Consider the following 88,691-nt stretch of genomic DNA (forward strand, 5'->3'; position numbering starts at 1 on the left):
GCCGGTGCCGCCGGGTACGTGTACAAGGATGTCGATCCGCCCGCGCTGGTGGCGGCGATCCGCGCCGTCCACGCGGGCCACGTGCTGCTGCATCCGGAGGTCGCCCGGCTGCTCGCGACCGGGCGAGAGCACTCGGGCGACCGGCGGCTGACCGCCCGGGAACGGGACGTGCTCGCCGAGATCGCCCGTGGTCGATCAAACCGGGAGATCGCCCGCGGGCTGGGCCTGTCCGAGAAGACGGTGAAGACGCATGTCAGCTCGGTGCTCGCCAAGCTCGGCGTGCAGGACCGCACCCAGGCCGCGCTGTACGCGGTGCGCACCGGGCTGGTGAACGCCGACTGACCCGGCGCCGGGCCGGGTCAGTCGATTCGATCGGGTGGTCGGGTCAGCTCGTGGCGGCCGGGGCCGAGGCGGCCGGCTTGGCGCTCGACTCGCTCTTCGTCTCCGACTTGGTCTCGCTCTTCGACTCGGACTTCGCCGGGCTGTCCTTGCTCGCGCCGTTCTTCGCGGCGGTCGAGCCGGACGAGCTGTCCCGGGAGTCCGTGCGGTAGAAGCCGGGGCCCTTGAACACGACGCCGACCGACGAGAACACCTTGCGCAGCCGACCCTCGCATACCGGGCACTCGGTCAGGGGCTCGTCGCTGAACGACTGCACCGCTTCGAGCTGGTGCCCGCACGCGGTACATGCGTACTGGTAAGTCGGCACGTCATCCTCCTGGCACTCACATACTTCGAGTGCCAATGGTGCGTCATCGGACGCCGTTCGTCCAGTCGGGCGAGCGTCACGTCACAGCCGGATAACTCCTTCGGGTGTCACTACCGCGCCGACCCGCCGATCATGCTGCTCGAACGGTAGCGAATCGACGAATTCGTCCGAGTACACCGGGGCGACGCTCAGCGCGCCGGGCGCGATCCGGGCCAGCGCCCGGTCGTACGAGCCCCCGCCGCGCCCGAGCCGCATGCCGCCACGGTCCACCGCGAGCGCCGGCACGATCACCACATCGGCCTCGCCGAGCGCGCGTACGCCCAGCGGTGCCCCGTCGCCGTCGTAGACCTCCCAATCCAGGTCGAGGTCCGGCCGGACCAGCGGGACCAGCAGCCGGTCGCACACCGCCGCCAGGGCGTCGGGCAGCGCCGCGCCGCCGGGCTCCGTGGAGAACGGCACGTAACCGGCCACCGTGCGCCGGCCGCCGGCCAGCGCGACCAGCTTTTCGACGATCGCCGCGTCACAGGCGGGACGGTCGGTGCGGGCCCGCCGGGCGGCCAGCAGCTGGGTGCGCAACCGCGCCTTCGGTTGCTGCGAAAAATCGGACACGACACATCCTTCGCCCAGACCAGTCTATTGCAGCTGACTATGGCAGCATCAGAACCGGAGGGGGGACACGGGCCGCTAGCAGCCGCTTCGGGTCACGGCGCGGTGGTCAGGCGGCCCAGGAACTTCGTTGGCATTCACGCTGCGCGCCCGGCTGACCGCGGCATTCCTCGCCGTGGTCTTCGGCCCCGTGCTGCTCGGCGCGGTCCTCGTGGCCCTCACCGTGCAGCGGGTCGACTCTGCCCGGGCGGCCGACCGGCTGAACCTGGCCAGCGACGCGGTGCGCGGCTCGGTGAACGCACTGTGCCAGCAGCTGCACGCGGTCGCCAGCACCGCCGCGCTGCTGCCCGACTCGGCCCGCGAGCCGGACGGCGTCGCGCTGGTCGCGGGCGGCGCGGCCGGCGCGGTACGGGTGGAGGACCGCTCCGGCCGGGTGCTGTTCAGCACCGGTGCCGCCCCGCCTCGACCGTGGGCCGAGTGCGCCGGCCCTCCCGGGGACGCGCCCCGACCCGGCGCCGGGCATGGGTACACGGCCATTGCCGCCCGGGTGCCCCTGCGCGACCAGCGCGGGGTGTCGGCCGGGTACGCGTTCGCCGTCCGCGCGCTGGACGCTGCCCTGCTCGCCCGGCTCACCCCGAACGCCTCGGTGACCCTGATCGGCGGCGGGCCCGAGGCGCTGTCCACCGAGCCGCTGTCGACCGAGCCGGCGAACCGGGCCGAGCGGGTGGCGGACGTCGCCGCCGGACTGCCCGACGGGGAGACCGGGCGCACCGCCGGACGGTACGTGCGGCGCCTGACCCCGGCGGCCGACGAGCCGCTGCCGCTGGCCATCTCCACGCCCGGCCCTGGCGTCGGCGGCCTGGGCCCGATCCTGGCGGGCGCGGTCGCGCTGGCCGCCACGATCGCTCTCGGGGTCGCGTGGTGGCTCGCCCGGGGTACCACCAGGCCGCTGGCCGAGCTGGCCGGCGCGGTCGACCGGGCCGCCGGCGGGGACCTGTCCGCCCGGGCGCCGGTGCGCGGCCTCGACGAGATCGGCCGGCTGGCCGCCACGTTCAACCGGATGACCCGGGAGATGCAGGCGTACGTCGGCGCGCTGACCGCGAGCCGGGACCAACTCCGCGGGCACCTCGACATGCTCGGGCGCACCCTGTCCAGCACGCACGACCTGCACCGGATTCTCGGCGTGATCCTGCAGACCGCCCGGGCGGTGACCGGCGCGCGCTCCGGCGCGGTACTGCTGGTCGAGCAGGACGCGCTGGTCGGCATCAGCGACGACCTGCCGCTGCGGGTACCGCTGGGCACCGGGCTGCTCGGCTCGGTCGCGGCCACCGGGACGCCGCTGCGTGGCAGGGTCGGCCGGGACGGCCCGGCGCTGGTGCCGGAGGAGCCGACCTGCCTGACCTATGTGGCGGTGCCGCTGCGCGGGCCGGACTCGGTACGCGGGGTGCTGGCCCTCTACGACCGGCTCGGCGCGGACGAGTTCGACGACGCCGACGTGGCCACCCTGCGCACCTTCGCCGGCCAGGCGGCGATCGCGGTAGAGAACGTCCGCATGCACGAGGAGGCCCAGCGGCTGTCCCACACCGACCCGCTGACCGGCCTGTACAACTACCGGACGCTGAACGAGGCGCTGCGCCGCGAGGTGGAGCGGGCCGGCCGGTTCGGCCACCAGCTGTGCGTGCTGGTGCTGGATCTCGACCGGTTCAAGGAGGTCAACGACTCCTTCGGGCACGCCGCGGGGGACGCGGTGCTGGTCGAGTTCGCCCGCCGGGTACGCGCCGAGATCCGCGAGGTCGACCTCGCCTTCCGGCACGGCGGCGAGGAGTTCGTGCTGCTGCTGCCGGAGACCGACGCGCCGGGCGGGATAACGGTGGCCGAGCGGCTGTGCGCCGCGATCGGGGGAACCCCGATGGTGGTACCTCCCCGCCTGCCCGATTCCCGCGTGCACAAGCCGGCCGGCCGGGTTCCGGTGACCGTCTCCGTTGGCGTGGCGGTGTTCCCGGACGACGGGACCAGCGGCCCGGCCGTGATGGAGGCGGCCGACGACGCGCTGTACGCGGCGAAGGCGGCCGGTCGGAACACCTGCCGGGCGGCCGGCGGGGACGCGGACCTCATCGCCAGCCCGGCACCCGGCCTGAGCACCGGGGGAGCACCCGAACTGGTGGCCGGTGGGGGTGGAAGCGGCGCGTCGACCGGCCCACACGCTCCGCGACAGTCGCGCGGCCGATAGCCTGGCCACATGCCGGAGTTTTCGACTGACCAACAGCCCGCACCGGATAGCAACGGTCGCTCGCGGCGTGCCGTCAAGGCGGTCATCCCCGCCGCGGGGCTCGCCACCCGATTCTTGCCAGCCACCAAGGCAGTGCCCAAGGAACTCCTGCCGGTCGTCGACCGGCCCGTCCTGCAGTACATCGTGGAGGAGGCGGCGGCGGCCGGGATCAACGACATTCTGTTGGTCACCGGGCGCGGCAAGACCTCGATGGTGGATCATTTCGACCGCCGACCCGACCTCGAACAGCACCTGACCGCGAAGGGTGATCTCAAGCGCCTGGCCGAGGTCAAGCGCCCGGCCGAGCTGGCCGAGATCTACACCTGCCGGCAGGCCGAGCCGCTGGGGCTGGGCCACGCCGTCTCGTTCGCCGAGTCGCACGTCGGCGGGGAGGCCTTCGCGGTCCTGCTCGGCGACGAGTTCGTCGACGACAAGGACCCGCTGCTGCCCAGCATGCTCGACCTGCAGGCGCAGACCGGTGGCATCGTCCTCTCGTTGATCGAGGTTCCCTGGGACGAGGTCACCCGGTACGGCATCGCCTCGGTCAAGCCGCAGTCCACCTCGGACGGCGGCGAGATCGTCGAGGTGACCGCGCTGGTGGAGAAGCCGAAGAAGGACGTCGCGCCCAGCAATCTCGCGGTGGTGGGCCGCTACGTGCTGCCCAACTCCATCTTCGATGCGATTCGCCGCACCGCGCCCGGTTCCGGAGGCGAGATCCAGCTGACCGACTCGATGGCGATGCTGCTGGAGCAGGGCGTGCCGGTGCACGGCATCGTGTACCGCGGGACCCGGTACGACACCGGTGCCCCGATCGGGTACCTGCAGGCCGTCGTCCAGCTCGCCTGCCAGCGCCCGGACCTCGGTCCGAAGTTCAAGGAATGGCTCGGCGGCTTCGTCAACGGCAACATGGAACGCACCGGATGACGGCCGCGGGCCACCCTGCGACGGCGCCGACATGACCGGTGGCACGTGCCTCCACGCCCGGATTTCCGACCTGACCGGCGGCACGTGCCTGGCGAAAGAGGCGGCGGCGTGACGGCCGACGCACACTTATCCGCAGGGGCGCCGGCATGACGGCCGACGCCCACCTACTCGCGGAGGCGCAGGCATGACGGCGACGGCCGAGCGGCCATCGGCTCCGGGACCCCCGGCTTGGGGGCCCGGAGCCGGGCTGACCCCGCTCGCCGAGTACATCGCCACGGTGCTGCGCGGGCTGCGCCCGCTGCCGGCCCTCGACCTCGACCTGACCCAGGCGTACGGCAACGTGCTCGCCCAGGACGTGATCACGCCCGGTCCGCTGCCGGCCTTCGACCACGCCGACGTGGACGGGTACGCGGCCCGCTTCGAGGACGTGAGCCACGCCGAGCCGGGGCGCCCGATCCGGCTCAACGTGATCGGCGACCTGGGCGCGTCCAGCTGGCGGCCGGTGCGGCTCACCCCGGGCACCTGTTTCTCCATCGCCGCCGGGGCGCCGCTGCCGGCGACCGCCGACGTGATCGTGCCGACCGCGGAGACCGACCAGGGCATCGCCTCGGTCGAGATCTTCACCGCGCCTAAGCGAGGGTCCGGCATCCGCCGCACCGGCGATGAGGTCCCCGCCGGTACGGTGCTGGCCGAGTCCGGCGCGTTCGTCACGCCGGCACTGGTCGCCGTGCTGGCCGCCACCGGGATCGGGCACATCGTCGTGCGACCCAGCCCCCGGGTGGTGGTCGTGGCCACCGGCGACGAACTGGTGGACGCGGGCCGTACGAGCCAGCCGGGCCAGCTGGTCGACGTCAACTCGCACGCGCTCACCGCAGCGGCCGCCGAGGCCGGCGCCCACGCGTACCGGGTGGGGATCTGCGACGACGATCCCGAGGGGCTGCGCGGGTTGCTGGAGGACCAGGCCCTGCGGTCCGATCTGATCATCACCACCGGAGGTACGGGCACCGGCCCGGGGGACATGGTGCGCCGGATCCTGTCCAAGGGCTCGGTTACCTTCACCGCCGTGTCCGTCTATCCAGGATCGTCATTAGGCTTCGGTACCGTGGGGAACGAGGAAGTACCGATCATCTGTCTACCCGGCGATCCGGGCTCCGCCCTGGTCGGTTTCGAGGTGCTGGCCAGGCCGGTCATCCAGGTGCTGGCCGGTGCGGAGCCGGTGTTCCGGCCCAGCGTCCGGGCGCACCTGCTGGAGACCGTGCACTCTCCGCTGGGGCTGCGCGAATTCCGCCCGGCGCAGGTCGCCGAGCGCCGTGGCGGCGGATACACGGTCCAGCCGCTGGCCGGCGGACCGTACACGCTCTCCGGAATGGTCGAGGCCAACGGAATGATGGTGCTCGGCGAGCGGGTGACCAACGCCCCGGCCGGGTCCACCGTCGACGTGCTCCTGCTGGACCGGCGGCGATGATGGTGCTGCCTCCCGGCTGGCCGGTGACCCTGACCGACGGGCCCGTCGTCCTGCGCCCGTACCATCGCCGCGACGCCAAGGCCTGGTCCGAGGTGCGCCGGGCCAACGAGCAGTGGCTGGCCAAGTGGGAGCCCACGCCGCCCGGCCCGTGGTACGAGCTGAACTCGACGTCCTCGTTCCGCTATGTGCTGCGCGAGCTGCGCCGCTCGGCCCGGGTGGGCGAGGCCATGCCGTTCGCGGTCTGCTACGACGGGCAGCTGGTCGGCCAGCTGTCGATCGGGAACATCGTGCGCCGCGCCTTCTGCTCCGGCTTCGCCGGCTACTGGGTCGACTCACGGATGGCCGGGCGGGGGATCATTCCGACCGCGCTGGCGCTCGCCGTGGATCACGCCTTCTCGGCCGGCGGTCTACACCGCATCGAGGTCAATATCCGGCCCGAGAACGGGCCGTCCCGCCGGGTGGTGGAGAAGCTGGCCTTCCGCGAAGAGGCGTACCACGCCCGGTACCTGCACATCGATGGCGCCTGGCGCGACCACGTCGGGTACGCGGTGACGTCCGAGGACGTCGCCCTGGAGGGCGGGCTGCTGGCTCGCTGGCACCGGCTGTCGCGTCCCATGGTCTGACCCGTTCGGCGACGGGCCCGACCCGCATCGGCGGTGTGGCGTGCTTGTCTGCTGGCCAGCGGGCCGTAACCTCGAATCACAACGATGTGATTTGTGACGGGAGGGGTGAGGGTGCCGACCTCGGTGCTCCTCGCCGTCCTCGCCGCCGCCGGACTGCTCGCACTCGCGCCGGCACTGGTTCGCCGGTACGACGCGACCGAGCGACTGGTGGCGGAGCGGGCGATGAGCACGGCGCGGGTGATCGAACGCCAGCGTCGTCGGCGCACCGTGCCCGGGCGGCGCCCGGTGAACCCGCCCCGATCCGTCTCCCGGGTCGCCTCGGCGGCCTCGCCGGCTCCCTCGTCGCCCATCGCGACCTCCGGGGCGTCGCCAGCGGCGTCGGCGAGCCCGCCGGCCGGAGCCGCGGGTCCGGCCGCACCGGTCTCGGGCGTGCCGGTGTCCGGAGTCCCGGTGTCGGGCGCTCCGGTGTCCGGCGTGCCGGTCCCGGGCGGCGCGCCGTCGCGGCGCGCGGGCCGGTCGGCGGCCCGCCGGCGGCGCCCGCTGCCGGCCCACGCACCGGCCGTCTACCGGCGCCGGCGCGTGCTCGCGGCACTGGTGCTGCTCAACGTCATCGAGCTGTGCGGCGTCGGGCTGGTCGGCCCCGGCTTCTGGATCGGCTCGGCACCCAGCATGATCCTGCTCGCCGCCTACGTGGTGCACCTGCGCAAGCGCGCGGTGGTGGAGCGCGAGCGGCGGCGGCAGGCCGCCCGCAGGGCGGCCTGGATCGCGGCCCGGCAGGCGGAGCTTCGCCGGGAGCAGGCACGCCGGGCGGCGGCCCGGAGGGAGGCGCTACGCCGGGCGGCGGCCGCCCGGGCCGCGGCGCAGCGGGAGTCGCTGCGGCTGTCCCAGCGCTGGGTGGACGGCTCGGCACGCGGGCCGCTGCGGGGGCGGGCGTACGAGGCACGGGCGTCCGGGTACTGATGGACCGGCCCCCGCCCATACTGATTCGCGGGGTCGGCACGGTACCTGTTAATCTAGGCGCCGGTCGCCCGCTTCACGGCGGAGACCGGTAAGGGGCTGTGGCGCAGACCGGTAGCGCACCTCGTTCGCATCGAGGGGGTCAGGGGTTCAAATCCCCTCAGCTCCACCAGTAAGTACGTTGAGCAGCAAGAATGCAGAGCCAAGGTCGCTAGGGCCCAATGTGGGCCCGATCTCAGTTTTGATCTTGGCCTGCTGGCCGGTGTCGAGAGGCCGCATCGAGCGCTGAGCCGATTACGTTGCGGCGTCTCTGCTTCGGAGGAAGGCCGAGATCTCTTCGATGGTCCGGGGCTGGTCGGTGTTCGTCGCGGTCGAGAGGTGCGGCGGGCGGTTCGGGTCCGGCAGGTGCTGTCGGGGTTGCGGATGGCCCGGACTTGGAGGACGGGGCCGTGGCGGGGTAGAACCCGCCGTACACCGGCCTTAGGCCAGCGCGGCGACGACGACCAGGGCTGGTAGGCGCATCGTGCTTACCAGGGGTTGCCGGCGTCGGGGTCGTTCGCGAAGACCTGCTTCTGCAACACGGACGTGGTCTGGGACGTGCCGCAGACGGCGGCGGGCAGCTTGCCGCTGGTCGCGGTCTCCTGGACCCAATCCACGATCTCCTTGCCCGCGATCGTGACGTCCACGACGCCGGCGTACCAATTGTTGAACGTGATCATGTTCGCTGACGTGATGGTCAGCTTCGTGCCCTCCACCCAAGGTGTTTGGCCCGGCGGGGTGGCCAGCCCGGTGGGCGGTTCCATCAGGCCGTTGGTCAGCGCGCACTGGATGATGAGCGCGCTCCCGTCGACCAGTCGCTCGTCAGCATTGGCGGACCCGGTCGGGGACGGGGCCGGGTGCGAGGACGACGAACAGCCCGCGATCAGGCCTGCGATGAGAGCAGCTACGGCAAGCGCGGCCCAAGATCGCGAATTCATGTGGCTCACCCTAGTTCTCGGGACAGCAGTTCGGTAGGTCAGGTCAGCAGCCCGAAGTCGGTGAGGAAACAGGCCACCTCGCCCTCGGCGGTGTAGCCGACCCAGGTGGCGTAGCGGCCGTCACCGTTGCCGGAGCGGAACAGCACCAGGTTGTTGCCGGTCGCCTCGTCCGTGTACGTCACGTACGGCTCGTCGCTGCCGAACGAGGCATCGACGAGAAGATCCTCGCGTGCCTCCTCGTTGCGACCGAGCACGTCGAACACTTCCGGGGAGCCGAACGCGCCGATGCCGCCGTCGACCGGGTACGCGTAGATGTGGCCCTCGGCCAGGTCCGCCTCGTCCTGGCCGTCGCACAGCGCGAGGCGCCAGGCGTTGACCGGCTCGGCTCGCACGACCACCCGGGCGGCGGCCACCGCGTCGTAGGCGGTGTTGCCCTGCGGGTTGCCGGGGTCGGTGTAGTCGGCCATCACCAGCTCGACCGGGTAGTCGCCGGGCGGCACCGCGTGCGTGAAAGCGCAGCGCTGCGCCCCGTCGGGGAAGTTACCCGGCGGCTCGGCGGCCACCAGCCGGCCGGTCGGTAGCCGCAGCCGGTCGCCTCGCAGGATGCGTACGGTCGCCACGCAGCCGGACCGGAAGCCGCTGGCGTCGTGCTCGCGGCCATCGGCGAGAAGTCGGTTGAAGTCGGGCGGCTGCGGGCTCATGCGGTCTCCTGACGAAGCGGGGTGCGCGGCGGCACCCGACCTCCGGTCACGGTACCGCCGGACGTGAAACGCCCGCGCCGACCGCCGGACATGCGCCGGGCCCGGGGTGGGATCCCCGGGCCCGGCCCGTGTGGTGGTTCAGTTCACCATCGGCGGGTCAGCTGACGGTCAGCGCCGTGTCGTCGAGGAGGAACGACGTCTGCAACGAGATGTCCTCGGAGCCGCTGAACGTGAGGGTGACCGTCTGGCCGGCGAAGCTGGACACGTTGAATGACCGCTGGGTGTACCCGCTCGCCGCGTTCAGGTTCGAGTAGGTCGCCAGCGTGGTCGAGCCGAGCCGCACGCTCAGCGTGTCGAACGCCGTCGTCCTGGTCGTCTCGGAGGTGTCGATGTGCAGGTAAAAGCTGAGCGTGTAGCCGTTGCAGCCGGCCGGGATGCTGACCGACTGGCTCACCGTGTCGGTGTGCGTGGTGCCGTAGCCGTCCATCCACGCCTTCCAGGAGCCGGAGTGCGCCGGCTCGGGGGACGAGTTGTCGATCACGCCGGCCGACGCCGACCACGGCGACGCGCTACCGGTCTCGAAGCCGGGGTTGCCGAGCTTCTGGCCGGCGCCGGTGCAGCCACCGCCACCACCGGTCGGGTTGATGGTCCAGGTGAACGAGGCGCTGCCGCTCTGGCCGCCGCTGGTCGCGGTCACCGTCACCGAGTAGGTCCCCGCCGCCGTGGGGGTGCCGCTGATGACGCCGGTGCCGGAGTTCAGCGACAGCCCGGACGGCAGGCCGGACGCGGACCAGGTGTACGAGCCGGTGCCGCCGGACGCGGACAGGGTCAGGCTGGTGGAGGTGCCGACCGTACCGGTGCGGCTACCCGGGTTGGTGACGGTGACGCCACCCGTACCGCCGCCGCCACCGGCGGTGAAGGCCGCCGTGCCGTTGGGGGTACCGAGGCCGGTCGGGCCATCCCAGCCGGTGCCCGCGGTGCACATCGGCGAGCCGCAGGAGCCGTTGCTGCCGCTGGTCACGTCGAACAGGTTGCCGGGGTGCGCGTACGGGTAGGAGGCCGGGGTGTCCGAGGCACCCGGGGTGCCGGCCAGCGCGTACACGGCCGCGATCTGCGGGGCGGACGCGCTGGTGCCGCCGTAGACCTCCCAGCCGCTGCCGCCGTAGGTCTGGTACACCGCGAGGCCGGTGTTCGGGTCGGCTACGGCGGACACGTCCGCCTCGGCGCGCCGCGAGCAGCCGGTGGTGACGGTCTGGAAGGTGGGCTTGGTCTCGAGGGCGGAGCAGCCGGAGCCCGCGCCGTTCCACGCCGTCTCGGTCCAGCCGCGGGAGTTCGACGCGGTACGCAGCGAGGTGCCGCCGACCGCCACGACGTAGCGCGAGGTGGCCGGGTATTCGGCGCCGTTGCCGTCGTCACCGGAGCTCACCGTGATGGCCACGCCGGGGTGGTTGAAGTGCGCGTCGTCAGAGGTCTCGCCGGAGTACTCGTCGCCACCCCAACTGTTGGACACGTACTTGGCGTGCCCCGCCGCGTAGTCCTCGGCCGCGTACAGGTTGGCGTCGGAGGGTGAGTTGGCCTCGACCAGCAGGATGTGGCAGGTCGGGCAGATAGCCGACACCATGTCCAGGTCCAGCGAGATCTCGCCCGCCCAGTCGGTGTTCCCGGCCGGCAGCGGGGAGGTCGCGCCGTTCTGATTCACCTTGGTGAAGCACCCGCTGCCACAGGCCGGCAGGCCGAACTGCGAGCGGTACGCGGCCAGGTCGGACGCGGCGTTCGGGTCGTCGTAGGCGTCGACGATGGCGACCGTGGCGGTGGTCGTGCCGGCGGGCAGCGCGTAGGCGCTCTTCAGCTGGGACGGCCCGTAACCGGCGGGCGTCGCGTTCGGCGCGAGGCTCTGGGCGCTGTGGATGTCGGTACGCCGCAGGGCGAAACAGGACATCTCACCGCGCTTGGCGGTGGCGCAGCTGTGCGTGTAGTTGGTCGCGGTGGTCGCGGCCGACGCGGGCGCCGCGGCCAGCATGCCGGCGGTGAGCACCACCGCCGCGCCGATCGCGACGAGCACCGGGGGTCTTACCCGCATGTTCTCCTCCAAAGCAGGGGGTTACCTGGGTGGCGTGAAGTCCGGACCGGCGTCTGGCCGGACTCCACACTCCATTGATGGGCTTGACTTCGGGAAAGCCACGCACAACCCACACAGCCGGCTCAAATGTTTGCGAACAGGAGCTGATGTCACGTGTGACAAATTGATGCGAATATGTCAAACTGCTGCCACAACGCGGCAGCTGAGAGCCACGTGCTGCCTGCGGAGAGTGGGCGTGAACTCGCCGGCTGGAGCCGCTCGTGGCGCTGAATGCGACGCCGGAAACACCCGCCCGCGGGTCACTGTCGACCGTGGGAGGCGCAATGCCGGGGCAGGAGTGGCAGGATTCCTTCGGCACTCTCCTCGCCCGGCTGCGCAAAGCCGCCCGGCTGACCCAGGAGCAGCTTGCCGACCGGGCGGAGCTGTCGGTGCGGGCGATCAGCAGCCTGGAGTGCGGCAGCCGCCACCCCCGGCGGCTCACCCTCGACCGGCTCGCCGAGGCGCTGGGGCTGACCGGCGCGCAACGTGCCCTCCTGGAGGACGCCGCCAGGTACGGGCGTCGGCGCGCGGTGCCGGTCGGCACCCTGCTGCCGATCGCCGGTCCGGCCGGCCCGCTGATCGGCCGGCGCGCGGAACTGGCCGAGTTGCACGCGCACCTGACCGGCGACGGTCCCGCCGCGCTCGGGTACGACGGCGAGGCTGGCATCGGCAAGTCACGGCTGCTGGCAGAGGCGGTGGCGATCGGTACCCGGGTCGGCATGCCGGTACTGGTCGGGGTCACCCGGCGGGACAGCGGCAGGTACTCGCCACTCGCCGACGCGCTGGCCGACCACGTCCGGCGTACCCCGCCCAGCGTGCTCGCGGCGCAGTTGCGCGGCTGCGCCGGCCTGGAGTTGCTGCTGCCGGAGCTGGCGGACCGGATCCGCCAGGGTGGCGGCGCGGGTCCGGACGCGCGGTCGGGTTCGGGGGCCCGGTCGGGTTCGGGCACGTGGTCGAGTTCGGGCACGCGGTCGGGTTCGGGCCGTGAGCCGGGCCAGCAGGCGCGGCGGCTCATGTTCGAGGCCGTCGGCCGGTTCCTGGACAACATCGCCGGTAGCGGACGCCTGCTGCTCGTACTCGACGACCTGCACTGGGCGGGCCGCGACACCGCCGAGCTGCTCGCCTTCCTGGTGCGCCGGTCGTGGACGTACCTGCGTCTGGTCGCCGCGTGCCGAGCCGGCGACGTGGCGCCGAACGCGCCGCTCGGGCTGCACGCCGCCGATCTGGCCCGGCTGCACCTGGTACGTGGGCGCCGGCTGGCCCCGCTGGCCACGCCGGAGGCCGACGCGCTGATCACCGCCACGGCCGGCGAGGTCGCGCTGCCCGAGGCCACCCGCTCCCGGATCGTGCGGCTGTCCGGCGGGCTGCCGCTGTTCCTGGTCGAGCTGACCCGGGCGGCCCGGGACGCATCGGCGGCGGGGCCCGACGCCGACGGTCGGTCCCCCACCGGCAGGGTCGCTGCCGGCAGGGTCGGCGGCGGTAGGGTCGGCGGCGCGATCGTTCCGTGGCATCTGCGCCTGGCCGTGGTGCACCAGCTGACCGCGCTGCCCGAGCCAGTGGTCCTGCTGCTGCGCCGGATGGCGGTGGCCGGTCCGACGGTGACGGTCGCGCAGCTGGTGGCCGACGAGCGCGAAGCGGAGTCGGTGCTCGACTGGCTGGAAATGGCGCGGCGCTACCGGATCCTCGACGAAAGCCGGTGCGGGTTCAGGTTCCGGTACCCGCTGGTGCGCGAGGTGCTGGCCACCGGGGCCGGGCCCAACCGGCGCCGGCTGTGGCGCTCCGGTGGCGCCGGCGCCCACGCCCCGGCCCCACCGGCCGACGCGCGGCACGCGCCGGTCTATCTTTGAGGCACATGGCTTCGCGCATCGATTTCTTCGACGATCCGGCCGCGCCCACCGCGAACAGCGTGGTCCCCTCGGTCAACGTCGTCGTGGCGAACGGGTCCGGTGAGATTCTGCTGATCCGCCGCACGGACAACGACAATTGGGCGTTGCCCGGCGGCGCGATGGATCTGGGGGAGTCGCTTCCGGCGGCGGCCGTGCGGGAGACCCTGGAGGAGACCGGCATCGACGTCGAGGTGACCGGGCTGGTCGGCATCTACACCGATCCCCGGCACGTCATCCTCTATACCAGCGACGGCGAGGCCCGGCAGGAGTTCTCGGTGGTCTTCACGGCCCGACCGCTGGGCGGGGTCCCGACGCCGAGCGCGGAGTCGCGCGAGGTGCACTGGGTGTCGCCGGAGCGCATCGGCGAGCTTGCCATGCACCGGTCGATGCGGATGCGGATCAACCACTACCTGACCGGCGGCGGAACGCCCCACCTCGGGTAGGGCGGCCGGCATGATCGGCGGCCACGTGGGTAAGCCGGCGCGGTGGCGATAGTGGTGGTGGCGCTGGGCGCGCTGGTGCGATGGGTGTGGCAGCGGCTGGCACAGCACCGTGGGCAAGGCTCGCGACGCTCGATGACGGATTGACGGTGAAGCCGGCGTCCGCCGACGAAGCGCTGCCGGCGCCCCGCTGCCGACCGGCGACGGCGGCCGACCCTCAAAATCTCTGACCGATCGGCCGATCCGGGGGTCTTGTCCCGCGGGTGCCCGGCCATGCAAGATCCTCCCTACCGTTCCGGTGTCAGCATTGATTCACACACCCCGCGCGTCGGCCCGAGTCGTACCTGGCTCGGGCCGACGTGCGTCTGGCGCCCGGGAGGGGTGTGGTCGGCCCGAGTCGTACCTGGCTCGGGCCGACGTGCGTCTGGCGCCCGGGAGGGGTGTGGTCGGCCCGAGCCGCACCTGGCTCGGGCCGAGGCGCGTCCGGGCGTACGGCAGGTCCGGCGCGCGGAGGTTCACGCCTCATGAACACCTACCCGATCGGCCGATGTCCGGGTCTTGTCCACTGATCATCGGGCCATGGAAGATTCTCGAGACCATTCCGGTCGGCAGCTTTCATGGGGGTGAAGATGCGACGGACAGGCACGGTCTCGTTGGCCGTGTTGATGGTGGCCGCGGCGTACGGGCTGGCGGTGCCGGGAGCGGCGTCGGCGGCCGACGCGCCGGCGAACCTGTACGTGGACAACCGGCTCGAATCGAACTGCTCGAACGACGGCACGGGCACCCCGGACCGGCCGTACTGCACGCTGGCCGAGGCCGCCGCCGCGGTACAGCCGGGGCAGACCGTGCTCATCGCCGGCTCGGCGTACTTCGAGCCGCTGGACATCACGAAGTCGGGTACTCCCGGCAACCCGATCACCTTCGCGGCGAACCCGGCCGTGACTGGATCGGACGTCATGCTGATGGGTGACGGCGCCGGGATCACGGTGACCGGTCAGCACGACGTGACGCTCTCGTCGATCGGCGTGTACGGCGACGGGACCACCGGCATCGCCATCTCGAACTCGTCGCACATCACGCTGAAGTCGGTCATTCAGGAGACCGACAACGTCGACGCGGCCGGGGTCCGGCTCGCCGGCGTATCGGACTCGACCCTGACCGGCGTGCGGGTCCAGGACAACGAGAACGGCGGCATCTCACTCGACCACGCCACGACCGGGGTGACCATCTCGTCGAGCCAGATCCTGGGCAACGGTCGCCGGGGCGCCCAGCCCGCCCCCGGGGTGGAGATCTCCGGCACCGGCGACCAACTGCTCGACAGCAGCGTCGAGACCAACGGCCTCGGCGTGCTCATCGACGGCGGCGCCAGCGGCACGGTGGTCGCGAACAACGTCGTGTACGAGAGCATCGCCGCCGGCATCGACAACGTGGACACCGGCGGCACGGCCATCACCAGCAACACCGTCGAGGAGAACTGCACCGGCATCCTGGTGCGCGGCACCTCGGCGGGCGTGTCGGTCGAGAACAACATCTCCACGGAGAACGTGACCTCACCCATCAAATGCACGACGGCCCCCGCCGACGAGGTCGGCATCGGGGTCTACGACGACGCCGAATCCTCGACGACGGTCGACTACAACGTCAGCTTCGGCTTCGGTCCGGGCGCGGGCGCGTACGCCTGGGGGGTGCCGGTCGCCTCCCTGGCCGCATTCCAGGCCGCGTCGGGCCAGGGCGCGCACGACATCAACCGCAATCCGCAGCTGGTCGGGACCACGTTCGTGCCCCTGAACGACAGCACGCCCGAGGTTGACTCGGCGGACGCCAGCGCACCGGGAGAACAGGACGCCGACTGGCACGGGTTCCCGGCGGAGGACGACCCGCGGGTCTCGAACACCGGCCACGGCACGGTGACCTACCGGGACCGGGGCGCGGTGGAGTTGACGGATGGGCCGTCCGCCCTGCTGCGGCTGACGCCGACGGTGCCCACGGCGACGAGCGGCTGGAAGTTCACCGCCGACGCATCGTCCTCTACGCTCTGGGCGCCGGCCTCGACGTACACGTTCGACTTCGGCGACGGCACGGTGGTCACCCAGACGACGCCGGTGGCCACGCACACGTACACGGAGTTGGGTTCGCGCAACGTCACGGTGACGGTCAAGGACGTCACGGGATTGACGTCCACTGCCACCCAGGTGGCCAAGGTGGGTAATACCTTCACCCCGCTCAATCCGGTACGGGTGTTGGACACTCGCGGCAGGATCGGGGTGTCCACGACCACGCCGGTCGCGCCGTTCTCGACGGTGAGCCTTCAGGTCGCCGGCGTGGCCGGGGTACCGGCGTCCGGGGTCTCGGCCGTGGTGCTCAACGTGACGGCGACCCAGCCGACCAAGTCCGGCTTCCTGACCGTGTACCCGGACGGGCAGCCCCGGCCGGGAACGTCCAGTGTGGACTGGGTGCCGGGTGTGTCGGTGCCGAACCTGGTGACCGTGCCGGTGCTCAACGGCAAGGTGGACTTCTACAACGGCAGCGCCGGTACGGTCCACGTGCTGGCCGACCTCGCCGGCTACTTCGGTACCGATGCCATCGGCGGCAGATACTTCCAGGACGGCCCGACCCGGGTGCTGGACACCCGCGCGGCGGTCGGGGTGCCGTCGACCGTCGCGGTCGCGCCGGGCGCCACGGTGAGCCTGAAGCTCGCCGGCACGGCCGGGGTACCCGGGGCGATAGGGGCGGTCACCGACGCGGTGATGAACGTGACGGTGACTTCGACGACGAAGACCGGTTTCCTGACCGTGTACCCGGACGGGCAGGCCCGACCCGGCACCTCGAACCTGGACTGGCAGCCGGGGCAGACGATCGCCAACCTCGTGACGGTGCGGATGCCGACCAGCGGCAGGGTGGACCTCTACAACGGCAGCGGCGGTACCGTCCAGATCCTGGCCGACCTGGCCGGTTACTACCAGCTCGACCTGGGCGGCGACTCCAGTACCGGCGGCCTGTACGAGCCGGCCAAGCAGGTACGGGTGCTGGACACCCGGCTCGCGGGCGGTTCACCGATTCCGCCCGGCGGCTCGCTGGTGCTGTCGCTGGCCGGCTACCCGGTGAACCGCACGGGTACCAACAACGGGGTGCTGCTCAACGTGACGGTCACCAACCCGACGGCGGCCGGTTTCCTGACGGTGTACCCGAGCGGGCAGTCACGGCCGACCACGTCGAGCCTGGACTGGGCCCCCAACCAGACGATCGCCAACCTGGTCAGCGTGCCCATACCGGCCAGCGGCGACCTCGTGCTCTACAACGGCGGCGGGGCAGGCACCGTCGATGTCATCGCCGACCTGGTCGGCAGCTACCAGCACTGATTCACACACCCCGCACGTCGGCCCGAGCCGCACCTGGCTCGGGCCGACGTGCGTCTGGCGCCCGGGAGTGGTCTGGTCGGCCCGAGCCCTATCCGGCTCGGGCCGACGCCTTTTTGTGCCGGGAAATTGCACGATTCGTCTCGGCGGTGCATGCGCAGGCCGGCGGAATTCGCCCTCGCCCGCAGCGGGGAACCAGCGTCAATGCCGATAAGTCCACAGAAGTCACTTACGAAAGTTGCGCTTGAATTTCTACTTATCACTGCAATAACATGACGACATTCTGAACGTTTCCACGCCCGTTATCGAAGGGTGATGCCATGCATCTCGTCAGGAGGGCCGTCGCGCTCGCGATGGTCCTCGCCTCGGGCACCGTGGCCGCCGCCGCGATGTCCGCCCCGGCCTCGGCATCGAGGCCCGGGCCGGCCGTTCCGGCGCCGAGCGCGAGCGGGGCGGCCGTCGCGTTCACGGAGTACAGCGCCGCCAGCGCGCGAACCAACGGCACCCGCATCGGCCCGAGCACCAACTTCGGTCAGCTGCCCGCGGAGGCGGTGGGCCGCAAGGCGGTGACGCTGTCCGGCACTGGCGGGTACGTCGAGTTCACGCTCACCAAGCCCGCCAACGCCCTCGACCTGCACTACTCCATCCCGGACACCGCCGACGGGAAGGGGCGGACGTCCCCGCTCTCGGTCTACGTCGACGGGTTCAAGGCACAGACGTTGACGCTCACCTCGCAATACAGCTGGTTGTACGGCTTCTACCCGTTCACCAACAACCCCGCCGACGGTCAGCAGCAGCACTTCTACGACGACGTGCGCACCAACTTCCCGATCCCGCTGCTGCCCGGCACCCGGGTGCGGCTGCAACTTCCGGCCGGGGCCGCCGCGACCACCATCGACGTCGCCGACTTCTCCCTGGTGGGTCTGCCGACCCTGCTGCCCCCGGCCGGCTCGGTCAACGCGCTCGCCTACGGCGCAGACCCGACCGGCCGGAAGGACTCCACGGCCGCGCTGCAGAACGCCATCAACGCCGGCGAGGCCAAGCACCGGACGGTCTTCATCCCGCTCGGCACCTTCCAGGTCAACGGGCACCTGATCGTCGACAACGTGACGGTCAAGGGTGCGGGGCAGTGGTACACGACGCTGACCGGCGCGGGCGTCGGCGTGTACGGCAGGTCCAACCCGACGCCGAGCGGCAACGTGCACGTGTCGGACCTCGCCGTCATCGGTCGGGTCGCCAACCGCGACGACTCCGCCGACCTCAACGGCTTCGGCGGCGCGCTCGCCAACTCGACCATCAGCCACGTCTTCGTCCAGCACACCAAGGTCGGCATGTGGTTCGACGGCCCGTTCGACGGACTGAGGATCAGCGATGCGACCGTCGAGGACACCATGGCCGACGGCATCACGCTGCACGACGGCATCACCGGTTCGAGCATCACGAACTCCTACGTCCGCGACACCGGTGACGACGGGATAGCGCTGAACTCCAGCGGTGGCGCCGATGCCAACGACACCATCGACCACGACACGGTCGTGCTGCCGATCCTGGCCAACAACATCGCGGTGTACGGCGGTCACGACAACGCCATCACCAACAACCACGTCACGGACACCCTCACCCAGGGCGGCGGCATCCAGGTCGGCAACCGGTTCGGCGCGGTTGCCTTGTCCGGCACCACGACCATCGCCGGCAACCTGCTCGAACGCGCGGGCGTGCTCGACCCGAACTGGCAGTTCGGCGTCGGCGCGATGTGGTTCTACGCGCTCGACGAACCGATGTCCGGCAGCATCGACGTCACGAACAACACGATCCTCGACAGCCCGTACGAGGCCGTTCAGTTCGTCGGCTCCACGAACACGAATATCGACATCGATCACCTGACGGTGAAGAACGTCGGCACGTTCGTGGTGCAGATCCAGTCCGGTGGCTCGGTCACCATGTCGAACGTCAAGGCCAGCGGGGCGCAGGGCATCGCCGGCGTGTACGACTGCGGGTACGGCCTGGTCATCGACAAGGGCACGGGCAACAGCGGTTGGGACAGCACCTGGTGCGACGACATGCCGCCGAGCGGCATCCTGCAGCACAGCCCGGGCAGCGCGTACTTCGGCGTGGTGGACCCGGGCGTGACCAGCGCGCCGCAGACGTTCACCATCAGCAACCCGGGGCCGGACGCGGCCTCGCTCGGTTCGGTACGGGTGAGCGACGACTTCGCGCAGACGAACGACTGTGGGGCGTCGCTCGCGGTCGGGGCCTCGTGCCACGTGACCGTCACGTTCACGCCGTCGTCGCCGGGTAACCACACGGGTACCCTGCTGGTGGGCACGGACGCGCCGTTCCCGCCGGCCATCGCGCTGACCGGGGTCGGGTTCGATCCGAACGGGAACCTGACGTTGGGTGCCACGATGACGGCCAGCACCATCACCGACGGGTTCCCGGCGGCCAACACGAACGACGCGAACCAGTCGTCGTACTGGGAGAGCCAGGACGGCACGGGCGGGGTCTTCCCCGGTACCCAGACCCTGACGGTGAACCTCGGCGCGGCCAAGAGCGTGGGCCGCCTCGTGCTCAAGCTGCCGCCCGGCTGGGGTACCCGTACCGAGACGATCGCGGTGGCGACGAGCACCGACGGTACGGACTTCACGACGGTCGCCCCGGCGACCGGGGTGGTGTTCGACCCCGGCGTGGACAACAACGCCGCCACCATCCCGATCCCGTCCTCGTCGGCGCAGTACGTCCGGCTGTCGTTCACCAGCAACGATCAGTGGCCGGCCGCGCAGCTCGCGGAGTTCGAGGCCTACGCCAACTGAGGCACGTGCGACCGGCGCCGGCGGGACTGACTCCCGCCGGCTCCGGTCGCCGGCTCCGGTCGCCGGTGGGCCGTTCGGGCTCTTGCCTATCGGGTGGCGCCTATCGGGTGGCGCCTATCGGGTGGCGCCTATCGGGTCGCGCCTATCGGGTCGCGCGGTGCCGGGCCCGGAGGTGCTGGCCCTTCAGGTGGCGGCTCAGCTCGCGGGTGATCTCCCGGTTCGCGTCCCGCTCGGCGATGGCCTGCCGCTTGTCGTAGGACCGCCGCCCACGCGCCAGGGCGATCTCGACCTTCGCCCAGCCGTTCTCGAAGTAGAGCGACAGCGGCACGAGCGCGATGCCGGCCTCCCGCAGCCGGTCGAGGATCCGGTCGATCTCGACCCGGTGCAGGAGCAGCTTGCGGGTGCGCCGCGGCTGGTGGACGGTGCGTTGGTCGGCCCGGGAGCCGGGGGAGTATTCCGGGATGTGCAGCCCGTGCAGCATCAGCTCGCCGTCGTGCTCATGCGCGAACGCGTCGACGAGCGAGGCGTGGCCGGCCCGCAGCGACTTGACCTCGGTACCAAGCAGGGCGATGCCCGCCTCGTACGACTTCAGGATCGTGTAGTCGTGCCGGGCCTTCCGGTTCGACGCGACGAGCTGGCGGGGTGTGCGCCTGGTCGTGACCGCACCGCCCCGGCCGGACGCCGCACCGCCCCGGCTCGCCGCCGTTCCGCCCCGGTTCATGGCCGCACCCCCCGGCTCATGGCCGCACCGACTCTCGCCTGATGCCGCCCTCCGTGCTCATGCTCTCCAGCATGCCGCACCGCTCGGCGACGGGGGCGGCGGCCGATGCCCCGGCGACGCCGGCTGAGCTCTCCCCGTGCCCGCCACGCTCCCGCTCCTCCGGCTCGCCGGTCGGGTAGGCCGTATTCTCCAAGTCTCATCCCCGTCAGGCCATTCGCGGTGCTTTTGCCGGGCTTGATTGAGTGAGGGCCGCTGCCGAGAAAGAGTTAACTGCGCGGGGGACGGGAAATAATCTGGTCGGCGCCGGAAAACAACCGGCTTCCGCCAGAATTCGCCGTATAGCGGGTTGCGCAAGGGATCGCACATCGTCCGTTTGGCCAGGCAGTGCCCCAGCCCTGGCAAAGTTCACATTCCGTTAACCAATTCTCGGCGGACCGCTCCTATGGTTGAGGATCGTGGTATTTGCTGGGCAAGTGGCGCCCGATCGGCCAGACGGCGGCGTGCCCGGGACTGATCCCGCCGCCGAACGCATCCGAGTTCGCTACGAGGGAAGCGACTATTCGGCCGAACCCGTCGCCAAGGGCGCCGCGTTCGAAATCTTCTCGGTAACGCCCGTGGACGGCTTTCTGCCCAATCCGCGACCCGGTGCCCGCAAGCTGTACCGCCGCTTCGTCCCGGCCGCCGAGATCTACGTGATCGAGGGCCGGCCGCCGGTACCCCAGGAGCAGCCGCTGTCGGCGCCGGTGTCCCGCGGCCTGTCCTGGTCATCCGTGCACCAGCTCAGCCAGTCGAGCCACGCCGACGACGGCGGCCTCCTGGTGGCCCGGATCCGGCTCAGCGCGAAGGTGTCCCGGGGCACCCGGATGGTCAAGGTGCTGTCCGGCCGCCAGCTGGCCGGGCAGCTGCACGGCTGGCTCCCGCAGGGCTTCTGCTACCGGGAGTACGACACCGCCCACCTGCGGACGCCGGCCGAGCTGTCGGTGCTGCGCAGCGACGGCGACGACGGCCGTGCGGACCCGGCCGTCTTCGCCCTGCGCTGGCGGGCCGTCGACTCCCTCGACTACCAGGTCCCGTTCGCCGGCGACTACGCCGGGCTGACCAGGATGCCGCCCGCCGACCGGCTCGGCTCGCCGGTGCTCGGCACCGGTTTCACGCCGTCCGGTCAGCACGTCATCCCGGAGTTCGTCACCGCCAACCTGGCCGACCTGCCGCTGACCGCGTTCGCCGAGCTGGTCGCGTACACCGAGGACGGCACCGAGGTGGTGCTCTACCGGTACCTGCCGGAGCAGCGGGCCTGGGGCCGGATGTTCGGTCCACAGTGGAGGTGGCTGTTCGCTGCGGTCCCTGGGATCGCGCCGGAGCAGGAGTATTTCATGATCCCGCCGGCGCCGACCAAGCTGATGGGGCGCCACCGCGGGCAGGATTACGAGGCGATCGCGGATCCGCCCGGCGAGTTCCGGGTGCTGGCCAAGACGAGGGCCGCGCGCTACGCGGTCGAGACGCTCTACCGGCGCACGCCGTACGTGACCTGGCGCAGGGTGCCGTGCACCGTCGTGCGCGACGAGGGCGAATGGCTGCGGGTGCGGTTGATCCGGCCGGATGCCGAATCGGTCACCCAGCTCGGCGCGAGCTGCATCGAGCGCGGGATCTACGAGACCTGGGCGCCCCGGGCGGAGACGGCGGGGTACCGTGACGTCGACACCGAGTACGACCTCGGTCCGGCCGTCGCCCCGGTTTCCTGAGCCCGACCGCTGTTGCGTGATGGCCGTCCGGCCGGCCGGGTGGCGGCCGGCCGGCTCGGGTGGGTCGGGTCAGCCGCCGAGGCGGGCCAGCTCCTCGTCCACAATGGACTTGTCCAGCTTCTTGAACACCGGCTTCGGGGCGGCCACCTTCCGGCCCGGCTCGATCGGCACCGACATCCAGCGCGCGCCCTTGGTGTAGTCGCCGGTCAGCACCGGGTACGCCGGCCCACCGTCTAGGTCCTCAACCTCCACAATGGACGGCAGCGGTGCGTGCACCCCCGACCCGCCCAGCAGCTCGTGGATCGTCTGTGCGGCGTGCGGCAGGAACGGGGTCAGCAGGATGTTGCAGTCGCTGACCGCCTGCAGCGCCACGTGCAGGATGGTGCCGAGCCGCTCCGGGTCATCCTTGATCTTCCACGGCGCCTGGTCCGACAGGTACTTGTTGGCCTCGCCCACGACCCGCATGGCCTCGTTGATGGCCTGCTTCTGGCGGTGCCTGGCGATCAGGTCGCCCACCGTGTCGAACGCGGTGCGGACCGAAGCCAGCAGTGCCTCGTCGGCCTCGGTCAGCGGCCCGGCCGGCGGGATGGCGCCGAAGTTCTTCGCGGCCATCGACACCGACCGGTTGACCAGGTTGCCCCAGCCGGCCACCAACTCGTCGTTGTTGCGCCGCAGGAACTCCGACCAGGTGAAGTCGGTATCCGTCGTCTCCGGCCCGGCCACCGCGATGAAATACCGCAGCGCGTCCGCGTCGTATCGGGACAGGAAGTCGCGCACGTAGATGACGACGGAACGGGACGAGGAGAACTTGCGGCCCTCCATCGTCAGGTACTCGCTGGATACGATCTCGGTGGGCAGCGCCAACTTGCCGTACCCGCCCGGCTCACCGCCCCGGGAGCCCTCGCCGTTGTACCCGAGCAGCTCGGCCGGCCAGATCTGGGCATGGAAGGTGATGTTGTCCTTGCCCATGAAGTACGCCGACCGGGCGTCCTCGGCGTCGGCCGACCACCACTTCTTCCAGGCATCCGGATCGCCCGAACGGCGGGCCCACTCGATCGCCGCCGACAGGTACCCGACGACCGCGTCGAACCAGACGTACAGCCGCTTGTTCGGGTTGTCCTCCCAGCCGGGCAGCGGAACCGGGATGCCCCAGTCGATGTCCCGGGTCATCGCCCTGGGCCGGACGTCGTCCAGCAGGTTGAGCGCGAACTTGAGCACGTTGGGGCGCCAGTCGGTGCGGGCCTTGAGCCACTCCGACAGCGCGTCGGCCAGGGCCGGCAGGTCCAGCAGGTAGTGCTCGGTCTCGACGAACTCCGGCGCCTCCCCGTTGATCCGGGAGCGCGGGTTGATCAGATCGACCGGGTCGAGCTGGTTGCCGCAGTTGTCACACTGGTCGCCGCGGGCCTCCGGGTACCCGCAGATCGGACAGGTGCCCTCGATGTAGCGGTCGGGCAGGGTCCGGCCGGTGGAGGGCGAGATGGCGCCCTGGGTGACTTCCTTGATCATGTACCCGTTGCGGTGCACCCCGCGGAACAGCTCCTGCGCCACCGCGTAGTGGTTGCGCGTGGTGGTCCGGGTGAACAGGTCGTAGGACAGGCCCAGCGCGTGCAGGTCCTCGACGATCAGCCGGTTGTACCGGTCGGCCAGTTCGCGGGGGGTGACGCCCTCGCGCTCCGCCTGGACCAGGATCGGCGTGCCGTGTTCGTCCGTGCCGGAGATCATGAGCACGTCGTGGCCGGCCATCCGCATGTACCGGCTGTAAACGTCGGAGGGAACCCCGAAGCCGGACACATGACCGATGTGGCGCGGGCCGTTGGCATACGGCCAGGCGACCGCGGCGAGAACGTGGCTCATGGTGTACCAGCGTAGTGGCTGGGTGCGGCACGCCCGAAATCGATTAGCCGGCCACCACGAGGTTGTAGACCTCCCGCCTGGGCAGACCGTACGACCGGGCAATTTCGGCGATGGCGTCCCTGCGCGGCGTACCGGCGGCCTCCAGGTCGGCCACCTCGGCCAGCAGCGCCGCGTCGCTCGGCCGCACCGCGGCGGCGACCGGCGCCCCGCCCACCACGAGGGTGATCTCCCCTCGCGGCGGGTTGGCCCCGGCCCACTCGACCAGCTCGCCGAGCGGCAGCCGGACGACCTCCTCGTAGGTCTTGGTCAGCTCCCGGCACAGCGCGGCCGGTCGCCCGTCGCCGAAGGCGGCCGCGAGGTCGGCCAGCGTGGCGGCGATGCGGTGCGGAGCCTCGAAGAAGACCAGGGTCCGCTCCTCGGCGCCGAGCGCGGCCAGCCGGGACCGCCGCTCGCCCGGCTTGCGGGGCAGGAATCCCTCGAAGCAGAACCGGTCGCTGGGCAGCCCGGACAGGGCCAACGCGGTGGTCACCGCGCTCGGCCCGGGTGCTGAGGTGACCGGTATGCCCGCCTCGATGGCCGCCCGGACCAGCCGGTATCCCGGATCGGAGACGCTCGGCATGCCGCCGTCGGTGATCACCGCTACCACCGCTCCCGAAAGCATCGCCTCGACCAGGTCGGGAGTGCGCCGCTCCTCGTTGCCCTCGAAGTACGAGACGATCCGGCCGGGCAGCACGATGTCCAGTTCGCGGGCCAACCGGATCAGCCGGCGGGTGTCCTCGGCCGCCACCAGGTCGGCCTCGACCAGGGCGGTGCGCAGCCGGGCCGAGGCGTCCGCGACGTTGCCGAGCGGCGCGCCGACCAGGAGCAGTCGTCCCTGAGTGTCCACCGCGCCCCCTTCGTTGCCTGACTGCCTATCTTCCCCGGCCGCGCCGGGCGCCCTGCCGGGCGGTCCCATCTCCCCGAGCGATCCCTCCGTTCCAGCCGGTCCCCCCCCGTCCCGGCCGGTCCGGCCGTCCCCGTCGGTCTCGTCGTCTCAGCTGGTACGGCCGTCCCCGCCCACGGGGAGTCGCCGATCCGGTGCCTGCCGGGCCTCGCCGACTTTCCCGAGCCGTCTCCGAGGGTCTTGTTGGGCTTTCCTGAGCCATTTCCGAGGATCTTGTCGAACTCTCGTGGGCCATCTCGGGGTCGTGCCAGGCTCCGCACCGCCTCCCGGACCCTTGCCGGATCGGCTGGCGCCCTGCCCGGCGCGGTCGCGGGTCGAGCCGATTCCGGCCGCTGAGCAGGGCGGACGGGGCCGAGTGGCCCACTGCGGACCCGGTTGTCGGGGCGGCCCGGCCGGCCGCGGTTCAGATCCGATGCGCGACGGGTGTGCCCAGCAGCCGAGCGCAGCCTACGATCGCAGGCGTGACTTCGGCGGTGATGACCGAGCCCGGGCCCGAGGCGGCCGACCAGGCGCCAGCGGTGCCAGAGATCACCCGTCGGCGGCTCGCACCGCCGATGCCGTCCGATGGGTGGAGATCCTGGGTCGCCACGGCGGTGATCGTGGCGATCGCCGCGATAATCCGGCTGGTCAACCTCAGTCATCCCAAGGGGAAGATCTTCGACGAGGTCTACTACGCGGTCGACGCCCACCACCTGCTCCTGCACGGCGTGGAATGGGACGACAAGACGAATACTGGTTCCTTCGTCGTGCACCCGCCGCTGGGCAAGTGGCTGATCGGCGCCGGCGAGGCCGTCTTCGGGTACAACGACTTCGGCTGGCGGATCTCGGCGGCGATCGCCGGCACCATCGCCGTGCTGATCGTGATCCGGCTGGCCCGGCGGTTGTTCCGCTCCACCGTGCTGGGGTGCGCGGCCGGGCTGCTGATGGCGCTCGACGGGCTGGAGTTCGTGCTGTCCCGGGTGGCGCTGCTGGACATCTTCCTGCTGATGTTCGTGCTGGCCGCGTTCGCCTGTCTGGTGATGGACCGGGAGCATCATCGTCGCCGGTGGCTACGGGCGCTGGAGCGGGGGATGGACCCCACCTCCCCCAATCGCGATGGGCGCCCGCCGTTCGCGATGCCATGGTGGCGGCTGGCCGCCGGGGTGATGACCGGCTGCGCGATGGCGGTCAAGTGGAGCGCCCTCTGGTACATCATCGTGTTCGTGGTGCTGATCTATCTCTGGGAGGTCGGCACCCGCAAGAGCGCCGGTGTCCGGCGCCCCTGGCGGGACGCGTTCCTGGACGAGATCGGCTGGGTGGCCGTATTCGGGCTGGTGATCATCGGCGTCTACCTGGCCAGCTGGACCGGATGGTTCGCCAGCAGCCAGGGCTGGGATCGGCACTGGCTCGCCTCGCAGGGGCACCGGGAGCTGCCGATCATCGGCTCGCTGGTCAACCTGTGGCACTACCACCGAGAGGCACTGCACTTCCACGACACGCTGACCACCCCACACCCGTACCAGTCCTGGCCCTGGCAGTGGCTGCTGCTGGGCAGGCCGGTCGCGTTCTCCTACAACAGCAGCGGAACGTGCGGCGCGGCGACGTGCTCGTCGGAGGTACTGCTGCTGGGCACTCCGGTGCTGTGGTGGTCGTTCATCCCGGCGCTGTTCGGGCTGGCCTGGTTCGGGATCAGCCGCCGGGACTGGCGCGCGCTGGCCATCGGCCTCGGCGTGATGGCGAGCATCCTGCCGTGGTTCCCCTACGAGGCCGACGACCGGACGATGTTCTACTTCTACGTCGCGCCGGCCGAACCGTTCCTCATCCTGGCCGTTGTCTATGTACTTGGCGCGCTGATCCGCAGCCCGGCCCGCAACGTCGCGACCACCCATTCGCCCGGGGGCATCGAGCTGCTTGAACCAGCCGACCGAAGACTCATGGGCACGGTATTCGCGGGCGCCTATATGGTGGCGGTGGCGGTGATCTTCGCGTACTTCTACCCGATCTACGTCGGGAAGGTCATCACCTACGCCCAGTGGCTGGCTCGAATGTGGTTGGGTAACCGCTGGATCTAGCGAGGCCCCGTCCCGTAGCGGGCCCGTCCCGCCCGCTGCGCGCCGCAGCCGGTGGGCGGGCCCATTAGCCCAGTCGCTCCCTGGTCCGGTCGTGGCCCGGCCGGGGCTCAGACCTGGTCGAACAGGACGCTGACGGACTCACCGTTGTGGATGCGGCGCATCGCCTCGGCGAGCGCCGGCGCGATCGACAGCACCCGGAGCTTCGGCATTTGCTTGTCCGGCGGGATCGGCACCGTGTTGGTGCAGACCACCTCCAGCACGTCCTCCGCCGCGCTGATCCGGTCCAGGGCCCCATCCGCGAACAGCCCGTGTGTGCAGGCCACCCGGATCGAGTTGACCTTCAGCTCGCGCAGCCGGTCGAGTAGCTCCAGCACGGTGCTGCCCCGGGCGATCTCGTCATCGAGAACGATGACGTCCTTGCCCATCACCTCGCCGATGACCGCGCTGATGCTCACCCGGTCGTCCTCGTACCGCTGCTTCGCGCCGGCGGCGACCGGTACCCCGAGGAGCCGGGCGAAGTCGGCGGCCGGCTTGGCGTTGCCCAGGTCGGGCGAGACGACCACCGCATTGTCCAGGTCGTACTGGCGGAAGTGCGCGGCCAGCTCACGCAGGGCGTGCAGATGATCAACGGGCACGCTGAAGAACCCGTGTACCTGCGGGGAGTGCAGGGTCATCGCGAGCACCCGGTCGGCGCCGGCGGCGACCATCAAGTCGGCCACCAACCGGCCGCCGATCGAGATGCGCGGGGCGTCCTTCTTGTCGGACCGGGCGTACGCGTAGTGGGGGAGCACCACGGTGGTGCGTGCGGCGGACGCGCCCTTGGCGGCGTCCAGCATCAGCAGCAGCTCGACCAGGTTCTCCTGAACCGGGGGGACCAGCGGCTGGATCAGGAAGACGTCCCGCTCGCGGCAGTTGGCCTGGAGCTGAACCTCCAGGCAGTCGTTGGCGAACCGGCTGACCCGCACCGGGCGCAACGGAGTGCCCAGGTGAGCGCAGATCTCGGCGGCCAGTTCGGGGTGGGCGTTGCCGCTGAACACCGCGATGTCCTCGTGCACGCCGCAACCATAGCCGGCACCCGGGCGACACGATCGGCTCCCGGAGCGGAGTGTGACCGAGTACCGTTTCGGGCCGTTCGGCACCGCCCCGCGAACCGGACGGCCAGGTCGGAAACCGGCACCCGCCACGCCTCCCCGGCGGGTCACTTCTCCGGCCCCGGGTCACGTCTCCGCCCCGGGCCACGCCTCCCCGGCGGGTACCGTGCCCGGCCGGGCGGAGGTCCGTGTGCCGGCCGGGCACGGGGTCATCGGCGTCGGTGGGTCGAGTACTGCTCGGCCTGCCAGCGCCTGAGTCCGAGCTTGATCCGCTCGTTCTCCGAGCGGAGGTGGAGGATCTCCTGTCGCAGCGCGCGCTCCATCTGATCGCGGGCTGCCAGCACATCGGCGATCCGGCCGAGGAATGCCCGCACCTCGGCGGCGTCCAGGCCGAACCAGAACCAGCGGCGCCGGAACTTCGCGCCGGTCACCTCCTGGGGGTGCATCAGTCGCATCATCGGCCGGCGTCCCATCGCGTGAAGCACCGTGATCCGGTGTGCCCGGCGCGGCCGGGGAGTCCGATCGAGTTCACTCCCGTTCACCGTCCTCGGTGGACAGTCGTCGCCCGCTGGTGCTGTAGAGCAGGTGTCCGTGGAGCACGAGCGAGGGGTCGCCGAGCAGGACGTGTACCCGGTCGAGCTCTTCGTCGGTCAGGCCGGCGGCGAGTAGCTCTTCCTCCAACTGACCGGCCCCGGCGTCGAGCAGCCGGCATCCGGGGCCGCCGCCGCTCCAGGTGGCGCCGTACGTGACGGCCTGTACCTCGGTGAACCCCTCCTCCATGAAGGCGAGCAGGGCCCGCCGGGACCAGCTGCGGTCGTTGCCGTGCTCGGCGAGGATCCGCAGGTGCGTGAGGTGGAACCGGCGCAGCAGCGCCGCGTCCTCCTCGGTCTGGGCGTGCGCCACGATCTCGTGCGGCGGCGTGGGCCAGAAGTCCTCGGTCAGCAGCACCCCGCCGAGTGCGACCGCCTCGGCGAGCCGCTGGAGCACCCGGCGCCGCTGCGGCAGCTGGTTCAGCAGCAACCGGGCGTGCACCAGGTCGTACGTCTCGCCGGGCGGTAGCGAGGCCACGAGGTCGGGCCGCGGCGGGTACGGCCGGGGGTGGTCCGGAATCAGCCGGGGGCCGGTGTCCATCGTCCTGACCGATCCGTCCGGGCCCACCCGGTCCGCCAGCCAGGCGGCCACGCTTCCCGCACCCGCGCCGATCACCAGGCATCGGGCACCGGTCAGATCGAGCAGGCCGGTGATCCGCCACCTGCTGAGCGGGTCGAGCAGCGAGGTCAGGGCCTCGTGCGGCGCGACGGACCCGCCGTTGTCATGGTCGTTGTCGTGCGCGTACGCCTCGGTTGCCGGGCCGGTCACGCCGGGCCTCCTTCCGGGCGAGGGAGGAGGGTGAGCTTGCCTGTCGCCCTCGGGGCGGCGGGTCTCGCCGTGCCGCCGCAGGCCACCGGGGCTGGGGCGGCGACCGCCGGGCCGACCGGTGCGGTTCGCGTGGCGGCGGTGGTGACGGTCGCGGTGGCGGTGGCGGTGGCGGTGGCGAGCAGCTGACGCCGTGAAGCCATGGGCTGTCCTTTCTGCTGGTTGCATGGCCGTGTCAGTTGGGTCCGCTGTGCGTGGTCCTGTGCCTCGGGCACGACGTTCTTGAGCACGACGTCCTCCAGCACGACGTTCTTGAACACGACGTTTCGGGCACGACGGGGTCGCCCGTTGTCACGGCTGGCCGAGATGCTCGGTCGCTGTGAACGGGCTATTTGTGGACCGGATCGCGAGGCCGAATCGCCTGCTCAGATCCCGCGGTGCGACCACCTTCTGGGCCGGAGCGCGGTGGGCGAGGCGGGATCGAGTGGGCGGCGCACGCAGGCGGTCAGCATGCCGCGTGCGGCCAGGCCGGCCCGGGAACAGGGGAACATCTCGCCGCAGGTGCAGCGGCTGTCCTGTTCGGGCTGGTGTTCCAGGTGCAGTGCGTGCGCCACGCGCCAGAGCAGCGGGTCGGCGCACCCCTCCGGAGGCTGCTCGGGCGGATTCTCCGGGTCGTACTGAACGCGCGACATGGTGATCCTCCCCAGGAAACCGGCGGCCCGCTTCAGTCGGGCGTGCCGGCGCTATGCCGAAACACGGGCGGTAGGGGGCGTGGTGATCCCCGGCGAGCTGCCACTGGCGGCCTCACCCTCGACACCGGTTCCCTTGCCCGAAAGAGAAATACCATACCTACGTAGGTACGTAAAGGCGCCTTCTTGACTGTACGTGACGACGTAGCGTCGGCATCATGATCGATCCCACCGCAGACCGAGCTCAGTACCGGCAGATCGCCGACACGCTGCGCGACGCGATTCTGAGGGGCGAACTGCAGGACGGCGCTCGAGTGCCCAGCGAGGAGCGGCTCCGGCAGGAGCACGGGGTCAGTCGGACGACCGTGCGCAAGGCGATCGAGGTACTCAAGGGCGAGGGGCTGGTGGACGTGCGGGCCCCGCGGGGCACCTTCGTGCGCAGTCAGCGGCCGGTCGACACCGTGCAGCTGCGCCGGGGCGACCGCGTGTGGACCCGGATGCCGTCGCCGGACGAGCGGCGCGAGCACGACGTCCGCGAAGGCGTGCCATTTTTGATCATCTCGCGTTCGGACGGCTCCCAGGAGCTGTATCCGGGCGACCGGACCCAGGCCCAGCAGAGCCCGCGCTGACCTGGCAGAGTGCCGATCGTGAGGCAGTCTGAATCGAAGCGCGCCGAGACACCGCCGCCACCGCCCGAGCCGCTGGCCGTGCCGGTGCCCGACAGCCACACCCACCTCGACATCGTGGGCGGTGAGCCGGCGGCCGGGATCGAGGCGGCGCGGGCCGTGGGCATCGACCGGCTGGTGCAGGTCGGGGTCGATCTCGAGTCCTCGCGCTGGGCGGCTGACCTCGCGGACGCCGAGCCGGCCGTGCTCGCCGCGGTCGCCCTGCACCCCAACGAGGCCCCGCGCCTGGCCGACCTGGACTCGGCGCTGCGCGCGGTCGAGGAGCTGGCCGGGCGGCCGAGAGTGCGCGGAGTCGGCGAGACCGGCCTGGACTTCTTCCGGACCGGCGAGGACGGGCGGGCCGCGCAGGAGCGGAGCTTCCGGGCGCACATCGCGATCGCGAAGCGGTTCGGCAAGGCCCTGGTGATCCACGACCGTGACGCGCACGCCGACGTGCTGCGGGTCCTCGACGAGGAGGGTGCGCCGGACACGGTGGTGCTGCACTGCTTCTCCGGCGACCGCGAGTTCGCGGCCGAGTGCGTCCGTCGGGGCTACGTGCTCTCCTTCGCCGGCACGGTCACCTTCAAGAACGCGGCGAACCTCCGCGAGGCGGCGATGATCACCCCTCCCGACCAGATGATGGTGGAGACCGACGCCCCCTACCTGACGCCAACCCCCTACCGGGGCCGGCCGAACGCGTCCTACCTGATCCCGCTGACGGTGCGGTCGCTGGCCGCGACGACCGGGCGCGACCTCGATGAGCTGTGCGCGTCGATCTCCGCGACCACCGAACGGGTCTTCGGAGGGTGGTCCGCAGCCTCCTGATGCACTCATCGGCATCACTTGACTGCATCACAATTCTGCGGCACTGTAAAGGCCATGCGACGGACGACGATCACTCTGACCGATGGCCAGGAGCGTGCGCTGACTGACTTCGCGCAGCCCGGGCCCTATCAGGAGGAGCTGCGGGGCTGGGCGCGGGCCCGTGGCATCGAGTTGAATGACTCTCCCGCCGAGGCAGCCCTCGTCCGGGTGCTGATCGATGCCGGCATCGAGCACGTCCGCGCCCACTCGGCCGACGTGGCGTTTCGGGAGTTGGCCGAGGTCTACGTCGACGAGGGCGTCAGCGGCGAGGTCACGGCGCTGAGTGGGGACGCGTCCGGCGGCGAGCCCTCGGCCGGCGCGGCTCCGGCCCTCAAGACCCCGGCCGGCGCGGCTCCGGCCCTCAAGACCCCGGCCGGCGCGGCTCCGGCCCTCGAGACCTCGGCCGGCGGAATCCCGGCCGGCGAGATCTTGGCCGGCCATGGCGCGGCCAGCAAGGGGGCCGCGGGCACGGGCGTTGCGGCGGTCGGCCGGCGTGGGGCGCGATGAGCGCCTCGCGGGCCGCGACGATGGACGTGCGGGGGGCCCATCCCCGTCGGGGTGAGGTGTATTGGCTGGACGTTCCCGGTGTCGGTCGGAGGCCGTGGCTGGTCGTCTCCGCCGATGAGATCAACCGGACCGGGGCGCTGGAGCACCTGGTCGCCGTCCGGGTGTCGACCGCCGATCGCCGGCGGCACCTGCCGACCGTCGTGGCGCTCGGCTCCGGGGAGCCGCTGACCGGGAGCGTGCTCGCGGGCACGGTGACGCAGATCAGGCGGGACCGGTTCGTGGACCTGGCCGGCACGCTCTCCCCGGCCGTGATGCGCAGCGTCGACCTCGCGCTTCGTGAGGCGCTCGGGCTCGACCGTTGATCTCCGTGTGCCCAAGCGCGGGCCGCGTAGCGGCACCGTACGCTGGGTCACCGTGACCGGTCTGCTCGGCCCGGCGGAGATCCGGGAATTGTCGGGGCGCCTCGGCGTCGTGCCGACCAAGACCCTCGGGCAGAACTTCGTCCATGACCCCAACACCGTGCGGCGGATCGTGCGCGCCGCCAATCTCGACCCGGCCGACGTGGTGATCGAGGTGGGACCGGGGCTCGGTTCGCTGACCCTCGGGTTGCTGCCGGCGACCTCCCACGTCTACGCGATCGAGATCGACCCCGTGCTCGCCGGGAACCTCGCCGACACCGTCGCGCAGCGGGATCCCGGTCACGCCGACCGGCTCACGATCATCAACAGGGACGCCCTCAAGCTGAGCGCGAACGACCTGCGGGCCGATCAGCAGCGGGCGGCCGACGCGCGGCCGGCTGACCCGAGGGTCGGTGACGTGGGTGCCGGTGACGTGGGTGCCGGTGACGTGGGTGCTGGTGACCCGGGTGCCGGTGATGTGGGGGCGGGGGAACCCGGGCAACTCGCGGCCGGGGCCGTCGGAGGGCCCACCGCCCTGGTCGCGAACCTGCCGTACAACGTCGCGGTGCCCGTCGTGCTGCACCTGCTGGCGGTCCTGCCCTCGCTGCGGCACGGGCTTGTCATGGTCCAGAAAGAGGTGGCCGATCGGCTGACCGCCGGCCCGGGCTCCCGGGTCTACGGTGTGCCGAGCGTCAAGCTGGCCTGGTATGCGACCGCCAGGCCGGCCGGGCGGGTGCCACCCAGCGTCTTCTGGCCGGTACCCAATGTCGACTCCGGGTTGGTCGCCTTCGCGGGCCACCGCCCGCCGGCGGGCGCCGACCGGCGCGAGACCTTCGCGGTGATCGACCACGCGTTCGCCCAACGGCGCAAGACCCTCCGGGCGGCCCTGGCCCAGTGGGCCGGGGGAGCCGACGCGGCCGCCGAAATTCTGGTTCGGGCGGGGGTGGATCCACGGGCTCGCGGTGAATCGCTCACCATAGAGCAGTTCGCCGCGATCGCCGCGGCGCGGGCAGGGGAGGCAGCGTGAACAGGTCGGGCGCCGGGAGTGCCGGCCGGTTCCGCGGCACCAGAGGGTGGCTCCGGGTGAGGGTCGACGCATGACTGAGGCGCTGTTTGACGAGGACGGCCGGCAAAGAACCGGCGCCCCCGGGCCGGTGCGGGTGCGGGTGCCGGCGAAGATCAATCTGCATCTCGGAGTCGGGCCGCTGCGGCGCGACGGGTACCACGAGCTGACCACCATCTACCAGGCCGTCTCGCTGTACGACGAGGTGACCGCCCGGCGTGGTGATCAGTTGACCCTCACGATGGAGGGGGAGGGTGCCGGCTCGCTGCCGCTGGACGCGTCCAACCTCGTGCTGCGCGCGGCCCGGGCGCTCGCCGAGCGCGCCGGCGTGCCCGCGCACGCCCGGCTGCACCTGCGCAAGCAGATCCCGATCGCGGCCGGCCTCGCCGGCGGAAGCGCCGACGCGGCGGCCGCGCTGGTGGCCTGTGACGCGCTGTGGGGCACCGGCCGCACCCGCGACGAGCTGGCCGAGATCGCCGCCACCGTGGGTTCGGACGTTCCCTTCCTGGTCCTGGGCGGCACCGCCCTCGGCACCGGTCGAGGTGAGGTGATCAGCCCGGTGCTCGTCCGGCCGTCCTCGTGGCACTGGGTGATCGCGGCGGCCGAGGGCGGCCTGTCCACCCCTGCGGTCTACGGAGAACTGGACCGCCTGCGGGCGGCCGACGCCGCGCCGACGCCGCTGGGCGACGCGGATCTGCTGCTGGCCGCGCTCCGTCAGCGTGACCCGGCGGTCCTCGCCGAGGCGCTGGGCAATGACATGCAGGTCGCGGCGCTGTCGCTGCGGCCGGATCTGGCCACCACCCTCGCCCGGGGGCGCAAGGCCGGCGCGCTGGCCGGGATGATCTGCGGATCCGGGCCGAGCTGCGTGTTCCTGGCGCGTAACGCCGCTTCGGCGGAGGAGATCGCCGCCGACCTGAACGCGTCCGGCTCGTGCCGGGTGGCGGTGCCGGTCTTCGGGCCGGTGGCCGGCGCGCGAGCGGTCTGAGACCAGGGCGTAGCGGCACCGCCGCACAGGGCCCCATTCGAGGGAGAACATGCCGAATATCGTCAATCTTGACCGGGTCAGCAAGGGCTACGGCGCGGCCGGTCAGCTGCTGCGCGACGTGTCCCTGGGGCTGGACGACTCCGACCGGATAGGCGTGGTCGGCCTCAACGGGGCCGGCAAGTCCACCCTGCTGCGGCTGCTGACCAAGGTCGAGGAGCCGGATCAGGGCCGGGTCACGCACCGGCGGGACCTGCGGGTGCTGGCGCTGCCGCAGACCCTCGTGCTGCCGCCCGGCGCCACCGTCCGGGACGTCGTCATCGGCGACGTGTGGTTGCCCTCCGGTTTCGGTGCCGAGCACGAGTGGGCCGGGGACTCCGGCGTGCGTGCGGTGCTGACCGGGCTCGGCATGCCCGGGCTCGGCCTGGATGCTCCCGTCGGCTCGATGTCGGGTGGGGAGCGCCGCCGGGTGGCCCTGGCCGCGCTGCTGATCCGGGAGTCGGACCTGCTGGTACTCGACGAGCCGACCAACCACCTCGACCTCGCGGGCGTCTCCTGGCTGGCCGCGTACCTGCGGACCAGGCGTGGGGCGATGGTGGTGGTCACCCACGACCGCTGGTTCCTGGACGAGGTGACCAACCGGACCTGGGAGGTCGCCGACCTGACCGTGCGGGCGTACGACGGCGGGTACGCGGCGTGGACCCTGGCACGGGCCGAGCGCGTGCGGGTCGCCGCCGAGACGGAGGCGCGCCGCCAGAACCTGCTGCGCAAGGAGATCGCCTGGCTGCGCCGAGGGCCACCGGCTCGTACCAGCAAGCCGAAGTTCCGGATCGACGCGGCCAACGCGCTGATCGCGGACGTACCGCCGGCCCGCGACGCCGTCTCGCTGCGGCGGCTGGCCACCACCCGGTTGGGCAAGCAGGTCTACGAGCTGGACTCGGTGACGCTGACGGCCGGTGAGAAGCCGATCCTCACGGGGGTCGACTGGCAGGTGGGGCCGGGGGACCGGGTGGCGCTGCTGGGCGCCAACGGCGCCGGCAAGACCACCCTGCTGCGGCTGCTGGTCGGTCAGCTCGCGCCGTCGGCCGGCCGGCTGGTGACCGGCTCCACGGTCCGGCCCGCGTTCCTGTCCCAGGAACTGGTCGAGCTGCCGGGGCATCTGCGGCTGCTGGAGGCGGTCGAGGAGGTGGCCCGGCGGGTGATGCTGGGCGATCGCGAGCTGTCCGCCGCCCAGCTGGCCGAGGTGTTCGGGTTCACCGACCGGCGGATCTGGACCCCGGTGGCGGACCTGTCCGGTGGCGAGCGGCGCCGGCTGCAGATGCTGCGGCTGCTGGCCACCGAGCCGAATGTGCTGCTGTTCGACGAGCCCACCAACGACCTGGACACCGACACCCTCGCCTCGCTGGAGGACCTGCTCGACTCGTGGCCCGGCACGCTGATCGTGGCCAGCCACGACCGGTACCTGGTCGAGCGGGTGACCGACACGGTGTACGCCCTGTTCGGCGACGGGCGGCTGACGCACCTGCCGGGGGGTGTGGACGAGTACCTGGCGCGCATCGAGGGCGAGCCGGCCCGGCCGGGCGCCGCAGCACCCACCAGTACGACCAGGAACGGTGCGACCAGGGGCGGGGCGTCAGGGGCGGGGGCCTCCGGAGCCGGGGCGTCCGGCCAGGGCGCGGCCACCGCCCCCGCGGTCACGCCGGGCGCCGACGCGCCGGGGCTGTCCGCGGCGGAGCTGCGCTCCGGTCGCAAGGAGCTGGCCAGGCTGGAGCGGCTCGTCGGCCGGCTGGAGGAGCGGGAGGCGGCGCTGCACGAGCGGCTCGCCGAGCACGCGACGGATTACGAGAAGGTGACCGAACTCGACGCCCAGCTGCGCGAGGTGCGGGCCGAGCGCGCGCAGACCGAGGAGGAGTGGCTGGCCCTGGCTGAGCGGATGGGTGACGGGTGAAGCCCGGTCGCGACTAGGCCGGGGGCGTGCGCGAGAATTCGAGTGAGTACCGGCGATCATGCGAACACCGACGATCAGGCGAAGAAGGAACTCCATGGCTCACATCCCCATCAACCACCCGCTGCGTCCGCTGTACCGGGTGCTGACGGCGTTAGCCGGGCTGTACGTCCTGATTTTCGGGATCATCGGCGCCACCAAGTCCAGCGGCGCGTCCCTGTTCGACCAGGACCACCTGCACTGGGTCCTCGGGTTGCGCACCAACCTGGCGTTCGCCATCCTGTCCATCATCGCCGGGATTGTGATCTTGGTGGCCGTCTTCATCGGTCGCAACATCGACCACTACCTCGACATCGGCGCCGGCCTGGCGTTCATGGTGGTCGGCATGCTCATGCTCGGCCTGCTGCGCACCGACGCCAACTTCCTGGGCTTCTCGGTGGTCAACTGCGTGGTGTCGTTCATCATCGGCGTAGTGGTCTTCGCCGCCGGGCTGTACGGGAAGACGGGCTCCGACCAGGACGTCGCGTCCGAGGAGTCGTTCCGGCACCACCACCACTGAGCGAGGCGGCCTCCGGCTAGGCCGGAGCAGCGCCAGTCGAAGGCATCGCCGTTGCCGTCGTGACCACCGAGGTCGCGGCGGCAACGCCGTTTATGGGGTCGGCCGCCGGATCCGAGAGTGGACGCGCTGCCGTTCGGGCAACGCAGGCAGCGGTACGCCGGTGAGCCGTACGCGGGTCAGCGGGGGTGCAGGCCAGCGGGGGCGCAGGTCAGCGGTTGCGGCGCTCGGGCCGGGTCGACAGGGTGGGCTGGGGTTCCAGGTGCGACAGGCCGTTCCAGGCGATGTTGACCAGGTGCGCGGCCACCGTCTCCTTGCGCGGCTTGCGCACCTCCAGCCACCACCGGCCGACCAGCGCCACCATGCCCACCAGCGCCTGGGAGTACAGCTCGGCCAGGTGCGGGTCGTAGTCGCGGCGCTTGAACTCCGCGCCCAGGATGTGCTCCGCCTGGTGGGCCACGTCATTGAGGACGCTGGAGAAGTTGCCCGTGGCCGACATGACCGGGGACTCCCGTACCAGTACCCGGAATCCGTCGGTATCGGTCTCGATGTAGTCCAGCAGCGCGAGGGCGGCCTGCTCCAGCAGTTCGCGCGGGTGGCCAGCGGTCAGCGCGTTGGTGATCCGGGCGAGCAGCGCCCGCACCTCCCGGTCGACCACTACCGCGTACAGGCCCTCCTTGCCGCCGAAGTGCTCGTAGACCACCGGCTTGGACACCTTGGCCCGGGCGGCGACCTCCTCGATCGAGGCCGCGTCGAAACCGCGCTCCGCGAACAGCTGCCGTCCGATGGTGATGAGCTGCTCGCGGCGCTGAGCAGCCGACATCCGGACTCGGCCGGTATTGCGGGGGCTTTCGGTCACCGGCTCATCGCGCCAGCTTGGCGGCGATCCGCTCGGGCTTGGGCCAGCGCACGTCGGACACCCATCCGCACTTCTCGAAGATCCAGATCATGCGGGCGGTCGAGTCCAGCTGGCCGCGCAGCACCCCGTGCCGCGCGCAGGTCGGGTCGGCGTGGTGCAGGTTGTGCCAGCTCTCGCCGAAGGACAGGATCGCCAGCGGCCAGAAGTTGGCGGCCCGGTCCCCGTTGCGGGTCTCGAACGGGTGATCGCCGAACACGTGGCAGATCGAGTTGATCGACCAGGTGACGTGGTGCAGCAGCGACACCCGCACCAGGCCGGCCCAGAAGAACGCGGTGAGCGCGCCCTGCCACGACCAGGTGACCAGCCCGCCGACCGCAGCCGGGGTGAGCAGCGAGAGCGCCACGATGAGCGGGAAGAGCTTGTCGACCCTGCGCAGGTCCTTGTCGGCCATCAGGTCGGGGGCGAACCGGGCCCGGTTGGACAGCTCGCGGTGGAACAGCCAGCCCATGTGGGCGTGGCAGAGTCCCTTGGTCAGGCCCCAGAACCCGCTGCCGTAGGCCCACGGGGAGTGCGGGTCGCCCTCCTGGTCGGAGTACGCGTGGTGGCGGCGGTGGTCGGCGACCCACTGGGTGGGGTTGCCCTGCACAGCCATCCCGCCGGCGATCGCGAGCGTGACGCGCAGCCACCGCTTGGCCTTGAACGACCCGTGAGTCAGGTACCGGTGGAACCCGATGGTGACCCCGAAACCGGCGGCGAAGTAGAAGACGATCCCGATGATGACGTCGGTCCAGTGCAGCCAGCCACCCCACGCGATGGGTATGGCGACGATCAGCGCGACGAACGGCGCCACCACGAAGGCCCACAGGCCGATCAGGATGCCGACCGGCTGCTTGCCCTCGGTCAGCGGCTTCGGTCCGGAGGCGGCCGAGGACGGCGGGTCGAGCAGGGCGGATGTTGACATCTGGCACCTCGTGGCTGATCGCTGGCTACGCCTACGTCACCGTAACTTACGACCCCCAAATCGCGACAGGGGAGCCGCCGCATGTTGCCGAAGTTCTCTCGCGTTGTACCGCGCCCGCGGCCTCGTCGGGGCTGGTCAGGAGGCGAGTAACCCGGTCGGCGTAAGGCCCGCCGGGCCGACCGGCCCGCCACCGCGTGCGCCGGCGGTTGCCCGATCGGGGCGGGGAAACGGTAGGCTTAGCCAGCCATCGGTCGGCCGTGGTGTAATTGGCAACACCCCGCCCTTTGGAGGCGGTTTTCTAGGTTCGAGTCCTAGCGGCCGAGCTTCTCCCCGGACTCCCTTTTAGCGAGTCCGGATCGGTGCCCCGAACGCCGGGAAATCCTTATCGTGCTGCTTACGGCAAGTGTGCGATGCCCGGCCCGTCGCCCCATCTCCCATGGCTAACATGACCTGCGGCGCTATTTCCGACGCCTAGGAGCATGCGTGAGCGAGCAACGCACCGTCATCGTCCTCGCCGCCGGCGAGGGCAAGCGGATGAAGTCGGCCCTGCCCAAGGTCCTGCACACCCTGCTCGGCCGGAGCCTCGTCGGTCACGTGCTGGCCGCGGCGGCCCCGCTGGAGGCGCAGGCGACGCTGGTCGTCGTGGGTCACGGCGCCGAGCGGGTGCGCGAGCACCTCGGCGAGATCGCGCCGGCCGTCGCCCCGGTGGTGCAGGCCGAGCAGCGCGGGACCGGGCACGCCGTGCGCGTCGCGCTGCCGGCGGAGGCCTCCGGTACGGTCGTCGTGCTCAACGGGGACCTTCCGCTGGTCCGCTCGCAGACGCTGGTCGACCTGGTGGAGCGGCACGAGCGGGACGGGAACGCGGCCACGCTGCTGACCGCCGAGGTGGCCGACCCGAGCGGCCTGGGCCGGATCATCACCGGCGAGAAGGGTCTGGAGCGGATCGTCGAGGAGCGCGACGCCAGCCCGGCCGAGCGCGCCATCCACGAGATCAACGCCGGCGCCTACGCGTTCGACGCCGGCCTGCTGCGCGACGCGCTGGGCCGGGTGTCCACGGACAACGACCAGGGCGAGGAGTACCTCACGGACGTCCTCGGCCTGCTGGTGGCGGGCGGTCACCCGGTCCGCACGCATCTGGCCGGCGATCCGGACGAGGCGCTGGGTGCCAACGACCGGGCGCAGCTCGCCCAGCTCAGGGCGGTGCTGCGGGACCGGATCAACGAGCACTGGATGCGCGAAGGGGTATCGATCATCGACCCGGCCACCACCTGGCTCGACGTCACCGTGAGCCTGGGTCGGGATGTGGTGGTCGAGCCCAACACCCAACTGCGCGGGTCGACCGTGATCGGCGAGGGCGCGCTGGTCGGGCCGGACACCACGCTGACCGATGTGTCGATCGGCGACGGCGCTTCCGTCGTGCGTACCCACGGCTCCGGCGCCCAGATCGGGGCGGGCGCCTCGGTCGGCCCGTTCGCCTACCTGCGCGCGGGTACGGTCCTGGGGCGCAAGGGCAAGATCGGCACCTTCGTCGAGGTGAAGAACGCCGACATCGGTAGCGGGAGCAAGGTCCCGCACCTCAGCTACATCGGGGACGCCACGATCGGCGAGCACACCAACATCGGCGCGGCCTCGGTGACCGTCAACTACGACGGGGTCGACAAGCACCGCACGGTCATCGGTGACTACGCACGCACCGGCGCGGACAACATGTTCGTGGCGCCGGTCGAGGTCGGCGACGGCGCCTACACGGGCGCGGGTACCGTTGTGCGCCGTGACGTGCCCCCGGGCAGCCTCGCGGTGTCGAACGGACCGCAGCGGATTTTCGAGGGCTGGACGGAAAGTCACCGACCCGGGACGCCGGCGGCGGAGGCGGCGCAGCGCGCGCTGCGCGCCGCGGACACCCCGGAGGCGGCGGCCGATACCGAGACCGAATAGGCTGGTCGGGTAGCGCCACCGAGGCCGGCCGGGGTCGCGGATGGAATGGTCGTGGCCGGCAGGCGCCCTACCACCGACCGACCCACAGGGAGCGAGCCGATGGGCAGTATCACGGCGGAGAACCGTAAGACTCTGATGCTCTTCTCCGGTCGGGCGTTTCCCGAGCTGGCAGACGAGATCGGTAAGGTGCTCGGGGTACCGCCGACGCCCACTGACGCGTACGACTTCGCCAACGGTGAGATCTTCATCCGGTACCGGGAGTCGGTGCGCGGTTCCGACGCGTTCATGGTGCAGTCGATGTCCCAGCCGGTCAACGAGTGGCTGGTCGAATCACTGATCATGGTGGACGCGCTGAAGCGGGGTTCGGCCAAGCGGATCACAGTCGTCCTGCCGTTCTACCCGTACGCGCGGCAGGACAAGAAGCACCGCGGCCGGGAGCCGATCTCGGCCCGGCTGATGTCCGACCTGTACAAGACCGCCGGCGCCAACCGGATCCTCACCGTCGACCTGCATACCGCCCAGATCCAGGGCTTCTTCGACGGGCCGGTGGACCACCTGTTCGCGATGGACATCCTGGCCGGCTACGTCGAGGGCCGGTTCGCCGGCCGCCCGATCACCGTGGTGGCACCCGACTCGGGCCGGGTACGGGTGGCGGAGCGGTGGACCGACCGGCTGGGCGGCTGCCCGCTGGCGTTCATCCACAAGACCCGCGACCCGCTGAAGCCCAACCACGTGGTCGCCAACCGGGTGGTCGGCGACGTCGAGGGCCGGGTCTGCCTGATCGTGGACGACATGATCGACACCGGTGGGACGATCACCAAGGCGGCGGACATTCTGTTCGAGAGCGGCGCGGCGGACGTGGTGGTCGCGGCCACCCACGCGGTGCTGTCCGACCCGGCCACCGAGAAGCTGAAAAACAGCCGGATCAGCGAGGTGGTGGTCACCAACACGCTGCCGCTGCCGCCGGAGAAGCGCCTGGACAAGATCACGGTTCTGTCGATCGCCCCGCTCATCGCCCGCGCCATCCGCGAGGTGTTCGACGACGGCTCGGTCACCACGCTGTTCGGCGGCCTTTCCTGACCCAGCCCGCCGGCGGGGGCCCTTGACGCCCCCCGGCAGGCTGGTGCGTGCCGGGTGCCGCGTGCCCGGTGCGTCGGGTTCCACGATCCGCGCATCGATCCGGGGGTCGCGCACGGGCAGTGAGGGGCACTCGGGTAAGCTGGCACGGTTGCCACGGCGAGGGTGCCCCACGGGCCGCTTATGCGGCCGGCTGAGGCGCCGTGATCGACGCGGTGCTCTGGGCCCATGCCCCGTGCCCGCACTCTCGCCCGAGCGCCGCGATCGACTTCAGTATCAGAGCCTTAGTACCAGAGCTTAGACGGAAGGTGTACTCCCGTGTCCGAGGTCCGTATCAGCGCCGAGCCCCGCACCGAGTTCGGCAAGGGTGGTGCCCGGCGTACCCGTCGGGCCGGTAAGGTGCCCGCCGTGCTGTACGGCCACGGCGAGAAGCCCAAGCACATCGCGCTGCCCGCCCGTGACCTGGCCGCGGCGATCCGTCACGGCGGCATGACCCAGGTCTTCGACATCGCGCTGCCGGACGGCACCGCCACCCTGGCGCTGCCCAAGGCGATCCAGCGTGACCCGGTGAAGGACACGTTCGAGCACGTCGATCTGCTGATCGTGCGCCGGGGCGAGCGGGTCACCGTGGACGTGCCGGTGGTTCTGGTCGGCGAGGCGGCGCGGGACACCCTGGTCATGCAGGAGCACGAGACGCTGTCCGTGATCGCGGACGCCACCCGGCTGCCGGATCACGTGGACGCCTCGATCGAGGGCCTCGGCGCCGGCTCGCACGTGACCGCCGGTCAGGTCAAGCTTCCCGAGGGCGTCGAGCTGGCCGCCGAGCCGGACGTCGTGGTGGTCGTGGTGGCCGCCTCGCCGACCGCCGAGCAGATGGCGGCCGAGGGTGGCGCCGCGCCGAGCGAGGAGGCCGCTGAGGTCGCCGCGGGCGAGGGCCAGGCCGCCTGAGCTTAGTGTCCCGGAGCGCCGCCCGTCCGGGCCGGCGCTCCGGTGGTACGTGGGGCCGCCGGCTGGCTCGCCGGCGGACCTTCCGCCGCGGGGGTCGGATGGGCCCGCTGCTCGGCGGTTGAGAAGGGGTGCAGTGTCGGAGCCGTGGCTGGTGGTCGGGCTGGGTAACCCTGGATCCGAGTACGCGAAGAACCGGCACAACGCCGGCTTCATGATCGTTGATCTGATCGCGGAACGGACCGGCGCCCGGTTCGGTCGGCAACGCAAGGCGGCGGCAGACGTCGCCGAGGCCAGGCTCGGCGTGGGGGAGTCGGCGCCCCGGCTGGTACTGGCCAAGCCTATGACGTACATGAATCTTTCCGGCGGCCCGAGCGCGTGGCTGAGCCAGTTCTACAAGGTGCCGGTCGAGCGGATCATCGCGGCGCACGACGAGCTGGACATCCCGTTCGGGGAACTGCGGCTCAAGCGCGGTGGTGGCGAGGGCGGCCACAACGGGCTGCGCTCCATGGCGAAGTCGTTGGGCAGCAAGGAGTTCTACCGGGTGCGGTTCGGCATCGGCCGCCCGCCTGGCCGCCAGGATCCGGCCGACTACGTCCTGCGCGACTTCACCGCCACGGAGCGCAAGGAGCTCGACTTCCTGATCGATCGGGCCGCGGACGCGATCGAGATGATCATAAAGTCCGGACTGGAGCCGGCGCAGAACGCATATCATGCCGGCTGACCAGCTAATATGCCCGAAGCTCGTGCTGCGGCGGGCCGTACGGTTGTGCCGCGTCTCACAACGGGTAGGGCGGCGATCAGCCAACGTACCCTTGATGCGGACCGGCGCGGGAGCCCCGCGCCGGCGTTTGAGGAGGTTGCCTTGACCAGGGCGCGCCGAAGCTCGGAACGGTACTGACATGCCACCCGCCGTGGATGGCGCGTTCGCCCGATGGCTGGCCGAGCAGGCCGGTCAGGCGCTGATGGAGTTGCGGGCCGACGAGCGGTACCGGGACGACCCCGACGCACTGCGGGCGGCCGGCGACAAGCAGTCACATGACCTGATCACCGCCATGCTCGCCCGTTGGCGTCCGGGGGACGAGGTGCTCTCCGAGGAGGGCGTGCGCGACGACCCGGCGCGGCTGGACGCCGAGCGCGTGTGGATAGTCGACCCGCTGGACGGCACGCGGGAGTTCGGTGAGCCCGGCCGCGTGGACTGGGCCGTCCACATCGGACTGTGGTCGCGCGGATCGGCCGCGCCGTCCCGGCTCTCCGCCGCCGCCGTGGCGCTTCCGGCCCAGCATCGCGTCTTCGGCACGGACTTCCCGCCCGGGTACCCGCCGATGTCCGCCTCGGCCGCGCAGGCGGGCCCCAGCGGCACCGGCGAGGGGCCGGACGGGTCGGGCACCGGCCGGCTTCGGATCGCCGCCAGCCGCACCCGGCCGCCCGCGGTGCTGCAGCGGGTAGCGGACGAACTGGGGGCCACCATCGTGCCGATGGGCTCCGCGGGTGCGAAGATCATCGCTGTGGTGACCGGCGACGTCGACGCCTACGTGCACGCGGGCGGACAGTACGAGTGGGACTCCGCCGCGCCCGTGGCTGTGGCCACCGCCACGGGGCTGCACGCTTCCAGAATCGACGGGTCTGCGCTGGAATACAACCAGGCCGATCCCAAACTCCCCGATCTTGTGGTTTGCCGTAAAGATTTGGCTTCCCGACTGCTCGCCGCCCTGAGGTCGCCCCAATGAATCAGCCAGCCGCATACCGCGTCTCCCACCTCGACGCCCTGGAGTCCGAGAGCATCTTCGTGATGCGTGAGGTGATGGCCGAGTTCGAGCGCCCAGTGCTGCTCTTCTCCGGCGGCAAGGACTCCATCGTGATGCTCCGCTTGGCGGAGAAGGCGTTCGCGCCGGCCCGCATCCCGTTCCCGGTGATGCACGTGGACACCGGGCACAACTTCCCGGAGGTCCTGGAGTTCCGGGATCGCCGGGTCGCCGAACTCGGCGTGCAGCTGACCGTCGCGTCGGTGCAGGAGGCCATCGACGCCGGGCTGGTGCGCCAGGCGCCGGACGGGACGCGTAACCGCATCCAGACCCCGGTGCTGCTGGCCGCCGTCGAGAAGTACCGGTTCGACGCCCTGTTCGGTGGCGCCCGGCGGGACGAGGAGAAGGCGCGCGCCAAGGAGCGGGTGTTCAGCTTCCGGGACGACTTCGGCCAGTGGGACCCGAAGAACCAGCGGCCGGAGCTGTGGTCGCTCTACAACGGGCGGGTGCACCCCGGTGAGTCGATCCGGGTGTTCCCGCTGTCGAACTGGACCGAGCTGGACATCTGGCACTACATCGCCAGGGAGAAGCTGGCGCTGCCGGATATCTACTACGCGCACGAGCGCGAGGTGGTCGACCGCGACGGAATGCTCTACGCGGTCAACGAGTTCCTGCCGATGCGCGAGGGCGAGACGTCCTTTGTGGAGCGAGTGCGCTACCGCACGGTCGGGGACGCGTCGTGTACCGCCGCGGTGAGGTCCGACGCGGACGTCATCGAGAAAGTGATCGACGAGGTGGCCGCCACCCGGATCACCGAGCGGGGCGCGACCCGCGGGGACGACAGGGTCTCCGAGGCCGCGATGGAGGATCGCAAGCGCGAGGGGTACTTCTGATGGATGCGGGACGTGGCATGGACCTGTTGCGGTTCGCCACCGCGGGCTCGGTTGACGACGGCAAGTCGACGCTGATCGGGCGGCTGCTGTACGACTCGAAGGCGATTTTCACCGATCAGCTGGAGGCCGTCGAGGCGACCTCGCGCTCGCGCGGTGACGAATACACCAACCTGGCGCTGCTGACCGACGGCCTGCGCGCCGAGCGGGAGCAGGGCATCACGATCGACGTGGCGTACCGCTACTTCGCCACCCCGCGGCGCAAGTTCATCATCGCCGACACCCCGGGGCACATCCAGTACACCCGCAACATGGTGACCGGTGCGTCGACCGCCGACCTGGCGCTGATCCTGGTGGACGCGCGCAAGGGCATGGTCGAGCAGTCGCGGCGGCACGCGTTCCTGTGCTCGCTGCTGCGCGTGCCGCACATGGTGCTGTGCGTGAACAAGATGGACCTCGTCGATTACTCGCAAGAGGTGTTCGAGAAGATCGCCGACGACTTCTCCTGCTTCGCCATGAAGCTGGAGGCGCCGGACCTGACTGTCATCCCCATCTCCGCCCTGCACGGCGACAACATCGTGACCCGGTCGGACAACATGCCGTGGTACGACGGGCCGTCCCTGCTGCACCACCTGGAGCATGTGCACATCGCGTCCGACCGCAACCTGGTGGACGTGCGGTTCCCGGTGCAGTTCGTCATCCGTCCACAGTCGACGGTGGTGCAGGACTACCGCGGGTACGCCGGGCAGGTGGCCTCGGGCGTACTCAAGCCCGGCGACGAGGTGATGGTGCTGCCGTCCGGCTTCACCACCCGGATCGCGGGCATCGACACCGCCGACGGGCCGGTGGACGTGGCGTACCCGCCGATGTCGGTGACCATCCGGCTCGAGGACGAGCTGGATGTCTCGCGCGGCGACCTGATCTGCCGCCCGAACAACCAGCCGTCGGCCGCCCAGGACATCGAGGCGATGATCTGCTGGATGGACGAGACCCGGCCGATGGCGGTCGGCGGCAAGTACGCCATCAAGCACACCACCCGCTCCGCCCGCGCGGTCGTGCGCGACCTGCACTACCGGCTCGACGTCAACACGCTGCACCGGGACCACGCGGCCAACGGCCTGTCGCTCAACGAGATCGGCCGGGTGAAGCTGCGCACCACCGTGCCGCTGCTTGCCGACGACTACCGGCGTAACCGCACCACCGGCGGTCTCATCGTCATCGACGAGACGACCAACCGCACGGTCGGCGCGGGGATGATCGTCGACGCTTCCTGAGCGAGTCCGGCCCGGGCGGCTGCGCTGACGCCGCCGCCCGGGCGCTCGGTCAGGACTGGCGGTGGGCTCCCTCGCTGGCCACCGCCACGAACCAGGCCGGGGCGGTGAACCCGTTGGCCGCGAATGCCTCCGCGACCGCGGTGCCGACGGCATCGGCGGCCGCCGCGTCGACCAGCGCCAGCACGCAGCCGCCGAAGCCACCCCCGGTCATCCGGGCGCCGTGCGCCCCGGCGGCCAGGGCCGCCTCGACCGCGATGTCCACCTCGGGCACCGTGATCTCGTAGTCGTCGCGCATGGACGCGTGCGAGGCGGTCAGCAGCGGCCCGATCTCGCGTACCTTGCCGGTCCGCAGCAGCGCCACGGTGTCCAGTACCCGCTGGTCCTCGGTTACCACGTGCCGGACCCGCCGGCGCATCACCTCGTCGGGCAGCGCGGCGAGGGCGGCGTCGAGGTCGGTCACGTCACGCAGCGCGGGCAGGCCGAGCGCGGCGGCGGCCCGTTCGCAGGTCTCGCGCCGCACCGCGTACTCGTTGTCGGTGTGCCGGTGCGGCGCCTTGCTGTCGACGACCAGGATGGACAGGCCGTCGGCGGTGAGGTCGAACGGGATGTGTTCGACGGCAAGCGTTCGGCAGTCCAGGAACAGCGCGTGCCCGGCCCGGCACAGCGTCGAGGCGGACTGGTCCATGATGCCGGTCGGCACGCCGACGTACCCGTTCTCGGCGGCCTGTGCCACCGTCGGGCGCTTCGCTGCCGGCAGGTCCAGCCCGCCGAGGTCGACCAGCGCGGTGAGCACCGCACACTCCAGGGCGGCCGAGGAGGATAGGCCGGAGCCGACCGGCACGTCCGAGCTCACCGCGAACCGTGCGCCGCCCACGTCGAGACCGGACTGCCGCAGCGACCAGACGACTCCGGCCACGTAGCCGGCCCAGCCGCCGACCCGGCCGGGAGCCAGGTCGTCAGGGCCGAAGCTGACCGTCTCGCCGGTCTGCTCGGACCACACCGTCCACAGCGGACTGTCCGGTGCGGACGCCTCCACGGTCGTGCGGAGCGGCAGCGCGAAGGGCAGCACGAAGCCCTCGTTGTAGTCGGTGTGCTCGCCGATCAGGTTGACCCGGCCGGGGGCCGACCAGACTCCGGTGGGTGCCTGGCCAAAGATGTCAGTGAAGCTCACGGCGGTAGAACTCCCAGGCGTCGGAGACGATGTCGGGCAGGCTCGGCCGCTGGGGTACCCAGCCCAGCTCGACGCGGGCCTTTTCGGACGAGGCGACCAGGGAGGCCGGGTCGCCGGCACGGCGCGGCGCGATCTCGAACGGCACCGGTCGCCCGGTCACCGACCGCGTCACCTCGACCACCTCGCGGTTGGAGAAGCCCGTGCCGCTGCCGAGGTTGTAGATGCGATGCCCGCCGGTGGCCGATTCGCGTGGCACGGTGAGCCGGCCGGTGGCCGGATCGGCGTCACAGTCCATGGTGGACAGTGCGAGCAGGTGTGCGCGGGCCAGGTCCGTGATGTGGATGTAGTCGCGCAGGCAGGTGCCGTCCGGGGTCGGGTAGTCGCCGCCGTACAGCTGGAGGCCGTCCCGCTTGCCGGCCGCGACCTGTAGCGCGATGGGGATCAGGTGGCTTTCCGGGTCGTGTCGCTCGCCCACCATGGTGCCGTCGGGGCACCGGTGCGCGCCGGCCACATTGAAATACCGCAGGGACACCGCGGCGATCCCGTACGCGGTGGCCTCGCCCGACAGCGCCAGGTCGACGGCCAGCTTCGAGGCGCCGTACGGGTTCGGCGGCCGGGCGGCTGCGGTCTCCACGATGGGCAGCTGGTCCGGGTCGCCGTACACGCCGGCGGTGGAGGAGAACACGATCTTGCGCACCCCGGCCGAGCGCATGGCGTCCAGCAGGCGCAGCGAGCCGACCAGGTTGTTCTCCCAGTATTTCTCCGGGTGCTTGACCGACTCGCCGGCCTCGATGAACGCCGCGAAGTGCAGCACGCCGTCGAAGGAGGAATCGAGCACCTCGGCGGCCACGTCGTGTACCCGGCCCTGGACGAACCGCACCCCGTCGGGGACGCTGTCCCGGCGCCCGGTCGACAGGTCGTCCAGCACGACCACCTCGTGCCCGGCATCGAGCAGCAACCGGGTGACGACCCCGCCGATGTATCCGGCGCCGCCGGCCACGAGCAGCTTCACGCCTGAGCCTCCCTGAGCATCCGCGCCGCCTCTTCCGGCCGCACGTCATTGATGAACACGCCCATCGCCGACTCCGAGCCGGCCAGGTACTTCAGCTTGCCGGCGGCCCGACGGACGCTGGTGAGTTGAAGGTGAAGATAGGCGAGTTCCCGGTCGGGATGCCGCGCGGGGGCCTGGTGCCAGGCGGCGATGTAGGGCAGCGGGCCGTCGAACAGCGCGTCGCACCGGCGCAGCACGTCGAGGTACACCGGGCCGAACGCGGCCGACTCCTCGTCGGTCAGGTCGGTCAGGTCGAGCACGTGCCGATGCGGCGCCACGTGCACCTCGAAGGGCCACCGGGCGGCGGCCGGCACATAGGCCGTCCAGTGCTCGTTGGCGGCCACCACTCGGACCCCGGCGGCGCGCTCGGCCTCGAGCACGTCGGCGAACAGCAGCCGGCCGGTCCGCTCCCGGTGGCGGCGGGCGGCGGCCAGCATCCTGCTGGTGTGCGGCGGCACGAACGGGTACGCGTAGATCTGGCCGTGCGGGTGGCGCAGCGTAACGCCGATCTCCTCGCCCCGGTTTTCGAAGCAGAACACCTGCTCGATCCCGGGCATGGCGGACAGCTCGGCGGTGCGGTCGGCCAAGGCGGCCAACACGGTCCGGACCCGCTGCGGCGACAGCGACGCGAACGAGGCGTTGTGGTCCGAGGTGAAGCAGACGACCTCGCACCGCCCGGCGCCCACCCGAACCGGGGACATCGGGGTCGGCGCGACCGGCGGGGCGATCGGCGGCCGGTGGCTGAACGATGGGAAGCGGTTTTCGAACACCGCCACGTCGTAGTCGTAGGCCGGGATCTCGGTGCTGCGCTCGGGGCTCGACGGGTCCAGCGGGCACTCGTCCGACGGCGGCAGGTACGTGCGGGTCTGCCGGTGGGCGGCGATCGCCACCCACTCGTCGACCAGCGGGTCGTACCGCAGCTCCGAGGGCGGCGGTGGCGGCGGCAGTTCGCGCCGGTCGATCTCGGAACGGACGGCGTCATCGCGCTCGTCGAAATACATCAGCTCTCGTCCGTCGGCGAGCTGAATGAGCGTTTTCTTCATGTGATCGGTTCCTCCGCGTCCCCGTGTTCATCCCCAGCAATGATCAACTCACCGACCTGTCCGGCCAGCTCGGCGCGCGCCTGCTCGGGCAGGCCCGAGTCGGTAACCAGGACGTGCGCGTCCGCCAGGGCCGCGATGGTGGCGATGCCGATCAAGTCCCATTTGGTGTGGTCGGCGAGCACCACCAACCGCCGCGCGGCGGCCACCAGGGAACGGTTGGTGTCGGCCTCGGACAGGTTTGGCGTGGTGAAGCCGGCTCGTCCGCTCATCCCGTGCACGCCGAGAAAGAGCAGGTCCAGGTTGATCCGGGCGGCCGCCTCCTGGGCGACCGGGCCGACCAGTGCGTCGGACGGGGTGCGCGTGCCCCCGGTGAGCACCACCGTCTGGTCTGACCGGCCGTGGTGGTAGAAGACGTCGGCCACCGGGATCGAGTTGGTCACCACCGTGAGCTCGGCCACGTCGATGAGCTCCCAGGCCAGCGCCGCGGTCGTGGTGCCGGCGGAGACGCCGATCGCGCTGCCGGGCTTGGCCAGTGCGGCGGCGGCGCGCGCGATGGCCATCTTCTCGGCCCGCTGCTGCTCTGCCTTTGCCGCGTAACCAGGCTCGTCGGTGGCGCCGTCAACGGCCACGGCGCCGCCGTGGACCTTGGCGACCAGGCCGCGGTCGGCCAGCACCTCGATGTCCCGCCGGATCGTCATGTCCGAGACGCCGAGCACCCGGACCAGGTCGGCGACCCGCGCGCCACCGTGCCGGCGGACGCGGTCGAGGATGGACGCCTGTCGTTGCTGTGCGAGCACCAGACCTCCCTGATCTCCTTCGCCGGGGCTTCGAATCAATCTTGCCTAATTTTCCCTCAGAACTCAACACTTTCAAACACAAATCTTGGGAGCAATCGTCGTCCTGTGCGAGGTAATTCATAGCTTCTCTGGATAGACTGCGCCAATGCGCAAGGCCGGGAGGCAGTCGGTCTCTCGTATTCGGGACGGCCGGCCGGGTGGCGGCCCGGCGGACGGTGGCCCGGCGGGCGGGCGCTCGGCGGGTGGGCGCTCGGCGGGTGGCGGCCTCGCGCTACGGCTCGCCGCGGCGTTGATCCGGTTGTTCGGCCCCGGGCCCGCGAGCGGCCGGGGATCGATCAACGAGTCCGCGCTGCGCGACCTGGTGGCGGCCAACCAGGTGATCGACGGTGAGGAGCGCCGGATCATCGACGAGGTGCTCGCTTCCGGTAGCCGGCACGTGCGCGAGGTCATGGTGCCGCGCACCGACGTGGTGTTCCTCGACGCCGCCCTGCCGCTGCCGGTCGCCGGCTCCATCATCCGGTCCGCCCGGTACTCCCGGTTCCCGGTCATCGACGGCTCGCACGACGACGTGGTCGGCTTCGTACACCTGCGCGACCTGCTCATCCGGACGGACCTGGACGACACCGGCACGGTCGGCGACCTGACCCGGGAGATCAAGCGGCTGCCGGCCGGCAAGCGGGTGCTGCCGGCGCTGTCCGAGATGCGCCGCGAGGGGCACCAACTCGCGGTGGTGGTCGACGAGTACGGCGGCACGGCCGGCATCGTGACGCTGGAGGACCTGATCGAGGAGCTGATCGGCGAGATCACCGACGAGTACGACCTGGCGCCCGACCCGGTACCCGACGACGGCACGGCGCCGGCCGAGGTGGACGGCCGGCTCAACCTCGCCGACTTCGCCGAGCGCACCGGGATCGAGCTGCCGGTCGGCCCGTACGAGACGGTCGGCGGGTTGGTGATGGCCCGGCTGGGCCGGCTGCCGGAGGTGGGGGACGAGGTGCGACTGGAGTCCTGCCGGCTGGTGGTGGCGGCCATGGAGGGCCGGCGGGTGGCTCGGGTGGCGCTGCTGGCGGGGGCCCGCTAGCCCGGGCGTCACGACGTGGGCAGGGTCGGCGCGGTCGCGCTCACCCAGTTCGACCCGTCCGAGGACACCCTGGGCGCGGACCCCAGCGACACGTACCCGTTGGAGACCGCGATCACCGGGCCGTCCGGGCCGGTGGCGTTGCTGAAGCTCAGGCCCCGGTCGGTGCTCTGCGCGTAGCTCGGCCCGGGGTCGGTGGCGAGCCAGGCCAGCAGCGAGCCGTCCGGCCGCACGATCAGCCCGTACCCGGCCCCGGTGTCGGTCTGCACCGGCCAGGGCAGCTCGGTGTCCAGGTGCTGCCAGGACATCCCGCCATCCAGGGTCCGGAACAGCGCGAAGTTCCGGTCGACGGCACGGGCCAACAGGTACGCGACCTGCCCCTGGTAGGTCGCCAACACCGGCAGGTTGGCGCCGGCCATGACGGGCAGCCGCGAGGTGGTCCAGTGGTGGCCCGCGTCCCGGCTCACCGACACCGCTAGGTCCCCGGTCACCGGGTCGGTACCGGTGACCCACAACCCGTTCGCGGGTGCCACCGAGGCGACGTTGAGCTGGCCGATCGGCGGCTGCTGGGGGAGCGAGCGCAGCATGTTGGTGCGTGCGTCGGTCGCCCACAGGGTGCCGGTGTTGTCGACCACCCCGATCCGGTCGCCGATCTCGGCGCTGCCCGGACGGGGATCGTCGGTCAGGTTGCCGAGGTCGATCCGCTGGTACTTGCGGCCACCGCTGGCCGGCATGGCGCTGATCACCAGGCAGCTGTTGCTCAGCGCCTCCAGGCGGAACCCGGTCAGCGGGTCGGTCGGGCGGGAACGGAGAAGACCGATCTTGGCCGGGCCGGTCGGGGTGACCGGCGAGGAGACCTGCAAGTGGGTCAGCTGCAGGTCGCACGAGCTCCCGCGGCACACGTCGACCAGTGCGTAGACATGATCGATATCGGCGCCGTCGGCCGCCACGATGGTGGCCTGGGGCGCCACCCCGCGCGGCGACGGCGACGGGCTGGTCGGGCCGACCGGGCCGGGCGCGGGCAGGTACGGGTCGGAGACCGGCCCGAGCATGGTGTTTGTTCCCCGGTTGCGCGCGGCGAGCACCCCGGCCGGCGTCAGCAGCGCCAGCACCACCAGCACCGCGGAGGCCGTGGCCAGCAACCCCCGGGCGCGCAGCCGGCGGGCCCGCCGCGCGACCTGGTCGAATTCGGGCAGCATGGTGGCTGCCTCGATCTCGGCGCGCAGGCGGTTGAAGTCCAGCTCAGCCATGGCTGTTCTCGATCCTCCAGTCTCCTGGAGAAGCGTGGGGAGTGCTCGCCTCGGCCACGACTCGGCCGGACTCGGCGGCGGGGGTCGCGCGCCGCAGGCCCGCCGCCGACCCGCGGGAGGGCCGCCGGGCGGGGGGTTTCGCGTCGCCGAGCGCGGCGCTCGAGCCCTCGCGGCCGACGGGGATGGCGCCGTCGTCCCGAACGACGGCCGGGGGCCGGGGGCCGGGGGGAGCCTGCGCGCCAGTGGGCGGCTGGGCGCCACTGGGCTGGGCACCGTGGAGCGGCTGGGCACCGTGGAGCGGCTGGGCGCCGGCCGCTTCCCTCGCGGCCTCGCCCGATTCGTCCGCGCGGTCGCTGAGCAGGCTGGCGAGCACGGCGCGGCCGCGCGACAGGCGGGCCTTGACGGTGCCGACCGGCACGCCGAGCGCCTCGGCCACCTCGTACACCGACATGTCCGCGAGGTGATGCAGGACGATGGCCTCCCGGGTCGGCCGGGACAGTCGCTGCAGGGCGGCGACCAGCGCCACCCGGTTCGGATCGGCCCCCGGAACGCTCTCCGGGGTGCGGGTGACCCGGCCGGTGCGGACCAGGGTGTCGAACAGCCGGCGGCGCCGCCAGCGGGTGCGGGCCAGGTTGACCGCGACCGTGCGCAGCCACGCCTCGGGGTCGGCGACGTCCAGGAAGACCTTGGGCCGGGCCAGCGCCCGGGCGTACGCCTCCTGCACCAGATCCTGAGCATCGGCGAAGTCGCCGGTCAGCGCGTAGAGGGCAGCCACCAGCCGTCGGTAGAAGGCCTGATAGGCCTGCCGTACCGCTTCCCGCGCTTCGAGCTCGTCTGGCATGGCGGCCCCTCCCACGCTTCGGTCATCATCTCCGACCGCTGCCGAGGCCGCCAGGTTGCACCTGCGAGAATGACGCGCATGCCTGACAGCGCTGCCAAGCCACGGGTCCTGTCCGGGATCCAGCCCACCGCGGACTCCTTCCACCTGGGCAATTACCTGGGGGCGGTGCGCAACTGGGTGGCCATGCAGGAGACGCACGACGCCTTCTACTGCGTGGTCGATCTGCATGCGATCACCGCCGGTCATGATCCAGAGACTCTGCGTAAGCGTACTCGGATCAGCGCGGCCCAGCTGCTGGCCGTCGGCCTGGACCCGGACCGGTGCACGCTGTTCGTCCAGTCGCACGTGCCGGAGCACGCCCAGCTGGCCTGGGTGATGGGGTGCATCACCGGGTTCGGTGAGGCGTCCCGAATGACCCAGTTCAAGGACAAGTCGAGCCGCCAGGGCGCCGAGCGGGCCAGCGTCGGCCTGTTCACGTACCCGGTCCTGCAGGCCGCGGACATCCTGCTGTACCAGGCGGACCAGGTGCCGGTCGGCGAGGATCAGCGCCAGCACCTGGAGCTGACCCGCGACCTGGCCCAGCGGTTCAACGGCCAGTTCGGCGCGACGTTCACGGTCCCGGCCGCGTACATCGTCAAGGAGACCGCGAAGATCACCGACCTGCAGGACCCGACCGCGAAGATGTCCAAGTCGTCCTCGTCGCCGGCGGGCATCATCGACCTGCTGGAGGACCCGGCCCGGTCGGCCAAGAAGATCCGTTCGGCGGTGACCGACACCGGTCGCGAGATCCGGTTCGACCCGGAGAACAAGCCCGGCATCTCCAACCTGCTGGGCATCTACTCGGCGCTGGCCGGGCGGTCCGTCTCCGATCTCGAGGCGGAGTACGAGGGCCGGGGTTACGGCGACCTGAAGAAGGATCTCGCCGAGGTCGTGGTGGAGTTCGTCCGGCCAATCCAGGAGCGCACGGCGACATACCTGGGCGATCTAGCGCAATTGGACAAGCTGCTAGCGGTCGGTGCCGAAAAGGCTCGTTCCATCTCCGCCACCACGCTGCGTACCGTGTATCAGCGGATCGGATTCCTCGCGCCGGCGACCGGCGCGTAGCTTCCCGTGAGGAGAGCGCTGCGTTGGATGGGACGCTGCGGGTGGGCGTGGCGACCGGCATTCCCGAGCCATGGGGCGGGCAGCTGGACCGGTCCCGGTCGGAGTCCGGGGACCCGCTGGCCGCGCTGATCCCGGCGCACGTGACGCTGCTGGGCCCGACCGACGTCGACTCGTCGGTGTTGCCGGAGATCGAGCGGCATCTCGCCGGGGTGGCCGCGGAGCACTCCGCGTTCCCGGTGTGGCTGCGCGGCACCGGCACGTTCCGGCCGGTGACCGAGGTGGTGTTCGTCGCGATCGCGGTCGGGATCAGCGAGTTCGAGCGGCTGGCCGACGCGGTGCGGGCCGGGCCGCTGGAACGGGAGCTGCATTTCCCGTACCACCCGCACGTCACCGTCGCACACGACGTGCCGCCGCCGGCGCTGGACGCGGTCTTCGACAAGCTGGCGGGGTTCTCCGCGCGGTTCTCCGTCGACCACTTCACGCTCTACGTGCACGGCTCGGACGGGCGCTGGCGCCCGGTGCGGGACTTCCCGCTGGCCGCTGCGTGAACCCGCTGGCCCGCCTGGAGTCGGCCTTCGCCTTCGTGATCCGCCGCTCCCGGGCGGGCTCGCCCAGATTCGACCACTTCTGGAAGGCCCGCAACCGGTACGGGCAGACGTTCGGCGCCCGGCTCGCCGCGGCCATCGCGTATTACGGGTTCTTCGCCGCGTTCGCGGTGGGTCTGCTGGGCTACTCGCTGCTGGGCTACGTGCTGAACAACAACCCGGCGGTGCTGCGCACCGTCAACGGGTACCTGGTGGACAACCTGCCGTTCCTCAATCCGACCGCTATCCAGAGCGCCCGCAACACCGTCGCTCTGGTCGGTCTGGTCGGGCTGGTGTTCGCCGGCATCGGTTGGATCGACAGCATGCGCTCGTCCCAGCGGGCGATGTGGCACCTGGAGCAGCAGCCCGGCAACTGGCTGGTGCGCCGGGTGATCGACCTGGCCATGATGATGGCGCTCGGCCTGCTGTTGGCCGGCGCGCTCTGGCTGTCGTCGGGCGTCCGCGACCTGGCCCACCTCCTGCTGCAGTGGCTGTTTCCGGACCTGGCCGCGGCGGCGCCGGACGGGCGCATCCTGCACTGGCTCGGCGACGGCCTCACAGTGCTGGTGAACCTGGTGATGACGGCGGCCCTGCTGGTCGCGGTGCCCCGGCTGTGGGTGTCGCCCCGCCGGCTCGTGCCATCGGTGCTGCTGGTCGGGCTCGGACTGACGGCGCTGACCACGGCCGGCCGGCTGTACATCCAGCACACCGAGAACAATCCGGCCTACAAAGTGGCCGGCGCGGCGGTCGGACTGCTGGTGTTCCTCTACCTGTTCGGCCAGCTCCTGCTGTTCGGGGCGGCGTACGCGGCGACCAGCCCGCACGGCAGGGTGGTCGACCTGGGCGGCGGCAAGGTGGCACCCGAGGCGCCCGCCGCGGGCCCGGCGACCGGCGGAGGCGAGGCGCCCGGTGCGGCTGCCGCGGCAGGCCCGGAGACGGCAGCCGGCGCGGCTCCGGCGGCCGATGAGGCTCCGGCGGCCGGGGCGGGCCAGGCGGCCGGCGCGGGGCAGATGCCGGGCGGGGGTGCCGGGAGGGTGGTCTCCCAGGCCGGCCCAGCCGACGGGGCGGTGCCGGAGCCGGCCCGCGAGCCGGGCGGTCGAGCCACCGACGGCCCGGCCGACTGAGCGGAGCAGGGCGTCCCGGCCGGCGGTTGGGCAAGATCGCCGGCATGTCGCGGGGCGGAACGGGCGGCGCGGCGCGCGACCGAGGACGAAGATGATGGCCGTGGGAACCCTAGTGACGCTGGAACTGCCGGACGATTCGCCGGTGCTGTCGATGCCGTGGATCATCACCTTCGGGCCGCTCTCCGATGAGGAGGAGTGGGAGCCGGTGGTCTGCGGGCCGTACGAACGCCCGCACGCCCTGGCAATGGCCGAGGAGATCGTCGCGGATGACGAGCTGATGGCGGTGGTCGAGCCGCTGCTGCCGCTGGTCGAGCTGGATCGCATCCGCGAGGAGATAGCGGTCGCCCGCGCGCTGGCCGAGGAGGTCGACGCCGACGAGGACGACGACATGATCGACGTCCGGGAGTCGGACGACGAAATGCTCGGTGAGCTGGCCGGTGCCGATGACTCCGGCGGGGTGCGGGCCGTGCCGCCGACCCCGGACGAGATCCGGGCCGGCTTCGCCCGGATCGCCACCCGGCTGACCGGCGCCCACTAGCCGCCGCGTCGCCGCTGACGGACGGACGCCTCGCCGGCGCCCGACACCCGCCGCGCCGTCCCCTCGCCGGCGCCCGACGGCCGCCGCGCGGCCTCCGGGCGCCGGTGAGCAATCAGGACGCGGTGAACCAGGCGGCGGTGTCGGTGGGCAGCAGGCCGTCCGCCAGCGGCCCGCTGGCCAGCAGTGGGGCGCCGTACCCGGCCGGGGGCGGTACCGGCTCGTCGCCGAGGTTGACCACGCAGCGCAGGCCGCCGAGGCGCTCGAAGTCGAGTACGGTCTCGGGCGATTCGTGCCAGGTCAGCCGACCGGTCGCCGTGTCGGACCGGCGCAGGCGCAGCGCGTCGCGGTAGAGCGACAGCGTCGAGGACGGGTCGCCGTCCTGCGCCGCGGCCGTGAGCGGCGCCCACCGGTCCGGGCTGGGCAGCCACTCCGCTCCGGTGTCGCTGAACCCGAACGGCGGCCGGTCGCCCGACCACGGGATCGGCACCCGGCAGCCGTCCCGGCCCTTGTCCGCGCCGCCCGAGCGGCGGAACACCGGGTCCTGGCGGGCCTCGTCCGGCAGGTCGAGCACCTCGGGCAGGCCGAGCTCCTCGCCCTGATAGAGGTATGCCGAGCCGGGCAGCGCCAGCATCAGCAGGGTGGCGGCGCGGGCCCGTTCGAGGCTGCCGTACCGGGTCACGTGCCGCTTCGTGTCGTGGTTGGAAAGCACCCAGGTGGTGGGGGCGCCGACCGCCTCGGCGGCGGACAGGCAGCTGTCGATGGTGCGCCGCAGGTCAGGCGCTGACCAGGGCGCCTGCAGGAAGTCGAAGTTGAACGCCTGGTGCAGTTCGTCGGCGACCACGTACCGGGCCAGCCGGCTGGGCGGGGTCACCCAGGCCTCGGCGACGGCTATCCGGTCGCCCGGGTACGAGTCGAGGATCTTGCGCCAGTCGCGGTACACGTCGTGCACCTCCTCCTGGTCGTAGTACGGCAGCACGGTGTGCGTCCCGCCCTCCGGCGGGTTGCCCAGCGACGGCAGGCCGACGGCCTTGATCATGCCGTGCGCCACGTCGATCCGGAATCCGTCAACCCCCCGGTCGAGCCAGAACCGCAGCACCGACTCGAACTCGGCTCGCACCTCGGGGTTGCGCCAGTTGAAGTCCGGTTGCCCGGAGTCGAACAGGTGCAGGTAATACTGGCCGTCGGGCACCCGCGACCAGGCGGAGCCACCGAACATCGACTGCCAGTCGTTGGTGGTGTCGCTGAAGATGTACCGCTGCCGGGCCGGCGAGTTGGGCGGGGAGGCGAGTGCCTCGACGAACCACGGGTGCGCGGAGGACGAGTGGTTGGGCACGATGTCGACGATGACCCGAAGGCCCAGCCGGTGCGCGTCGGCCAGCATCGCGTCGAAGTCGGCGAGGGTGCCGAAGCGCGGGTCGACGTCGCGATAGTCGGCCACGTCATAGCCGCCGTCGGCCAGCGGGGACGGGTAGAACGGGGTCAGCCAGAGCGCGTCGATGCCCAGTTCGCGCAGGTACGGGAGCTTCGCGCGCAGGCCGGGTAGGTCGCCCTCGCCGTCGCCGTTCCCGTCGGCGAAGCTGCGTACGTATACCTCATAGATGACGGCACCGCGCCACCACTTGTCCATTGTGGACTCCTCAGCCGCAGATCGATCCGCCGGCCGGGATCGTCACCGGGCCGCCCCGCACCGGAAGATCGATCGTCGCACGAGACGCCCGGTCCGTCGACCGGAGCGCGATTGTCGATCATGGCCGTCGGCGCGAACCGCGTGGAGGAGTCCTCCGTTCACGCTTCAAGATCACTCTCGGTACCCGGCCGAGTACGGTCGCCGCGGCGACCGTGACCACCGGTTTCGGATGCGCGGTGATTTTCGTGGACTTCGGGTAGGCATCCCGAAATGGGGGGTACCGCCCGTCTAGAGACACGACTCCGTTACGGCTGAGTAACGCGAATGAACCACGGCCAACGGAACGGTTCACGCGGCGGGAGAAGGGCGTACGCTCCCGTCGAGTTGGGACCGCCGTGACCCGGTGGTGTGATGTGGAAGGAGATCGTCTTGCGCCCAGTGCGTGGGATGAGGCTGGTCGGAGTCCTCGCGGTCGGGGGCCTTGTGCTCGCTGCCGCCGGCTGCGGCAAGCCTCCAGCGAAGAACAACGGCGCCAACGGTGCGGCGAGCGCGAGTGGCAAGCCGGCCCATGGCTGCATGGTCACCGATACGGGCGGCATCAACGACCGTTCCTTCAACGCATCGGCCTGGACGGGCATGCAGGCTGCGGCTTCGAAGAACTCGAACATCAAGGTGGACTACGTCCAGTCCTCCTCCGAGGCCGACTACCAGCCCAACCTCACGCAGTTCGTCAACCAGAAGTGTGACCTCATCGTCGCCATCGGCGGGCTGATGGGCGACGCGACCTCCGCCGCGGCCAAGGCGAACCCCGACCAGAAGTTCGCGATCGTCGACGACAGCCTGCCGCTGGCCAACGTCTACTCGATCCAGTTCGACACCGCGCAGGCCGGTTACCTCGCCGGTTACCTGGCCGCCGGGTACAGCAAGAGCAAGACCGTGGCTACCTACGGCGGCGTCAAGATCCCGCCGGTGACCATCTTCATGGACGGCTTCGTCCAGGGCGTGCAGCACTACAACGAGGTCAAGAAGGCCAACGTCAAGGTGCTGGGCTGGAACAGCGCCTCGCAGAACGGCTCGTTCACCAACGACTTCACCGACCAGAACAAGGGCCGGTCGCTGTCCGACGCCTTCGTGGCCCAGGGCGCCGACGTGATCATGCCGGTGGCCGGTGGCGCCGGCCTCGGTACCGCGGCGGCGGCCCAGCAGTCCGGCGGCAAGTACAGCGTGATCTGGGTCGACCAGGACGGCTGCGTGAGCGCCGCCCAGTACTGCTCGGTGTTCCTGTCGACCGTCGTGAAGAACGTCTCCGACGCGACCCAGGCGGCGCTGGCCTCGACGTCGGCGGGCAGCCTGCAGGGCGGTACCGGCTCGATCGGCACCCTGGCCAACAACGGCGTGCAGCTGGCCCCGTACCACGACTTCGACAGCAAGGTCCCGGCCGAGCTGAAGACCGAGATCGACAAGCTGAAGCAGGACATCATCTCGGGCACGGTGAAGGTCACCTCGCCGGCCGAGCCGGTGCCGCCGGCCGTCGGCTCGGACACCTCGTCGGTGGCCCCGTCGGCGTCGGCCGTGCCGTCCGCGTCGTCGTCCGTCGTCCCGTCACCTTCGGCCTCCTAGCCGATGCCGGTCCGGTGCCGCCTCCCCTCTAATGAGTCGGGAGGCGGCACCGCGTACTTACGGACCCACCCTGGTGTTCCCGACATTGCCGCAGGTAGGGTCCCCCCTGCCCGGGGCCCGCATCTTCCGACAGGGGTGATCTGAGCTGAGACTCGAACTGCGCGGCATCACCAAGCGCTTTGGTGATCTGGTCGCCAACGATCAGATCAACCTGGTGGTGGAGCCCGGTGAGATACACGCCCTGCTCGGCGAGAACGGTGCGGGCAAGTCCACCCTGATGAACGTCCTGTATGGGCTGCTACAGCCGGACGAGGGCGAAATATTGGTCGACGGCGAGCCGAAGCGGTTCCGCGGTCCGGGCGACGCGATCGACGCCGGCATCGGCATGGTGCACCAGCACTTCATGCTGGTGCCCGTGTTCACGGTCGCGGAAAACATCATGCTCGGCGCGGAGAGCACGCGCGGTGGCCTGCTCAACCGTCGTAGCGCCCGGCAGCGGGTGCTCGAGGTGTCCCGGCAGTACGGCCTGCCGGTGGACCCGGACGCGACGGTCGAGGACCTGCCCGTCGGCGTGCAGCAGCGGGTGGAGATCGTCAAGGCGCTGGTCCGCAACGTGGACCTGCTGATCCTCGACGAGCCCACCGCGGTGCTGACTCCGCAGGAGACCGACGAACTGCTGGCGGTCATGCGCACGCTCAAGGCGGCCGGCAAGTCCATCGTCTTCATCACCCACAAGCTCAAAGAGGTCAAGGCCATCGCCGACCGCATCACGGTGGTGCGCCGGGGTCGCACGGTCGGCACCGCGACGCCGGACGCCAGCGAGGACTCGCTGGCCGCGCAGATGGTCGGCCGCACGGTCAAGCTGCGGGTGGACAAGCAGGAGGCCCACCCGGGCGAGCCGGTGCTGACCGTGGGCGGGCTGACCGTCCTCGACGAGCGCGGCCAGGTCGCGGTCGACGGAGTGGACCTGGAGGTACGCGCCGGTGAGGTGCTCGGCATCGCCGGCGTGCAGGGCAACGGCCAGACCGAGCTGATCGAAGCGATCATGGGTCTCCGGCCGGTACAGGACGGACAGATCATGCTGCACGCGGGCCGGGCCGGCACCGGACGGGACGCGGGCGGGCGGCGCGCGGCGGCGCGCGAGGGCAGCCTGTCGCTGGTCGGCCGGCGCACCAGGGACATCCTGCGCGCCGGGGTCGGCTACGTGCCGGAGGACCGCAGCGCGGACGGCCTGGTGATGGAGTTCTCGGTGGCGGAGAACCTGGTCCTCGACCGGTACGACGACCCCCAGTACGCCTCCGGGATCGCCCTGTCACCCAGCGCGATCAACCGCGCGGCCCGGGACCGGATCGCCGAGTTCGACGTGCGCACGTCCTCGCACCTCGCGCCGGTCGGTACCCTGTCCGGCGGAAACCAGCAGAAGGTGATCGTCGCCCGGGAGATGTCCAGCCCGCTGAGGCTGCTCGTGGCGGCGCAGCCGACCCGGGGCGTCGACGTGGGCTCCACCGAGTTCATCCACGCCAGGGTGGTCCGCGAGCGCGACCAGGGGACCGGGGTGCTGCTGGTCTCCAGCGAGCTGGACGAGGTGGTGGCACTGGCCGACCGGATAGCCGTCATGTACCGCGGCAAGGTGCTGGCGACGCTGCCCGCGGACGCGCCGCGCGAACAGATCGGCCTGCTGATGGCCGGCGTCACGGACGAACCCGCGCCCGAGAAAGACACGTGAGATGACCGAATCAGGAGGCGGTACCTCGCCGGACAAGGACCTCGCCGGCGAGACCGAGCCGCCCGGCGCGGACGCGTCCGGGGTACCCGCGCAGCGCACACCGGCCGACAAGGCCGACAAGGCCGACAAGCCCGCCGAACCGGCGGAGTCGGCCGAGCCAACGGAGTCCACTGAGCCCGCGGAGACCGCCGAGCCGGCGGAATCCGCCGGGCCCGCCGGGGCGACCGGCGGGGCCGAGCCCGCAGGGGCCGCCGCGGAGGGCGTGCAGGGCTTCGGGCGCACCGTGCTCGACTCGATCCTCAGCGCCAACACCGTGACCGTGACGGTCCTCGCCGTGTTCATCGCGCTGGTGGTCGGCGCGATACTCATCGTGATCTCGGACTCCAACCTGACCTCGGAGTACGGGTACTTCTTCAGCGAGCCGGGTACGGTGCTCGGCGACAGCTGGTCGGTCGTCGGCGGTGCGTACGCCAACCTGTTCAAGGGTTCGGTCTTCGACCCGGCCACGCTCAGCGGCGCGATCAGCGGCACCAACTCCTGGAGCCAGGCGTTCGCACCGCTGTCCGAGACGCTGACCTACACCGCCCCGCTGGTGTTCACCGGTCTGGCGGTCGCGCTGGCGTTCCGCGGCGGTCTGTTCAACATCGGCGCGCAGGGGCAGGCGATCCTCGGCGCCATCGGCGGCGCGCTGGTCGGCTTCGAGCTGCACCTGCCGTACGCGCTGCACCTCATCGTCGCGCTGGTCGGCGCGGCCCTCGGCGGGGCGCTCTGGGCGTTCATCGCCGGTGCGCTCAAGGCCCGGGCCGGGGCGCACGAGGTGATCGTCACGATCATGTTGAACAACGTGGCGACCCTGTTCCTGACCTGGCTGATCGTGCAGAAGGGCGTCCACGACCCGACCCGTTCCGACGCGATCAGCAAGAACGTCGACAAGACCGCGAGGCTGCCCACCATCCCCGGCGTCGATCACAGCGTGGTGCGGGTGCACCTCGGCATCGTGCTCGGCGTGCTGGTCGCGCTCGGGGTGGCCTGGCTGCTGCAGCGCTCGACGATCGGCTTCCGGCTGCGGGCGGTGGGCGCCAACCCGTCGGCCGCGCGCACCGCCGGGATGAGCGTGGGCGGCGCGTACATCCTGGTGATGGTGCTCTCCGGCGCGCTGGCCGGGCTGGGCGGCGGGATGCAGGTGCTGGGCACCACCGCGTCCTCGCTGACCGGGCAGGTCACCGCCAACATCGGCTTCGACGGCATCACGGTGGCCCTGCTCGGGCGGGGCAAACCGTGGGGAGTGGTCGCCTCGGCGCTGCTGTTCGGTGCGCTGCACGCCGGCGGTAACCGGATGCAGTCCTACTCGCACGTCGCGATCGACCTGGTGGTCGTCCTGCAGGCGGTGATCGTGATCTTTATCGCCGCCCCGGCGCTGGTGAAGGCGATCTTCCGGCTCCGCGCCGCCCGGTCCGGCGGTACCCCGACGACCCTGGCGAAGGGCTGGTAGTCATGGCAACGCTGACCGTCTACGGCTCGCCGGGCACCGCCGTCCCGACGCAGGGCTTCTGGACCCGGGCCCGCAAGGCCGGGCTGGCCTTCGTGGTGATCGGTGTGGTGGCCGCGGCGGTGTTCGGCCCGCTGGCCAAGCGGCACGGGCACGCCCGGTTCACCTTCACCGAGACCATCACCGGCGCCCACCTGGACATTCCCGCGCAGCCGGGGGCGATCGCCTTTGGCCTGCTGTGCGCGCTGGCCGGCGCCGCGCTGCTGGTCACGGCCCGCACGGCGCGGCTGCTCACCCTGCTCACCGGGCTGGCGCTGATCTTCCTGGTGCTGTCGTTCCTGTGCTGGCAGGTGGCCAGCGGCCACAACAGCACCGTCCTGCCGCTGGGTCAGTTGGCCCAGAGCACGGTGAAGGCGGCCCTGCCGTTGGTGTTCGGGGCGCTCGGCGGTGTGCTGTGCGAGCGCTCGGGCGTGATCAACGTGGCCATCGAGGGGCAGCTGCTGACCGGGGCGTTCGCCGGCGCGCTGTTCGGCACGATCTTCTCGTCCACCTGGGCCGGGCTGATCGCCGCGGCGCTGGGTGGGGTGTTCATCTCCGCGCTGCTGGCGGTGCTGGCCATCCGGTACCTGGTGGACCAGGTGGTGCTGGGCGTCGTGCTGAACCTGTTCGCGCTGGGCTTCACCGGGTTCGTGTTCACCCAGCTGATGGCGCCGCACCAGGACAAGTACAACTTCGCCCCGGTCTTCCCGACCTGGCAGATCCCCGGCCTGGCCAGCATCCCGATCCTCGGGCCCGCGCTGTTCCAGGGGAACCTCTTCCTGTATCTGGCGATCGTGCTGGTGATCGTGGTGCACGTCGCGCTGTTCCACACCAAGTGGGGGCTGCGCACCCGGGCGGTGGGCGAACACCCCACGGCCGCGGACACGGTGGGCATCAAGGTGTACTGGACCCGCTACCGCAATGTGCTGCTGGCCGGCGTGATCGCCGGGATCGGCGGGGCCTACCTGACCATCGGCGACGTCGGCAACTTCAACAACAACCAGACCAACGGCACCGGCTTCATCGCCCTGGCCGCGCTCATCTTCGGCCGCTGGAGCCCGGTTGGCGCCACGCTGGCCGCGCTGCTGTTCGGCTTCTCCACCGCGCTCGCGCAGGTGCTGAGCGTGATCGGCAGCCCGATTCCGCAGGAGTTCCTCAGCATGCTCCCCTACGCGGCCACTATCGTCGCGGTGGCCGGGCTGGTGGGGCGGGTACGGGCACCGGCTGCGGATGGAAAGCCGTACCTTAAGGGCTGAGTGCACATGGATATCGACTGGGACGGGCTGCGGGCGGCGGCCACGGAAACGATGCAGTCCGCCTACGCCCCGTACTCCAACTTTCCGGTGGGCGCCGCGGGGCTGGTCGACGACGGCCGGATCGTGGTCGGCTGCAACGTGGAGAACGCCGCGTACGGCGTCACGCTGTGCGCGGAGTGCGGCGTGGTCAGCGCCCTGCACGCCTCGGGCGGCGGCCGGCTGGTGGCCCTGGCCTGCGTGGATGGGGCCGGCGTCGCACTGATGCCCTGTGGGCGCTGCCGCCAGGTGCTGTGGGAGGCGGGCGGCCCGGACTGCCTGATCGACGCGGTACCCGAGCCGCTGCCCATGGCCGAGCTGCTGCCACATGCCTTCGGGGCCGGTGACCTGGCCAGGGTCCGGCCGCCGGTGCGCCGCGAGCTGCCGCAGGTGCCGGCCGGGCTGCGCGAGTACGTGGGCCGGGGCACCGTGTTCGTGCACGCCGACTCGGTCGGCGGCCAGCGGGTGTGGACCGGGTACTGGGAGCGCTCGACCGGCGTCGACGGGCAGCCGGCCGGGATCCTGGAGGAGGCGCCCACCTGGCCCGAGATCGGCAGCGCGCTGAGCTGGGCGCGGGCGCGCACCGGCCGGATCGTGGTGGTGGACGCCGACGGCGTGACGTACTGGGCCGGGAGCGGACAGGCCCCTCCGGAGCTGCCGGAGTGGCCGGACCGGACGGCGGGCATCGAGGGGACCGAATGACGCACAGTGCCATCGACGTGATCCGGGCCAAGCGCGACGGGGGAGTGCTGTCCGACGCGCAGATCGACTGGATCATGGACGGGTACACCCGCGGCGCGGTCGCCGACGAGCAGATGTCGGCGCTGGCCATGGCGATCCTGCTGCGCGGCATGACGCCGCCGGAGATCGCTCGGTGGACGCGCGCGATGATCGCCAGCGGCGAGCGGCTGGACCTGTCCGGGGTGGACCGGCCGACGGTCGACAAGCACTCGACCGGCGGGGTGGGTGACAAGATCACCCTGCCGTTGACCCCGCTGGTCGCCGCGTGCGGGGCCGCCGTACCGCAGCTGTCCGGCCGGGGCCTCGGGCACACCGGCGGCACCCTGGACAAGCTCGAGTCGATCCCTGGCTTCCGGACCACGCTGAGCAACGACGAATTCCTGGCCCAGCTGTCCGGGGTAGGGGCGGCCATCTGCGCCGCCGGTGCCGGGCTGGCACCGGCCGATCGCAAGCTGTACGCGCTGCGCGACGTGACCGGCACCGTCGAGGCGATCCCGCTGATCGCCAGCTCGATCATGAGCAAAAAGATCGCCGAGGGCACCGGCGCCCTGGTGCTGGACGTGAAGGTCGGCACCGGCGCCTTCATGACCCACGTCGAGCAGGCGCGCGAGCTGGCCCGCACGATGGTGGAGCTGGGCGCCGCGCACGGCGTGCGCACCGTCGCGCTGCTGACCGGCATGTCGACCCCCCTCGGGCTGGCGGTGGGCAACGCGGTCGAGGTCGCCGAGTCGGTCGAGGTGCTGGCCGGCGGCGGGCCGAGGGACGTGGTCGAGCTGACCCTCACCCTGGCCCGGGAGATGCTGGACCTGGCCGGCCTGCCCGACGCCGACCCGGCGGCGGCGCTGCGCGACGGCCGGGCGATGGATTCGTGGCGCTCGCTGGTGCGGGCGCAGGGCGGCGACCCCGACGCGGCGCTGCCGGTCGCGCCGGAGACCGAGGTGGTCCGTTCCACAGTGGACGGCTATGTGTCCACTGTGGATGCGTATCTGATCGGGATGGCCGCGTGGCTGCTGGGCGCGGGCCGGGCGCGCAAGGAGGACGGTGTGTCGGCGTCGGCCGGGGTGCTGCTGCACCGCCGCCCGGGCGACCCGGTGCGGGTCGGCGACCCGCTGTACGAGCTGCGCGCCGAGGATGCCGACCGGATCCCGGCGGCACGGGAGGCGGCGGCCGGAGCGGTCGAGATCACCGGCGCCCCGCCGGCGCTGGTGCCACTCATCATGGAGAGGGTCGGCTGATGCCGGAACTGATCGAGAAGCCAGCGCGGATACCGGTACCGGGCGGGAAGGTCATCGACGAATACGTGGGCCGGGTGAACTCCGGTACCGAAGCGGTGTCCATCGCACACATGGTGGCGCCCGCGGGCTGGCAGGAGCCGGCCCAGACGCCGGACTTCGACGAGTACACGCTGGTACTGCGCGGCGCGCTGCGGGTCGAGCACGCGGGCGGGGCGATCGACGTGAGCGCCGGCCAGGCGGTGGTGAGCCGGGCCGGTGAGTGGATCCGGTACCAGACGCTTTCCGAGGGCGCCGAGTACGTGGCGATCTGCCTGCCCGCGTTCGCGCCGGACCTGGCGCACCGGGACGAGTGAGTACGGTTTCGTCAGGCAGATGAGCGTCCTCGCACCAGATCCCGGCCTGATCCGGGTCAGCACCATCGCGGAGCTCGAGCGGCTCGGACTACCGGTCCCGCCGTCGAGCTATCCGCTGGTGTGGGAGCCCGGCGACGAGGTGGAACTGCGCTCCCGGCTCGAGCTGGAGGCCCGCTGCGCGATCATCAACATCGTGCTGGCCTGCGCGTTCGGCATGCCCGGCCGGGACGCCCTGGCCTGGCTGGACGACGCCGGCCTGACCGGTCAGGCCACCCCGCCGGAGCTCAGTTTCCTCGCCGAGGGTGAGGGCGACCTGCGCTCGTTCGCGCTGCACACCGAGGCGCTGGCCGCGCTCGGCTGGCTGCTGTCCGTCGTGCGACGGCTGGACCCCGCCGCACCCGGAGCGGAGAACATCGCCAGCCTGCTGCCGAACCTGCCGGCCGGCGAGGGGTTCCGGAGCTGGCAGGCCCGGGTGCTCACCGCCCCCCGGGATCCGCGCGACGCGGCCGCCGCCCTGGACCTCTACTACTGCCTGGACTGGTCGTACCTGCGGGCGGAGGAGTTGCACCTCGCGCTGCCCGGGTACATCGACTCCAACGCCATCGGCCAGCGCCGGTGGGCGCTGGAATGGGCCGTGCTGTTCCACGGCCCATTCCACGACGACCCCGCCGGCTGGGAAGAAGTCGACCTGTCAACGTAGGGCAGGCTCGGGCGACCGGTCGGGGAGCGGCGCCGATGGCGGTTCTCCGGCGGCCTCGCGCAGCCCGATCCGGCCGTGTACCCGAGCCAGCCAGCGTGGCGCCCACCAGTTCCACCGGCCCAGCAGCGTCATGGTCGCGGGTACCATGACGCAGCGCACGATCGTCGCGTCGATGGCCACCGCCACCGCGAGTCCCAGCCCGATCTGCTGGACGGTGCCGATCCGGCCGGTGACGAAGCAGCTGAACACCACGACCATGAGCAGCGCCGCCGAGGTGATGATCCGGCCGGAGTGCTGGAGCCCTCGGCGTACCGCGACGTCGGTGGGAAGGCCCCCGTCGACGTACTCCTTGATCCGGCCGAGCAGGAACACCTCGTAGTCCATGGACAGGCCGAACGCGAAGGCGAACACGGTCACGATGACGAACGGGTCGAAGCCGCCGACGGTGAGTGTGTGCAGTGCTCCGGACAGGAAGCCGTGTTCGAACACCGCGTTCATCACGCCGAAGGTTGCGCCGAGTGAGACGGCGTTCATCACCATCGCCTTGACCGGCACCACCAGCGAACCGGTCATCGCGAACAGCAGCAGCACCATGGCGAGCAGGGTCACCCCGATGGCCAGGGGCAGCCGGTGGAGCAGCACGCCCGTCATGTCCTTGAGTACGGCCGCGTCGCCGGTCACCCAGGACTGCACGCCCGCCGGCCGGTCCGCCCGTACCCGGTCCACCACGCCCAGCGCGGTGGGGCCCTCGGGGTCACCGGTCGCATCGATGTCCACTGTGGACAGGTTCGGGCCGACCTGCTGGGCCGGCTCCACCCGGTTGACTCCGGGGGTGCCGTTCCACCGCTTGGCCCAGGCGTTCAGCGTGGCCGCGTCGGTGCGGGCGACCACCGTCACCGCCGGTGCCGGTGGCTGCCCGAACCGGTCGGACAGCATGTCGACCACTCGCACCGACTCCAGCGTGCGGGGCAGCCCGGACAGGTCGTTGAGGTGGACGGTGGTGGACAGCAGCGGGATGCCGGCCGCGATCAGCGCGGCGCCGGCCGCCAACGTGGTCACCAGCGGGCGGCGCTGCACGACGCGGGCGAGCCGGGCGAAGAAGCCGACCTCGGCCGCGTCGCCGTACCTGGCCAGCCTGCGCGCGGCCCGCTTGGAGGGACGGATCCGCTTGCCGGCGATACCCAGCACGGCCGCGGTGAAGGTGAGCGCGACCAGCATGGCGACCAGTGCGATGGAGATGCCGGCGGCGCCCAGAGCCGACAGCGCGGTGACGCCGAACAGCAGCAGGCCGGTCAGCGAGGCGGCCACGGTCAGCGCGGAGAACAGGATGGTGCGCCCGGCGGTGGCCCAGGCCCGACCGACGGCCACCTGCGGGGCGTGCCCGGCGGCCAGTTCCTCGCGGTAGCGGGCGATCAGCAGCAGCCCGTAGTCGATGGACAGGCCCAGGCCGAGCAGGGTGACCACGGTGACCGCGTCGGAGTCCAGGTTGGTGAACTGGGCGAAGATGAGCAGCACCGCCATCGCGGTGAACACCGACACCAGCGCGGCGAGCACCGGGGCCGCCGCGGCTATCAGCCCGCCGAACACGAAGACCAGGATGACCAGGGTGATCGGCAGGGACAGCTCCTCGGCCTTGGACAGGTCGTCCTGGGACTGCTCGTTGGCCTGGTCATTGATGAGCGGTCCGCCGCCGACCGACACGGCGGCGCCGGGCTGACCGTCGGTGGCGAGCGTCGCGGACAGCGCGTGCAGGCGGCTGGACAGCGTGTCCACCGTGGTACCCAGCCGGTCGTCGGACAGTTTCGCCAGGCCGACCTGGATGAGCAGGCCGTGCCCGTCGCGCGCGGTCAGGGCGGCGGTCTGGCTCGCCGGCAGGCCCGCGGAGTACGGGGTCACCACCTTCGTCACCCCGGGCACGGTGGCCAGATCGGTGGCGATCGCCCGGACGTCGTCGCGTACCGCCCCGGACCGGGGATCGACGCGGTCGACGACGGCGGTGATCGTGCCGCCATCGTCGCTGCCCGCGGTGAGTACGGCCCCGGCCCGCACCGACTCCAGTGACTTCGGCCCGTCGTCGCCGGTCAGCCCGTTGAAGACCGGGCCGGCCGCGAGGCCCCCGACGACGACGGCGGCCAGCCAGATGCCGAGCACCGACCACTTGCGTCTGAAGCACCAACTACCGACTCGCGCGACCAATCCCTGCGCCATGGCGGCTGCCCCCTTGGATGGATTTTCGACGATTGGTGGGCCGTCGGCGCCGAACCGAACGCCGCTGAGTGGCCCGCAACGGTGCCAGTTCAGCCTCGCGGAGCGGGCCCCCGGGGCACCATCAGGGCGGCCCCCGAATAGACCCGGGGGCTAGCCCTACCTAGACATCAGGGAAGATCAATACCGTCTCGACGGCCGCGGGCTCGGGGCGCGGGGCTCGGGGTCGGGCCTTGGGGGCTCAGCGGCAGGGGTGGCCCGTGGCGGGGCCCGGGCGGAGCGCGGTGGGGCTCAGCGCAGGGGAGCGTAGCGGGCGACGCGTACCTCGGCGGTCACGTCCACCGGCGAAGGCAGGGCGGCGATGCGCGCCGCGCGGTCGGCCGAGCCCGCGTGCCAGGCGCTCGGCCCCATGCCGACCAGGGTCTCGATCTCGTGGTGGTCCAGGTTCAGCCGGCGCCGTACGACGGTCGACGCGACCGGGGCGAACCAGCGGTCGAGGCTCGCCGACAGTCTGTCCTCTTTGGACGGATCGACGCGCAGCAGGCCCAGCGCGTCCACCAGCTCCCGCAGGTGGTCGGGGCCCGGGGTCACCACCAGCAGCGCACCGTCCGGCCGCAGGACCCGGGCGAACTCGGCGCCGTTGCGGGGGGCGAAGACGTTGAGCAGCAGGGCGGCGGTGTGGTCGGCCACCGGCAGCCCGGCCCACACGTCGCAGCGGGCCGCGGCGGCGCGGGGGTGCGCCCGCGCGGCCCGGCGCAGCGCGTACCGGGAGACGTCCAGCGCCAGCCCGAGCGCGCCGGGTCGGGCGTCGAGAACGGCCGCGAGATGCGCGCCGGTGCCCGCGCCCGCGTCCACAATCAGTTCGGCTTCACCGATGGGCACCCCGCCCGCGCCGGCCGGCACCCCGGACCCACCGGCCGGCTCGCCGCCGTGCCCGCGCAGCGCCTCGGCGGCCGATTCGGCCGGTCTACCCAAGGCGGCCGGCTCGGCCGGTTGGGTCAACGCGGCCGAGTCGGCCGGTCCGGCCAGGGTGGCCAGCGCGGACGACACGAACCCGTAGTGGCCGGCGCCGAGGAACGCCGTCCGGGCCGCCACCATCTCGGCGCTGTCGCCCTCGTGCGGCACTGGCCTGGCGGTCAGGTCGACGTAGCCCTGCCGGGCCCGGTCGAAGCTGTGCCCGCGAGGGCAGCGAAGTCGCGTGACCACGCTGTCACCGTCCGCACCGGCGCCGGCCGGCGCCAGGCCGTTGCTGCCGCAGACCGGGCAGCGCAGATAGGTCGCCACCTCGGCGAGCATCACACCTCCCCGGTCCGGGACGGATAAGGTTGCCTCATGCTGTCACCCGGCTACGAAGAGATCGTCAAGGCCCCCAAGGTGTTGCTGCACGACCATCTGGACGGCGGACTGCGGCCGGAAACCATCATCGAGCTGGCCGCCGAGGCGGGGCACGAACTGCCCACGACGGACGCCACCGAGTTGGGCCGCTGGTTCATCGAGGCGGCCGACTCCGGTTCGCTGGAGCGTTATCTGGAGACGTTCGCGCACACGGTGGCCGTGATGCAGACCGCGCCCGCGCTGCACCGCGTCGCGTACGAGTGCGCGCGGGACCTGGCCGCGGACGGCGTGGTCTACGCGGAGGTGCGGTTCGCGCCCGAGCAGCACCTGGTCCGGGACCTCGACCTGCACGAGGTGGTCGGCGCCGTGCTGGCGGGATTCCGGGAGGGCTGCGCGGAGGTCGCGCAGGCGGGCTCGCCCATCCGGATCGGCACCCTGCTGACGGCCATGCGACACCAGGCCCGGTCCATGGAGATCGCGGAGCTGGCCGTCCTGCACCGCGACGAGGGCGTGGTCGGCTTCGACATCGCCGGCGCCGAGGCAGGCTACCCGCCGACCCGGCACCTGGATGCCTTCGAGTACCTGCAGCGTGAGAACTTCCACTTCACCATCCACGCCGGCGAGGCGTTCGGCCTGCCGTCGATCTGGCAGGCCATCCAGTGGTGCGGGGCGGACCGGCTGGGGCACGGCGTGCGGATCGTGGACGATATCTCCGGCGATGGGAAGCTGGGCCGGTTGGCGGCGTATGTCAGGGACAAGCGCATCCCGCTTGAGTTGTGCCCCTCCTCCAACGTGCAGACCGGCGCCGTGTCGTCGATCGCCGAGCACCCCATCGGGCTGCTGCGCGACCTGCGTTTCCGGGTCACCGTCAACACCGATAATCGACTGATGAGTGGGACCAGCATGTCCCGCGAAATGGCGCTGCTGGTGGAGGCCTTCGGATACGGCTGGCCGGAGCTGCAGTGGCTTACGGTCAACGCGATGAAGAGCGCGTTCATCCCATTCGATGAGCGGCTGGCGTTGATCAATGAAGTGATCAAGCCGGCATACTCGAAACTGCTCGCCTGATCTGGCGCCCATTCGCGGGTACGCAGCCCAGTGCCACCTGCCTCGCGAGCACCTCGCGATCGGCGCGGTACAAAGCGATCCCGCGCCGGATCAGTACTCTGGCCGGTTTGCGGTGTTCGGCGAGGTCGCGGGTGAGTCTTCGCACAAACGTGGTCGCACGCGAGCGGTGCAGCGCGAACGCGTTGGCAAGCAGCCCGAGTTCCTGACAACATTGGGCCAGCTCAGCGGCGAAGATGCCTTCGGCGACAAAGAGCCTGCTGTCACCGATGGTGACAGTGCGGTCGCCGATTGCTTGGTTAGCGCTGAACGAGTAGGCGGGTACCTTGGCCGTGCCGGTCTTGGCCAGCTCCTTGATAGCGGCCATCGCGGCATCGGCGTCCCATGAGTTGGGGGAGTCCCAATCGATGGCCTGGCCCCGTCGAGGCAGTGACGGATCGCAGGAATTCTTGTAAAAATCATCAAGGCAGAGGGTGGGGAGTCCAGTTCGCCATGCTATGTATGACTTCCCGGATCCAGAAGGACCGGCAACAAGGACAACTCGGGCGGGGTGAAGGCTCACCTGTTGGTACTCCGGGGGAGCGTAAAGCTACGGAACGGTCAATACATGGAACCACAGGGTTGATCGAAACCAGCCTGCCCTTTCTCTTTGCCACGGGACATGGTGGAATCTCGGAGGCCCGACCGGTGTGGGAGGGCCGCATGAGGGTGCCCACGGTCCACCGGGGGCGCCAGCGCGGAGGGCGGGCGAGGTGAGCAAGCGGCCAACGACGGACAGTAGGCAGGTTCAGTCGCGGATGAGCGGCCTTGCCGGTTACTTCCGAGACCGGCCGATCTGGGTGAAGCTCGGCCTCATCATGATGGTGCCGACCATCGCGACCGTCTTCGTGGGCGCGAGCGCGCTGCTGAGCAACATCGACCAGGCGAACACCGCCGACCGCGCACGCACCCTGGCCACCCTCGCCAGTGACGCCGGTGCGCTGGTCCAGGACCTGCAGAGCGAGCGTGCCGCCGCGACCATCCTGCTCGACGCCGATCAGGGCAGCGACGCGCAGAAGAGCGCGCTGGCCGAGTACCGCAGCCTGTTCACCGGTACGACACAGGCGTCGACGAGGTACACGCAGCACCGCGACACCCTCTCCGGGCTACCGGCCAGCTTCCAGGGCCAACTGCACACCATCGACGTCAACCTGGGCGCGCTGAACAGCCTCCACCAGCAGGTCGGCGGCGTCAGCGACATCACGCTGAGCGCGGTCATCCAGCGGTACCAGGCCATGATCAAGGGTCTCATCGACCTTCGGGACTCGGCGTCGCAACTCGCCGGCGACACCAGCCTCAGCTACGACCTGCGGGCCGGCTCCGCCATCGCCAACGTCAAGGAGCAGTTGTCGCAGGAGCGCGTCATCGGGCTCCAGATCCTCGACCAGGGCACGATGACGCCGAACGCGCAGAAGGAGTTCCTCACCGCGCTGGCCGGTCAGCAGATCGCGCTCGCCCCGTTCTACACGGTGGCCACCCCTGCCCAGCAGGATCTGATGAGCAAGATCGTGACCGGGCCCAACCTGCGTGAGGCCCAGCTCTACGAAAACACTTTCGAGAGCGAGAACGCCGGCCCGCTGATCGCGAGCGGCTTCGACGCCGCCCAGTGGGACTCCGCGATGGCGGGCCGCGCCGAGCTGCTGCGCCAGGTCGAGCAGTCCATCGACGCCCAGACCGTGTCGGACGCCAGCGCCGTGCACAGCCGGGTCCAGCGGCAGGTGCTCATCGAGGCCGTGCTGCTCATCGTTCTGGTGCTGCTCGCCGTGCTCATCGCGTGGCTGGTCGCCCGGGCGATGAACCGCTCGCTGCGCGAGCTGCGTCAGGGCGCGCTGTCCATCGCCCAGTACGGCCTGCCGCAGGCGGTCGCCAGGCTGCGGGACCCGGCGCTGTCCAGCCAGTCGTCGCCACAGCAGGTGGCAATGCAGATCGCCGAACCGCTGCCGGTTCGCAGCAAGGACGAGTTCGGACAGGTGACCGAGGCGTTCAACGCGGTCCACCTGGAGGCGGTGCGCACCGCCGCCGAGCAGGCCGCGCTGCGCTCCTCGGTGTCCACCATGTTCGTCAACCTCGCCCGCCGCTCACAGATCCTGGTCGACCGGCTCATCGGTCACCTGGACCGGTTGGAGCGCGGCGAGGAGGACCCGGACCGGTTGGCCGAGCTGTTCCAGCTGGACCACCTGGCCACCCGGATGCGCCGCAACGACGAAAACCTGCTGGTACTCGCCGGCGCCGACTCCACCCGTGTGCAGCGCGAACCCGCCGCGCTCATCGACGTGCTGCGCGCCGCGCAGTCCGAGGTCGAGCACTACACCCGCATCGAGTTCGGGGTGGTCGACCGGGACATCGAGATCGGCGCGCACGCCGTCAATGACCTGGTGCACCTGGTCGCCGAGCTGTTCGACAACGCGACAGCGTTCTCCCCGCCGGACTCCACCGTCGTCGTCGAGGCGCGGCGGGTGGGCGACCGGGCGGCGCTGTTCGTGGAGGATCACGGCATTGGTGTTTCCGCCGACCAGCTCGCGGAGCTGAACGAGCGGCTGGCCACGCCGCCCATGGTCGACGTCGCCGTGTCCCGGATGATGGGCCTCGTGGTGGTCGCCCGACTGGCCGCCCGTCATGGGGTCAAGGTCGAACTTCGGCCGGCCACCGAGCGCGGCACCATCGCCGACGTCATGCTGCCGACCTCCGTGCTGGTGCCCCGGGCACTGGCCGGCCGGGGACCGGCCATGGCGCCGCCGGTGGTCCGGGGGGCGCCCATGTCCGGGATGCCGCCGGCCGAGCCCGCCCCGGCCGGGCCACCGCCGCAGGCTGCACCGCCGAGCGAGCCCACACCGCCACGCCCGCCGCTCGCGACCCCGCTCGCGCTGGAGAGCGGCCAGCCGGAACCGCGTACCTCGGCCGGCTCGGGGCTCGGCGGCCCGAGTACCGGCGGCTTCGGTGCCGGCCCGGGCGTCTTCGGCGCGGGACCGAGCCGGTTCGGCGCGGGCCCGCTCAACGGCGGCGGCCTGGCGGGCGCCTCGGCCCCGGGCGGTCCGACCTCGGGCAGCCCGACCTCGGGCAGCCCGACCTCGGGCGGTCCGACCTCGGGTGGCCCGACCTCGCTTGGCCCGACCTCGGGCGGCCCGAGCAACAGCCAGAACCTTCCGGCCTGGTCCGACCTGACCGGTGTCGGCCCGGTCAATGGCTCCAACGGTGCCCACCTCAACGGCAACGACCCGTACCCGCCGATGCCCCGGCCGGCCGAGAACTGGCCGGGCGAGAACCGGCCGGGCGAGAACCGGCCGGCTGACAACTGGGCGGCCGAGAACAGGCCGGCCGACAACTGGCCGGGCGAGGATCAGCCGTGGCCGGGCGACCCCCGGTCCGCCGGTGGGCCACCGAGCGGCCCGAATGGGCCCACCCGGCCGGTGGTGACGGGTCCCGGCGACCCGCTGCCGCAGCGGCGCGCCACCGAGCCCCGTCCGGTCGACGGGGACCCGACAGGCGACGCGACCGGGCCGCACATCCCGCGCCAGATCCCGTCCTCTCCGGAGGCGTGGTCGGCCGGCCCGCGTACCTCGCCGCCCGACCTGGTGATCGACGCCATCGACGCCGACGTGGTCGAGGAGCGCACGGTCGCGACCCCGGCGGTGCCGGCGCCGCAGCCCGGCACCCCGCCGCAGGCCGCCTCCCCGGCGCAGGGCCCCGAAGCCCCGGCGCAGCCGGGCGGCCCGACGCAGTCCGGCTCGCCGGCCCAGCCGTCGAGCCCGCCGCCGGTCTGGCCGCCCGTGCCCGCCTACTCGGCCAGCGACGAGCCGAGCGACACCGACGATCAGGCCGCCCCCGCCGTACCGGAGGAGTTCGCGGCCGCGCTCGACATCACCTCCGAAATACCCCGGATCAGGGTGGAGGAGAACGGCCGGCCGTCGCAGCAGCCGGAGTGGAACGGCAACAGCGGCCCGACCCGGATCGTCTCCAGCCCGACGAGCAGCCACCCGGTGGTGTCCAACGGCTACCCGCCGTCGTCGCTGATCGGGCCGGCCACGACCAACTCTTCCGCGCCCGAGACCAACGGCTCCACCCCGGCGCTGCAACCGGTTCGTCCGGTGATCTCCGGCCACCCGGACGAGACCATGGAGCTGCCCATCTTCAGGGAGTTGGAGTCAGCCTGGTTCCGCAGCCGTGGCGACGCGGACAGCGCGGAGACCGACACCTACGGCGGGCCGGGTTCCGAGCCCCCGCGGCAGACGGCGGCACCGGTCGCACCGGCCCCGCCGGTGGCACCGGCCCCGCCGGTCGATGACGCACCTGCCGCGAGCAGCCCGAACCGCACGTCGGAGAATGGGTCCATGGGTAGTCCTGTGGGTCCGGCGGAAAACACGCCTACGCCCCTCGAGCCGTCCTGGCGGTCGGCCGCCGATGAGGGCTGGGTCGCGGCATCGGCGGCGGCGGAGCCGCCCGTCAATTCGCTGACCCAGGCGGGCCTGCCCAAGCGGGTGCCGATGGCTCAGTTGGTACCGGGCGGGGTGGACAAGGGTACGACGAATGCCAACCGGCGTTCGCCAGAGCAGGTACGAGGGCTTCTCTCGGCTTATCACCGCGGCGTCCAACGGGGTCGTACCCGGGGCGGCGACGACAAGACCCCGGAGTCGAGCACGACGGCCGGGAATTCCTCGCAGGCTGGCAGGGAGCAGGAAGCATGACAACTACGCAGGATCTCGGCTGGTTGCTCGCCAACTTCGCCGATCGGGTACCAGGCGTCGCGCACGCGATCGCCGTCTCGGCTGACGGTCTGCTCCTGGCTGCGTCGCGTGACCTACCGCGGGACCGCGCCGACCAGCTCTCCGCGATCGCTTCGGGTCTGGTCAGCCTGACCCAGGGCGCTTCGCGCTGCTTCGAAGGTGGCGCGGTGCTCCAGACGGTCGTCGAGATGGACAACGGGTTCCTTTTCCTGATGTCCATCTCCGACGGGTCGTCGTTCGCGGTGCTCGCGGCTCGCAGCTGCGACGTCGGTCAGGTCGGCTACGAGATGGCACTGCTGGTCGACCGGGTCGGGGACGCGTTGACCCCGATGCCGCGGGCAGCCGCCGGCATGCTTGGCTGAACGCCCGGTTGACCCGATCAGAAAAGTTGTTCACGGTTTAGGAAATGGGAAGAGGGGGTGACGGCGGTGGTGGCAGAACGCGACGAGCCTACTGGCGCGCTGGTGCGACCGTATGCCGTCACTCGCGGGCGCACCCGGCCAAAGCTGGACATCGCGCTCGAAGCGCTCGTTGAGACCACCGTCCGGGGTCGTAGCGTCGTCGCGCGCGACGGCACCGGCCAAGGGCGCGAGCAGCAGTACATCGCAGCATTGTGCGATGGCCGGCTGCAGTCGCTTGCTGAGATCGCCGCACGGATGCAGCTGCCGCTCGGGGTGGCCCGGGTTCTCATCGCTGACATGGCCTCGGATGGCATGGTCGCGATCTACGAACCCACCTCCTTCGACAGCAACGACTCGGTGGGCACAGAACTGCTGGAGAGGGTGCTGAGTGGACTTCGCAGGCTCTGACATGGTGCACCGCCCGACTACGGGACGGGTGACGTCGGCGAAGATTGTCATCGCCGGTGGATTCGGTGTGGGCAAGACCACGCTCGTCGGCTCCGTCTCGGAGATCACGCCGTTGACCACCGAGGCGATCATGACGTCCGCGGGTGAGGGGGTCGATGACACCCGACAGGTACCGGGCAAGGTGACCACCACGGTTGCGATGGACTTCGGCCGTATCTCGATTGACCGGGATCTCATCCTGTACCTGTTCGGTACGCCCGGGCAGACCCGGTTCTGGTTCATGTGGGACGAGCTGGTGCGGGGCGCTATCGGTGCCGTGGTCATGGTTGACACCCGGCGACTGGCGGACTGCTTCGCCGCCATCGACTTCTTCGAGCACCGGCGGCTGCCGTACCTGGTGGCGATCAACTGCTTCGACGGGATGCAGTACCACTCGGCGCAGGACGTCCGGGACGCGCTCGCGGTCTCGCCCGACGTGCCGGTGGTCTCCTGCGACGCGCGCAGCCGGGAATCCACCAAGCAGGTGCTCATCTCCCTGGTGGAGTACGTGCTGACCATGCGTCGCCAGCGGGCGGGCGCACCCGCCTGAGCCTCGATGGGCGGGTCTGCCCCGGGCGGACCCGCGCCACGGCCGCGCCTGGCCGGCGCGTAGGGCGTTGAAACGCGGCGGGTCCACCCCACCGGTCAGGTGAGCTGGACCCAGCCGCTCTGTTCGATCTCGAACAGCTGCAGCGCGTCGGCCTGCAGCCCGCCGTGCTCGATGGTCTGGAACTTGTACTCGCCGGCCAGCCCGTCGAACGGCATGGACTCCAGCCCGTTGCGGATCCTCAGGTGGTCGGTGCTGCCGGCCTTGGCGACCGCACCGGCCAGCACGTTCAGCGCGTCGGCGCCGTAGATGGACAGGCCGGAGAACGCGCCGAACAAACTGGTGTACTGCTCGAAGTAGTTCTGCTGGGCGACGGCCTCGGGCGTCGTGACGGCCAGCGGGACGCCGCCCAGGATGGACGGGGAGACCAGGACACCGCCGACCGTCGCCGTCCGGTTGCTACCCGCGAGCGTGTCATCGGACGCCGCCCCGGAGTCGAAGAACAGCCGACCCCGGTAGCCGGCGTCGTGCAGGGCCCGGGCGGCAAGGCCGGAGGTGGGCGCCATGCTCCAGATGACGATGCCGTCCGGCCGGTCCTTGATCACCTGTTTTGCCTGGGACTGGTAGCTGGAGACGCCTACCGGCAGCCCGACCGTGGTCACCATGGTGCGGCCGGAGGTGGTCAGTGCGGTGCGCATCGCGGCCAGGCCGGAATCCCCGTGGTCGTCGGCGCTGGCGAGAATGGCGACGCGATCGACGCCGCCGGCGTGGGCAATATTGTTCGTGAGTACCGCGGCGACGTCGGACGCGTTCGGGCCGAGCTTGAAGACAAACCGCCGCTGCGGTACCGGTTTCACGATGTCGTCGGCGCAGCCGGTGGCCATCATGGGCACGCTGGCCTGCTCGGCCACCGGGGCGATCGCGCTCGTGGTGGCCGCCGAGCCACCGACGATCAGCCCGATGGCCTGTTCGCCACTGATCAGCTGCTTCGCCGCGGCCACCGCGCTGTCCGGGTCGCTGTTCGTGTCCTTGACCAGCAGCCGCACCCGACGGGTCGTGTGGCCGACGGTGACCCCCGACTGGTTGATCAGGTCCAGCGCGATCTGGAGGCCCCGCTGCTGGGCAACGCCGACCGTGCGGCCGCTTCCGGTCAGGTCGAGGCAGGCCCCGATGACCAGGTCCGCGCCGCGTGGCAGGGAGGCCGAGCCGGCCATCATGTCGTCGCTACGCCCGTCGCAGGCGGCGACCGCCACGGCGGCGGCACCGGAAATCCCCGCGGCGAGCAGCGAACGCCGACTCAACCGTGCCGCACCGGGCCGCGCGTACGAGGCCATGACTCCGCCACCTCTTCCGGGGTGTTCCCGCGCCGAAGAACTTCACTACACAGATCTGATCAGCATGAACAGTGGTGCGGTGGAGCAGTTGGGCTAACGGGCCACCGGGGGTGGCCGCCGCTGGTCAGCGGTTGGACGCCGACCGGTACTCGAAGTCACGCTCACCGTCGTGGTCGGCCTCCCAGCCGTCCCGGGTGAAGTCCCAGCCACCGGCTTCCTCGCGGCCCGGCCGGCCGCCCACGGCGAAGCCGCGGACCTCCTCGCCACGTCGAGAACCGCGGAAGTATCCGGTGGTGTGCGCCGCCATCTCGGCCGCGTTGCGCACGATGCGCAGCGAGCGCTCGGTGGCCGGTGGCAACGGCGAGCCGGGCACCAGGTTGGCCTGCGGCACCCGGCGGGGCAGGCCGACCTCGGTGTCCTCGCCCTGTACCGGCTGGGCGGCCCGCTGGGCCGCCTCCCAGCCCAGGTCCGCGGCGTTGGCCCAGTCCGGCCCGGTGTCTTCCGTCTCCAGGTGACCGACGAACCAGGCCGACCTGGCCTCCGCGAAGATCAGCAGGTCGCCGTCCAGCTCGGCGCCGACGGGCGGCGCGGAGGTGGGCTCGGCCGATCGCCGGCCACCCCGGCCACCGCGCGACTCCGCGTTCTCGACGAGGCGCAGCGGAGCGCCGTTGGGGGCGTCGCCGCCCGAATCGCGGTCACGATCACGGTTGAAGGCGGCCGCGGCGCCCAGCCGGCGCTCGCCACCGAACGCGGCCGCCGCACCGAGGGTCCGCTCGGACCCGTTGCGCCCGTTGGCGCCAGGGTCGGCGGGAAGCCCATGTTCGGCAGACAGTCCTCGATCGGCAGACAGCCCTCGGTCGGTGGGCAGTCCTCGGTCGGCGGGCAGTCCTCGGTCGGTGGGCAATCCGCGGTCGGCGGCGTGTCCACGGTCGCCGGAGAGCCCACGCTCGCCGGCGAGGCGCTCGATGGCGCCCCGGTCGATCCGTTCGATCGCGCCGCGCTCGCCGCCGGTGCGCTCGGAGTCCGGGCGCTCGATCCCGGCCCGGTCCGAGTTGGCCAGGAACTCCCGGTCGCGCGTGCCCGACCGGTCGTCGCGCAGCGCGCGGTCCGCGAGCGGGGCGGGCTCGACCAGGCGCAGGGCCGGCGGCTCCGCCGGAAGGTCGCTGTCCTGCCACGGCGGCGTCACGCGCCCGTCGCGCTGACGCGGGATGGCGGGCTGACCCGGGCGCCGGTCGGACGTCGCCGTGGTCTCGCTGCCGCGTAGCTCCAGCACCGTCGGCGGCAACGTGGTCGCCGGGAACGAGGTCGGGTCGAGCGGGTTGTTCGCCGGCGTGCCTGCCGGCGGCACCGCTGGCAAACCGGTCCCGCTGGTGTTCAGCGGCCAGTCCGCCCGGGAGCCGGGCGGCCCGACCTCGGGGGCAGGCCGGGGCGCCGGCATCGAGGTGGACGGCGTGTCGGGCACGGGCGTCGGGGCCTGGTGGCCGCCACGCGGGTACCCGTACGCGCCGGACGGGTACGGGTCGGCCGGGCCGCGCGCGGGCGGCGCGTTGCGGATGGGCGCGTTGTGCGCGGGCGGGGCGTTGTGCGCGGGCGGGGCGTTGTGCGCGGGCGGCGCCGACGCCACCGGTGGCGTCGGGCCCGCGAACGGGGGCGCCGACAGCGGCACCGGCGGTGCGCTCATGGGCCGGCCCGTCGGCGGGTTCAACTGCTCCGGGGCGGCGTGCGCCGCGGGCGCCGGAGCGCCGTGGGAGGCGGCGGGTGCCTTGTGCGCCGCCGCGCGCGACGGCGCGGTGGGTGCCTGGGACGGTGCGCCCGGTGCCGGCGTCGCGTGCGAGCCGGCGGTGCGCGACGGCGCCAAGCCCGCGGTCCGCGACGGCGCCGAGGGCGCGGTGTATGACGGCGCGGTGTATGACGGCGCCGAGGGCGCGGTGTGTGACGGCGCCGGGGGCGCGGTGTGGGACGGCGCCGAGGGCGCGGCGTGGGCGGCGGGCGCATCCTCGCCGCGCGGGACGGCCGGGCGCGACCCGCTACCCACGCGCAGCGCGTCCACCGAGACCGGGTCGACCGAGACTGGGTCGACCGTGACCGGGGCGGGTGCCGGCGTGCGTGCCCGGCGAGGCCCTGGCACCCTCGGCAACTCGGAGCTGCTCTCCCGCACCGCGCGCAGCGGCGAGGGCGTCGAGCTGAGGCGGGGCCTCAAGCCGGCGGGCGTGCCGGTCAGCGGGGCGGCCTTCTCGGTGAGCAGACCGACCAGGGCCGCGATGCCCGCATCGCAGGCGCGCACCGCGGCGACGGACTGCTGGATGGTCTCGGCCACGGCGGTGGTCAGCGACTTGCCGATGCCGGCCCGGCGGGGAGTCTCGGCGACCGCGACCCGCAGGGCGGTGATCGCCTCGCCGATCGAGGCCTCGTCGGCGAGGCCGGTGCCGGACAACTCGGCGGCGACCGCCGCGTCCCGGCCCTGGTTGGCCGTGCCGGCCCCGAGCAGCCCCGGCTCCGGCAGTGCGTCCAGGATCGCCAGCGGCACGGACTCGGCCGGGTCGGGGTACGCGCGCAGGGCCGCCGGGTACAGCTCGCGGAGCACCTCGCGCAGCGCCACCGCGGCGCCCTGCCGGCCGGAGGCCAGCGCGGCGTGGGCGGACAGCACCGGCTTGAGCGCGATGAGCTCGCGGGGGGCCGACACCGTGCCGGCGACCAGCGCGCCCGCCTGCAGGGCGCGGGCCAGCCCGACCGCCCGGCGCTCGCTGATCGGCGCCTCGATCTCTTCGGTGGAGTCGTCGTCGCCGAAGCGGTTCGCGTAGTCGTCCAGCGACTCCTCGTCGGAGATCGCCAGCGGGCGACCCGCCGCGGCCAGGAGCAGGGTCACCTGGTGCTCGTCGCTATCGGCGGCCACGGCCAGTCCGGCGGTGCCACCCGACCGCTCGGCGAGGAGTGCGCAGAGCTCCGCGTAGCCCGACGGATCATCGCGGACGTCGCAGACGTCGAGCAGGCGACCCGCGTCGTCAACCACAGCAACGGTCAACAGCGCGTTAGTCGTACCCTGCGTCGCCGCCGGCGGTGTCGAAGCAAGACCGCAATACACCCGCACGAGCGCCACGGCGTCGTCCTCCTCCCGGACTGGTCGTGTTGCCAGACTGATGCTCCCTGGTCGGGGGTCAGTCGCGCCAGTCCACGACGCTAGAGATCTTGCCGATTATCGTTCGCCAGCCGAGCGGTGCGGCTTCTATCCCGATTTTCTTCATCTTCCGTCGGGCGAGGAAACCACCGAGCCCGCCGCTCGTCGTCGCACGTAGAGCCTCGTCCAGGTCGTCGAGTGGCGAGCCCGGCGCCAGCGCCGAGATGACCGGATCGATGCGCAGGGCGTAACCGAGGTCACGGGCGAGCTCGCCGGCCTGGATGATGAGATCGGGGTCCCAGGCGTCCCGGCCGCCGCGCAGGTTCTTGACGACCAGATCCAGCTCGTACGAGTCCTCGGGCAGCACCACCACGTCCTCGGCGGTGATCGCGCCGGCCAGCTCGGACCAGGTGTCCAGCTGGCTCATGTCGTGCTCCTCGTCGGAGCGGATGAAGTCGACCAGTCCCTCGGGCGTCTGGAAGAGGAGCACCTGGCCCTGGTGGCCGAGGAACACCGGCACCTCGTCGGGCCCCTTGGCCTCCTCGACGGGCTCCTCCTCGGCCTCTTCCTCGTCCGCCTCGTCCGCCTCGTCGGTCTCGTCCGCCTCGTCGTCGAGCTTGTCCTCGGCCTCGTCGTCCCGGTCGAGGTCGTCGTTCTCCTCGTCCTCGTCGGGTTCGTCGCCGTCCTCGTCTTCGTCGAGCTCGTCCTTGGGCTGGTCCGCCTCGGGCACGTCGTCGAACGCGTCGCCGAAGTCGAACTCTTCCTCCTGCTCGGCGGTTGCGTAGCGCCGGTCGGGGAAGGAGTCGGCCTCGCGCCCGGACACGTCGGTCGGGGTGACCTCCGCGGTCGGGCGGTAGGCACGCAGCGTGTACCCGACGCCCTTGGGCAAGGCGATCTCTACCGGGTCGATGCGCACGTCGGACCACAGCTGTGGTCGTTCGACCTCGCGCTCATCCTCAAGATCCGCCTGCTTTGCGGCGTCACGCTGGGCGGCCACGGCGACCTCCGTCGTCAAGATTTGGGTGAATCCGACCACACCCTAGCGGCTCAGGCTCAGAGCCTGATGCCCGGTCCACAAGGTCCACGGTACGCGCCGACGGCCGGCCGCCTCAGATGCCCTTCGGGTGCCAGACGGTCTTGGTCTCCAGGAACTGAATCATCCTCGCCGTCCCCGGATCGGCGCGCCAGTCGACCGGGCCGGCCGGCGGCCGGACCACCCGCTTGAGGTTGTCGGCGGCGGCCCGCTCCAGGTCGGCGGCGAGCCCGGGCTCGGCGACCCCGGTCAGGTCGAGCGCGTTGACGTCCATGTGTGAGGCAAGCCAGGGCGCGGTCTCGGCGACCCGGCCGGTGAGCAGGTTCACCACGCCGCCGGGCAGGTCGGAGGTGGCCAGCACCTCGGCCAGCGTGATCGCCGGCAGCGGGCCAGACTCGGCCGCCAGCACCACCGCGGTGTTACCCGTGACGATGATCGGTGCCAGCACGCCGACCAGGCCGAGCAGCGAGGAGTCCTGCGGCGCCACCGCGCCGACCACCCCGGTCGGCTCGGGCGAGGACAGGTTGAAGAAGGGGCCGGCGACCGGGTTGGCGTTCCCGTACACCTGGGCGATCTTGTCGGCCCAGCCGGCGTACCACACCCAGAGATCGATCGCCGCGTCCACGGTGAGCTGCGCGTCGCCGCCCTCGGACGCCGCCACCTCGTCGATGAACTGCGCCCGCCGGCCCTCCAGCATCTCCGCCACGCGGTACAGGATCTGGCCCCGGTTGTACGCGGTGGCCCCGGACCACTTGCCGAAGGCGCCACGCGCCGACGACACGGCGTCCCGGACGTCCTTGCGCGAGGCGAGGGCAGCGTTCGCCAGGAATTCACCTCCGGTCGACGTCACGGCGTAGGACCTCCCGGACTCGCTGCGCGGGAAGGCCCCGCCGATGAACAGCTTGTACGTCTTGCGCACCGCGAGCCGGCTCGACCGGCCGGCGGAGGTGGACTCAGTGGGCAAGGTAGGCCTCCAGCCCGTGCCGGCCGCCCTCGCGGCCATACCCCGATTCCTTGTACCCGCCGAACGGCGAGGTCGGGTCGAACTTGTTGAACGTGTTCGCCCACACCACGCCGGCCCGCAGCCGGTCCGCGACGGCCAGGATGCGAGATCCCTTCTCGGTCCAGATCCCGGCGGACAGCCCGTACGGCGTGTTGTTCGCCTTTTCCACGGCCTCGGCCGGGGTGCGGAAGGTCAGCACCGACAGGACCGGGCCGAAGATCTCCTCCCGGGCGATCCGGTGGGCCTGGGAGACCCCGGTGAAGATGGTCGGCGCGAACCAGAAGCCGCGCTCGGGCAGCTCGCACGGCGGCGCCCAGCGCGCGGCGCCCTCCTGCTCGCCGATTTCGGACAGCGAGCGGATCTTCTCCAGCTGGGCCGCCGAGTTGATGGCGCCCACGTCGGTGTTCTTGTCCAGCGGGTCGCCCACCCGCAGCCGGGCCATCCGCCGCTTGAGCGAGTCGAGCAGCTCCTCGGCGACCGACTCCTGTACCAGCAGGCGGGAGCCGGCGCAGCAGACGTGGCCCTGGTTGAAGAAGATGCCGTTGACGATGCCCTCGACGGCCTGGTCGATCGGCGCGTCGTCGAACACGATGTTGGCCGCCTTGCCGCCCAACTCCAGCGTCAACCGCTTGCGGGTGCCGGCCAGCGTCTTCGCGATCGCCCGGCCGACCTCGGTCGACCCGGTGAAGGCCACCTTGTCGACGCCGTCGTGCCCGACCAGCAGCCGGCCGGTCTCACCGGCGCCGGTGATGATGTTGACCACGCCGGGCGGAAGATCGGCCTGCTGGCAGATCTCGGCGAACAGCAGCGCGGTCAGCGGGGTGGTCTCGGCCGGCTTGAGTACCACCGTGTTGCCCGCGGCCAGCGCCGGAGCGATCTTCCAGGCCAGCATGAGCAGCGGGAAGTTCCACGGAATGACCTGGCCCGCGACGCCGATCGGGCGCGGGTCCGGACCGAGCCCGGCATGGGCCAGCTTGTCCGCCCAGCCGGCGTAGTAGAAGAAGTGCGCGGCAACCAGCGGCACGTCCACGTCGCGGGACTCGCGGATCGGCTTGCCGTTGTCGATGGACTCCAGCACGGCCAGCTCGCGCGCCCGCTCCTGGATGATCCGGGCTATCCGGAACAGGTACTTGGCCCGCTCCCGGCCGGGCAGGTCGCGCCAGACCGCCTCGTACGCGGCCCGGGCGGCGGCCACCGCCGTATCCACATCGGACGGTCCGGCCGTGGCGATCTCGGCCAGCACCTCTTCGTTCGCCGGGTTGACCGTCTTGAACCGCTCGCCGTCCTTGGGATCGACGAATTCACCGTTGATGAACAGCCCGTAGGACGGGCGGATGTTCACGACGGATGGCGACTCCGGCGCGGGGGCGTATTCGAAGGGCATGGTGTCCTCAGTCCAGGGTGAAGTAGTCGGGGCCCTCGTACCGGCCGGTCTTCAGCTTGGTGCGCTGCATGAGCAGATCGTTGAGCAGGCTGGAGGCGCCCGACCGGAACCAGTCCGGGTGCAGCCAGTCCTCGCCGGCGGTCTCGTTGACCAGCACCAGGTACTTGATGGCGTCCTTGCTGGTGCGAATGCCGCCGGCCGGCTTGACCCCGACCTGCCGCCCGGTCGCGGCCCGGAAGTCGCGCACCGCCTCCAGCATGACCAGCGTGACCGGCAGGGTCGCGGCGGGCGCCACCTTGCCGGTCGAGGTCTTGATGAAGTCGGCGCCGGCCAGCATGGCCAGCCAGGACGCGCGGCGGACGTTGTCGTACGTGGCCAGCTCGCCGGTCTCCAGGATCACCTTGAGGTGCGCCCGCGCGCCCGTGCCGGCCTCGTCGATGGCCTGCCGCACCGCGGCGATCTCCTCGAAGACCTCGAGGTACCGGCCGGACAGGAACGCGCCCCGGTTGATCACCATGTCGATCTCGTCGGCGCCGTCGGCCAACGCCGCCCGGGTGTCCTCGAGCCTGACCGGCAGCGGTGCCTGGCCGGACGGGAACGCGGTCGCCACGCTGGCCAGGTGCACGCCGGAGCCGGCCAGCACCGGCGCGGCGACCGCGACCATCGCCGGGTAGACGCAGACCGCGGCGACCCTGGGGCAGGACGGGTCGGTGGGATCGGGGCGCAGCGCCTTGGCGCACAGCGCGCGAACCTTGCCCGGGGTGTCCGCGCCCTCCAGGGTGGTCAGGTCGATCATCCCGATCGCCTGGTCGATCGCCCACGCCTTGGCGGAAGTCTTGATCGAGCGGGTGCTCAGCATCGCCGCGCGCCCCTGCGCGCCGACCTCGTCGACGCCGGGCAGGCCATGCAGAAAGGTGCGCAGGGCCGCCTCGGACCGCGCCACGCCGGAGAGGTCCGAGGTGCCCGGTCCGCCATGCCGCGTTGCCGTTGCCGTCATGCCACAACAGTACGCGGACCTGCTGACACTGATCATGGCTACCATGTCGGCGTGGACGTACAGGTAGTCGATCACCCGCTGGCAGCTACCCGGCTGACCGCGATGCGGGACGCGCGCACCGATTCAGGTGCATTCCGGGCCGCTCTGCGCGAGCTGTCCACCATGCTGGTTTACGAGGCGACCCGCCCGCTGCCGGTGCAGCGGTACCCGGTGCACACGCCGGTGAACGAGGCACAGGGCATCCGGCTGGCCAACCCCCCGCTGCTGGTACCGGTGCTGCGCGCCGGGCTCGGGATGGCGGAGGCGGCGTTGGCGCTGCTGCCCGAGTCCTCGATGGGCTTCGTCGGCCTGGCCCGGGACGAGGAGACGTTCGCCCCGCGCGCCTATCTCGAGTCGCTGCCGGCCGACCTGTCGGGCCTGCCCGTCCTGGTCCTGGACCCGATGGTGGCCACCGGCGGATCGCTGCTGCACTGCTGCCAGTTGCTGGCCGACCGGGGCTGCGTCGACATCACCGTGATCTGCGTGCTCGCCGCGCCCGAGGGTGTCGAGCGGCTGGCCTCCTCGGACCTACCACTGCGGCTGGTCACCGCCTCGATCGACGAGCGCCTGAACGAGAAGATGTTCATCGTGCCCGGCCTCGGCGACGCCGGCGACCGCCAGTTCGGCGGGATGCCGAGATTCAGCTGACCGCGCGCCCGGTCCGGCGGTCC

The 88,691-nt window shown here is 71.5% G+C and carries 75 protein-coding genes, 2 tRNA genes and 3 pseudogenes (1 of these 80 only partly in view); 49 read left to right on the plus strand and 31 right to left on the minus strand.

Going from position 1 to position 88,691, the window contains the following annotated elements:
- Nucleotides 1–342: the 3' portion of a response regulator transcription factor gene (locus tag ABEA87_RS26970; RefSeq protein ID WP_345634207.1), read on the plus strand. 294 nt of this gene lie to the left of the window's left edge; 342 of the gene's 636 nt are visible here — the last part of the coding sequence; the start codon falls outside the window, past its left edge; the stop codon is at nt 340–342.
- Nucleotides 343–385: 43 nt separating this feature from the next.
- Here ABEA87_RS26970 and ABEA87_RS26975 read toward each other — a convergent pair whose 3' ends face one another.
- Together ABEA87_RS26975 and ABEA87_RS26980 are read right to left on the minus strand one after the other, a co-directional pair.
- Nucleotides 386–706 (minus strand): FmdB family zinc ribbon protein, encoded by a 321-nt coding sequence (locus ABEA87_RS26975; protein WP_345634209.1) that lies wholly within the window; start codon nt 704–706, stop codon nt 386–388.
- An 81-nt stretch (nt 707–787) separates the two neighbouring features.
- Nucleotides 788–1,315 (minus strand): 5-formyltetrahydrofolate cyclo-ligase, encoded by a 528-nt coding sequence (locus ABEA87_RS26980; RefSeq protein WP_345634210.1) that lies wholly within the window; start codon nt 1,313–1,315, stop codon nt 788–790.
- A gap of 127 nt (nt 1,316–1,442) precedes the next feature.
- On the opposite strand from ABEA87_RS26980, the gene ABEA87_RS26985 reads away from it, so the two are divergent.
- The 6 genes from ABEA87_RS26985 (at nt 1,443) to ABEA87_RS27010 (ending at nt 7,722) form a co-directional block, all read left to right on the plus strand.
- Nucleotides 1,443–3,542 carry a GGDEF domain-containing protein gene (locus ABEA87_RS26985; protein WP_425570961.1) on the plus strand — a complete coding sequence of 700 codons (2,100 nt, stop codon included), beginning with the start codon at nt 1,443–1,445 and terminating at the stop codon, nt 3,540–3,542.
- 9 nt (nt 3,543–3,551) lie between these two features.
- Nucleotides 3,552–4,505 carry a UTP--glucose-1-phosphate uridylyltransferase gene (locus ABEA87_RS26990; RefSeq protein WP_345634212.1) on the plus strand — a complete coding sequence of 318 codons (954 nt, stop codon included), beginning with the start codon at nt 3,552–3,554 and terminating at the stop codon, nt 4,503–4,505.
- Between the two features lie 184 nt (nt 4,506–4,689).
- A complete protein-coding gene (locus ABEA87_RS26995; protein ID WP_345634214.1) occupies nt 4,690–5,970 on the plus strand; it encodes a molybdopterin molybdotransferase MoeA in 1,281 nt (426 codons plus the stop codon).
- Nucleotides 5,967–6,593, plus strand: coding sequence for a GNAT family N-acetyltransferase (locus ABEA87_RS27000; RefSeq protein WP_345634216.1), 627 nt, complete (start codon nt 5,967–5,969; stop codon nt 6,591–6,593). Before ABEA87_RS26995 ends, ABEA87_RS27000 begins: the two co-directional genes overlap by 4 nt.
- A 105-nt stretch (nt 6,594–6,698) precedes the next feature.
- Nucleotides 6,699–7,553: a hypothetical protein gene (locus ABEA87_RS27005; protein WP_345634339.1), complete on the plus strand. Its 855-nt coding sequence runs from the start codon at nt 6,699–6,701 to the stop codon at nt 7,551–7,553.
- Nucleotides 7,554–7,645: 92 nt separating this feature from the next.
- Nucleotides 7,646–7,722 (plus strand) — tRNA-Ala (locus ABEA87_RS27010).
- A 355-nt stretch (nt 7,723–8,077) separates the two neighbouring features.
- Here the strand turns inward: ABEA87_RS27010 and ABEA87_RS27015 are convergent.
- The 3 genes from ABEA87_RS27015 to ABEA87_RS27025 all read right to left on the minus strand — a co-directional run bounded on the left by ABEA87_RS27015 (nt 8,078) and on the right by ABEA87_RS27025 (nt 11,308).
- On the minus strand, nt 8,078–8,527 hold the full coding sequence (locus ABEA87_RS27015; RefSeq protein WP_345634218.1) for a hypothetical protein: 450 nt from the start codon (nt 8,525–8,527) through the stop codon (nt 8,078–8,080).
- A 38-nt stretch (nt 8,528–8,565) separates the two neighbouring features.
- Complete coding sequence (locus ABEA87_RS27020) at nt 8,566–9,228, minus strand: DUF4241 domain-containing protein (RefSeq protein ID WP_345634220.1); 663 nt, start codon at nt 9,226–9,228, stop codon at nt 8,566–8,568.
- Nucleotides 9,229–9,385: 157 nt separating this feature from the next.
- Nucleotides 9,386–11,308, minus strand: a complete 1,923-nt coding sequence (locus tag ABEA87_RS27025; protein WP_345634222.1) for a putative Ig domain-containing protein — start codon at nt 11,306–11,308, stop codon at nt 9,386–9,388.
- 323 nt (nt 11,309–11,631) lie between these two features.
- Here ABEA87_RS27025 and ABEA87_RS27030 point away from each other — a divergent pair, with 323 nt between their 5' ends.
- The 4 genes from ABEA87_RS27030 to ABEA87_RS27045 all read left to right on the plus strand — a co-directional run bounded on the left by ABEA87_RS27030 (nt 11,632) and on the right by ABEA87_RS27045 (nt 19,839).
- Nucleotides 11,632–13,194, plus strand: a complete 1,563-nt coding sequence (locus tag ABEA87_RS27030; RefSeq protein ID WP_345634224.1) for an AAA family ATPase — start codon at nt 11,632–11,634, stop codon at nt 13,192–13,194.
- A gap of 5 nt (nt 13,195–13,199) precedes the next feature.
- Nucleotides 13,200–13,676 (plus strand): NUDIX hydrolase, encoded by a 477-nt coding sequence (locus ABEA87_RS27035; RefSeq protein ID WP_345634226.1) that lies wholly within the window; start codon nt 13,200–13,202, stop codon nt 13,674–13,676.
- Between the two features lie 626 nt (nt 13,677–14,302).
- Nucleotides 14,303–17,032 (plus strand): right-handed parallel beta-helix repeat-containing protein, encoded by a 2,730-nt coding sequence (locus ABEA87_RS27040; protein ID WP_345634228.1) that lies wholly within the window; start codon nt 14,303–14,305, stop codon nt 17,030–17,032.
- 317 nt (nt 17,033–17,349) lie between these two features.
- Entirely contained in the window at nt 17,350–19,839 is a 2,490-nt protein-coding gene (locus ABEA87_RS27045; protein WP_345634230.1) for a choice-of-anchor D domain-containing protein, read from the plus strand.
- Nucleotides 19,840–19,981: 142 nt separating this feature from the next.
- On the opposite strand, the gene smpB is transcribed toward ABEA87_RS27045, so the two are convergent.
- Both smpB and ABEA87_RS27055 read right to left on the minus strand, forming a co-directional pair.
- Complete coding sequence (gene smpB / locus ABEA87_RS27050; protein WP_345634232.1) at nt 19,982–20,560, minus strand: SsrA-binding protein SmpB; 579 nt, start codon at nt 20,558–20,560, stop codon at nt 19,982–19,984.
- Nucleotides 20,561–20,576: 16 nt separating this feature from the next.
- Nucleotides 20,577–20,753 carry a hypothetical protein gene (locus ABEA87_RS27055; RefSeq protein ID WP_345634234.1) on the minus strand — a complete coding sequence of 59 codons (177 nt, stop codon included), beginning with the start codon at nt 20,751–20,753 and terminating at the stop codon, nt 20,577–20,579.
- Between the two features lie 307 nt (nt 20,754–21,060).
- On the opposite strand from ABEA87_RS27055, the gene ABEA87_RS27060 reads away from it, so the two are divergent.
- A complete protein-coding gene (locus tag ABEA87_RS27060) occupies nt 21,061–22,302 on the plus strand; it encodes a hypothetical protein (protein WP_345634236.1) in 1,242 nt (413 codons plus the stop codon).
- A gap of 69 nt (nt 22,303–22,371) precedes the next feature.
- On the opposite strand, the gene metG is transcribed toward ABEA87_RS27060, so the two are convergent.
- Both metG and rsmI read right to left on the minus strand, forming a co-directional pair.
- Entirely contained in the window at nt 22,372–24,156 is a 1,785-nt protein-coding gene (metG, locus tag ABEA87_RS27065; protein WP_345634238.1) for a methionine--tRNA ligase, read from the minus strand.
- Between the two features lie 43 nt (nt 24,157–24,199).
- Nucleotides 24,200–25,042: a 16S rRNA (cytidine(1402)-2'-O)-methyltransferase gene (gene rsmI / locus ABEA87_RS27070; RefSeq protein ID WP_345634240.1), complete on the minus strand. Its 843-nt coding sequence runs from the start codon at nt 25,040–25,042 to the stop codon at nt 24,200–24,202.
- 533 nt (nt 25,043–25,575) lie between these two features.
- On the opposite strand from rsmI, the gene ABEA87_RS27075 reads away from it, so the two are divergent.
- On the plus strand, nt 25,576–27,150 hold the full coding sequence (locus tag ABEA87_RS27075; RefSeq protein ID WP_425570964.1) for a dolichyl-phosphate-mannose--protein mannosyltransferase: 1,575 nt from the start codon (nt 25,576–25,578) through the stop codon (nt 27,148–27,150).
- Nucleotides 27,151–27,257: 107 nt separating this feature from the next.
- Here ABEA87_RS27075 and ABEA87_RS27080 read toward each other — a convergent pair whose 3' ends face one another.
- The 3 genes from ABEA87_RS27080 to ABEA87_RS27090 form a co-directional block, all read right to left on the minus strand.
- The gene (locus ABEA87_RS27080; protein WP_345634241.1) at nt 27,258–28,205 is read right to left on the minus strand and encodes a ribose-phosphate diphosphokinase; all 948 of its coding nucleotides are present in this window, start codon (nt 28,203–28,205) and stop codon (nt 27,258–27,260) included.
- Between the two features lie 245 nt (nt 28,206–28,450).
- Nucleotides 28,451–28,687: a DivIVA domain-containing protein gene (locus ABEA87_RS27085; protein WP_345634242.1), complete on the minus strand. Its 237-nt coding sequence runs from the start codon at nt 28,685–28,687 to the stop codon at nt 28,451–28,453.
- Between the two features lie 82 nt (nt 28,688–28,769).
- A complete protein-coding gene (locus ABEA87_RS27090) occupies nt 28,770–29,600 on the minus strand; it encodes a class I SAM-dependent methyltransferase (protein ID WP_345634244.1) in 831 nt (276 codons plus the stop codon).
- 30 nt (nt 29,601–29,630) lie between these two features.
- Between ABEA87_RS27090 and ABEA87_RS27095 the strand changes: the two genes are divergently transcribed.
- Nucleotides 29,631–29,786 carry a hypothetical protein gene (locus tag ABEA87_RS27095; RefSeq protein ID WP_345634246.1) on the plus strand — a complete coding sequence of 52 codons (156 nt, stop codon included), beginning with the start codon at nt 29,631–29,633 and terminating at the stop codon, nt 29,784–29,786.
- Nucleotides 29,787–30,022: 236 nt separating this feature from the next.
- Here ABEA87_RS27095 and ABEA87_RS27100 read toward each other — a convergent pair whose 3' ends face one another.
- Complete coding sequence (locus tag ABEA87_RS27100) at nt 30,023–30,289, minus strand: hypothetical protein (RefSeq protein WP_345634248.1); 267 nt, start codon at nt 30,287–30,289, stop codon at nt 30,023–30,025.
- A gap of 215 nt (nt 30,290–30,504) precedes the next feature.
- On the opposite strand from ABEA87_RS27100, the gene ABEA87_RS27105 reads away from it, so the two are divergent.
- The 8 genes and pseudogenes from ABEA87_RS27105 to ABEA87_RS27140 all read left to right on the plus strand — a co-directional run bounded on the left by ABEA87_RS27105 (nt 30,505) and on the right by ABEA87_RS27140 (nt 37,269).
- The gene (locus ABEA87_RS27105) at nt 30,505–30,915 is read left to right on the plus strand and encodes a winged helix-turn-helix domain-containing protein (RefSeq protein WP_345634250.1); all 411 of its coding nucleotides are present in this window, start codon (nt 30,505–30,507) and stop codon (nt 30,913–30,915) included.
- An 18-nt stretch (nt 30,916–30,933) separates the two neighbouring features.
- Nucleotides 30,934–31,776, plus strand: coding sequence for a TatD family hydrolase (locus ABEA87_RS27110; RefSeq protein WP_345634252.1), 843 nt, complete (start codon nt 30,934–30,936; stop codon nt 31,774–31,776).
- A gap of 54 nt (nt 31,777–31,830) precedes the next feature.
- Complete coding sequence (locus tag ABEA87_RS27115) at nt 31,831–32,322, plus strand: hypothetical protein (protein WP_345634254.1); 492 nt, start codon at nt 31,831–31,833, stop codon at nt 32,320–32,322.
- Nucleotides 32,319–32,684, plus strand: coding sequence for a type II toxin-antitoxin system PemK/MazF family toxin (locus tag ABEA87_RS27120; RefSeq protein ID WP_345634256.1), 366 nt, complete (start codon nt 32,319–32,321; stop codon nt 32,682–32,684). The genes ABEA87_RS27115 and ABEA87_RS27120 overlap by 4 nt, the downstream gene beginning before the upstream one ends.
- 52 nt (nt 32,685–32,736) lie before the next feature.
- Nucleotides 32,737–33,726 (plus strand): annotated as a pseudogene (locus tag ABEA87_RS27125) (ribosomal RNA small subunit methyltransferase A); the annotation flags it as partial.
- Between the two features lie 91 nt (nt 33,727–33,817).
- The gene (locus ABEA87_RS27130) at nt 33,818–34,768 is read left to right on the plus strand and encodes a 4-(cytidine 5'-diphospho)-2-C-methyl-D-erythritol kinase (protein ID WP_345634258.1); all 951 of its coding nucleotides are present in this window, start codon (nt 33,818–33,820) and stop codon (nt 34,766–34,768) included.
- Nucleotides 34,769–34,817: 49 nt separating this feature from the next.
- Nucleotides 34,818–36,713, plus strand: coding sequence for an ABC-F family ATP-binding cassette domain-containing protein (locus tag ABEA87_RS27135; RefSeq protein WP_345634260.1), 1,896 nt, complete (start codon nt 34,818–34,820; stop codon nt 36,711–36,713).
- A gap of 94 nt (nt 36,714–36,807) precedes the next feature.
- Complete coding sequence (locus ABEA87_RS27140; RefSeq protein ID WP_345634262.1) at nt 36,808–37,269, plus strand: DUF4383 domain-containing protein; 462 nt, start codon at nt 36,808–36,810, stop codon at nt 37,267–37,269.
- A 208-nt stretch (nt 37,270–37,477) separates the two neighbouring features.
- Here ABEA87_RS27140 and ABEA87_RS27145 read toward each other — a convergent pair whose 3' ends face one another.
- Both ABEA87_RS27145 and ABEA87_RS27150 read right to left on the minus strand, forming a co-directional pair.
- Nucleotides 37,478–38,089, minus strand: coding sequence for a TetR/AcrR family transcriptional regulator (locus ABEA87_RS27145; RefSeq protein WP_345634264.1), 612 nt, complete (start codon nt 38,087–38,089; stop codon nt 37,478–37,480).
- Between the two features lie 40 nt (nt 38,090–38,129).
- The gene (locus ABEA87_RS27150) at nt 38,130–39,086 is read right to left on the minus strand and encodes an acyl-CoA desaturase (protein WP_345634266.1); all 957 of its coding nucleotides are present in this window, start codon (nt 39,084–39,086) and stop codon (nt 38,130–38,132) included.
- Between the two features lie 251 nt (nt 39,087–39,337).
- Between ABEA87_RS27150 and ABEA87_RS27155 the strand changes: the two genes are divergently transcribed.
- The 8 genes from ABEA87_RS27155 to ABEA87_RS27190 all read left to right on the plus strand — a co-directional run bounded on the left by ABEA87_RS27155 (nt 39,338) and on the right by ABEA87_RS27190 (nt 46,952).
- Nucleotides 39,338–39,409: transfer RNA gene (locus tag ABEA87_RS27155), tRNA-Gln, on the plus strand.
- A gap of 160 nt (nt 39,410–39,569) precedes the next feature.
- Nucleotides 39,570–41,021: a bifunctional UDP-N-acetylglucosamine diphosphorylase/glucosamine-1-phosphate N-acetyltransferase GlmU gene (glmU, locus tag ABEA87_RS27160; RefSeq protein WP_345634268.1), complete on the plus strand. Its 1,452-nt coding sequence runs from the start codon at nt 39,570–39,572 to the stop codon at nt 41,019–41,021.
- A gap of 99 nt (nt 41,022–41,120) precedes the next feature.
- A complete protein-coding gene (locus tag ABEA87_RS27165) occupies nt 41,121–42,101 on the plus strand; it encodes a ribose-phosphate diphosphokinase (RefSeq protein WP_345634270.1) in 981 nt (326 codons plus the stop codon).
- A gap of 315 nt (nt 42,102–42,416) precedes the next feature.
- The gene (locus ABEA87_RS27170; protein WP_345634271.1) at nt 42,417–43,046 is read left to right on the plus strand and encodes a 50S ribosomal protein L25/general stress protein Ctc; all 630 of its coding nucleotides are present in this window, start codon (nt 42,417–42,419) and stop codon (nt 43,044–43,046) included.
- A gap of 133 nt (nt 43,047–43,179) precedes the next feature.
- Nucleotides 43,180–43,767, plus strand: a complete 588-nt coding sequence (gene pth / locus ABEA87_RS27175; protein WP_345634273.1) for an aminoacyl-tRNA hydrolase — start codon at nt 43,180–43,182, stop codon at nt 43,765–43,767.
- 178 nt (nt 43,768–43,945) lie between these two features.
- The gene (locus ABEA87_RS27180) at nt 43,946–44,773 is read left to right on the plus strand and encodes a 3'(2'),5'-bisphosphate nucleotidase CysQ (protein WP_345634275.1); all 828 of its coding nucleotides are present in this window, start codon (nt 43,946–43,948) and stop codon (nt 44,771–44,773) included.
- Nucleotides 44,770–45,681 (plus strand): sulfate adenylyltransferase subunit CysD, encoded by a 912-nt coding sequence (cysD, locus tag ABEA87_RS27185; protein ID WP_345634277.1) that lies wholly within the window; start codon nt 44,770–44,772, stop codon nt 45,679–45,681. Before ABEA87_RS27180 ends, cysD begins: the two co-directional genes overlap by 4 nt.
- A complete protein-coding gene (locus ABEA87_RS27190) occupies nt 45,681–46,952 on the plus strand; it encodes a sulfate adenylyltransferase subunit 1 (RefSeq protein WP_345634278.1) in 1,272 nt (423 codons plus the stop codon). The genes cysD and ABEA87_RS27190 overlap by 1 nt, the downstream gene beginning before the upstream one ends.
- A gap of 49 nt (nt 46,953–47,001) precedes the next feature.
- On the opposite strand, the gene galK is transcribed toward ABEA87_RS27190, so the two are convergent.
- Genes galK through ABEA87_RS27210 form a run of 4 tightly spaced genes read right to left on the minus strand, consistent with a single transcriptional unit; the run spans nt 47,002 to nt 51,014 of the window.
- Complete coding sequence (gene galK / locus ABEA87_RS27195; protein ID WP_345634279.1) at nt 47,002–48,123, minus strand: galactokinase; 1,122 nt, start codon at nt 48,121–48,123, stop codon at nt 47,002–47,004.
- On the minus strand, nt 48,110–49,135 hold the full coding sequence (galE, locus tag ABEA87_RS27200; protein WP_345634281.1) for a UDP-glucose 4-epimerase GalE: 1,026 nt from the start codon (nt 49,133–49,135) through the stop codon (nt 48,110–48,112). Before galE ends, galK begins: the two co-directional genes overlap by 14 nt.
- Entirely contained in the window at nt 49,132–50,217 is a 1,086-nt protein-coding gene (gene galT, locus ABEA87_RS27205) for a galactose-1-phosphate uridylyltransferase (RefSeq protein ID WP_345634283.1), read from the minus strand. Before galT ends, galE begins: the two co-directional genes overlap by 4 nt.
- The gene (locus ABEA87_RS27210) at nt 50,214–51,014 is read right to left on the minus strand and encodes a DeoR/GlpR family DNA-binding transcription regulator (RefSeq protein WP_345634285.1); all 801 of its coding nucleotides are present in this window, start codon (nt 51,012–51,014) and stop codon (nt 50,214–50,216) included. Before ABEA87_RS27210 ends, galT begins: the two co-directional genes overlap by 4 nt.
- 145 nt (nt 51,015–51,159) lie before the next feature.
- Here ABEA87_RS27210 and ABEA87_RS27215 point away from each other — a divergent pair, with 145 nt between their 5' ends.
- The gene (locus tag ABEA87_RS27215) at nt 51,160–52,095 is read left to right on the plus strand and encodes a hemolysin family protein (RefSeq protein ID WP_345634287.1); all 936 of its coding nucleotides are present in this window, start codon (nt 51,160–51,162) and stop codon (nt 52,093–52,095) included.
- Nucleotides 52,096–52,103: 8 nt separating this feature from the next.
- On the opposite strand, the gene ABEA87_RS27220 is transcribed toward ABEA87_RS27215, so the two are convergent.
- Nucleotides 52,104–53,342 (minus strand): WD40/YVTN/BNR-like repeat-containing protein, encoded by a 1,239-nt coding sequence (locus ABEA87_RS27220; protein WP_345634288.1) that lies wholly within the window; start codon nt 53,340–53,342, stop codon nt 52,104–52,106.
- A 352-nt stretch (nt 53,343–53,694) separates the two neighbouring features.
- A pseudogene (locus tag ABEA87_RS27225) lies at nt 53,695–54,183 on the minus strand (RNA polymerase sigma factor); the annotation flags it as partial.
- Nucleotides 54,184–54,261: 78 nt separating this feature from the next.
- On the opposite strand from ABEA87_RS27225, the gene trpS reads away from it, so the two are divergent.
- The 4 genes from trpS to ABEA87_RS27245 all read left to right on the plus strand — a co-directional run bounded on the left by trpS (nt 54,262) and on the right by ABEA87_RS27245 (nt 57,533).
- The gene (trpS, locus tag ABEA87_RS27230; RefSeq protein ID WP_425570962.1) at nt 54,262–55,287 is read left to right on the plus strand and encodes a tryptophan--tRNA ligase; all 1,026 of its coding nucleotides are present in this window, start codon (nt 54,262–54,264) and stop codon (nt 55,285–55,287) included.
- 23 nt (nt 55,288–55,310) lie between these two features.
- Nucleotides 55,311–55,835, plus strand: coding sequence for a 2'-5' RNA ligase family protein (locus ABEA87_RS27235; protein ID WP_345634292.1), 525 nt, complete (start codon nt 55,311–55,313; stop codon nt 55,833–55,835).
- The gene (locus ABEA87_RS27240) at nt 55,832–56,995 is read left to right on the plus strand and encodes a YihY/virulence factor BrkB family protein (RefSeq protein ID WP_345634293.1); all 1,164 of its coding nucleotides are present in this window, start codon (nt 55,832–55,834) and stop codon (nt 56,993–56,995) included. Before ABEA87_RS27235 ends, ABEA87_RS27240 begins: the two co-directional genes overlap by 4 nt.
- Nucleotides 56,996–57,095: 100 nt before the next feature.
- A complete protein-coding gene (locus ABEA87_RS27245; RefSeq protein ID WP_345634294.1) occupies nt 57,096–57,533 on the plus strand; it encodes a hypothetical protein in 438 nt (145 codons plus the stop codon).
- A gap of 112 nt (nt 57,534–57,645) precedes the next feature.
- Here the strand turns inward: ABEA87_RS27245 and ABEA87_RS27250 are convergent, their stop codons facing one another.
- Nucleotides 57,646–59,160, minus strand: a complete 1,515-nt coding sequence (locus tag ABEA87_RS27250; protein ID WP_345634295.1) for a glycoside hydrolase family 13 protein — start codon at nt 59,158–59,160, stop codon at nt 57,646–57,648.
- Between the two features lie 447 nt (nt 59,161–59,607).
- Between ABEA87_RS27250 and ABEA87_RS27255 the strand changes: the two are divergent.
- The 8 genes and pseudogenes from ABEA87_RS27255 to ABEA87_RS27290 form a co-directional block, all read left to right on the plus strand.
- A pseudogene (locus ABEA87_RS27255) lies at nt 59,608–60,678 on the plus strand (BMP family lipoprotein); the annotation flags it as partial.
- Between the two features lie 289 nt (nt 60,679–60,967).
- Nucleotides 60,968–62,506: an ABC transporter ATP-binding protein gene (locus ABEA87_RS27260; protein ID WP_345634343.1), complete on the plus strand. Its 1,539-nt coding sequence runs from the start codon at nt 60,968–60,970 to the stop codon at nt 62,504–62,506.
- A 1-nt stretch (nt 62,507) separates the two neighbouring features.
- Nucleotides 62,508–63,998: an ABC transporter permease gene (locus ABEA87_RS27265; protein ID WP_345634296.1), complete on the plus strand. Its 1,491-nt coding sequence runs from the start codon at nt 62,508–62,510 to the stop codon at nt 63,996–63,998.
- A gap of 2 nt (nt 63,999–64,000) precedes the next feature.
- A complete protein-coding gene (locus tag ABEA87_RS27270) occupies nt 64,001–65,290 on the plus strand; it encodes an ABC transporter permease (RefSeq protein WP_345634297.1) in 1,290 nt (429 codons plus the stop codon).
- 6 nt (nt 65,291–65,296) lie between these two features.
- On the plus strand, nt 65,297–66,028 hold the full coding sequence (locus ABEA87_RS27275) for a cytidine deaminase (protein WP_345634298.1): 732 nt from the start codon (nt 65,297–65,299) through the stop codon (nt 66,026–66,028).
- Complete coding sequence (locus ABEA87_RS27280; RefSeq protein ID WP_345634300.1) at nt 66,025–67,302, plus strand: thymidine phosphorylase; 1,278 nt, start codon at nt 66,025–66,027, stop codon at nt 67,300–67,302. The genes ABEA87_RS27275 and ABEA87_RS27280 overlap by 4 nt, the downstream gene beginning before the upstream one ends.
- On the plus strand, nt 67,302–67,655 hold the full coding sequence (locus ABEA87_RS27285; protein WP_345634301.1) for a cupin domain-containing protein: 354 nt from the start codon (nt 67,302–67,304) through the stop codon (nt 67,653–67,655). The genes ABEA87_RS27280 and ABEA87_RS27285 overlap by 1 nt, the downstream gene beginning before the upstream one ends.
- Before the next feature lie 46 nt (nt 67,656–67,701).
- On the plus strand, nt 67,702–68,355 hold the full coding sequence (locus ABEA87_RS27290) for a DUF4272 domain-containing protein (protein WP_345634344.1): 654 nt from the start codon (nt 67,702–67,704) through the stop codon (nt 68,353–68,355).
- On the opposite strand, the gene ABEA87_RS27295 is transcribed toward ABEA87_RS27290, so the two are convergent.
- A complete protein-coding gene (locus tag ABEA87_RS27295) occupies nt 68,347–70,563 on the minus strand; it encodes an MMPL family transporter (protein ID WP_345634303.1) in 2,217 nt (738 codons plus the stop codon). The genes ABEA87_RS27290 and ABEA87_RS27295 overlap by 9 nt on opposite strands.
- Nucleotides 70,564–70,851: 288 nt before the next feature.
- Nucleotides 70,852–71,856: a class I SAM-dependent methyltransferase gene (locus ABEA87_RS27300; protein WP_345634305.1), complete on the minus strand. Its 1,005-nt coding sequence runs from the start codon at nt 71,854–71,856 to the stop codon at nt 70,852–70,854.
- 36 nt (nt 71,857–71,892) lie between these two features.
- Here ABEA87_RS27300 and ABEA87_RS27305 point away from each other — a divergent pair, with 36 nt between their 5' ends.
- Nucleotides 71,893–72,963 (plus strand): adenosine deaminase, encoded by a 1,071-nt coding sequence (locus tag ABEA87_RS27305; RefSeq protein ID WP_345634306.1) that lies wholly within the window; start codon nt 71,893–71,895, stop codon nt 72,961–72,963.
- On the opposite strand, the gene ABEA87_RS27310 is transcribed toward ABEA87_RS27305, so the two are convergent.
- Nucleotides 72,932–73,522 carry a uridine kinase family protein gene (locus ABEA87_RS27310; RefSeq protein WP_345634307.1) on the minus strand — a complete coding sequence of 197 codons (591 nt, stop codon included), beginning with the start codon at nt 73,520–73,522 and terminating at the stop codon, nt 72,932–72,934. The genes ABEA87_RS27305 and ABEA87_RS27310 overlap by 32 nt on opposite strands.
- 235 nt (nt 73,523–73,757) lie before the next feature.
- Between ABEA87_RS27310 and ABEA87_RS27315 the strand changes: the two genes are divergently transcribed.
- From ABEA87_RS27315 to ABEA87_RS27330, 4 genes are all read left to right on the plus strand, one after another.
- Nucleotides 73,758–77,681, plus strand: a complete 3,924-nt coding sequence (locus ABEA87_RS27315; protein WP_345634308.1) for a nitrate- and nitrite sensing domain-containing protein — start codon at nt 73,758–73,760, stop codon at nt 77,679–77,681.
- The gene (locus tag ABEA87_RS27320) at nt 77,678–78,082 is read left to right on the plus strand and encodes a roadblock/LC7 domain-containing protein (RefSeq protein WP_345634310.1); all 405 of its coding nucleotides are present in this window, start codon (nt 77,678–77,680) and stop codon (nt 78,080–78,082) included. Before ABEA87_RS27315 ends, ABEA87_RS27320 begins: the two co-directional genes overlap by 4 nt.
- A gap of 69 nt (nt 78,083–78,151) precedes the next feature.
- Nucleotides 78,152–78,529, plus strand: coding sequence for a DUF742 domain-containing protein (locus ABEA87_RS27325; RefSeq protein ID WP_345634346.1), 378 nt, complete (start codon nt 78,152–78,154; stop codon nt 78,527–78,529).
- Nucleotide 78,530: 1 nt separating this feature from the next.
- Nucleotides 78,531–79,118, plus strand: coding sequence for a GTP-binding protein (locus ABEA87_RS27330; RefSeq protein ID WP_345634312.1), 588 nt, complete (start codon nt 78,531–78,533; stop codon nt 79,116–79,118).
- A gap of 95 nt (nt 79,119–79,213) precedes the next feature.
- Here ABEA87_RS27330 and ABEA87_RS27335 read toward each other — a convergent pair whose 3' ends face one another.
- The 6 genes from ABEA87_RS27335 to deoC all read right to left on the minus strand — a co-directional run bounded on the left by ABEA87_RS27335 (nt 79,214) and on the right by deoC (nt 87,981).
- Nucleotides 79,214–80,449, minus strand: a complete 1,236-nt coding sequence (locus tag ABEA87_RS27335; protein WP_345634313.1) for an ABC transporter substrate-binding protein — start codon at nt 80,447–80,449, stop codon at nt 79,214–79,216.
- A 124-nt stretch (nt 80,450–80,573) separates the two neighbouring features.
- Nucleotides 80,574–83,471, minus strand: coding sequence for a hypothetical protein (locus ABEA87_RS27340; RefSeq protein WP_345634314.1), 2,898 nt, complete (start codon nt 83,469–83,471; stop codon nt 80,574–80,576).
- 133 nt (nt 83,472–83,604) lie between these two features.
- Nucleotides 83,605–84,561: a DNA primase gene (locus ABEA87_RS27345; RefSeq protein WP_345634315.1), complete on the minus strand. Its 957-nt coding sequence runs from the start codon at nt 84,559–84,561 to the stop codon at nt 83,605–83,607.
- Nucleotides 84,562–84,673: 112 nt separating this feature from the next.
- Nucleotides 84,674–85,561 (minus strand): aldehyde dehydrogenase family protein, encoded by an 888-nt coding sequence (locus tag ABEA87_RS27350; RefSeq protein WP_345634317.1) that lies wholly within the window; start codon nt 85,559–85,561, stop codon nt 84,674–84,676.
- Complete coding sequence (locus tag ABEA87_RS27355; protein WP_345634319.1) at nt 85,551–86,984, minus strand: aldehyde dehydrogenase family protein; 1,434 nt, start codon at nt 86,982–86,984, stop codon at nt 85,551–85,553. The genes ABEA87_RS27350 and ABEA87_RS27355 overlap by 11 nt, the downstream gene beginning before the upstream one ends.
- Before the next feature lie 7 nt (nt 86,985–86,991).
- Nucleotides 86,992–87,981, minus strand: coding sequence for a deoxyribose-phosphate aldolase (gene deoC / locus ABEA87_RS27360; protein ID WP_345634321.1), 990 nt, complete (start codon nt 87,979–87,981; stop codon nt 86,992–86,994).
- A gap of 51 nt (nt 87,982–88,032) precedes the next feature.
- Between deoC and upp the strand changes: the two genes are divergently transcribed.
- On the plus strand, nt 88,033–88,668 hold the full coding sequence (upp, locus tag ABEA87_RS27365; protein WP_345634323.1) for a uracil phosphoribosyltransferase: 636 nt from the start codon (nt 88,033–88,035) through the stop codon (nt 88,666–88,668).
- Nucleotides 88,669–88,691: the final 23 nt, after the last annotated feature.

The organism is Rugosimonospora acidiphila (assembly GCF_039543385.1).
GTDB lineage: Bacteria > Actinomycetota > Actinomycetes > Mycobacteriales > Micromonosporaceae > Rugosimonospora > Rugosimonospora acidiphila.

What these genes read in the sequence shown, in the direction of transcription:
- ABEA87_RS26990 (WP_345634212.1), top strand. Translation starts at nt 3,552, where the DNA reads ATGCCGGAGTTTTCGACTGACCAACAGCCCGCACCGGATAGCAACGGT.
- ABEA87_RS26995 (WP_345634214.1), top strand. Translation starts at nt 4,690, where the DNA reads ATGACGGCGACGGCCGAGCGGCCATCGGCTCCGGGACCCCCGGCTTGG.
- ABEA87_RS27000 (WP_345634216.1), top strand. Translation starts at nt 5,967, where the DNA reads ATGATGGTGCTGCCTCCCGGCTGGCCGGTGACCCTGACCGACGGGCCC.
- ABEA87_RS27015 (WP_345634218.1), bottom strand. Translation starts at nt 8,527, where the DNA reads ATGAATTCGCGATCTTGGGCCGCGCTTGCCGTAGCTGCTCTCATCGCA.
- ABEA87_RS27020 (WP_345634220.1), bottom strand. Translation starts at nt 9,228, where the DNA reads ATGAGCCCGCAGCCGCCCGACTTCAACCGACTTCTCGCCGATGGCCGC.
- ABEA87_RS27025 (WP_345634222.1), bottom strand. Translation starts at nt 11,308, where the DNA reads ATGCGGGTAAGACCCCCGGTGCTCGTCGCGATCGGCGCGGCGGTGGTG.
- ABEA87_RS27030 (WP_345634224.1), top strand. Translation starts at nt 11,632, where the DNA reads ATGCCGGGGCAGGAGTGGCAGGATTCCTTCGGCACTCTCCTCGCCCGG.
- ABEA87_RS27035 (WP_345634226.1), top strand. Translation starts at nt 13,200, where the DNA reads ATGGCTTCGCGCATCGATTTCTTCGACGATCCGGCCGCGCCCACCGCG.
- ABEA87_RS27040 (WP_345634228.1), top strand. Translation starts at nt 14,303, where the DNA reads ATGCGACGGACAGGCACGGTCTCGTTGGCCGTGTTGATGGTGGCCGCG.
- ABEA87_RS27045 (WP_345634230.1), top strand. Translation starts at nt 17,350, where the DNA reads ATGCATCTCGTCAGGAGGGCCGTCGCGCTCGCGATGGTCCTCGCCTCG.
- smpB (WP_345634232.1), bottom strand. Translation starts at nt 20,560, where the DNA reads ATGAACCGGGGCGGAACGGCGGCGAGCCGGGGCGGTGCGGCGTCCGGC.
- metG (WP_345634238.1), bottom strand. Translation starts at nt 24,156, where the DNA reads ATGAGCCACGTTCTCGCCGCGGTCGCCTGGCCGTATGCCAACGGCCCG.
- ABEA87_RS27075 (WP_425570964.1), top strand. Translation starts at nt 25,576, where the DNA reads ATGACCGAGCCCGGGCCCGAGGCGGCCGACCAGGCGCCAGCGGTGCCA.
- ABEA87_RS27085 (WP_345634242.1), bottom strand. Translation starts at nt 28,687, where the DNA reads ATGCACCCCCAGGAGGTGACCGGCGCGAAGTTCCGGCGCCGCTGGTTC.
- ABEA87_RS27100 (WP_345634248.1), bottom strand. Translation starts at nt 30,289, where the DNA reads ATGTCGCGCGTTCAGTACGACCCGGAGAATCCGCCCGAGCAGCCTCCG.
- ABEA87_RS27105 (WP_345634250.1), top strand. Translation starts at nt 30,505, where the DNA reads ATGATCGATCCCACCGCAGACCGAGCTCAGTACCGGCAGATCGCCGAC.
- ABEA87_RS27115 (WP_345634254.1), top strand. Translation starts at nt 31,831, where the DNA reads ATGCGACGGACGACGATCACTCTGACCGATGGCCAGGAGCGTGCGCTG.
- ABEA87_RS27120 (WP_345634256.1), top strand. Translation starts at nt 32,319, where the DNA reads ATGAGCGCCTCGCGGGCCGCGACGATGGACGTGCGGGGGGCCCATCCC.
- ABEA87_RS27130 (WP_345634258.1), top strand. Translation starts at nt 33,818, where the DNA reads ATGACTGAGGCGCTGTTTGACGAGGACGGCCGGCAAAGAACCGGCGCC.
- ABEA87_RS27135 (WP_345634260.1), top strand. Translation starts at nt 34,818, where the DNA reads ATGCCGAATATCGTCAATCTTGACCGGGTCAGCAAGGGCTACGGCGCG.
- ABEA87_RS27140 (WP_345634262.1), top strand. Translation starts at nt 36,808, where the DNA reads ATGGCTCACATCCCCATCAACCACCCGCTGCGTCCGCTGTACCGGGTG.
- ABEA87_RS27145 (WP_345634264.1), bottom strand. Translation starts at nt 38,089, where the DNA reads ATGTCGGCTGCTCAGCGCCGCGAGCAGCTCATCACCATCGGACGGCAG.
- ABEA87_RS27150 (WP_345634266.1), bottom strand. Translation starts at nt 39,086, where the DNA reads ATGTCAACATCCGCCCTGCTCGACCCGCCGTCCTCGGCCGCCTCCGGA.
- ABEA87_RS27165 (WP_345634270.1), top strand. Translation starts at nt 41,121, where the DNA reads ATGGGCAGTATCACGGCGGAGAACCGTAAGACTCTGATGCTCTTCTCC.
- ABEA87_RS27180 (WP_345634275.1), top strand. Translation starts at nt 43,946, where the DNA reads ATGCCACCCGCCGTGGATGGCGCGTTCGCCCGATGGCTGGCCGAGCAG.
- cysD (WP_345634277.1), top strand. Translation starts at nt 44,770, where the DNA reads ATGAATCAGCCAGCCGCATACCGCGTCTCCCACCTCGACGCCCTGGAG.
- ABEA87_RS27190 (WP_345634278.1), top strand. Translation starts at nt 45,681, where the DNA reads ATGGATGCGGGACGTGGCATGGACCTGTTGCGGTTCGCCACCGCGGGC.
- galT (WP_345634283.1), bottom strand. Translation starts at nt 50,217, where the DNA reads ATGAAGAAAACGCTCATTCAGCTCGCCGACGGACGAGAGCTGATGTAT.
- ABEA87_RS27215 (WP_345634287.1), top strand. Translation starts at nt 51,160, where the DNA reads ATGCGCAAGGCCGGGAGGCAGTCGGTCTCTCGTATTCGGGACGGCCGG.
- ABEA87_RS27220 (WP_345634288.1), bottom strand. Translation starts at nt 53,342, where the DNA reads ATGGCTGAGCTGGACTTCAACCGCCTGCGCGCCGAGATCGAGGCAGCC.
- trpS (WP_425570962.1), top strand. Translation starts at nt 54,262, where the DNA reads ATGCCTGACAGCGCTGCCAAGCCACGGGTCCTGTCCGGGATCCAGCCC.
- ABEA87_RS27250 (WP_345634295.1), bottom strand. Translation starts at nt 59,160, where the DNA reads ATGGACAAGTGGTGGCGCGGTGCCGTCATCTATGAGGTATACGTACGC.
- ABEA87_RS27265 (WP_345634296.1), top strand. Translation starts at nt 62,508, where the DNA reads ATGACCGAATCAGGAGGCGGTACCTCGCCGGACAAGGACCTCGCCGGC.
- ABEA87_RS27270 (WP_345634297.1), top strand. Translation starts at nt 64,001, where the DNA reads ATGGCAACGCTGACCGTCTACGGCTCGCCGGGCACCGCCGTCCCGACG.
- ABEA87_RS27275 (WP_345634298.1), top strand. Translation starts at nt 65,297, where the DNA reads ATGGATATCGACTGGGACGGGCTGCGGGCGGCGGCCACGGAAACGATG.
- ABEA87_RS27280 (WP_345634300.1), top strand. Translation starts at nt 66,025, where the DNA reads ATGACGCACAGTGCCATCGACGTGATCCGGGCCAAGCGCGACGGGGGA.
- ABEA87_RS27285 (WP_345634301.1), top strand. Translation starts at nt 67,302, where the DNA reads ATGCCGGAACTGATCGAGAAGCCAGCGCGGATACCGGTACCGGGCGGG.
- ABEA87_RS27295 (WP_345634303.1), bottom strand. Translation starts at nt 70,563, where the DNA reads ATGGCGCAGGGATTGGTCGCGCGAGTCGGTAGTTGGTGCTTCAGACGC.
- ABEA87_RS27300 (WP_345634305.1), bottom strand. Translation starts at nt 71,856, where the DNA reads ATGCTCGCCGAGGTGGCGACCTATCTGCGCTGCCCGGTCTGCGGCAGC.
- ABEA87_RS27305 (WP_345634306.1), top strand. Translation starts at nt 71,893, where the DNA reads ATGCTGTCACCCGGCTACGAAGAGATCGTCAAGGCCCCCAAGGTGTTG.
- ABEA87_RS27315 (WP_345634308.1), top strand. Translation starts at nt 73,758, where the DNA reads ATGAGCGGCCTTGCCGGTTACTTCCGAGACCGGCCGATCTGGGTGAAG.
- ABEA87_RS27320 (WP_345634310.1), top strand. Translation starts at nt 77,678, where the DNA reads ATGACAACTACGCAGGATCTCGGCTGGTTGCTCGCCAACTTCGCCGAT.
- ABEA87_RS27330 (WP_345634312.1), top strand. Translation starts at nt 78,531, where the DNA reads ATGGTGCACCGCCCGACTACGGGACGGGTGACGTCGGCGAAGATTGTC.
- ABEA87_RS27335 (WP_345634313.1), bottom strand. Translation starts at nt 80,449, where the DNA reads ATGGCCTCGTACGCGCGGCCCGGTGCGGCACGGTTGAGTCGGCGTTCG.
- ABEA87_RS27355 (WP_345634319.1), bottom strand. Translation starts at nt 86,984, where the DNA reads ATGCCCTTCGAATACGCCCCCGCGCCGGAGTCGCCATCCGTCGTGAAC.
- deoC (WP_345634321.1), bottom strand. Translation starts at nt 87,981, where the DNA reads ATGACGGCAACGGCAACGCGGCATGGCGGACCGGGCACCTCGGACCTC.